Raw genomic sequence first — 115,343 nt, 5'->3', positions numbered from 1 at the left:
AAACCGATCAGCCTCTAAAACGTGCAATCATCGCTAATGGTGGTATTCGCATGGTGAAAAACTCGTGCGAAGTTTATGGTCGCGAATTGGATCCAGCAGTCGAAAAGATCTTCACTGAATACCGTAAAACTCACAACAAAGCGTGTTTCGACCTTTACACCAAAGAAATTCTGGCGTGTCGTAAATCAGGCATCATCACCGGTCTTCCTGATGCCTATGGCCGTGGTCGTATCATTGGTGACTACCGTCGTATCGCCCTTTACGGTATCGACTACTTAAAAGCGGACAAAAAAGAGCAATACAACTCGACACAAACTTTCCTAGAGCGCGGTGGCGATCTTGAGAAAACGCTTCGTCTACGTGAAGAAATTGCAGACCAAGTTCAAGCGCTTGAAGACATTCGTCAAATGGGTTTGAAATACGGTATTGATATGTCGCTACCTGCAAAAACAGCGCAAGAAGCGATTCAATTTACCTACTTTGGTTACTTGGCGGCAGTTAAATCACAAAATGGCGCAGCAATGTCATTAGGTCGTACATCGACTTTCCTAGACGTATACCTAGAACGTGATATCGCAAATGGCTTGATTGATGAATCACAAGCGCAAGAGATGATCGACCACTTTATCATGAAACTGCGCATGGTTCGCTTCCTTCGTACACCGGAATACGATTCATTGTTCTCTGGCGACCCAATCTGGGCAACAGAAGCGATGGCAGGTATGGGTGTTGATGGCCGTACGCTCGTATCTAAAACGACATTCCGATACTTACATACACTTCATACGATGGGCCCTGCTCCTGAACCAAACATGACGATTCTTTGGTCAGAGCAATTGCCAGAAGCGTTCAAGCAATACGCGGCAAAAGTGTCGATTGATACCTCTTCTGTTCAATACGAAAACGACGATCTCATGCGTCCTGATTTCGATAATGACGACTACGCAATTGCATGTTGTGTGAGCCCGCAGATTGTTGGTCAGCATATGCAGTTCTTTGGCGCACGTGCCAACCTTGCAAAAGCGCTGCTTTACACCATCAATGGTGGTATCGATGAAAAATCGAAAGCGCAAGTTGGTCCAGTCGTAGACAAAGTTCAAGATGAAATTCTCGACTTTGACGCTTTGATGCCACACTTCGACAACATGTTGGAATGGCTAGCAACGCAATATGTCACAGCGTTGAACATCATCCACTACTCACATGACCGTTACAGCTACGAAGCATCACTAATGGCATTGATGGATCGCGACGTGCACCGCACTATGGCGTGTGGTATTGCAGGTCTGTCTGTTGTCGCTGACTCTTTGGCGGCAATTAAATACGCGACCGTGAAGCCTGTTCGTGATGAAGATGGCATCGCCGTTGATTTTGAAATCGAAGGTGATTATCCAAAATTTGGTAACAACGATGCCCGTGTTGATGACATCGCTTGTGATCTGGTTGAGCGCTTCATGAAGAAAATTCAGAAGATGCACACCTACCGCGAAGCAGTGCCAACTCAATCGATCCTAACGATCACATCTAACGTGGTTTACGGCAAAAAAACGGGTAATACACCAGATGGCCGTCGCGCAGGTATGCCTTTTGGCCCGGGTGCAAACCCAATGCACGGTCGTGATGAAAAAGGGGCGGTTGCGTCTTTGGCATCGGTTTCTAAACTGCCGTTTGCTTACGCGAAAGATGGTATTTCTTACACCTTCTCAATTGTGCCTAACGCACTGGGTAAAGATGAATTAAGTCAGAAGAAAAACCTAGCCGCGCTAATGGATGGTTACTTCCATCACGAAGCGAGCAACGAGGGCATTGCGATTGAAGGTGGTCAACACCTTAACGTTAACGTTCTTAACCGAGAGATGTTATTGGATGCGGTTGAACATCCAGAGAAATACCCTCAGTTGACGATTCGAGTGTCTGGTTACGCGGTACGTTTTAACTCGCTAACTCGAGAGCAACAACAAGACGTGATCAGCCGAACTTTCACAGAAAAACTGTAATCGCGAGATTGTAAAATAATCAAAGCTCATGCCTCTAACTCATTAGGGGTATGAGCTTTTGTCGTTTCTGGCGAACCATACGAAGTGATACCAAAACCATCAACAACGCGTGCGTTAAATCAGTGGCGGTAATTGCGTTTTTCTTTGTTAACAACCATTCACCAAACTTTTCAATTTCTTATTAATTCATCCGCTCACATCACATACACGTATAATTTTCCATCGGGTGCATAAAACCACACCGTTCTCTGGTTGTTATTGGTGTCACAAAACACGATAATATTGGGATCGGATTTTAAGAACGTAATAACTATGACCGAATATATTTTGTTGTTGGTCGGCACTGTGCTGGTGAACAACTTTGTACTGGTGAAGTTTTTAGGCTTGTGTCCTTTTATGGGCGTGTCTAAAAAACTGGAAACAGCAATTGGCATGGGCTTAGCTACAACTTTTGTACTAACGCTCGCGTCTGTGTGTGCATACTTGGTGGAAAGCTATGTTTTGCGTCCACTGGGCATCGAATATCTACGAACCATGAGCTTTATTTTGGTGATCGCTGTTGTGGTACAGTTCACCGAAATGGTCGTGCACAAAACCAGCCCGACGCTGTATCGTCTGTTGGGTATCTTCCTACCTCTGATCACAACGAACTGTGCGGTTCTGGGTGTTGCTCTACTTAACATCAATGAGAACCACAACTTTATCGAATCGATCATTTACGGTTTTGGTGCAGCGGTTGGCTTCTCTTTGGTACTGATCCTATTTGCGTCAATGCGTGAACGTATTGCTGCAGCTGATGTACCTGTGCCATTTAAAGGCGCATCGATTGCGATGATCACCGCAGGCCTTATGTCTCTTGCCTTTATGGGCTTTACAGGTTTGGTGAAGTAAACGATGAGTACGATTTTAATTGCGATCATCGCTCTTGCTGCCCTCGCCGCTGTCTTCGGGGCAATACTCGGTTTTGCATCGATTCGCTTCAAAGTCGAAGCGGATCCAATTGTCGATCAAATCGACTCTATTCTCCCGCAAACTCAGTGTGGTCAGTGTGGCTACCCTGGTTGTCGTCCATACGCCGAAGCGATCGCTAACGGCGACAAAATCAATAAGTGTCCTCCGGGTGGCCAAGCGACGATCGAAAAGCTGGCAGATCTGATGGGCGTTGAAGCGGAAGAGTCGGCACACGATCTCGACAACAAAGTCAAAACCGTTGCTTTCATCCATGAAGACATGTGTATCGGTTGTACCAAGTGTATCCAAGCGTGTCCTGTGGATGCGATTGTTGGTGGTACTAAAGCCCTTCATACCGTGATCAAAGACGAATGTACGGGTTGTGACTTGTGCGTTGCGCCTTGTCCAACTGACTGTATTGAAATGATTCCTGTGGAAACCACCACAGAGAGCTGGAAATGGAAACTTAACGCCATTCCAGTGGTTAACATTACGGATGCTGCCAATGCAGCGAACGTGGCTGATTCAATTAAATAAGGTTTCGTATGTTGTCTTTGATTGAACAAATTCGTACTGGTTCGCTATGGGATTTCCCAGGCGGCGTGCATCCGGCAGAAAACAAAAAGCAATCCAACAAAACTGAATTGGTTCATGCAGCCATTCCGTCGGAAATCGTCCTACCTTTAAAACAACACATCGGTAAAGCAGGTAACCTATTGATTGCTGTTGGTGACAAAGTGTTGAAAGGTCAACAGCTAACGGCGTCAGACAGTGGTTTCACCGTTCCTGTTCATGCTCCAACTTCTGGGCAAGTAACAGCTATTGAGCCACGCACTGTTGCGCACCCATCGGGTTTAAGCGAACTGTGCGCAGTGATTACGCCAGATGGTAACGATACTTGGTGTGAGAAAACGCCAGTAGCCGATTACACCCAAGAATCTGCAGATGCGTTGATCGACGTGATTCGTCTTGCTGGTATCTCTGGCATGGGTGGCGCAGGCTTCCCAACAGCTAAGAAGATCCAATCGGGTATTGCACGTACCGAAATTCTTATCGTTAACGCGGCTGAATGTGAACCTTACATCACCGCCGATGACAAACTCATGCAGGAACATGCAGACGAACTGATCCAAGGTATCGAGATCGTCGAGCATATCCTTAAGCCAAAACTGACCATCATTGGTATTGAAGATAATAAGCCAGCAGCAATCAAAGCGCTGGAACAAGCGGCGATGAACAAAGACATCGTGATCCGCGTTATCCCAACCAAATACCCTTCTGGTGGTGAGAAGCAGCTCATCAAGATTTTGACCAACAAAGAAGTTCCTAGCGGCGCTATCCCTGCAGATATTGGTATCCTGGTTCAAAACGTTGGTTCTCTCTACTCAATTAAACGTGCAGTGATCGATGGCGAACCTGTAGTCAATCGCATCGTGACTCTGACGGGTAAGACCTTCAAGCAACCACGTAACGTTTGGACGCTACTTGGTACGCCAGTACAAGCACTTTTAGATGAGTTTGGCTACAAAGCAGATAAGAAACTGCAGCGCCTGATCATGGGTGGTCCAATGATGGGCTTTACCCTCCCCCACGCTCAGGTTCCTATCACTAAAACGGCAAACTGTATTCTGGCACCTAAGCGTCGAGAGATCGCTTCTGACCAATACGAAATGGAATGTATCCGTTGTAGCCAATGTGCGGAAGCGTGCCCTGCATCGCTATTGCCACAGCAGCTTCAGTGGTATGCAAAAAGCCAAGAATACGAAAAGCTGGAAGAACTGAACCTTAAAGATTGTATTGAATGTGGCGCGTGTGCATTTGTGTGCCCGAGTGAAATTCCGCTGGTTCAATACTATCGCCAAGCGAAAGCTGAAATCCGTACACGCGCTCAAGAAGCCGCAGCAGCTGAACGAGCTAAGCTGCGCTTTGAAGAGAAGAAAGCGCGTATGGAACGCGAAAAAGCAGAACGTGAAAATCGCTTTAAGAAAGCCGCGGATGATCGTCGTAAAGACATGAAAGCCTCTGGCGGTGACGATGCGATTGCTGCAGCCATCGCTCGCGTGAAAGCACAAAAAGAGAATACTGAAGCGAAAGCCGAGCCAGCAGTGAAACCTGCGGTTGCAGCCGCGATTGCCAAAGCAAAAGCGAAACAAGCTGCAGCGGCTCAATCTGGCGCAGCCGAGCCTGATAACTCAGAAATGGCGAAGCTACGCGAAGAACGCAAACGTCTTGCTCGCGAACGCAAAGCGCAAAAAGAACAAGGCGACGCAGCGACAGATAATGCTGACGACAAGAAGTCAGCGGTTGCAGCAGCCATTGCCCGTGCTAAGGCGAAGAAAGCTCAACAAGAAGACGCATCAACACCTGCTGAAGCCGGTGACAAGAAAGCAGCCGTCGCGGCAGCTATCGCCAGAGCTAAAGCGAAAAAAGCACAACAAGAAGATTCGACCGAATCTGTAGAAACGGAAGCACCTGTTAAGCAAGCTGAAGATCCGAAAAAAGCCGCTGTTGCCGCAGCCATTGCTCGTGCAAAAGCGCGCAAAGCTCAGCAAGAAGACTCTACGGAATCTGCAGAAGCGGAAACATCTGCAGAACAATCTGAAGATCCAAAGAAAGCCGCTGTTGCCGCTGCCATTGCTCGCGCTAAGGCACGCAAAGCTCAGCAAGAAGGTTCTACTGAATCTGTAGAAACGGAAGCGCCTGCAGAACAAGCTGAAGATCCGAAGAAAGCCGCTGTTGCCGCAGCCATTGCTCGTGCTAAAGCCCGTAAAGCTCAGCACGAAGGCTCGACTGAACCTGCAGAAACAGAAGCACCTGCTGAACAAGCTGAAGATCCAAAGAAAGCTGCTGTTGCCGCAGCTATTGCTCGTGCTAAAGCACGTAAAGCTCAGCAAGAAGGCTCGACTGAACCTGCAGAAACAGAAGCACCTGCTGAACAAGCTGAAGATCCAAAGAAAGCAGCGGTTGCCGCAGCCATTGCTCGCGCTAAGGCGCGCAAAGCTCAGCAAGAAGCACAAACGGAATCGGTTGAAGCGGAAGCGCCTTCTGAAGAACCAGAAGTGGATCCGAAGAAAGCCGCGGTTGCCGCTGCTATTGCTCGCGCCAAAGCACGTAAAGCGAAGCAGGAAGCACAAACAGAATCGGTTGAAGCGGAAGCTCCTTCTGAAGAACCAGAAGTGGATCCGAAGAAAGCTGCTGTTGCCGCCGCCATTGCTCGTGCCAAAGCACGTAAAGCACAGCAAGAAGCACAAACAGAATCTGTTGAAGAAACGCTTTCTGAAGAGCCGGAAGTGGATCCAAAGAAAGCAGCTGTTGCCGCAGCCATTGCGCGCGCTAAAGCACGCAAAGCTCAGCAAGAAGCGAATAAGAACAATACTGAGGAGAACGAGTAATGTCGTTTTTTATTGCCAGTTCACCACACGCTCACAGCCGTCGCAGCACGCCTGATTTAATGAAATGGGTAGCCCTGTGCGCTATTCCTGGCTTAGTGGCTCAAACCTACTTCTTTGGTTGGGGCACCATCATTCAACTCGTGTTCGCTATCGCGGTCGCAGTGTCACTTGAAGCATTAGTCATGCTTGTGCGTAAGCGTTCTCCAATGCGTGCGCTGCGTGATAACAGTGCCATTGTGACAGCATGGCTATTAGCCGTAGCAATCCCACCATGGTCTCCTTGGTGGATCATGGTTATCGGTTTAATTTTTGCAATCGTTATTGCGAAGCACTTATACGGTGGTATTGGCCAAAACCTATTTAACCCAGCGATGGTCGCTTACGTTGTATTGCTCATCTCCTTCCCTGTCCAAATGACAAGTTGGAGCGCGCCTGTTTCATTGATGTCTGAGCACGTGACTTTTGCAGATGCGTTGTCTCTGATCTTCACTGGCTATGACTTTGATGGTTTGTCGCTACAACAAGTTCGTGCCGGCGTGGATGGCGTGACAATGGCAACCCCATTAGATGCATTCAAAACTGGTATTCATACTGGTGCAACGCCAAGTGAGGTGCTATCACAGCCAATGTTTGGTGGACTTGCGGGTATCGGTTGGCAATGGGTAAACCTAGCTTACTTGGTTGGTGGTCTAGTGATGATCAAAAAGCGCATCATCCAATGGTACATTCCAGTTGGTTTCCTAGGCAGCTTGGCACTGTTTAGTACCGTGTTTAGCTTGATCATGCCGGGAGAAACCGCGTCACCAATCTTCCACCTACTTTCAGGTGCAACGATGTTAGGCGCATTCTTTATCGCAACCGATCCTGTTTCGGCATCAACGACCGTGAAAGGTCGCTTAATTTTCGGTGCTCTGATCGGCGCGTTGGTATTCATTATTCGTAGTTGGGGTGGCTTCCCAGATGGCGTTGCGTTCGCCGTTCTGCTTGCCAATATGTGTGTGCCGTTGATCGACTACTACACCAAACCAAGAACTTACGGTCACTGAGGTAAACATGTTAACCGCTATTAGAAAAAATGGTCTGACATTGGCGATCTTCGCCTGTGCAACAACCGGTCTTGTGGCACTGACTCAGTACCTAACAAAAGATCAAATTAAGCTTCAGGAACAAAAGCAATTGCTGTCGGTTCTTAACCAAGTGATTCCGGAAGAAATGCATGACAACAATCTTGTTGCGGCATGTACTATGGTCTCTGCGCCCGATCTAGGTACGGTTCGCTCGATGCCAACTTACATTGCTACCAAAGATGGTCAACCAACGGCAATGGCGATTGAGTCCATCGCACCAGATGGCTACAACGGTGAAATCAAAATCATCACCGGCATCGATAACCAAGGCAAAATCCTTGGTACTCGTATCCTAAGCCATCAAGAAACGCCGGGATTGGGTGATAAAATTGATTTACGCGTTACGGATTGGATCTTGAGCTTCACTGGTAAGCAAGTGACAGAAAGTAACTGGAATTCTTGGCGAGTTCGTAAAGATGGCGGCGATTTCGATCAGTTTACTGGCGCAACGATTACCCCTCGAGCGGTAGTGAAAGCGGTGAGAAACACAGTAAACTACGTAAATAAGTCTCGTGATGAGATTCTGAATCAGCCCCTAGACTGCGCAGGAGGCAACCATGAGTGAAAATAAACTGCTAATGAAAAACGGCATGTGGAGCAACAACCCTGCCCTAGTACAACTTCTGGGTTTGTGTCCTCTACTTGCGGTTTCTTCTACCATTACCAACGCCCTTGGTTTGGGTATTGCGACGTTGTTGGTGCTTGTCGGTTCTAACCTGACAGTTTCACTGATTCGTAACTACGTACCAAAGGAAATCCGTATTCCGGTTTTCGTTATGATCATCGCAGCCCTGGTAACTTGTGTTCAACTCTTGATGAACGCTTATGCCTACGGATTGTATCTATCTCTGGGTATCTTCATCCCATTGATCGTAACCAACTGTATTATCATCGGCCGTGCGGAAGCTTACGCCTCGAAGAATGATCCATTGCCAGCAGCATTGGATGGTTTCTGGATGGGGCTTGGTATGACAACAGTATTGGTTGTACTTGGCGCTATGCGTGAACTTATCGGTAACGGCACCTTGTTCGATGGTGCAGACCTATTATTGGGTGACTGGGCTGCGGCACTGCGTATTCAAGTTTTCCACTTCGATAGCAGCTTCTTACTAGCATTATTGCCGCCGGGTGCGTTTATCGGCGTAGGACTTTTGATTGCGTTGAAAAACGTTATCGACAGCTCAATTCAGGAACGTCAGCCGAAAGAAGAAAAACCAGCCATTGAGCGCGCCCGCGTAACTAACGCATAATACAAGAATTCTAAAATCAAGGCTCTACCACTCGTAGGGCCTTTTTCATAAACCGCAAAGACGGGTTTGGAAGTCAGCAATGAACAAAGTCAAAAGAATTGAAATTCTCGAGCGACTCCGAGAAAACAATCCCAACCCTCAGACGGAGCTCAATTGGAGCACACCGTTTGAGTTGCTTATCGCCGTACTGCTTTCTGCGCAGGCGACGGACGTAAGCGTAAACAAAGCAACAGACAAGCTCTACCCTGTTGCGAACACGCCACAAGGCATTCTTGATTTGGGTGTCGATGGTTTAAAGGAATACATCAAAACCATCGGACTGTTTAATTCAAAAGCCGAAAACACCATCAAGACTTGTAAGATCCTACTAGAGAAGCATAACGGCGAAGTACCAGAAGATCGTGCAGCGCTTGAAGCTTTGCCGGGTGTCGGTCGTAAAACCGCTAACGTAGTACTGAATACTGCATTCGGTTGGCCAACTATCGCCGTGGACACGCACATCTATCGTGTTTCTAACCGTACAAAGTTTGCGATGGGTAAAACCGTCGATGACGTAGAAGAAAAACTGCTTAAAGTGGTGCCAAAAGAGTTTAAGCTTGATGTACACCACTGGCTGATCCTTCATGGTCGCTATACCTGTGTGGCGAGAAAGCCTCGCTGTGGCAGTTGTATCATCGAAGATCTGTGTGAATTCAAAGAAAAAGTGTACCCAGACGAATAACCCCGTCTGAAACAATCGCTAGGAGCAAATAATGTCAAACGGTCGAATTCTTCACACCATGCTACGCGTGGGTGATCTAGACAAATCTATCAAGTTCTACACTGAAGTAATGGGCATGCAGCTACTTCGTACCAATGAAAACAAAGAGTACGAGTACACGCTGGCATTCCTAGGCTACGGTGATGAGTCTCAAGGTGCCGTCATTGAGCTGACTTACAACTGGGGTACAACCGAGTACGACTTAGGCTCTGCATTTGGCCATATCGCAATTGGCGTAGACGATATCTACTCAACTTGCGATGCAATCAAAGCAGCAGGTGGCAATGTCACTCGTGAAGCGGGCCCAGTAAAAGGCGGTACAACACACATCGCTTTCGTGAAAGACCCTGATGGCTACATGATTGAGTTGATTCAAAACAAACAAGCATCAGCAGGTCTAGAAGGCTAACAAGTTCTTTTATTGAAACTCGCTATATTGAAACACGCGATGTTTTTGCAGGCAGGTCTGAGACCTGCCTTTCTTTTATCAACAAATTACTTTACTTGATAATAATTATCGTTTAGATTTGTCGGCAACATCGATATGTGGGACACGATAATGATCAGTGAATGGGAAAAACACACACTTCTAGCCGATACTGCTCTTCAACTAGATGACCCTGTTCGCAGCATTCTTCATTACCAGCAAGCCCTTAGCCTGAGTGAAGATATTAGCGAATGCGTGGAAATAGAAGCCGACGAGAGATTATTGATTTCGGTGATTTCATGCCATAACCTCGCCCAATTCTGGCGTTGGGCTGGTGATACCGAATATGAGCTCAAATATCTTCAACTGGCTTCAGAAAAAGTACTCACTCTGATTCCTCAATGCCCAAACAAAGATTGTGCAAGCTTTATTGATTCCATTGGCTGTTGCACAAAAGCGTTGATTGATTTCATGAAGCGCCACCCCAACCCAGCAATCGCGAAACAAGTCGAGAAAATCGATACCGCGACCAATTGTGAAATCATTGCTAAGTTCCGCCTAAACTAAAACACATGACACAAAGCTAAGCGGCAACGAATAAAATAAACAACGTCAAACGGATACAAAAACGCCAGAGTCAAACTCTGGCGTTTTTATTGGTTAACTTCAATTAGACCTGAGTACGTCCCAGAGAAATTACTACACGACGGTTTTTATCTTTACCAATTGGTGAGCCATTGTCTGCAATTGGACGACGCTTGCCGTAACCTTGCACTTGAATGCGATCTCCAGATAGCCCTAGCGACTCAAAGTAAGTACGTAATGATTCAGCACGTCGCTCCGATAAGCTTTGACTTGCGCTCTTACCATCCGTTGAATCGGTGTAAGTCGCCACCAGCACCAAATCGATATCTTGATTATGACGAACATAATCAGCAATTTGCGACAAACGTTTCTTCGAGGCTTTAGTTAACTGGTCGCCTTGACGTTCATAGTGAAGAATCGTGAAGGCGATATCTTCGAAACTGTACTTCAACAAGTTAGCAATACAGTTACTAAAAGCGTTGTATTTGCTTTGGAACAATACCGAGGACAACGCGACTTCAATACGCTGATCACGGCTCTGCCAATCTTGGTAGCTAAACGTTGGGTAGCGCCCTTTTTCTAGCTCAGACAGAATGCCCCAAGCGGTTTGCCCGCCAACATAACCATCAAACTGCTTGAAGAACTTCAGGTTAGTAATACGATCGGCATTCTCACCCGGACGCCAAGGTGGTGGCATAGAAATCAAACTAACATTACGCGTTTCCCCCATAGGGCGACGCATCTTTAGCTCAAAATCTAAGTTAATCTTTTTACTCGCACGAGACGAAAATACCGCGTCACCAAATCCAGGGATAGGATGCACAAGTTGGCATTCCAATGGCGTGTTCATCACCATTTCCCATTGTGATTGCTGCGGTGTAGCAACATAACGCTTCCCCATCGACGCAAAACTGTTCGCGCTAAGCAAAGACATCACGATACCACTGGTTACTAGCCATTTATTCATCTAAGTACTTCTCTCAAACGGCAGTCTATTGCCGCTTACATGAATCAATTGAAAACATGCAGAACAATGCAAAAATCCCGCCAACATGGAATTTGCAAGGGGTTATAAGGAGTTAACCCCCACTTTGGCAAGTGCATAAAATGGTAAATAACATCGCGAGAATAACAGGTGACCGACTACCTTGTTTTTGGTTATAACCCTTACTGGTTAACGGAGGAATAGAATTCTACATTTCTCCGAAATTGCGGTTTTTCTCATCGGTAGAATCTGCAATAATGCAGCCTTCGTCACACAAATATAAGCCAACATGACAATAGAAAATGAAGCTCTGACCCTGAAAAAACGTTTTCGTGGTTATTTTCCAGTGGTAGTTGATGTTGAGACCGCAGGTTTCAATGCTCAAACTGATGCACTTTTAGAAATCTGCGCCGTTACCCTTAGCATGGATGAAAATGGCGATTTGCATCCTGCCTCGACCATTCATTTTCATATCGAACCTTTCGAAGGCGCGAACTTAGAAAAAGAAGCCCTTGAGTTCAATGGTATTCGTGACCCATTCAGCCCTTTACGTGGAGCAGTTTCAGAACAAGAAGCACTCAAAGAAATTTACAAGCTGATCCGTAAAGAGCAAAAAGCGGCCGATTGTTCACGCGCCATTATGGTGGCACACAACGCTGCTTTCGACTTAAGTTTTGTTAATGCAGCTAACGAGCGCTGCAAACTAAAAAGAGTCCCTTTCCATCCATTTGCCACTTTTGATACCGCAACATTAAGTGGGCTTGCTTATGGTCAAACTGTTCTCGCTAAAGCATGTAAAGCAGCAGGGATGGAATTCGACAATCGTGAGGCACATTCTGCCCTTTACGATACACAACAAACTGCAGAGTTATTCTGTGGCATCGTCAACAAATGGAAGGCCCTAGGCGGTTGGCCGCTTGTCGACGAAGAATAATAAGTAAACACAACATATTAGGAAAAGTATGAATCCTGTCGTTATATCTGTGTGCGTCATGCTCGTGTTAGCATTGATGCGAGTAAACGTGGTGGTTGCCCTCACGTTTAGTGCCATCGTTGGTGGCCTTGTTGCTGGCATGAGCCTTGGAGATACGGTTGCTGCATTTGAAAGCGGTCTAGGTGGCGGTGCGACTATCGCGCTGAGCTACGCAATGCTAGGTACTTTCGCTGTTGCGATTTCTCGTTCTGGCATCACTGACCTTCTGGCAAAAAGCGTTATCAAACGCCTAAATGGTAAAGAGAGCTCTGCGTCGACTACAGGTCTAAAATACGCAGTATTGGTTGCTCTTGTACTTGTTACCATGTCATCTCAAAACGTGATTCCGGTACATATCGCCTTCATTCCAATTTTGATTCCACCTCTTTTGGGCGTATTCGCTAAGCTAAAGCTGGACCGTCGTTTGGTTGCTTGTGTGCTTACCTTTGGTTTGATCACGCCATACATGGTTCTACCAATCGGTTTTGGTGGCATCTTCCTAAACAACATCCTATTGAAGAACTTGCATGACAATGGTCTTACAGACGTTGTGGCAAGCCAAGTACCGACAGCAATGCTGTTGCCGGGCGCAGGTATGTTGTTTGGTCTTCTAACTGCGATCTTCTTTAGCTACCGTAAACCTCGTGAATACAAAGAGACTGAGCTGACCGTTGTTCAAGAATCTGAAGAGAAGCTAAACAAAAAGCATATCGTGGTTGCAGGCTTAGGTATTCTTGCTGCGCTAAGCGTACAGCTATACACGGGCTCAATGATCATCGGTGCACTAGCAGGCTTCATGGTGTTCACTTTCGGTGGTGTTATCGCATGGAAAGAGACGCACGACGTGTTCACTAAAGGTGTACACATGATGGCAATGATTGGCTTCATTATGATTGCAGCGGCAGGTTTCGCTGCAGTAATGAAACAAACTGGCGGCGTTGAAACACTGGTACAATCGCTATCAACCAGCATCGGTGACAACAAGCCTCTTGCAGCACTACTTATGCTGATCGTTGGTCTGTTGGTAACAATGGGCATTGGTTCATCGTTCTCTACGATTCCAATCCTTGCAACTATCTATGTGCCGCTTTCGCTGGCATTTGGTTTCTCACCGATGGCGACAATCGCACTGGTAGGTACAGCAGCAGCTCTAGGTGACGCGGGTTCTCCTGCTTCTGACTCAACGTTAGGTCCAACATCGGGTCTAAACGCCGATGGTCAGCACGAGCACATTTGGGAAACTGTGGTTCCAACATTTATCCACTACAACATCCCTCTGATTATCTTCGGTTGGATTGCTGCAATGGTGCTGTAATCGCGTCATTGAATGGATACAATTCGTTACGAAAAGCCGCTCATTGAGCGGCTTTTTGTTGTTTGGGCTTTGAAAACCGGTTTCGTCTTATTGCGCTGGCATGTTGTCGATAATGCGCTCGCGAATCAGCTTCAACGTGTTTTCTGTAGACACATAATCCACTTCAATCGGGAAGTAAGCGTCGTTAATTTGTAGTACTAAACTCGGGTAAGAATTTACACCAAGGCTCTTGGCAAGGCTTAACTGGTCTTGGAAAACACCTTCCAGCAAAGTGCCGTCCATATCGTTCTTGAACTGCTGAACGTTTAAGCCAATCTCTCTTGCGAGTTGCAGGTGGGTTGCTTCTTCATGAGGCGGCATCGCGCGTAAGTAGTAAGCGTGTTGAATCGCTTCCAACATCTGCTCATAAGAGTCTTGGAAACCTGCAGCGATAACGGCACGGCAAGATTGGTAAGTGCTACGTACTGGTGTGCACAACGTCCAGAAATCGTAGTTAAACTTGGTACCAAGCTGACCTTCGATTTGCTTCCAAATTTGCTCAATTTTCTGCTGCATTTCCGGTGGCATAGGCAGATTAGTATCTGGCGCGAGCCCACCCACAACATACTCAAACTGAATCACACCCGGCAGTTGCTGCTTCAATTTTTCGATGGTTGGTTTGTAGCCCCAACACCAGCTGCACATTGGATCATGTACGTAGTAAAGCTTTATATTCACTTTAATTTTTAAACCCATAAAATCAATCAGTTAAATCAAAAAATTTAAATAGTGGCGATGAGGTGACTACATATTCTGCTTTGTTTTGTTTGCTTTGAATCTTCCTAAAGCTTAAGTGTTAACCAACAAAATATCAGGCCTTGGTATCTGCGTGTACTTTATCGTTGGCAACGGTCTTGTTATTTCTGCCTCGGCGAACATTTATTACATCATGTTTGCCGCGGCTATTTACTATTACCGACACGCCAAACATCTAGAACAGATGAACTCAACAAATTCCACTTGCACTTGTATATAGTCGTTAGTCTTAATTAGTCCAATCCGATCCCAAAAGTGCGGAATTTTAACCCTAATTTTCAAGTATTTGAATTCTTTCGCCCAGACTATACTGTCTAGAAAATAAAAAACTATATTATCTTAAAAAAGCTTTCAACCGATATCGCAATAGGCTTTTTCGCCTTGCTTTCTGATCTTCAATCTCAACAACATATCATTGCAGACTATCACAGAACCCATGTTCAAACTTGATTTTTCAATCACTTTAAAACTAAGAAAAGACCTTTTCAGATCGCGAGAACCTTAATTCTTTGAAATTTTTATAAACGCTCTGGAAGCGATTCTCATCAAAGAACTAGAATTGATAAATTGCACAGCGACTGTTCCAAGCGCAGTTGTTCATAAGGGTGTATTTTACGATACAGCCAGTTGTGGTACCTTTCACTGGATCGATGTAACCAAAATCAAAACAAAGTGTGATCGGTTGGTACCTAGAAGCAGCATAGTTACCCTTACAAAATGGATTTTGCTTTTTCTTCTCGTGTTGCGGGGGTTAGTTTTCTATGCTCCTCTAATGTCTCATAGCTAATAAAGATATTGCGTACTTTAAATCATATTCTGGCTTAACCCAGATAAGCAAATGCATATGTGAGTCTCGGCCACAGAAATGCCAAACTAACAGATTTCATCAAAATCTACGTTCGCGCAAATAAGGCGCCAAGCGTTATTAGGGTATGACCGCACCTCACGTGAGCTTGTGCCATTCCAGTAGTTAATGAATTCACATCTCTTGTATGAATTGTGATATTTCGAAAGCGCAGTCAGGTGCAGGAACAAACCTTGTAAAGCAAACTCGTTACCGATGTTCTTAAAACCAGGATATCGCCTCATCAACTCATGACGACGAATTACTAGCGTAGATGCGCTTTTCAGAAACCACTTCAACAAGTTCAGTCTCTTAGTCCGAGAATTCATACTGCTTGATGTATTCCCAGTTGACTTTACTACTCTTGGTTCCCCCAAACACAACTCCAAGACTCTGAAGCTAGTGCTTTCAAGAAACTTACCCCATTACAACTACTACTTCTCACTAATCATACGAGAGACCCCGAGCAAAGCAGACAACTCATTTGCTATTTGTGTTTACATGGCGACGTATAGCCGAAATGGGAAGTAAAAAAGCTATCCGATCGTGGTCCTCAGCAGCAGGACAGTAAGTATCGTGCTTTCTAGTTTAGCTTCAGTAAGGCTTGCCAAATTATCAGAGGTAGCTAGATTGATCATGCTCCTACTTCCACTTTTACTTCGAGTTCTTCACTTGCTTATATGATCAGTTCATTCAGTGACTCTCTATTCACAACAATTTGTGCTTAGCGCCATCTTTATACAAATATATAACGCAGCTCATCACTCAATAGCGGCGCCTTGATCTTAAGTAGATGTGAAAAGATAAACGTAAACTTCCAACAAATTCAAATGCTCAGAAAAATTAACCATAATGAGAATCAGATCTTTGTTCGCAATCACCAGGACATCAGAGGTATGAACGATGTCACAAACTTCACGCTGTTCGACTGCTTCAATACGCAACTTACGTTTTCAACAATTTGTTCTGGTGTATTTTGCAGGTGGTCATGGAAATTAGCATTAACTGTTACTATGTGCTCTGGAAAAAGCAACTTAGCAAATACACAAGGATACATTGGTTGCTAATCGTTAGATCGTGCATTCGGCGAGATTGGCCAAGTATTTAAACGGCTTCGCCATATTTTCTTAGGCTTATTCACGTTTTGAATTCACCTCCTACGCTAAGACGAAAAAACTGTTACAGAGCAAATGCAGTCTTGTGATCTAATGGGTACTAGTGAATTAATAATACTTGAGGCAATGAGTATCCCCCAGTCATTATTGATGCCGACAATCAAGTCTTTTAGATATTGCATTCCACTTCGAATCTTCTGTACATCTGAGTCGTTAAACGACTCAAAAGTGTGTTGGTGATCTTTCACATATAAAGCACCTACAATGAGCACTAGGTTAGAGGCTTTATCCAGTAGTTCGCCAAACACCTTTCTCAACATGAAGCGAATAGCCTAGAAAGCAGTAATGCTCTCAGCAGTACTTAGGGTCTTCAACTGCTGCTTTTGCTTAATAATTAACTGAGTCACATGGACTCTTTAGGTTAAATCTGGTTTGGATTCTCTTATGGATAAAAATCTGTGCCCATTTCCATGATAGGTTAAAAGCCTATAGCACGAGTTTCTAAACCAAAGAAGAACAAAACTAAACCACCGCTTGCACCTTGACGATAGTTTTGCATTTTTGACTGCAAAGTAAACGGTCCGCGTTGCATCGCTCGACAGCTTACCTGAAAAACCGTAAGCAGAGCGCACTCTATTAGGTTACAGTTCAACCTTCCTATAGCGCTCAGACTGAAGCCATACCGAGATCAGCAAATAATGTGTTCATAATGGTGTAACTTTCGGCCTCTTTAATCAATAACGCTCAAGCAATTGAGTCTGACTGATGAGACTGTTATGGGTTCAGTTTGTCGGAAGACATTCTTCCAGTCTCCCCAATACGTGTTGCGAATTTTTCCGTATTGCGAGCGAAGGTGAACTCTCTTCATTCAACATTGAAAAATCGCTGTTTACATCCGCTTAAGCCGTACATGGTGATTTGTTTGCTCATGCACCATACTTTTACTTCATAGTCAGAAAGACGCTCCAAGTGAGCGTATGTAACCACAACAAGCCGTATGATTTGGTTGGGATTAGGTAAAAAAGCGCACGTTCTAAGCCGTATTATTGATTCCTATGCTTGATTTTGGATCTAGATGTACAATCTCGGCACGAGCAGTAATGCCAGACCTTGCAACAATATAGTTTTACTCTTATCGCTAGGCTTATCTTTAGGTTTGATGATGACGTGACATTCAGTGATGTAATGATGAATGGTTCCAATCTGTAGACCTGTAGTGTGTTAGTATTTCTCCTAAGTTACGTAAGAGCTGATAGGTGGTATCTTGAAACTAAGCATGGTGATATAACTGTATTTTAAGCAGTTATCATAGGCTTCGCTCGGCATGGCTCCCGAAACACAAAGACACTTTTGATCCACCTTTGCGTTTGACAGACAAATCAAAAACTGACTAAATCCACAATAGCGTGGACGGACTATGAAACTGACCTAAGTATAAGGTGTAAAGCTTTTTGGCAATGTCCGAGTTGTTTGATGTTCCTAAGCAACATCTAGCACTTGGTAGTGCCTTATGAAAGGTTGAACAACGCTGCTCATCGAGAAAGCTCTATCAGCGATTCACTTCTAGCTATCTCGTCATACTTTGATAGAGAATAGAACAAAGTAACACCCTCAACATAAGGTTGTTATCGAAAAACTTTGCCGGACTAACGATCAAGAGCTTGAGACTAGAAAAACTCCATATCCGATTCGCCACATTAATAGATACAGCTTGAATTCTGACTCTCTCAAACAAGTTGAAACCAACGATGCTATTTATTTAGTTGATAAAAAATCTTTAAATACTGTCTTAGGTAGATATCTGATAGATATTGATGGTAACCTTTCTATAAACGGTTTCCAGCCCTTGCCGGGTAAAGCCCTAGCCATAGCTTTTGGTAACACCTCTCTGGTGGTTTCTGAATATGGCATTACTGCCATGGGTATAGTCGCAGTTACATCCAAAAAGATTAGATATTTAATATATGACACATAAAGTTGATTTTTTTCAAGAATTTAAAAGTACGCTCCACCCTAATTACTTAACTGATTTTAAAAACAATGATAGTAATGAGGTCGTCATAGTATTTTCACCAAATGCTAGGTTTGCTATGTTCAACATTCAGTTTCCTACTGATGTTTTGTTTATCGCTGATAAGAAGCTTCACTACTATATCTACAATCCTGGGCGTCAGGTATCCCTTATCCACAATTTTATCACTCAGTGCAAATACGAAAAAGTAACTTTAATAGGTAGTTCTAAGGGTGGAAGCGGAGCACTTTTGTGGTCATCATTGTTGTCTAAAAGTAGGGATAAACAATATTCTGTAAAATGCTTTAGTTTTAGCCCACAAGTATCCCTGTATCCTGAATCGAAGGTTATAGGTTACCCTTCCTATAAAAATATGCTGTTAACAGCACGCAATAATAATAACTTGAATAAATGTTTAGAAACTTATGGTGATATAAGTAGCCATGTTTCTAGCACATTAGCATCTACAATAGTGTTTTTCTCAGGAATGTATTCAATCGACCGTCATGAGGCACAACTTTTGCAGGATATGAATGTGACTCTGGTACAACTTCCTTTGACATTTCATGGTTCAATAACTCCATACCTAGTCGATAAAAATATTGAAAAGCACTTACAGTCAATTGTTGCTAAATTGTTTTCCAATGCTTCGAAAGACCCTGATTTAGCTTCGACATTACCCTCTAGCGAAAACGAATTGATAAAAACGTTATCTCAATTAGATGCACCTCATATAACAGAACTTTTAAAGATATTTTGAACCAATATCTGTTCATAGCCTTAAAGGCAGGGGGCACAAGCCCTGACAGTGCGAGTGCTACCCGCAAGATCAAAACTGTAAGCCCCCCTAACGCTTCGACACCAAAGGCAAAGCTAATGCCTTCAAACCCTACTCCATTAAGGAAGTGAACGATAAACCTTGGCTTGGGGCAAACCTGATCACCGTCCTCCTTCCTGACTTAGTTGAACTTTGGTTTGAGTTACATGACAAACAAAGCCCTGTTGGTGACGAGATAATCAAGGTTTACAAGATTTGCTTATCAACAAGGGCGCGAGTCAGGGAAGCGATTTTTCTAAAAGGCTCTAACTTAACGAAGTATCGTATCACGTTTGACAACACCAAAGGCAAACGCAACCGAACGATCCCCATTTCGGAAGACTTATATAACGAGATTTATAAACCAACCAATGACCGCCTTTTTACTTGCAGTTACAGAGTTGTGTATAAATGAATTAAGATAGCATTACCACACTTACCGGAAGGTCAAGCAACACACGTTCTGCGCCATACCTTCGCAAGTCACTTTATGATGAATCGCGGCAACATCCTTGTATTAAAGGGGATCCTCGGTCATAAGATGATTGATCACACTATGATTTACGCCCATTTCTCACCAAGTCATTTGAGCGATACGGTGCACCTCAACCCACTCGCAAAACTCAAGTCCTAGTCGCCACAAATGGCGACAGCCGCCATTAAATATCAGTATTTATCGGTAACCATTAGAACGGAATAATTTTCAAACACCTGAGACAGCAAGGGATTGCTAGGTTTTGGGAGAGTTGTAGAAAGAGTGGAACATAATAAAGCTTCAAGTTCATTCCACTAACCTAAAAAAGAAAAAGGAGCCAATGCGGCTCCTTTGTATTCTATCGCCAAATGTGAGTATTTACGAATTACTCAGCGTTACCTTCAACGCGTGCTGCCGCTTCTTTGATAAGAGGCTGAAGCTCACCTTTCTGGAACATTTCCAAAATGATGTCACAACCACCGATCAGTTCGCCTTCAACCCATAGTTGTGGGAATGTAGGCCATTGAGCGTATTTAGGTAGTTCAGCACGAATGTCTGGGTTTTGTAGAATGTCTACGTAAGCGAACTTCTCGCCACATGCCATTAGCGCTTGTGCTGCTTGAGAAGAGAAACCACAGCTAGGCAGTTTCGGTGATCCTTTCATGTACAGCAAGATTGTGTTTTCAGAGATCTGCTGTTTGATTTTATCGATAGTTTCCATCGCTTCCTCATTCATGGATGTGAACTTTAATTATTGCCACATTTTACTCAATAAACACAGAATAAAAACCATATAATTAGTAAGTCTTTATTGGTTTTATCTTAAAATATTTTCATATCGGGGTTTTAATAAAGTAAAAACTTGCTAAAATACTTTTCAAGTCAGTCGTAAAGACTACATATAAATAAAAACACTGGAAGCAATCGAAAGGTAACCCTTTCATATCTATGGAGAATTGAGCAATGGCATTTGAACTACCAGCTCTACCTTACGCGAAAGACGCACTAGAACCACACATCTCTGCAGAGACTCTAGATTTCCACCACGGTAAGCACCACAACACTTACGTTGTTAAGCTAAACGGTCTTATCCCTGGTACTGAGTTCGAAGGCAAAACACTAGAAGAGATCATCAAGACTTCAACTGGTGGCGTATTCAACAACGCAGCACAGATCTGGAACCACACGTTCTACTGGCACTGTCTAGCGCCAAACGCAGGCGGCGAACCAACAGGTGCAGTTGCTGACGCGATCAACGCAGCGTTCGGTTCTTTCGAAGAATTCAAAGCAAAATTCACTGATTCAGCAATCAACAACTTCGGTTCTTCATGGACTTGGCTAGTTAAGAAAGCTGACGGTTCTCTAGAGATCGTTAACACGTCTAACGCAGCGACTCCTCTAACAGAAGAAGGTACTACTCCACTTCTAACTGTTGACCTATGGGAACACGCTTACTACATCGATTACCGCAACGTACGTCCTGATTACATGAACGGCTTCTGGGCTCTTGTAAACTGGGACTTCGTAGCAGAGAACCTAGCGAAGTAATTTACTTCCCCCTAAGTTCAATTTAGTCATATTTAAAAGCTCGCATTATCGCGGGCTTTTTTATTGCTCCTAAAACCAGTTTATTCAATTAATCCCCTCTTTTTCCTAAAGTTCTTTCCGTTGTTGCCGTTAAAAGTGCATCAAGCGAGGAACATCATGCAAATCCATACTTTAGACAAAGCAGCAATCATCAACGAACTTCAGTTCGGGAATGGTATTAACCATGCCGTACACGAAGGTCGTCGCGCTGATTTCTCGCTGATTCTGTCTATGTTCTCGAATGATGTTCGCGATGTGGTTCCGGTTGAAGAAGTCCAAGAAGTACTCACGAGTGATGACATTCTTCGCCAACAGTTCGGTTTATCTCAACCTCAAGCACTTCGTTCTGATAGCAGCAGCTACGAACTTGCAGCTGAGCAAGCAAAACAGTTCCATGATGCAGGACTGCCCTCCGCAAAACTGAGCCACTACTTAAAACCAGATGCGCTGGCTTACCTTCCTGAAGATACTTTCAATCTACCAGAAGAGGTTTACCACAACCTATCTGGTCATGAACGCCGTAGCTTGGGCGAGCGCAACAAGCAATTGATTCCTGAAGCTGGGTTGTACAATCAACTCGTGACGGCTCAACGTCAGTACCAAATTCAAACGCAAGCTTAGAGATCAGCTTTTTCTCCAACGGCTTACATTCTCGACACGTCAGAAATGTGACGCCTTACAAATTCCAAAACAATTGTTGTTGCTCGAAAGCGTTAGTTTGAAGCTTTTCACACTGAGCTCAAATAAATTCGTCCATGCTATTAGCACAAACCACTGATGTATTCTTTAACACAAGAAATTACAGTGAAGGTGCTATGGATATCAAAGAATCAATCATTCTCGTCACGTCTGCAGGCTCCGTCTTAGGCAGAACTTGCTCTAACCACTTCGCCCATCTTGGTGCGACGTTGGTGCTCTGTGACCAGAACCCTAGTGCCTTAAAGGCAAGCTACGAACAAATCAGTGCCTTCTCCGACAAGGTCTATGCGATGAATGTGTGCAGTGACAACACCACATCCATTAATCTGTTGTTTGACCAAATCGAATCACAATTAGGGGCGACTCCAGACGTTATCGTAAATTGCTGGACGAGCTCACCAATGCCGAGCTTAATGGCACCAGAGCCAATGAGCACCTATATCGACCACCTTTCCTCGGCGGCACGATTCCTCTATACCTATGGCCAAGTAAGTGCAGAGCGCTTCCGCTCAAGAGAAAAGAAAGGCGTTATCGTCAACGTTATCTCACACGATAATCATGAAGATCTGACGGGCGTAGAAAGCATGGCGGCTTTGGTATCCGGTTTTACTCATAGTTGGGCAAAAGAACTGACACCATTCAATATTCGCGTTGGCGGTGTAATCCCTTCAGTTAATCACACCAGTGAAGATCTAGACGAAAGGCACTGGGCACAGATCCAAGATGAACTAGTTAGAAACACGGCCTACATTGTTGCTAATGAGTACTTCAGCGGCCGCGTCGTCACTACTGAAGTCTAATCCTCCCTCGACCTAAGACCACCTTTCGTCCATAAAGCGGACAAATTAAGAAAGAAAAAAAGCCCCAGTCTCTCGACTGGGGCCTTGCTTTTTCCCGATTGTAGGTTTCGTGCTAGCGAAAACCTATCTCATAACTAACGTGTTACTTATGCGTTAGTTTTTTCTTTCTTTGCTTTCGCTGCTGGCTTAGCTACTTGGTCTGCTTTCTTCTTGATTACAGTAGTACCTTCGAAAGTTTCACCTTCAACGAATGCTTTACCGTAGTAAGAAGCCATTAGCACTTCTTTCAGCTCAGTGATTAGAGGGTAACGTGGGTTAGCACCTGTACACTGGTCATCGAACGCTTCAACAGCTAGCTCGTCTAGTTTGGCTACGAAGTCAGCTTCAGAAACACCTGCAGCTTGGATAGACATTGGGATGTCTAGGTCGCCTTTCAGCTCGTCCAACCATGCTAGTAGACGTTCAATCTTCTGAGCAGTACGGTCACCTTCTTGGCTTAGGCCTAGGTGGTCAGCAACTTCAGCGTAACGACGACGTGCTTGTGGACGGTCGTATTGAGAGAACGCAGTTTGTTTAGTTGGGTTGTCGTTCGCGTTGTAACGTACAACGTTCGAGATTAGTAGTGCGTTCGCTAGACCGTGAGGTAGGTGGAACTCAGCACCAATCTTGTGCGCCATAGAGTGACAAACACCTAGGAATGCGTTCGCAAATGCGATACCAGCGATAGTTGCCGCGTTGTGTACTTTCTCACGAGCGATTGGGTCGTTTGCACCGTTCGCGTAGCTTGAAGGTAGGTACTCTTTAAGCATCTTAAGTGCTTGTAGAGCTTGACCGTCTGAGTACTCGTTCGCAAGAACAGATACGTAAGCTTCTAGAGCGTGAGTTACTGCATCGTAACCACCGAATGCTGTTAGAGACTTAGGCATGTTCATTACTAGGTTAGCATCGACGATAGCCATGTTTGGCGTGATTTCGTAGTCAGCTAGTGGGTACTTAGCACCAGTCTTGTCGTCTGTAACAACAGCGAATGGAGTAACTTCTGAACCAGTACCTGAAGTTGTAGTGATACATACAAGCTCAGCTTTCTTACCCATTTTAGGGAACTTGTAGATACGTTTACGGATGTCCATAAAGCGCATTGCTAGTTCCGCGAAGTGAGTTTCTGGGTGCTCGTACATTACCCACATAATCTTCGCAGCATCCATTGGTGAACCACCACCTAGAGCTAGGATTACGTCAGGTTGGAAGCTCTTCATTGCTTCTGCACCTTTCTCAACAACAGATAGTGTTGGATCCGCTTCTACGTCGAAGAATGTTTGAACTTCGATGCCTTGCTCTTTAAGCAGTTTAACTACTTCGTCAGCGTAACCGTTGTTGAATAGGAAACGGTCAGTTACTAGGAATGCGCGTTTCTTACCTTCTAGGTCGCTCATTGCGATTGGAAGGCTACCACGACGGAAGTAGATAGACTTAGGTAGTTTGTGCCACAACATGTTTTCAGCTCGCTTAGCTACAGTTTTCTTGTTGATAAGGTGCTTAGGACCTACGTTCTCAGAGATAGAGTTACCACCCCAAGAACCACAACCTAGAGTTAGAGAAGGTGCTACGTTGAAGTTGTAAAGGTCACCGATACCACCGTGAGTAGTCGGGATGTTTACAAGGATACGTGCAGTCTTCATCTTGTCACCGAAGTAACGGATGCGGTCTGCGTTAACGTCTTGGTTAGTGTAAAGACCAGATGTGTGACCGATACCACCGATTTCAACCATTGTTACCGCTTGAGCAACTGCGTCTTCGAAGTCGTCAGCACGGAATAGACCTAGAGTTGGAGATAGTTTCTCGTGAGCAAACTCATCATCGTAAGAAACTTTACCTAGACCTTCACCTACAAGTACTTTTGTATCAGCAGGAACTTTAACACCAGCCATTTCAGCGATTGCTGGAGCAGGTTGACCTACGATTTTCGCGTTTAGTGCGCCATCGATAAGAAGTACTTTACGTACTTTATCAGCGTCAGCTTTAGATAGAACGTGAGCTTTGTGAGAAGCGAAACGCTCTTTCACTTCGTCGTATACTTCACCAACTACGATTGCAGCTTGCTCAGAAGCACATACTACGCCGTTATCGAAAGTCTTAGACATAAGGATAGAAGCAACAGCACGTTTGATGTCAGCTGTTTCATCGATAACTACAGGAACGTTACCTGCACCTACACCGATTGCTGGCTTACCAGAAGAGTAAGCTGCTTTAACCATGCCTGGACCACCAGTTGCAAGGATAAGAGCGATGCCGTCGTGCTTCATAAGAGCGTTAGAAAGCTCTACAGATGGTTGGTCGATCCAACCGATGATGTCTTTTGGAGCACCCGCTGCTACTGCTGCGTCTAGAACTAGTTTAGCTGCATCGTTAGTAGAGTTCTTCGCACGTGGGTGTGGCGAGAAGATGATGCCGTTACGAGTTTTTAGAGAAATTAGAGATTTGAAGATTGCAGTAGAAGTTGGGTTAGTCGTTGGAACGATACCACAGATGATACCTACAGGCTCTGCGATAGTCATCGTGCCTAGGTTGTCATCTTCTTCCAAGATGCCACATGTTTTTTCGTCTTTGTATTTGTTGTAGATGAATTCTGAAGCGAAGTGGTTTTTGATTACCTTATCTTCAACAATACCCATTCCAGATTCAGCAACTGCTTGTTGTGCTAGTGGAATACGAGCATGGTTAGCTGCAAGAGAAGCTGCGCGGAAGATTGCATCTACTTTCTCTTGAGAAAATGTTGCGAACTCTTCTTGTGCTGCTTTAACGCGTGCTACTAGAGCATCTAGTTCAGCTAAGTTAGTTACAGGCATGGTGGATCTCCTAAAATAATAAATATTAAAAACTTTTTAGTAAGGCTATTGTCTTTCGTTTCTACTGTTTATCAGCGACTTAACTAACAACCATCTTAGTAAATTGCTTTCAGGGCTGAGTATAATATTTCAGAGTGTGAAAAAAATTGACTTGGATCAGTTCTCACAACTGAAATACCCCCAAAGTAGTGGTTTACCACAACAAAACGACTTAAACCATTGATAAACAAATAAATTAAACTTCATTTTTAATTGAGCAAAAAAGAAGCAAACGAACTGAAAACTAAAAGAAACAACAATAATCTGTAAAAAAGTTTCATTTTTAGCCAACAAAATTACATGTGGACCCTAATTTTTGTGCTACTGAGAGTATATCGAATGCGTCATATCTCTCTACAAACCACCTTTCTTTTTGTGAAAAATGTGCGAATGTTAACGTTTGTGTAAAACAGTTCAGGTTACCACCAATCTTCTACGTAACAATTCGTTTCCAGATTGCATACATTTTCTTCAATAATTAGTTTTTCTCACAAATACTAGGCCAAATACGTTAGTTTTTTTCATTTCTTCCGACCGCACTTTTGCCTTACATTACCGCCTAAAATCACCCCCTCTCTTTTTCACTATTGTGAACGTTTACGAGTAAGCAACATGCAGACTTTAGAGTTAGCTATTTTCCTACAGTTTTTCTTAGGTTTGGTCGCAGCAGTGAACCCTGTTGGTATCATGCCTGTGTTCGTATCACTGACCGGTCATATGACACCAGAAGAGAAAAGCAAAACCGCCACGACAGCCAATGTTGCGGTTGCGGTCATTTTGATCATTTCTCTTTTTGCTGGTCAGTTGTTGCTAGATATGTTCAGCATTTCTCTGGATTCTTTCCGTGTTGCTGGCGGCTTGCTACTTCTTAGTATCGCGTTCTCGATGATGAGCGGTAAGTTGGGTGAAGATAAGCAGAACAAGCAAGAGAAATCAGAATACGTTAGCCGTGAACAAATCGGCGTAGTACCACTGGCGATGCCATTAATGGCAGGCCCAGGTGCAATCAGTTCAACCATCGTTTATGGTGCACGCTACCCAAGCGCACTTGATACCGTTGGTATTAGTGTCACCATCATGCTGTTCTGTTTCTGCTCTTGGTTGCTATTCCGCTCTGCGCCTCTGATCGTACGCTTCCTTGGCCAGACAGGTATCAACGTGATCACGCGTATTATGGGCCTGATCCTTGGCGCATTAGGTATTGAGTTCATTGCTAACGGCCTGAGAAACCTATTCCCTGGTTTAGCCTAACTTTCCCAACTTCTGGTATGATGTTGTAATCCGTTTCATTTTAACGCTGACAGTGCAACATCATGCCTCGCAAGTCTCTTAAGCATCATTTATACGTCATCATCTTCGGCACGCACACTCGTGCTGGGCGCATTTTCGATATCGCGCTGATTATTGCGATCATCACTTCTCTTGTGGTTCTCATCTTAGAGTCCTTACCATCTGTGATGACGGAATGGTCACGAGAACTGCGTTATATTGAATACACTTTTACTGCCCTATTCACAGTTGAGTACTTATTAAGGCTTTACTGTTCTCCCAAGCCTAAGTCTTACGCCACCAGCTTTTATGGTGTGGTCGATTTGTTGGCTATTTTGCCAACGTATCTGGCTATCTTCTTCCCTGGCGCATCGTTTATGGGTGTCGTGCGATTGCTGCGTGTCATGCGCATCTTCCGAATCCTAAAACTTGTACGCTACCTCCAAGATTCCAACATCTTGTTGCGCTCTCTGCTAATGGCGAGGCGTAAGATTCTTATCTTCTTTAGTACTGTAGGTATTCTGGTCACCATTTTCGGTGCGCTGATCTTCGTTATTGAAGGCCCACATAATGGCTTTACGAGTATTCCGAAAAGCATCTACTGGGCGATTGTGACGATCACTACCGTAGGCTACGGTGACATGGTGCCGCAAACACATCTCGGGAAAGCCATCGCGTCATTAACCATGTTGCTTGGTTATTCGATACTGGCGGTTCCCACTGGCATTATTACCGCAGAATTGAGTAATGAGATGAATGCACATAAAGAACTGGTGAAATGCCCGAACTGTAACCGCTCCGGCCATGATTCTGATGCGATGCATTGTAAGCATTGTGGTAGTGAGTTAGCGGATCCTGATAATCGCGTCGTGAGTGCAGACGAAGAGGATTAAAATCGGGAATCGGGAATCGGGAATCGGGAATCGGGAATCGGGAATCGGGAATCGGCGATATTTTGTCTTTCTGGGGATAGATTCTGCAACGCGTTTTAGAATGTAGTTTCTTTCACTTGCCTTCCAACGTAGCGCTTCCGGGTTATTGGAGCGCTGCATTCTGAACGCCCTTGTATTCTAACTCCACGATCAAAAAAGCCGATGACTTCACATCGGCTTCTACATAACTTTTGGCTCTAAAGAAACAAACATTTCCTGTGGGTAAGGTCTATTCTCGACTTAACAACCGTCAGTGAACACTTCCACCTTGTATTCATCACCCGGCTCCATTGCCGCGGTGTACTTCACGTAGCATTGCGTATCTTCAATCGCTTTGTTGTACGCGCTTTCGTCATCAGGATCAGCGTCAATATATTCCGATCGAGTCACGATCCAAGTATCAGGATTACTTACTGATCCATGGTTATGCGCCCCCCATACCCACTCTTTTGTTAGATCGTGATATCCAGACTCGATATCTAGGAAGTTTTCCATCCCTCCTTTTTGAACAGCCGGATAACCATATTGGACGGAACCGTAACCTTCAACACTGTAAGACTCTTCATGTTCCATTCCTTCTACAGCGGTTTTGCCAAAAGCCATCTCTGCAGCATTATGAACGGAGCCACCTAGTCCCTTGATGACAGCTTCTCTAGCATCATGTTGAAGATTTAAAAACTTAGGTGCGGCAACAACGGCTAGAATGCCGAGAATTACGATGACAACCACTAACTCTATGAGAGTAAAACCTTTTGTATTCTGTTTCATTACCGCACTCCAATTGATTAAATTCGCGGCAACGTTATGCAACAAAAGTCAGCTTACTGTCATTGAAATATCAAAAAAGCGCCCAGTTGGGCGCTTTCAAAATAGACATCTCAGAGTTGAGACAAATTAAGCCTTCTCAGCAAGAATGATGCGTAGAGTACGACGTAGTGGCTCTGCAGCACCCCAAAGAAGCTGATCACCGACAGTGAAAGCGTTTAGGAAGTCATCGCCCATTGCCATCTTACGTAGACGGCCTACTGGAATAGAAAGCGTACCTGTTACTTTCGCTGGAGTGAGTTCTTGAGCCGTGATGTCACGATCGTTTGGAATCACTTTAACCCAATCGTTATGCGTTGCGATGATTTCTTCAATCTCATCCATTGGTACATTTTGCTTGAGCTTGATAGTCAATGCTTGAGAGTGACAACGCATCGCACCGATACGCACACATGTACCATCGATTGGCACTGGCGCATCTTGGAAACCAAGGATCTTGTTCGCTTCTACACCCGCTTTCCACTCTTCTTTACTCTGACCATTGTCGCGTTTAACGTCGATCCAAGGAATCAAAGAGCCAGCTAGCGGCACACCAAACTTATCCGTTGGGAATGAAGAGCTGCGCATTGTGTCGGCAACTTTCTTATCAATGTCTAGAATAGAGCTTGCCGGATTAGCCAATTCAGAGCTTACAGAATCATTGATCACACCCATCTGAGAAATCAGTTCACGCATGTTTTGTGCACCTGCGCCAGACGCCGCTTGATACGTCATTGCACTTGTCCACTCAACCAAACCTTTCTCGAACAGGCCACCAAGACCCATGAGCATCAAGCTAACGGTACAGTTACCACCAACAAAGGTGTTAGTGCCGCCGTGAATGCCTTGCTGAATTTGCGCTAGGTTCACAGGATCTAGAGTAATGATGGAGTCTTCTGCCATACGAAGTGTCGAAGCCGCATCGATCCAGTAACCTTTCCAACCAGCTTGACGAAGTGCTGGGTAAACTTTCTCTGTGTAACCGCCACCTTGACACGTAATCACTGCATCAAGTTGTTTTAAACTGTCAATATCGAACGCATCTTGAAGTAGACCAGCTTCTTTACCTAGGTTTGGAGCCGGGATACCTATTTGAGACGTGCTGTAGAAAACTGGCTCGATCAGATCGAAGTCTTTCTCTTCGACCATGCGCTGCATCAGAACTGAACCGACCATGCCGCGCCAACCAACTAAACCTACTCTCATCGCATTAACTCTCCATGTATATTTTTGAAACTTTCTCCATAGTTCAATTTTCGCCACAAAATCTCAAGCCCTAATTTGCAAATAAACACAACTTTTTTAACGTTTGCCGCGAATTTTTATAATCCCAGTTATTTTCTTCTCTTTTCTTATTGATTAACCATCTAATTCCGCCCAGAAAACTGTGAACGTCACGCGATAAGGTCTTACCACTCAGTAAGAAAACAACAATTGCAGCACATATTTTTTACATCACAAAACATTTCAAACTATTAAACTTAAAGTTTTTTAGTTATTAATTTCACAAGCAAACGTTTATGCGGACGAAAGTCAAGATAAAGCACCAAATGTTCGAAATATAATTTTTGTTAATGTATGTTAGGCGCGATTAAAACAGGGAGCGGCCTTCCTCTATTGCTCCATGAACGACAGAGGCACATATGAAGCAAGTTACAACACGTCTTCCTAGTCTGATACAGGTATTTATCTCACTAGGTTTGTTTCTTCTTTTGGCATTTTCATTTACTGCCAAACTAGACCTTCCAATTCAGCTCGCGCTGTACATTGGCTGGTTCATTATCATGCTATTGGGCTTAAGACTCGGCCATCAATACAAAGACCTAGAAAAAGCAGCACTAAACGGTATTTCTAATGGTTTGGGCGCAGTGCTTATTCTTCTTGCTGTAGGTGCCTTAGTAGGTACTTGGATCTCTGGTGGTATCGTACCAACCATCATCTACTACGGTCTGAAAGCCATTCACCCTTCTATCTTCTTACTGGCGACCATGATCATTTGTTCTCTGACTGCATTGGCAACAGGTACATCTTGGGGTGCGGCGGGTACAGCGGGTATTGCGATGATGGGTATCGGTCAAGGTCTTGGTGTTCCAGCACCAATCACGGCGGGTGCGGTTCTATCGGGTTGTTACTTTGGTGACAAGATGTCTCCACTTTCAGATTCAGTGATCCTTGCTTCTTCTATGTCGAATGTAGAAGTGGTTGAGCACATCAAAGGTATGCTGCCTATCGCACTGATCAGCTACATCATTACTGGTATCATGTTTACCGCATTTGGCTTCCATTTCGCAGGTAAAGTGGATATGAGCCAAGTGGATTCAGTTATTCAGGCAATGGAACAACAATTTTTCATCACGCCTTATTCCTTTGTCCCAGTGATCATCGTATTGGCTCTATTGGCGATGCGCATGCCTTCTTTCCCTGTGATCAGCTTCGGTTCACTACTTGGTATTATCTGGGCAGTGATGATTCAGGATGTAGACTTCCTAACGGCATTTAATACCGCTTGGGCACCATTTGCGATTTCTTCAGGCGTGGATTTCATTGACTCGATTCTAAACCGTGGCGGCATGTCTTCTATGCTGGGCTCTGTTGCGGTGATCGTGTTCGGCCTAGGTTTTGGCGGCCTACTAGATAAGGTTGGCGTACTAGAAACGATTGCAAAACTGTTCGAACGACGTGTTCAAAGCGCAGGTTCACTGGCAACCAGCACAATTGGTACGGCCTTCATGGGTAACGTATTCGGTTCTGCGATGTACGTATCACTGATTCTTACTCCTAAGATCTGTGCGAAGAACTACGACCGCCTTGGCTACAAACGCAAGAACCTATCTCGTAACGCAGAGTTTGGTGGCACGCTGACATCCGGTATGGTGCCGTGGAGCGATAATGGTATCTACATGGCAAGCATCTTGGGTGTGGCAACATTATCGTACGCACCGTTCATGTGGCTGAGCTTCGTGTGTATCATCGTGACCATCTTCACTTCTTACATGGGCTGGTTTGTTGATAAATGCGAGCCTACGGCTCCAGCAACAGAAGAACAAACAGAAGCTGAACTAAAGCAACAAACAGCTTAAGACTTCAGCTATAGATGGAAACCTTCCATGAATAAAAAAGGACCGATGATTCGGTCCTTTTTTGTGTCTGCTATTTCGTGTTGTGACTTCTAAATAATTACGCCGATTTAGTGCTGGCTCTTACCGCAGAGCGCTTACCCAAGGCATAACCAAGTACGAGAGGAGCAAAGAAGATCACTAGGATAAACAGAATAAAGTAGATGATGGTACTCTTCACAAGCTCAATCAATTTGTCCATCGCCAGATTCACCACCTCTTGTGATACGTGGTCTAGGTCCTGAGCAAACTTCTCGCGTTCGTTTGTGATGATTTGAGCAATCTCTTGGCGCTCTCTCGCCACCATCAATTCCAAAGCCTGACGCTCATCACTCAACTGAGACAAACGCTCTTCCGTTTTTTGGTCAATGTCTTCCACTAGAGGCTGTAATTGAACGGCCATCTGCTCTGCCAAGTTACGCATGTATTCAGGGTTGTTGTCGATAAAGTCCTTCAACGACTCAGAAGTCACCTTCAAGCTGTTTAGCGCTGCGTTGACTTGTTCAATACTTGCTGAGCTATTGAGTGCCAGCAACTGCGCTTTCCAAGTCATGATCTTAGGTGTTTGTTCTGAGACCAAACTTAAACGGTCGGATACATCACCGATTGCTTCAGGCATTGTACCAAGCGTGGTAACGGCTTCTTCCTCGCTGATTTGGTTTGCTTGCAACCATGCTCGGTAAGCCGGCGTTCTGATCATGCTTAAGTCAGCAAAAGGATACTTCTCGACAAAGTCTGCCACGAATACTTGGGTCTTTTCGTACACGTCTTTCTTCAATAGCGATTTCGCTAGTTTATCGACTTCTTTTGCCAAATGTTCAGACACTTTTTTTGCTTCGCCAGTCGCAAATAGGTCTTTGCCCGCACCTTCACTGTAGAACTGGTTCATCTGGTGAGTGAACACCCACGTATCAATCAGCGCAGCCATTGGTGAAACTTGGTAAGCGGCAGCTTGAAGCCCCTCTTCCGCATTGATTTTCCAGAGCAGAATATAGGATTGGTTTACCTTATCGCTCGGCTCATAGTTTTCTTGGAGCACATCGGCGGCTTGCTCGACTTGAGCAAAGAATTGCTGAGCATATTCACGCGTCATAATACGCATGTTCAGCTCTTGTTTGGTGAGCGGTACAGTTTGGCTGTCGATTTTCACCTCTAACAGAGAACACCCTGAAAGACTTAAAACCAAACAAGCCACCATCAATGAGGACAGTCGACGGATGGACATGAAATTACCTATGGTCAAAATGTGTAGAACAGGAACAGTGACGAACCAAGGCATCAGGTTCGCGAGCGTCCCTTAAATACCTTAATCTTTTCTATTTTAAGTCAGAGGAATATCAATCCGTTAGCACTTCTCGAATGTTTTCACTATTGAGAACTCTTTCAGCAAAAAGTGTCGTTTTCTGTAACGTCTCTTCTAACTGATCCAATTTATCGTCTGAGACTTGCTCACCTTGTTTGATTAAAGATTCGATATCCCCAGAGATATAGTGTAGAGGCATTGCACCTATACTGCCCGATACCCCTTTCAAACTGTGCGCAACACGTTGGGCGTGCTCCTTATCCTTCCCTTCAGCGATAAGACCTTTGAGCTTTTCGCTGTCTTCAGCGTGATCTTGGATGAACACTTCCAATAACATGCGCACTGACTCTTCATCACCAGACAGTGAGTCGAGCATTTTCTCTATATCAATATAAGGCTCTTTGATGTCTGAATCTTCGCTCTCGGTCGCCATGTTTTGATAAGGAGGCGTTGCATCACCATCCTCTTTAGGAAGAGGAGATTCTGTCTGAACCACAGATTCTGCTTTTTCAACCATCTCGTGTTTCGTTTCTGCCACATGCGCTTTTTCCAAAACAGGAGTAGATGGAAAGGCTGGCGTCTCTTCATTCTTATTTGGCGCTAACGACTCTTTCGTCACAAGTGCTGTTTTAGAGAATAGCGCCCAAGAGATTAGCGCAAGTAAGGAACCACTTACTAACGCAAGAAAAGTGATGTAAAACGTCAGTTTTTGCTCAAGGGTACTAATCACTGAAGCGAGTTGATTTGGGAACTCGGGGTTGAGCAGTTGATTAGAGAGGTGGCTACCCTGCGCATGCGCGGCTAATACGCTTGAAGTTTGAGCTAATCGACGCTGAAATGAGGCTTGTTCTTTGGATTCAAGGTATTGTGACTCAGTAAACAGAGAATCCAACTCTTGGTATGTGTCAGCACTTGTTGCTGCGTCGCTGAACATGGCTTCCAGCACCAAAGCGCCTAGACGGTAATACATGGTGCGAAGTTGCTCTGAATTGCTGGCAGACTCGCGACTGTTGTGTAACTGATCTGCGAGAGCAACTAGCTCACTGTCGCTCCCAATAAAGGTTCTAGCACCTTCAAGAAAACGGTCTGTGGAATAAAGCAGCTGAGTTAAATCCGGCGAACCCCATCCGGCAGAATGTTCACTTTCAAGTTGTAAGCGAACAGCGTAAACAAGTTGGAGCTTAAGAGAGACTTGATCAACGTGTTGTGCACGATAAGGCAATTCGAAGTGGAAGATATTACGCACCTCGTCCACTTTGCTGCTGAGTTCATCAATGGTCGAGATCGTGCGGATAGTTTGTTGCGCTTGCAGCCAAATACCTACGGCAAATGCACACCACACAGCAAACAAAAGCCAGACAGCTCTTCTAATTCCCTCTTTGAATTGCAGCAATGCTTTTCCCTCGACTATTTCTTATTAATAACAAGCATATACCATGAAACACGCGCTGACTGTGCGCACTTCACATAAAAAAAGAGAGCATAATGCTCTCTTATTATCAATTAGTTACGGCTTAACTGATCTTTTAGGTTTGGTGGCGTGCCTTTGATCGTTAGCGTGTCTGTCTCTGGATCGTAGAAAATACGCTCGCCAAGTAACAAGCTATCAAAGCTGATATTCAAACCGCCACCAGCGCCAACGTACTTAGTTAGCTTGCGTACGGTAGAACGGTCACCAGGGAAAGATTCTTCCAACTCGTAGCCTTGCTCTTTGGTAAAGTCCATAAAGCTTGTGCCATCTTGGCTTGGTGGCAACTCACCAGACAGTTCAGAAATTTGTACTTCGTCGCCTGATTTGATTTGCTCGTTACAGTAGTTGTAAACCTGCTTTTTGTACTCGTTCGCTTCTTGCTTCTCAAGCTTAGAATCCGCACAAAAGTCTTCTACCGCTTGCATTAGCACTTGGTTTTGCTGCTTAGTATCTAGACCAACATCCGCTTGTAGGAAATCGAGGAAAAAGTCTGCTACTTTGCGACCAACGCGACCTTTGATGTAAGAAAGGTAACGATTTGACTCACGGTCTGTGTCGTAACTTGAAAGATCAATGCGCGCAGCAATGTCCATCTTAGTGATGTCTAGGTAATCCGTCGCATCAATATCCAAGCCTTCAGTCACTTTTAGACTTTGGTTCATTGGCAAGATACCAATAAACAAATAGTCAGTTGCTAAGCTTTGGTACTCAGCAAAGACTAAGATACCCTCATCAGCAAATGGGTACTTAATCAGCTCTTCTTTCAAGCGATTTGCACTAATTTGTGAGAAATCATAGAAATCTCTCTCCCCTTTGCGCATTTCTTGAAGCCAAAATTGAAATTCGCTGTCTGATTGGAAAGAGCCGAAACCTTTGCCTGCTTTCGAGTGGAATACGCGATGCAGTTCCGCGACAAGGTTTTCAGTAGAGGTATCGTTTTCTAACGACGCCGGGCGAAGTTTAACAACCAGTTCGTCCTGATCGTTTTTGCACAATTGATGCAGAATAACGTTTGAAAGATGAAGGCTCATAGTGATTTTATCTTGCTACAAGGTTTAAGTTGTTGGGCATTGTAGGTTATCATAAGCCGCTTTTACTATCATTATTAGAGTCTTTATGCCGATTACATCTAAATATACTGACGAACAAGTAGAGAAAATTCTTGCTGAAGTGGGTGCTGTACTTGATAAACACGCTGCCTCTCCTGAGTTGACGCTAATGATTGCGGGAAATATCGCAACCAATGTCTTAAATCAACAAGTTGCTGCTTCACAACGCAAAGTTATTGCTGAAAAATTTGCTCAGGCACTGATGTCTTCTCTTGAAGCGCCAAAAACACATTAATAACGGATAATAGAACAAGTACATGGTAGACAGCGGAAACTCATACGGCGAACGCGTATCTCGACTAGTAGGTTGGGGTCACTGGTTTGCATTCTTCAACATCGTTGCATCGATGTTGATAGGTACACGCTATATCGTTCAATCGCCTTGGCCAGAAACCCTTATGGGGCAATTTTATCTGGCTGTATCTTGGGTTGGTCATTTTGGCTTCCTTGTTTTCGCCCTGTACTTATTAGTTCTATTCCCCCTGACGTTTGTCCTGCCATCAAGGAAACTTTTCCGCTTGGTGGCAGTGATATTCGCAACGGTTGGTCAAACCGTTTTATTGATTGATACTCAAGCGTATCAATCCATTAATTTGCACCTGAACCCTGTGGTTTGGGAGCTGTTGTTTAGCGAAGACAAAAGCGCGATCAGCTCTGATCTCCAACACCTTTTTGTGGTGATGCCGCTTATTTTCCTGGTGCAACTTGCTCTTTCTGAGTGGGTTTGGCGCAAACAACGCAAACTTTCCCATAAACACGTTGGCCGTCCTTTAGCTGCCGTGTTCTTCTTAAGCTTTATGACCAGCCATTTGGTTTACATTTGGGCTGATGCTTACTTCTATAATCCGATTACTAGCCAACGCTCTAACTTCCCATTGTCATACCCTATGACGGCGAAGAGCTTTATGGAAAAACATGGCCTTCTTGACCGTGAAGAGTACCTAAAACGCTTAGCAGAGAACCAAGGCAACATCGATTTAGTCAGCTACCCGCTAGAGAAGCTTGAATTCAATCGTCGTGGTAACAAGTTAAACGTGCTGATGATCAGCGTGAATAACCTTCGTGCGGACGCGCTTAACCAGAACGAAATGCCGAACTTGTACAAGTTTGCGCAAGACAATCAAAACTTTACTAACCATTACAGCTCAAGCAATGACACATACGGTGCATTTGGCTTGTTCTATGGCTTACCAAGTAGTTACGCGAGCAGCATCAAAGCGCAAGGCAGTGCGCCAGTATTACTAGACGTACTAAAAGATCAGGATTACAGCTTTGGTCTATTCAGCGGTAATGGTTTTGAAGATGACTTGTATTCAGAAGTTATCTTCCGTGGCTTGAATCTGGCTAATGAGCTAGATGGCACACAAGCCCATACCGACAAGCAGTCGATTGCAGCTTGGAATACATGGTTAACTGAACAAGCGAAAAAGCCTTGGTTTAGCTACATAGAAGTTACCACTGTCGACAACTTTGAATCTGAGCCGATGGCTGCTAACGAAGAGATCCCAGCCAGCGAACGATTTAAGAAAGCTTATGAGCAGTCAGTGAAATCCGCAGATAAAACCGTTGCGGAAATTATTGCTGATTTAGAAGCAAATGAGTTACTGGCGAACACTATCGTGGTTATTACCTCGAATCACGGCAGTGAGTTTAACGAAACCAATACCAACAGTTGGGGAGCAAACAGCAACTACAGCCGTTACCAACTCCAAGTACCTATGGTGATTCACTGGCCGGGCATGCTACCAGCCGAGTTTACGCACAGTACGAGCCACTTAGATTTGTCTGTAACACTTTTACAAGACATGTTGGGTGTATCTTCAAACCCTTACGATTACAGCAGTGGCCGAAACTTATTCGATGAGAGCCGTCGCCGCTGGATTCTAGCTGGTGACACGCGTGAAATCGCACTTATCACTAGCTCACAAACAACCGTTATAGACAAATTCGGTAACTATAAGCTCTATGACGACAATTATAAGCGTTTGAGAGAATCTACACCGAAGCTCCCAGTACTAATGCAAGGGCTGACAGAACTTCAGCGCTTCTATTCAAAAAGCAATTAATTGAACAAAAGCTCTCCACTCGGAGAGCTTTTTCGTTTCTTTTCTCCACAAACAACACAAAATCGTGCAGTAAACATCCAAACGGTTCATTTTGGGGTTTACAAGATTTTCAAAGCCTTATATTATGCGCGTCAACAACGGAGAGATGGCTGAGTGGTTGAAAGCACCGGTCTTGAAAACCGGCATACGTTAATAGCGTATCTAGGGTTCAAATCCCTATCTCTCCGCCACATTTAGAAAGCTCGTTGAGAAATCAACGGGCTTTCGTCGTTTTAGTGCTTGGGAAATTACGGGATTTGTAAATCCCTAGTTGAACGCAACCCCGGCTCTCAGCCAAGTTTAGACCAAGCGTCACCGCACTCAGCCACATCCAGAAAAAGCCTGTCTAATCCTCGAAGCACTTTTCAATACGCAAGAAAAAAGCCCACTAATATTTAGTGAGCTTTAATCGTTAGGTATTCGAATGGAAAGGTTAGTTTCCTTTTGCTGCTTTAATCCTTTTATCAAGGTCTGGGTGGGTACTCAACCATTCAGGCAACTCTTCATAACTTTGGTTACGGAACAGTTCAAACATCTCAGCCATCGGCTTTGTGTCGCCATAAATCTTGAGCATCGCCTCTCTTGCAAATGCATCGGCTTGTATTTCAGCTTCTCTGGAGTAACCACTGGACAACACAAACACACTTGCGCCGGCAAGATTGTCCACGATGCCAGAGCTTTCACCAGTTAAAAGAGCGACACCAACAGAAAGGACACTCGAATACACCAACCTCTTTAGCATGTGGCGATGATGAATATGACCAAGCTCGTGAAGAATAATACTGTCCAACTGTTGCTGATTTTTAGACAACGCAACTAATTCATCGAGCAGCACAATCTTTCCACCAGGTAAGGCTAACGCATTCGCTCCTAGCTCAGAAGATCGGAAAACAATCTCTACTTGGTAAGGCAACGCCTCTAACTGTGTTAAGTGCTGCTCTACCCTGCTTCGAATGGCTTCTTGTTCGGCTTTACTCAGCTCGCTCGGTTCCCAACGGGAATCCAAACTTTCGAGTACCTTTTCGCCAAGTACAACTGAGACACTGTCAGGAATCGCGTATGCGACTTTGTCGCTCACCCAAGGTAACGCGTAATAATATCCCCCGAGCACAACCGCAATACATGCCATCGCAGACACGACCCAAGCAAGCCAGTTCGATTCAATTTTATCAACAAAGCTCGACCTTTTATTTGCCTCCAACCACCGAGACACTTCTTCAGTACGCTCGGTAACGAAAACCCAACCATTGGGCAGCTTAAATCTGACGGGTAAATTGCCGACTGGAGCAGTAATGTCCGCATGTTGCTGATCACAGCTAAAAATATTGTCAGCAACAACCAAACTCAGCGAGTTAGCTTGAGCGACATCCAATCTGGCTTGATGTCGCTCTGAGCTTTTTGGTGGAAACGCGGCTCCTTCAAACTGCATTAACCGATTCCAACACCGAGATCGAAGGCTTGTGCAACTTCATCAGAAATCGCTGATTTCACTTTTGAATCTTGGTCTGCTGCTTTCAGTTGGCTCATGTCTCCAACGACGACCGTTTTATCAGCAACATAGCGAGAAGTACGAACCATTACCCATGGTCTCGCAATACTCAAGGTCACAACTTGTAATAGGAAGTTTGAGATAATCAGCCACATGTAGCCATCAACTGTATAGGTAGACTTAAACGTAAAGTTGTTTTCTTCTTGCCCTTCTTTTTCTAGCTTCATTTGGGAGAACAAGTAGTTACGAGTTCTTGTTGCTGTGTATGCCGTCAAGCCGATGGTTAAGCCAATCATACCAAGGTACATGACAACCATTGTAATGACAGGGCTAGATTCATTCAGTGAAGCCAAGTCGCCCGTTGCTGCTTCCATTAGCCCTGAGCTCCCAACCATCACAATGACCGCTACAATCGCAAGCGCGACAGCTGTGCTAAGACCGATTGCTACGGCTTTCAGGTAGGTTTTTACAAAGAAACTGGTTTCAAGTTCGCCACTAAACTGCCAGTCACCATAACGGTAGCCATTAACAAAGTAGCGTTGAACGCCAACCACAACCCAACCATAAAGTGCAGCCATAACGACGACTGAGCAAAGCCCTAAAATAACCGACGCAGCTTGTGAAACGCTTGCAACCGCCACACAGATACCAATGAAAACCATGACTGCCAGCGCAGCACCAAAGCCTCGGCCAAGTATGGTGATGTATGCATCTTTTAGTGACGAATTAAAAGAGAAGTGAACATTGCGGTAACTCGTCATTGCAGAATCAAATCGTGCGTTGCTCCATAACAACCATGGCAGGGCGACATAAAACAGAAGTAAGAGCACAAGCGCCAGTTGGGGAATGAATGAGTTTGCGATACCCCATACCAATACAATCGCCAGCGCGACTAAACGCCCCTTTAAGATTTGCATTGGCTCGGCATGATACTCAAAGTTATCACCGTCGATGTACGTGTTACCGTAGAAGTAGCGCTTTGTTCTTACTTTGGCCCAAGCAGAGTAAATTCCAAGCGTAACGATAGAAAGTAGAACATTGACAATCCAGATGCCAAAAAACTCTCCCCCTCGCCCTTTAAAAGAGATGGTATTGGAAATGCGTTGATGGTTCATATACAGTCCGAATAGTTTATTTAATTTTATGAATTTAAAGGCATTATCCTATCTCATTCATAAATTGATAAACTTGACTGCCATAAGCAAACTAAACATCAATTATTTATAAAATACATATTAATTATGAACTCAAATTCACCGAAAAAATAATTTAATGGTCATTTCCGCGCAAATGAAAGCATCTAAAGTGATAGAAACCACCCACTCAGTGAATTTAATCGACAATGGCTCATTATCACTAAAAAACTCAAAAACTTGAGACGTCACCTTACCAATCAAAAGGTTAGTTGCTGATTACATTTTTTATCAGGCGAATTGTAAGGTGTTTATAACTATCTAAATACCGCGAAGCCCCCTAATATTCGCCTCGGCATAAGGCAGGGGCATCGTCTTTCTGCATTAGCTAAATCCATCCATTTGTTGTTTTAGACAACGTCAAAGGCTAGGAAAATAAAATTGGGAAAGGATTCCCAGCCCTAAATGTTCATTCGAGAACTGAGTCCATTACCTCGATTTTCAACATTCTAGATTCAGTCTTTAAAAACGAATTCGGCAGCATTCAACAGCTGCATATGAATAGGCACCAAATCCGCGTGTTCACTTCGATAACCACCACCAACGACAGCCGCAACAGGAATACCTCTGTCTTTCATCAACTGCATTAAGAAACGGTCTCGCTCAAATATGCCCTCCGTCGACACGTTGAAGTAACCCAGTTCGTCGTCGACATGAATATCCACACCAGCGTCATATATCACCATGTCTGGACGATGCAAGTTAATCGCCATCTCGACGACCTCTTTAAACGTCATCAAATACGTTTCATCATTGGTATCACGACTCAAAGGGACGTCAAGATCAGAGTCTGGCTTTCTCGCCGGGAAGTTTTTATCGCAATGGAAAGACAAGGTGACAATGTCGGGTTCACTTTCACAAATCGTTGCCGTGCCATCGCCATGGTGGACATCACTATCGATGATCATCACTTTATCGACGTGTTCATGATCAAGCATGTGCTTAGCAGCAATCGCCAGATCGTTGAACAGACAAAAACCACTGCCAAAGTTTTTGTGCGCATGATGATAGCCACCGCTTAGGTGAATCGCGACACCATTCTCTAATGCCTTTTCTGCGGTCAGTACCGTTCCGGCGGTGGATGTCAGTGTCCGTGTTATCAACGCCTCACTCCAAGGAAACCCAATTCGACGCATTTTGGCCGCAGGCATAGCTCCCGTCACCAACAAGTCAACATACTCCCCATCATGCACGCGTTTAATATCATCCGTACTTAGAGGGCTTGGTTGGAAGAATTCAATTTGCCTTCCCCAATCTTCACTCGCGAGTTTCTCCATCACAGCTTGATAAAGATAGCGATATTTCATGATCGGATAACGGTGACCATTTGGTAGATCGAGTTGCGAGTAAATAGGGTGGTAAATCAGTGGCAGCATGAGACATTCTTTTCATAAAACGTTGTGAAATAGTACCAACTCCTTGAGTTGATTAAAAAGAAATTTAATTGATAATGATTTTCAATATCAATTAAATTTCTACCTGTTATGAATAAAACCTTATATACGATACTTGGCGCTTTCTTTGGTTCTTTCTGCGCGATATCTCTGTTCATGTCGATGATGTTAGGTGCATGGTGGTTAGTTGATTTTATCGCCCTTAACTAACACAATGGTTCTGTTTCCACTTAACCTCATTGAATCAGACAGATAGGTGTACTCATGAGTCAGACAGTCTTTATTACTGGTGCGAATCGCGGTATCGGCTTGAGTTTAACCGAGCTCTATTTGCAACAAGGCGCTCAAGTTCACGCGACAAGCCGTAACCTAGCAGACAGTAAAGAACTACACGCATTAGCATCGCGTTATAACACCTTGGTGCTACATGAATTAGACGTGACGGATTACCAAGGAGTCGCCCAACTCGCAAGCGAACTCCCAGCAATTGATCTGCTGATCAACAATGCCGGTTACTACGGGCCTAAAGGCTATGGTTTTGGTAACACCGATATCGAAGAGTGGCGACAAGTCTTCGAGATAAATACTATCGCTCCATTGAAGTTAGTAGAAAACTTTTATCCGCTGTTACAACAAGGCAAAGCGAAGAAAATTGCGTGTATATCCTCTAAAGTTGGCAGCATGACTGAAAACACCTCTGGTGGTGGTTACATCTATCGCTCTTCCAAAGCAGCGCTCAACTCTGTGGTTAAAAGTTTAAGTAACGACCTAACCGATGAGGGCTTCACAGTCTTGGCACTTCATCCGGGCTGGGTACGTACTGAAATGGGTGGGCCTAATGCCCTTATCGACACCCAAACGTCTGCTGATGGTTTAGCAAAAGTGATTGAGCAAAGCACGCAAGAAAATTCGGGGCAGTTTATTAACTATGATGGCACCGAACTTCCTTGGTAATAGTCAACTATCAATAAGTTAACGTAAGGCGACGAAAGGTTCTTATTTTCGTCGCCCATTCTCCACTTCTCCAATCTCAATACTTAACTTGAATTTCACCATTTCCTATCCAGACTTAGTGAGGTATTAACCCCGCTAAGGAGAGTAACCATGGCAGCAGATAAAGATCTGGTGAATTTCAGTGAAGATCATGAGCTCAATTACTGCTTAAGAAGTGCAGGTAAACGTCAAACTCAAGCGAATCGCGATACGCTGATCGACTTAGGACGACAAGTAAAACAGGATTTAGGTAAACGAGTGCTAACTCAAGATGACGTCAGAGGCGCAATCGACAAGAACGACAACTTGTTCGACTAGCCATGACCTTAATATGAGAAAGCGGCACTGGATGGTGCCGCTTGATTGTAAGTAAACATGAGTTATTTAGAGGATTTACGTTTGGTGGTCGTCGTTTTTGATGCACCAGATTTGTTGTAACTGCGCTTCTTACGCTTGAATGCTGGTCGCTCTACTTTAGGAAGATGACGCAGAGATTCCGGAATCGGACCTGATTTCACCTCGCCCATCAGCTCGTCTATGCGTTGTTCTAACGCTTGCATAAAAGGTTGATATGCTTGGTTTCTTTCTGCCATTCCTTGTAATTGGTGTTCCCAATGCGCAGTCATATCCGGGTACGTCGAGTCCATTGGCAAAGCGTGGATCAAGCCACGTCCTGCTGGTGAGCTCAAAATCGATTTCCCCTGACGAGTCAGCAATTGGCGTTTGAATAAAGTATCAAGAATGCCTGCCCTCGTCGCTTCAGTGCCCAGACCATCGGTTTCACGTAATATCTTCTTTAGTTCTTTATCTGCCACATAACGAGCGATACCCGTCATGGCTTGAAGCAATGTTGCCTCAGTAAAATGCTTCGGCGGCTCTGTTTTACGATCTTTGATTTCACCCTCACGGCAAGTCAGCACGGTGCCCTCTGCAAGTGGCGGCACAGCATCGATACCATCGTCTTCTTTGTCCGTTTTCCCCATCAACGCTTTCCAGCCCGGAGAAACAAGTTGGCGACCTTTAGCGATAAACGTACCACCAGCAATATCAAAGACGAGCTTCGCTTCCGCGTAAACTGCAGCTGGATAGAATTGCATTAAATATTGACGTGCAATGAGCTGATACACCTTCATCTCATTACCAGACAACGCATTCACATTCGCTTGTTTTGGTGTTGGAATGATTGCGTGGTGAGCATCGACTTTTTTGTCGTTCCACGCTTTAGACTTAATCGATAAGTCCGCACCTTGCACCGCGCTTTGTAGCTCTTTGGCATTGTTGGCAATAGCGGAAGTGACAGAACCCGCTTGTGAATAATGCTCCATCGGTAAGTAACGACAATCAGAACGTGGGTACGTGATCAGTTTGTGCTTCTCATACAACGCCTGACAAGTATCCAAAACCTGTTGGGCACTCATACCATAGCGTTTGGCAGCATCAATCTGCAAGGCTGATAATGAATAAGGAAGTGGTGCAGACTGCTTCGTTTGCTTTTGCTCGGATTCCGTAACTTTCGCAGGCTGGTTAGCAATGCGATTTGCTACGTTCTCGACGAGCTTTCGGTTAAGAACTCGACCTTCTTCATCTTGCCAAGGCTTACATGCCTCGCTTGGTTTCCAACGAGCGCGAATATCAAACGAACTATTTTGATCTTGATAAGGGATCAATGCATGCAGAGTGAAATAGTCTTTGGGTACAAAGTTTTCGATTTCTTCGTCGCGACGTACCACCAAACCAAGTACAGGGGTTTGAACTCGACCTACCGATAATACACCTTGGTAGCCTGCTTTTTGGCCCAGCAAAGTATAAGCGCGAGACATGTTCATTCCGTAAAGCCAATCAGCACGAGAACGTGCCAAAGCTGAAACAGAAAGAGGAATGAAATCACGATTGCTGCGCATAGAACTCAATGCACGCTTAACCGCGGGTAAGTTCAAGTCTGAAATGAGAAGTCGTTGCGTCGCTTCTTTCTTGGTTTTGGAGAGCTTACAGTAATCCAACACCTCATCCACCAACAATTGCCCCTCTCGATCCGGGTCGCCTGCATGGATAACTTCTGTCGCATCTTTAAGGAGTTTACGTATTACCGTGAGCTGTTTACTGGCACTTTTTCTCGGTCTTAACTGCCATTGTTGGGGAATAATCGGCAAGTCAGCTATATTCCATTTTTTATAGCGTTCATCGTAGGCATCGGGCTCAACTTGCTCTAACAAGTGACCAATACACCAAGTCACGACGTCACCATTACCACAACGGATAAAGCCTTGATCTTTCTTTTGAGGGTTTGGTAGTGCAGCCGCAATCGCGCGACCTAGACTTGGTTTTTCAGCAATAAACAGACGAGACATAAGGTTTTGGAAATCATAATAATTAGGGCCACATTATCTAATGTAGCCCTAACAAATCAAGAAAAACTGTACAGATGAACAGTTATAACGTCACTTTATAGCTTACTGAAACTCAACAAACTGAGACAGGTCACGCTCTGGCACTTTCATTGGGGTGCAGCCGGGTGTACCAAGATATAAGAATCCTACGATTTGATCTTCGCCTTCAAGGCCAAAAGCTTGATGCACTTCAGGATGGAACATCCACTTACCCGAGCGCCAGAAACCTTGGAAACCTTGTGCTACCGCTGCCATTTGCATCGCTTGTGCCGCGCAGCCTGCTGACAAATATTGCTCGAATGCAGGGACTTTCTCATGTTCTGTCACTTTCGCAATCACCGTGATGACCATTGGCGCACGAAACGGGGCGTTTTTTACTTTTTCAACGACCGCATCTTCACTGTTTTCTGCTTCAGCGGCTTTAACTAGAATGTCCGACAGTTTCTTTAAGCCATCGCCTTGAGCAATCACAAAGCGCCAAGGGGTTAAACCCGCATGATCAGGCGCACGCAGACCTGCACGAATAATATTCTCCAACGCTTTACCTTCTGGCGCAGGCTCAGACAACTTGGCAATAGAACGACGGTTGAGCAAAAGATCGAGAGCTTCCATGAGCAAGTCCTTATTTGATTGAATTATTATTTTTTACGCAGCTCACTTTAGCATAATCCAAACTTTCGAATAACAACCTGTTTTCTAGGGATTTAGAACAAAAAAAGCTGCGCACTTGGCGCAGCGATAAAAGGTTAAGAACGAATGAAAAAACTATTTTTGAGGTTACGTTTTAGAGTTTCACAGCAAGTTTGACGCCTTGGCGAATGGCACGAACCGCATCGAGCTCACCCGCATGATCTGCGCCACCAATAATGTGTAGCTTCTCGCCCAGCTCATGCCACTTGTCTTCAAACGGGCGAACCGATTCTTGCCCTGCACAAATCACCACTTTATCCGCTTCTAGCAGCTCTTCTTTGCCATTTACATGAATGTGTAAGCCAGCATCATCAATCTTGTCGTACGACACCCCACCGTAGAGGTGAACACCACGTTTCTCTAGCGTACGTTTATGAATCCAACCTGTGGTTTTGCCCGGCCCTTTACCAACACGCCCTTTACGACGTTGAAGCACCCATACTTCTTTATCGCTCACTGCGTCAGGATAAGGATACAGACCGCCCGGTTGAGACATCTCTTTATCAATGCCCCACTCATGCAGCCAATCATCTAATGTTTGACCCACCGGCTCGGTGATCATGGTCGCCACGTCAACACCAATACCACCAGCCCCAACAATCGCAACTTTCTCACCAACAGGCGTTTTATCTCGAATCAGTGTTTGGTAGTCGATCACTTTCTCTGGGTTATCGATACCATCAATTTTCACCTTGCGAGGTTCAACACCCGATGCCATGACGACTTCATCGTATTCGGTCAGCAAGTCGTAATTGGCTTCTGTCTCTAGGTGAAGATTCACTCCCGTCTCTTCAATGCGGTTCGCAAAATAACGAATGGTTTCACGGAACTCTTCTTTGCCCGGGATCTGCATCGCTAAACGGAACTGACCGCCAATGCGATCGTTCTTCTCAAAAAGATCCACTTTGTGCCCACGTTCTGCCAGCGTCGTCGCACAAGCCAAACCAGCAGGTCCGGCACCAACTACCGCAATGTTCTTCTTCTTGAATGCCTCTTCAACAACAATTTCCGTCTCGTAACACGCCAGCGGGTTAACTAGACAACTCGCTCTTTTACCTTTGAACACATTGTCCAAGCATGCTTGGTTACAGCCAATACAAGTGTTGATCAGTTGAGATTTCTCTTGCTCCGCTTTCGCAACAAAATAAGGGTCAGCTAGGAATGGACGCGCCATCGAAACCATATCGGCATGGCCAGAAGAAAGAATTCGCTCGGCTTCATCTGGGGTATTGATACGGTTACAAGTAATGATTGGCACTGAGACGTGAGGTTTAACTTTTTCTGTCACCCAAGTAAATGCGCCACGAGGAACCTGAGTTGCAATGGTCGGAATGCGCGCTTCGTGCCAGCCGATACCAGTGTTGATGATGGTGACACCGGACTCCTCTAGCGCTTTTGCCAGTTCAATCACATCTTCAAACGTACTGCCCTGCTCGACCAGATCGAGCATGGAAAGACGGAAGATAATAATGAATTTTTCACCGACCGCTTTACGCACAGCTTTAACGATTTCAACCGGGAAGCGCATGCGCTTTTTATAACTGCCACCCCAGTCGTCGTAACGCATGTTGGTGCGTTTACATAAGAATTGGTTAATCAAATAACCTTCAGAGCCCATCAGCTCGACACCATCATAGCCCGCTAGCTGAGCCAGCTCGGCACTATTAGCGAAAGCTTCGATGGTCTTTTTGATTTGGCGCTCGCTCATTTCGCTTGGTGCAAATTTGGCGATAGGCGCTTTCATTCCCGAAGCACTCTGCGCGAATGGGTGCATCGCGTAGCGTCCGGCATGGAGAATTTGTAGGGCTATTTTGCCGCCGTGTTTGTGCACCGCCTCAGTGACAATCTTATGTGCTTTGGCGTGTTTTGGCTTACTGAATTCTGCACTCAAAGGATGTAATCGGCCACGTAGGTTTGGTGAGAAACCGCCCGTCACGATTAGACCTACACCGCCTTTGGCACGTTCTTCATAAAACGCCGCAAGCTTTTGTAGTCCTTCTTTGTGCTCTTCTAGACCAGTGTGCATTGATCCCATCAGGACGCGGTTTCGTAGCTGTGTAAAACCTAAGTCCAATGGCTTTAACAAATTTGGGTACATGGCAGACATCACTAAACATCCATTTTTATTGTTGTGGTCTGACCACAGTACGCCGCAAAAACCAAAAAATCAAACAAGCGTTTACATTTTTGCAACACAAGTCAATCTCACGTTAAAGTATGCCAATTGTTGAATTGCCGTGATAAGCTAAAAAAATTGTTATCTTTTGAGATCTTAGAGATAAGAACCCATACTTTGTAAGATTAGGGAATGACTATCTCGTTATGGAGACAAGATGAAAAAACTCTTCAAATTTATTGGTCTGATATTCAAGGGGATATGGAAAGCCATCACCTTTGTCAGACTCGCGCTGATGAATCTGATCTTCTTAGTGATGATTGCCGTCTTCTACTTTGCCTTTACATACACTGGTGAAGGTCAGCCTACCGTCGATAAAGAATCGGCACTTGTAATGAACCTATCTGGCCCTATCGTAGAACAGCGACGTTATGTCAATCCTATGGATTCGGTAGCTGGCTCTATTCTGGGTAACGAAATCCCGAAAGAGAACGTGCTGTTCGACATCGTAGATACTATCCGTTACGCGAAAGATGACCCGAAAGTATCGGGGTTGGTTCTAGCGCTTCGCGATATGCCAGAAACTAACCTGACGAAACTTCGTTACATTGCAAAAGCACTGAATGAGTTCAAAACCTCAGGCAAGCCTGTGTACTCGGTCGGTGATTTCTACAACCAAAGTCAGTACTACCTTGCAAGCTATGCAGATAAAGTCTTCCTAGCACCAGACGGTGGCGTATTGATTAAGGGCTACAGCTCTTACTCTATGTACTACAAAACCTTGTTAGAGAAGTTAGACGTATCGACTCACGTATTCCGAGTAGGTACTTACAAGTCAGCAATTGAACCATTCATCCGCGACGACATGTCGGGTGCAGCAAAAGAGTCAGCAACGCGCTGGATCACTCAACTTTGGAGTGCGTTCGTTGATGACGTCGCAACCAACCGCAACATCGACGCCAAAGTACTCAATCCGACTATGGATGAATTGCTTGCAGAGATGAAATCGGTAGATGGTGACCTAGCACAACTGGCAGTAAAAATGGGCCTAGTCGACGAACTGGCTACTCGCCAAGACGTACGTAAGCTATTTGCCAAAGAGTTTGGTAGCGATGGTAAAGACAGCTACAACGCGATTGGTTACTACGACTACCTAGCGACCATGCGCCCTAATCTCACACCGTCAGAGAACGACATTGCAGTAGTCGTCGCAAGCGGCACAATCATGGATGGTCAACAACCACGCGGCACTGTGGGCGGCGACACGGTAGCAACCCTACTTCGTCAAGCGCGCAATGACGACAAAGTGAAAGCGGTTGTACTTCGTGTTGATAGCCCTGGTGGTAGCGCGTTTGCCTCTGAAGTCATTCGCAATGAAGTAGAAGCGCTGAAAGAAGCAGGTAAACCTGTCGTGGTTTCAATGTCGAGTCTTGCAGCGTCTGGTGGTTACTGGATCTCCATGAGTGCAGATAAGATCGTTGCTCAACCAACGACTCTGACAGGTTCGATTGGTATCTTCAGCGTTATCACAACGTTCGAGAAAGGTTTCAACAAACTTGGCATCAGCACTGACGGCGTTGGCACGTCTCCATTCTCTGGTGATGGCATCACGACAGGTCTTTCTACTGGCGCTTCTGAGGCGTTCCAGTTGGGTATTGAGCACGGCTACAAACGCTTTATTTCTCTGGTTGGTTCAAACCGAGATATGTCATTAGACGAAGTCGATAAAGTGGCACAAGGTCGCGTTTGGACAGGCCAAGATGCACTGTCTTTCGGTCTAGTAGACCAAATGGGTGACTTCGATGATGCTGTGAAACTGGCAGCGAAACTTGCTGAAGTTGAAAACTACGAAATCTACTGGGTTGAAGAGCCTCTTTCACCAACTGAGCAATTCATTCAAGAATTCATGAATCAGGTGAAAGTGTCTTTGAGCATCGATGCAACGAGCTTTCTTCCAAAGAGCCTTCAGCCAGTAGCGCAACAGTTTGAGCAAGACGCGAGCATGATGCAAAGCTTCAACGATCCAAAAGGTCAGTACGCCTTCTGTTTGAACTGCGAAGTGCAATAGCTTTCCTAGCTTAGCCAAAAAGGGGCATCTCTGTGCGAGATGCCCCTTTTTATTAGGTGTCATTTCGCTATAATCCCCGCCACTGTTCCCCCTACATGAAATAAAGTAGAACGATGACTAGAAAACACATCTACATCGCTTACACCGGTGGCACCATCGGTATGCAAAAATCGGATCACGGCTACGTGCCTGTGGCTGGCTTTATGGAAAAACAACTAGCCAGTATGCCCGAGTTCCACCGCCCAGAAATGCCGGAATACACCATTCATGAGTACGAGCCTCTGATCGACTCATCTGATATGACACCGGCAGACTGGCAGCAAATCGCAGACGACATCCGTGATAACTACGAGAAATACGATGGCTTTGTGATTCTGCATGGTACTGACACCATGGCATACACAGCTTCTGCTTTGTCTTTCATGTTGGAAAACCTAGGTAAGCCAGTAATCGTAACAGGCTCACAAATTCCTCTAGCAGAACTGCGCTCAGACGGCCAAGCAAACCTGCTGAATGCACTGCATATTGCGGCAAACTACCCTATCAACGAAGTGACGTTGTTCTTCAACAATCAGTTGATGCGCGGTAACCGCAGCACTAAGTCTCATGCAGATGGTTTTAATGCCTTTACTTCACCAAACCTTCCACCACTATTGGAAGCGGGTATCAACATCCAAATCAGCAACAACATTGCTGTCGGTGAGCAACCAGAAGGTGAGTTCAAAGTACATAACATCACACCTCAACCTATCGGTGTGATCACCATGTATCCGGGCATTTCACACGAAGTCATTCGCAATACACTTCGTCAGCCAGTTAACGCAATGATTCTGCTGACTTTTGGTGTGGGTAATGCCCCTCAAAATCCAGAGCTACTTGGTCACCTAAAAGAAGCTTCTGAACGTGGCGTTATTGTCGTGAACCTAACTCAGTGTTTGGCTGGTAAAGTTAACATGGGCGGTTACGCAACAGGCTGTGCTCTGGCTGATTCCGGCGTAATCAGCGGTTTTGATATGACACCAGAAGCGGCACTAGCAAAACTTCACTACCTTCTGAGCCAAGATTTGTCTTACGAAGAAATTAAGCAAAAGATGCAAGAAGTGTTGCGTGGCGAAATGAGCCTGTAAACGGTTCTCTTCAACATCCGAATACGAAAAAGCCCAATATACAAAATTGGGCTTTTTGCTTTGAAAGAGGTGTGCTGTTTAGTTCAAGTTCGGATTCACTCGAACGATGTCTTGCTCTTCTCCACTGAATTGTTTCTTCAATTCTTGCTTAGATTTAAAGCTGATTTCACCACCAGCGGCGACCGTCATGTGTTGCGCCTCGGTGTTATGTTTTGATTGATACAACATCACAGCTTGCATACATGAGTCTCGCTGCTCTTGGGAAAGTGGTGTACCCTCAGGCCATCTTCCTGTCTCTACTGCGTAAACCAATCGCTCATAGACTTCTGGAGTTATCGCATTTAATAATTGTTCTGCGTCCATAATGTACCTTCTTATTACATTCTATTTACAGAACATAACGGTATAGAAAGCAGAGTCAAGAGCTCGAAAATGAATTGGTGTAACGGATCACAAGCAAAACCATGAAACGAACATACTGGTTACTCGCAGGCCTTGCCAGCCTGACATTAACAGGTTGCTTCGAAGGCAACGTCACCACTGAAGAATTGTGCCAAAAGAATCCACAGCTTCGCTGTGAAAACTTAAATATGGACGATGGTCAATGTCGCATACCTCGTACCAATTTGGTTTGGCATCGCTTTGAGCTACTCAAAGATCCATCAGAAGCCAATCAAGTCATCGAATACGGGTTAGTTGCTGAGTATCGCAAATGTTTAGAACTCGCGTCACAGATCACTCCGATTGATCAAAGCGCGCTAAAACGTAAAAGATTTGATGCCTTGGTGCACAGCATTGATGAGCTGGATCGTATCGTCAATAACTTAAAAGGCTCTAACGACCCAGCAACACTTTACTTCTTGTGGTCTCAAACGGGTGACGACCAAGCACGTCGTCAGTTTTTACAAATGGAAGGCAAACCAGAGCTCAATACCGCAGAAATGCAGTACGCACTCGCCACCTTCTATACCAACCGCGATCCACAAAAGACATTAACATTACTTCATAATTCGCTATCGATGTCGAACGAAGACAACTTAAAACCAGAAATTTTGAAGTCATTGGCCAGCATTAACCAAGGTCTAGGTAATAAAGAGCAGGCTTACTTATGGGCCATGGTTGCAAAGCGCTACGATGTCCCACTTGCTGACGAGCAACAATTGCAGCGCATGTTTAACTTTGCCAACCCAGAGAAATATGAACAATTAGATGATTTGGCTAAATCTATATCTAAGGCAATAGATAAAGGGAATTATTCACCAAGGATGATCCCTAGCGATTTATAAAATAAAAAACTCCCGTTCATGTCGGGAGTTTTTTATTTCTACAGTAACGGTTCAGTATTTTATTAATTGAAAGGATGAAACATTCTTTCAACCAAAACTGGCGTTATTGATCGGATTTGTTGAAAATTAACGACACCGAGTTGACACAAAAACGCTCACCCGTTGTTTGCGGTCCATCTTCAAAAACGTGACCTAAATGGCTGTCACAAGTGGCACATCGAATCTCAGTTCGGACCATTCCGTGACTCAAATCCTTAAGATAACGCACCGCAGAGTCGTTAATCGGGGCATCGAAACTCGGCCAACCACAGCCAGAGTCATACTTGTTATCAGAGACAAATAGAGGGGTGTTGCAACAGGTACAGGCATACACACCTGTCTCTTTATTATGAAGCAGTTTACCGGAGAACGGAGGCTCTGTGCCTTGCTCGCGACAGACGCGAAACTCTTCCTCAGAGAGCTGCTCGCGCCACTGTTCATCGGACTTCGTTACTTTTCTTCCGCTTTGTTCTACCAATTTCTGTTCCTTATTTCTTATTTTTGGCAATGACTTTTTTAGCAAAAAACTTGCTTCTCGTAACAGTTGTAGCACATACTTTCTCACCAGGACACCATGTGTAATTAATTTGATACGAGTTCTTATCTCGAAAGTTATATTACGCCAACTGGAATGTAGAATAACCAGTTAAAAGTTTAAAAAACGAGCATTTGCGAAGAATTGTTAAAAAAAGCGTCGCTTTTTTTTGACTTTAAACAAGTTAAGTCCGATTATCTGTTGCAGATGTTTACTGGATTTTGTAATTTTACTACCAGTTATCTTTAATCAGAAATTAAGTTGTGGAGCAACTATAATGACTATCAAAGTAGGTATTAACGGTTTTGGCCGTATCGGTCGTTTCGTATTCCGTGCAGCGCAAGAGCGCAACGACATCGAAGTTGTAGGTATTAACGACCTTATCGACGTAGATTACATGGCATACATGCTTAAGTACGACTCAACTCACGGCCGTTTCAACGGTACTGTTGAAGTTGAAGGCGGTAACCTAATCGTTAACGGTAAAACTGTACGTGTAACTGCAGAGCGCAACCCAGAAGACCTAAAATGGGATGCTATCGACGTTGACGTAGTAGCTGAAGCAACTGGTCTTTTCCTAACTGACGAGACTGCACGTAAGCACATCACTGCTGGTGCGAAGAAAGTTGTTCTAACTGGTCCTTCAAAAGACGCTACTCCAATGTTCGTAATGGGCGTTAACCACGCTACTTACGCTGGTCAAGACATCGTTTCTAACGCTTCTTGTACTACTAACTGTCTAGCGCCTATCGCTAAAGTTCTTAACGACAAGTTCGGTATCGAATCTGGTCTTATGACTACAGTTCACGCTACTACAGCAACTCAAAAAACTGTAGACGGTCCTTCTGCTAAAGACTGGCGCGGTGGTCGTGGTGCTTCTCAAAACATCATCCCATCATCAACTGGTGCTGCTAAAGCTGTAGGCGTTGTTCTTCCTGAACTAAACGGCAAACTAACTGGTATGGCTTTCCGCGTACCAACAGCTAACGTTTCTGTAGTTGACCTAACAGTTAACCTAAAAGAAGGCGCATCTTACGAAGCTATCTGTGCAGCAATGAAAGAAGCTTCTGAAGGCGAACTAGCTGGCGTACTAGGCTACACTGAAGACCAAGTTGTTTCTCAAGACTTCATCGGTGAAGTTCAAACTTCAGTATTCGATGCTAAAGCTGGTATCGCTCTAACTGATAACTTCGTTAAAGTTGTATCTTGGTACGACAACGAAATCGGTTACTCAAACAAAGTTCTAGACCTAATCGCTCACATTTCTAAGTAATTAGACAGTTAGCAATTAGCGAATAACTTCGTTAAAGAAAAGGCGGCTCTAGAGTCGCCTTTTTTGTATCTGGAATTTGAGAGAATATAAAATCGATATAACATCTGTTCTGCAAGTATCGACAACGCTCTCCCCCAGCTATAGGAAATAACACATGGATTTAAAAACTCTCCCAGCACTCACTGTGTTATCTGACAATGTCACTATCGTTGAAGTTGATCAGGTTAAAGTCGTTCGCGTTATTCATGAGAAAGCAACGGCAGGTATCGCGCTACACGGTGGTCATGTCGTGTCGTTCACACCAGCAGGCCAAGAAGACCTAATCTGGATGAGCGAAAAAGCAATCTTTGATGGCAAAGCGGCACTTCGTGGTGGTATTCCTGTTTGTTGGCCTTGGTTTGGCCGCATTGCAGCGCCAGCTCATGGTTTTGCGCGCACAGCAGAATGGGAATTGGTTGAACACCGTGAGAACGACAATGGCGTGATCGTTGAACTTGCTCTCTTCCCAACCGAAGAAACTCACGACATCTGGCCACATATGTTTGATGCTCGTCTTGTTGTTGAAATCAGCGACGAGCTAAAGGTGACATTGAAAGTCACCAACATTGATGATGCAGAGTGGACATTCTCAGGTGCACTACACACATATCTAAACGTTGGTGATATCAAACAAGCACAAACGACGGGAATGGGCCCTGAATACATCGATAGCCTAAAAGAAGGTGAAATCTGCCAAGGTGGTGACGTCCTTCAACTAACTGATACTATCGACCGTGTTTACACTCAGCCAGAAGCGAAAATCTTGGTGAAAGACCCAGTGTTAGATCGCACGTTGAGCGTTGAAAACCAAGGCCATAACTCAGCAGTGTTGTGGAACCCTTGGGCACAAGGCGCACAAGGCATGGGGGACATGGCAGACAACGGCTACGAAACCATGATGTGTGTTGAGTCGACAGTGCATGCACCAAGTATTGAGCAAGGCAAGACGTTACAGCCAGGTGAGACACATGAACTTATCACTGTAATTTCAGCGCAGTAATCCAGTTTAAAGGCCGGTTCACCCGGCCTTTTTTACATTTCCAAAGCACAACACAAGAATCACTCATGCCATACTAAGGCCAACCACAACGAGTCGAGATAATGGTGTAACGATGAAATACCGCATTTATTCAATATCGCTTCTTACGAGCTTATTGTTTGGCTGTGCCAACACTGAGGTCTCGTTACAAACCGAAAAGAACGTCGCCGAATACAAGCAATTGTCTCCAACACGATATCAAGTCTATTGCCCCACCGGAATCTGCCGCTTCCAAGTTTCCGCGAACCAGAAAACGGCAATAAGCATTGAGATGTTCTATGCCGAAAATAAACCGTTCAAGAAGATTGAAGGGCTGACCTACGACAATCAAAATCAATATCCGACGTCGAATGTTTTTACTCTTCCCGTAAAATCACACAACGAGAGAATATCTGTGCAAGTCATCGACTATTACAGATAACCCCACTCCGTTATCGCTTTGAATAACGAATAATCGATTCTCGATACAGTGAAAGCAGTGTATCGCTTTTCACACCGACCCCAACGTTTTGCGCGGAGAAAGCACTCCACTCATCGTTCATGTATTTACGTTGATCCGTTTTCTGAATCGTCATCCCTTCGGCAGGCCCATCAGTCACCACTCGGACGGCACCACTGCGCAAAGTAAACAGCTCAGGATCAATGACATACGCAATCGCAGAAGGATCATGGACATGGCAACCATCCATTCCAACCTTCTCGGAGTAAAACTTCAAATAGTAGCGGCTCACATCCCAAATGAACTGCCCTACTTCTCCCGCATCCTCTCGCAGTTGGTCTAGGTATTGCCCCGTAAAGAAGCTCTCTTCCGTAACATCCAAACCGATGATGACGACTGGCCACGAAGCCGTGAATACCTTATCTGCGGCATGAGGGTCGTCATGAATGTTTGCTTCCGCAAATGGCGTAACATTGCCTCGATGATCGTTCTCACCAAAAGCGCCGCCCATTACAACCACTTCCTTAACCAAGTTAACGATTTCTGGGTCTGCTTCCAAAGCGAGCGCAAGGTTAGTTAAAGGGCCCACGGCCACCAAGGTGATTTCTCCCGGCTCTGCTCTAACGCTGTCGATGATGAACTGATAAGCAGGCGTATCAATGGCACTTACATCCAGTGCGCTCGGCGCTTTCACATCACCAAAGCCAGCTTCCCCGTGTACGACAACTGTTGCTCCAACCGGCGCTTTTACTAAAGGCTTATCCGCACCTTTCGCAACCAAAGCTTTCATACCAAACTTCTGTTTTAGGTAAAGGGCGTTTTGCGTCGCGTTGTCTATCGTTGCATTACCATAAACGGTTGTAATGGCCATAAGGTCGATATCAGGATGGGCTTCAGCAAAAAGAATGGCCATCGCATCATCGATGCCAGGATCTGTGTCTAGGATGATTTTCTTTGTCATAACAGCTTCTATTAAACGCTTGGAAAGCCCCAACAATACCTATAAAAAACAAGGATAAACGTGACCAAAGCCGAAGGTATGAGCTTTCTTTTAGTCGCTGCTCCTTACTATCGCTTCAACCAAACAAATGAAACTTTCACCCACTAGCATCCAATTCATTGGTAGCTCAACTTACTCAACCTTATTTGGTCATTTCATTTCTGCAATAAAATCACCCAGTCAGCGGTCATTTGTTATCTAAGCTATTGGTTGCTCTTATTTTTTGACAGTTAACTTAATAAATATCAAAAAAACTCGTCATATAAATCGCTAGCATGCCGATACAACATTTATAACATCCATCAATAATCAGGAAAGACACTACATGCTAGACAAATATCGGAATCAAAGTGTCGGTTTCCAGCTCAAACTGGTCATCACACTGTGTCTGCTTATTGCATTTTCAAGCATTGCTGCGCTTGTTTATCAAAACGCTTCAAACGTACTTTTAGAAAATACGCTGAAAGAACATCAATCTAAAGTGGAATCGATGGCAAAAACCATTGCAGGGCAGTTCAATGCTTATCTGCACACGGCAGAAGTTTTGGAATCCACCTTCCGTAATGGTTATTTGGCGGGCGTCTATGTCGAGAGTTACAACGTTGACTTTCAAGGTCACCAAGTACCAAACATCACCCAATACAGCGAAAGCTTGATTGGTGACACTAAGTTAGTTGATAGCTTTACTCGTGACACTGGCGCTGTTGCGACCCTGTTTGCTCCAATGGGCAACGACTTCATTCGCGTCGCTACTTCATTAAAAGATCCTCAAGGCAAAAGAGCACTTGGCACTACATTGGGGCTTAACCACCCGGGTTACCAAAAGCTTAAAAACGGCCAACCTTACTATGCGCAAATCAAACTTTATGGTGAGCGCTACATCACCTACTACGCACCTTTAAAAGACGCGAATGGTAAGGTCAACGGTATCTCATTCATTGGTTTACCTGTTGAGCGCGCGACCCAAGATCTATTCAGCTCGCTACAAAGCGTAAAATGGGGTGACACTGGTTACACCATCATTCTGGATAACGAAAAAGACAACCAAGGTCATTACCTTCTTCACCCAAAACACGAAGAGAGCGATCCACCGATTCAAGAAGTGTCTGACTACAACGGCAATAAACCTTTCTACCAACTTTTCGAACAAGAAAGTGGCTTAATTCGCTACCCATTTGAGTACCAAGGCACCGTGGGTGAAAAGTACCTAGTTTACACTCAAGTACCGGGTTGGAACTGGAAACTGTTAGGAGGCACTTTCATCAATGAAGTCACCAAAGGCAGCCAAGCTTTACTTCAACTGATTGCAATGATTTCTCTCATTGTGGCAGCGGCCACTTTTGTGGTGCTTACGCTTGTACTCAACCGAACACTAAATCCACTCACCATTTTGAATGGTTACATGAACCGTTTGGCAAAAGGTGAAGTGAGTATCGATATTCCTGCTTCAGGTAAAACATCGAAAAACGAAATCATTAACTTGAACAACGGCGTTGCCAATATGGCGGGACAACTGAACGAGTTGGTTGGTCAAATTCGCTCGACTAGCGACCAAGTTGAAAGTAACTCGACCAGCGTTGTGGATGATGCTAACCGCAACCTGATGCAATCGGATCTTCAGCAAGAGCAGGTAGAGCAAGTGGTAACTGCAATTGAAGAGATGGCTTCGTCTGCTCAATCTGTCGCTCAGCAAGTTGAACAAATTGCCGAAAATGTTCGCTCTGCAAACACTGACAGCCAATCTGGTCTAGAAGTCGTTGAAGGCGTTTGTATTGATGTTGCGCAGTTAAATGACCAACTAGACCAATCTGCGGCAGCTATCGAACAAGTGAATCGAGACAGCGAAAGCATTCAAACCGTGACGAAAATGATTGATGAGATCGCAGAGCAAACCAACCTACTTGCACTTAATGCGGCTATTGAGGCTGCACGTGCAGGTGAACAAGGCCGCGGCTTTGCTGTAGTGGCAGACGAAGTGCGAACCCTTGCTCATCGTACTCAGACCTCCGTGAAAGATGTCGTCGAGATCATCGAGAAACTTAAAGGCTCCACCAGCAATGCCGTAAGCATGATGACGGAAAGCCAGCAAAACGCGAATAAGGTATTGGATAAAGCACAAGAAGCAGGCACCGCGCTAGAAGCGATTGCAGGACAAGTTCAGTCTATTGCGTCTCAAGCCGATGCTATTGCTGCAACCTCAGAAGAACAAGCACAAGTTTCTCAAGAGATTGCCGCCAATGCTCATTCTATTAGCGAACTGAACCGCGAAAGCCGCGATACCAGCGCTAAAACATCGCAAAGCGCAACCGAGCTACAGCAGCAAGCGCAAAACTTGAAACAGCAAGTGGATTTCTTCCACTAACCCTCCAATAAAACCGATGAAAGAGCCGATAATTCGGCTCTTTTTTGTTTCGCTTGCAGCATCCCTTTTTGATAGAATTTGCCGCCCTACTTCCTGTCCAGAGATCGTCATGAACTATCAATGTCCTCTATGTCACCAACCTCTTGAGCTAACAGCAAAGACGTTTAAGTGTGAAAACAACCATCAATTTGATTTAGCAAAAGAAGGCTACGTCAACTTGATGCCAGCGCACCACAAACGCTCAAAAGATCCAGGTGATAACAAAGAGATGATGCAAGCACGTCGTCGCTTTTTAGAAGGCAATCATTACGATCCGATGCGCCAAGAAGTGGCAAGCCTATGTGCCAAATACACCGAAGGCACAAGCCATCAATTGTTGGATATTGGTTGCGGCGAAGGCTACTACACAGACCAAGTTCAGCAGTCTCTGCATTCACAAAATGAAGAAGCGACGGTTTATGGTCTAGATATTTCTAAAGTCGCCATTCGTTTCGCGTCTAAGCGCTACCCAAATTGCGATTTCAGCGTGGCATCAAGCCATCGCTTGCCATTTGCAGAACAATCTCTAGACGCGATTTTGCGTATCTACGCTCCGTGTAAAGCAGAAGAGCTACAACGTGTGATTAAAGACAACGGTGTTGTTATCACAGTCACGCCAGCAGGCCGTCACTTGTACCAGTTCCGTGAACGTATCTACCAAGAGATACGCTTACACAACGAAGAGCCAGAGAACATTGAAGGGTTCGAACTTGAGCATCAACAAAAGCTCAACTACACCATGGACTTAAAAGACGGCGTCGCATTCGACCTACTGCAAATGACACCATTCGCATGGAAAGCCAACGACGAGCTTCGCGAAGAGCTAAAGTCATCTACACTTTTCCAATGTGAGGCTGACTTTATGTTGCGCGTTTACCGTAAGAAATCGATTCAATCTGAAAATGAAGCATAAAATGTAACGCTAATTATTCTCATTACCATTGATTCATTTATCAGCCTCCATTAATATCATTCGGACATTTTTGGAGGCTTTTTAATGCGCTTTTCTACACTAAGTCTGATTTTTGCAGGCTTGCTTACTGGTTGTGCTTCAAATGCACCGACCGCTCCCAACGCAGCAACTGACGACGTAACCAGTTTCTACGACTACCAGCTTCATGCCCCTTCCGGTGAAGCCATCTCAGTCAACCAGCTAACCCCAGCCCTACAACAAGCCGACGTAATTTTGATTGGTGAATGGCACACACACGCTGGTATCCACCGCTTTCAAACCGACATGCTAAAGCAGTTGTCTTCTGCTAGTCGCCCTCTTGCGCTTTCAATGGAGCAGGTCACACGCGACAAGCAAGCAATCTTAGATTCATACCTAAACGGCGAAATTGGTGAGCAATACTTTATGAAGCAAAGTAATGCTTGGCCAAACTACGAAAGTGATTACCGCCCGCTGGTTGAGTTTGCCAAGCAAGCTGATATTCCAGTGATTGCCGCAAATGCGCCGAAAAATATTGTGCGTTGCATTGGCCGCCAAGGCATCGATTACTTAGATAAGCTCGACAGTGATGAGCGCAGTTTTGTCGCGGACGAAGTCAACACAGCAAACAGTCCATACAAAGAAAAGTTCATGGCATCCATGCACCACGGCAAGCCAGAGCAGACTGAAAAGCAATACGCAGCTCAGGTAACATGGGATGAGACCATGGCAGAATCCATCGTCAAATACCTAGAGAAACACCCAGGAACTCAAGTAGTTCACGTCGCGGGCAAATTCCATACTGAAGGCGGTTTAGGCACAGCGGCTTCTATCTTGAATCGCAACCCAGATTTAAACGTTGTCGTCATTACCCCTACTGCAGACATCACCTCAGACGGTTCGGATTACCAACTAGAAGTCCTTGCGCCACCGGTGCGTTACGTACAAGACGCAAACCGCATGGCGGCGTACAAGCACCTTGCTAAGCGTAATAGCGATCTTCAATGTAAGTAATCAGAAAAATCTGACTACGCCTTTAGATAAATAGGTCTGCTTTTTGCTTTAGTTTCCGAATAGTGACAGGAAGCGGCAAAAACAGACCTATTTTCGTTCTGATTGATTCAAGAAATAACGTTTGCCGTCGATATAGATATAACTGCTTTTTATACCCAAGTAACCTCGAGATGCTAGGTTCAGCGAGAATGACTTGGTTTGTAGACGCGGCAGCGATTTAAAGGTTTGGTGGGTCCAAATCAAGAATCGACAACAAAGTATACAAGCCAAGTCAACTCGCCCTTCGGGAGCGTGTCATTGACCCAATTTCTGCGTCAAACAACTTGGAAAGAGCCAGCTATTACGCTGCGTTGTTTTCCTTGACCTCGAATCAATGACAACGCTCTGAATCCTGCATCTTGAAGTCACTTGGGTATACCTGCACTCATGAAGGAGTGTCGTTGTTCGAAGGGGTAACAGATGAATCCAGTAGGAAGCAATTCAGTTAATACATACGCCGCTCAACAAAACAAAGTTGAGCAAGCAAAAAAGGCAGATCAAACTACCGACGCAGCGCCACTAAAGGTTGAGCAAAACAAAGTGACGCTTTCTTCTGAAGGAAAAGCGCTGCTTGCCGCTCTACAGCAAATCGACCATGAGAGTAAAAAGGTCGAAGCGGAAAACAAAACCGTTGGCGATAAGGTTGAATCTTTTGCACATGGCGCTCTCGGTATGGACCATCCAGATACTATCGAAGAAGAGGAAGACGGCTCATACTCGGCAGGCCAATATCTTTCAGCTGCACTGACCGTTGGTGGCATTATTCTGGCTCTTGTTTAACCTTACCCGCGTTAAGCAAGAGTTTCTTTCGTTACGATAACCATCCTCATTTGAACGCGTTTTTTGCTCCAGTCCATAATGGGCGACGATTCATTATTGGACGATGGACTATGAAAAAGGCTTTTCAATCTTGCCCTTCTTCAACTCAATTTCTCCATTTTCCTATTAAGTACGGCCGATAAGTTCTCGCCCGACGAATCCCAAATTTCACAGAATTATCTCGATTATGCTGCTGCGTAAGGCGAGTTCTGTTTGCTGTTCATCATTTGTCTTTAGAAGGGCAAGAGGAGTTGCCACTCTATTCAGACAACATGGTGAGAGCAAAACTGGCCAAACTTGGTTTTGAAAAGGCTTCCATGCCCTCTTCAATCGAGTTTGCTCATCGTGACCCAAAGCCCTGCTTACGCAGTGTAGCTTTAGCTCATGACTTTCGACTCCTAAACTTAACTCAAAGCCCACTTCTGTGGGCTTTTCTTATTTTAAAGTGTGTAAACCTTTAGAGCTGATTTTTGCAGCGGCTTGGAGGGCCGTTTATACAAGGCAGGCGTTAAGAATAACTGGACGTCCCATCCGAACAAAATTCAACCACGAAAGAGCAACAGCCCCTAGACTTAGTGAATAAAAGTGACTTCCACATGAACCTTTTATGACGGTAGTATTTCTGCAATAAATCCTTGTTTTAATTCGAGCGCTTTTATAAATAAGGAATATACAATGAAGCACTTAGTGACCCCAATCGTAACCGCAGTAGCGGCATCCACACTTTCTTTCAATGCGCTCTCTGCAGAAATCAAAAACGTCATCTTGATGATTGGCGATGGCATGGGCCCTCAACAAGTTGGCTTGTTAGAGACCTACGCCAATCATGCACCAAACTCTATCTACAAAGGCGAAACCACCGCACTATACAAACTGGCACAAGAAGGAGTAATTGGCTCCTCTTTGACAAACCCAGAAGACGCCATCGTTGTGGATTCTGCTTGTTCAGCAACCATGCTTGCGACCGGCATTCCGACCGCTTCTGAAGTGATTGGAATCGATAGCCAAGGCAACCACGTTGAAACGATTTTGGAGAAAGCGAAGGCTAAAGGTAAAGCAACTGGCTTGGTTTCAGATACCCGCATGACGCACGCGACACCTGCCGCTTTTGCCTCTCACCAACCTCACCGCTCGTTGGAAAACAGCATCGCTGTGGACATGCTAGAGACCGGCGTGGATGTGATGCTTTCTGGCGGCCTTCGTCATTGGATTCCTAAATCGACCAACGATAAAGGCGAAACTTACAAACAACTTGAGCAACTGACTCAAGGCGATGTCTACCTAAAATCAAAACGTAAAGATGAGCGAAACCTTCTGACGGAAGCGCAGCAGCAAGGTTACAGCCTAGCGTTTAACCGCAACATGCTTGAACAAGCAAAGGGTGAAAAAGTACTGGGGCTCTTCGCTTATTCCGGCATGAATGATGGTATCGCTTACAGCCACAGCAAAGACGATCCGAAACGTACCCAACCATCGTTAAAAGAAATGACAGAGAAAGCGCTCGATGTCCTTTCAAAGGATAAAGATGGTTTCTTCTTGATGGTGGAAGGCGGTCAAATTGACTGGGCAGGTCACAGTAACGACGCCGGCACCATGCTGCATGAATTGATCAAGTTTGATGAAGCGGTAAATACAGTTTATGAATGGGCAAAAGGTCGCGAAGACACTCTCGTTATCGTCACTGCCGATCATGAAACTGGCTCTTTTGGATTCAGTTACTCATCAGCAGATTTACCAAAACCAGAAAAGCGCAGTGGCGAAGCATTTGCGAACCGCGATTACGCACCTAACTTCAACTTTGGCCAGTTTAATATTCTCGACGGTCTCTACAATCAAAAGCAAAGCTACTACGGCATGATCAGTGAATTCCAGAAACTCGATGAAACTGCACAGACGCCAGAAAAGTTGGCTGAAATTGTCAACGCGAGCAGCGACTTCTCCATCACACCAGAGCAAGCTGCGCGCGTATTAGCAAGCAAGCCTAACCCTTACCGCCTCGCGAGCCACAAGTATTTGAGTGAAGAGAATGTCCCAGCGGTCAACGACTTTGACGCCTTCTTCCCATACAACGACCGTGGCAACTTATTAGCACGTGAGCAAGCGACCAAACAAAATACAGTCTGGGGAACAGGCACACACACGCATACTCCGGTAAACGTTTTTGCATGGGGGCCAGCGGGTACTATTCTTCCGGTTTCGAAAATCATGCATCACTCACAGCTGGGTGAATACCTGATTCAACAAATCAAATAATCCGTAATTTGCACTTACTTTCATCTTTTGGTGAAACCTTCACGCCCTCATTAGAGGGCGTTTTTTTACATAGAAACGGTTGACGCCCCGCACTCAACGTTCCAATATCTGCGGGTTATTTATAAATACGATCAATACCATGTGCGAAATATTTGCGAAGCAACCTCAGGAAAACTACCAATTTATCACCCGCTCTATCCGTATCGATGGCCATGCTACGAGCGTGAAACTAGAGTCCAGCTTTTGGCTGATCTTAGAAGAGATCGCTTCTGCACAAGAGATGACGGTGCCGAAGTTCATCAGTACGGTTTACCAAGAAGCGCTGGAGCACAATGGTGAAGTAAACAACTTTGCCTCCTTGTTGCGTTGCGCTTGTCTAACGTATGCACGCCAGCCGCAAGAGACCATGGCACAAGCGTTGAACGAACTGCATTAAACAAAACACCCACACCTCCCCCAACCTTCATTGTCGTACCTGAGTACTACCTATTGCGCGCGAAAACTGACTAGTCTAAGCGCACAATTAAGGAGTACTCATGACAAAAATGATTCATACCATGATCCGCGTAAGCGATCTGGAGCGTTCTCTAAAGTTTTATCACGACGCACTTGAGCTAGAAATCAAAGACCAATACGTATTCGACGGCTTTTCTCTTACCTACCTAGCGAACCCAGAAACAGGGTTTGAGCTGGAACTGACGCACAATCACGACCAAAGTGAACCTTACACACATGGCACAGGTTACGGCCACCTTGCTGTAAGTGTGGAGGATATTGCGGCGACACATCGACGCCTTAACTCATTGGATATTGAAACCAGTGACATCAAAGTCTTTGACCATCAGGAAAAGCACTTAGCAACCTTCTTCTTCATTACCGACCCAGACGGCTACAAAATTGAGTTCTTGCAGCGTCAAGGTCGCTATCTCTGATAGTAAGTTCTGTCCTAACAGGAACGGCCACTATCCCCTTTAATAACAACAAAGAAGCAAACACAACTATGATCCATTTAACTGCTGCATTTCACGCAAAACCTGACTGCGTATCTCAACTAAAACAAGCATTAGAAGCGATGCTGGAGCCGACTCGAAATGAGACTGGCTGCGTGCGTTATCACTTGTTCCAAGACAAAAATGACCCAAGCCAATTCTTATTCCAAGAGCAGTTTGCAGACCAAGCCGCGTTTGACGAACACTGCAAAACAACGCATTTCCAGACTCTGCTGAGTGAGATTGATGGTTTACTTGCTAGTGAGCCAAAAATCACGTTCTTAGATGAACTGTAATCTTTACTGCTAAACCGATAAAAAAGGCGCTCTAATTGAGCGCCTTTTTGTTGATTTTGGATTCAAGTAAAAGAAATTTATGCTTCTTTCTTTTCCACCATGTGCAAGTGCACATCTTGTTGTGGGAATGGAATCGAAATGCCTTCACGGTCGAAGCGCAGTTTCACTTCTCGGGTCACATCCCAGTAAACATCCCAGTAATCATCCGTTTTAACCCAAGGACGAACAATGAAGTCTACTGAAGAAGTGTTCAGCGTATGAAGCTTGATCATTGGCTCAGGAGAGCGAAGTACTGAAGGGTGAGACGTCACGATATCTGCCAATACTTCTTCTGCTTTTAGCACGTCATCTGAGTAACCAATACCAAAAACCATATCGACACGGCGAATGCGCTCATGTGTCACGTTCTTAATCACGTCACCCCAAATCTTGCTGTTTGGCACGATGATGATTTGGTTATCGAAAGTACGGATTGTGGTGTTTACCAAGCTCATGTGGCTTACCTTACCGTCTACACCACCAGCATAAACAAAGTCACCGACATCGAACGGACGGTAGATCAGTAGCATCATACCCGCAGCGAAGTTTGAGAGCGTATCTTGTAATGCGAAACCGATGATCACACCAGCAATACCGAAACCGGTCAGGATTGGAGCAAGGTTAAGGCCGATTTGAGATAGACCAACCATGATACCGATTATCCACACGGCTTTGCCTGACATCGAGATAAAGAAGTCTTGCATCAAGTGTGACAGCTTCAAGTTCTTCGATGCCACCGTCTTGCTAACCACTTTACGCGTTAGCTTCGCCAGTGCGCGGGCAATCAGCAGGATCAGAGCAAACACAAACAACTGGAAGATGTGCTGTGGTGCGTTTTCAGCAAACCAATCCACCATTGAGTTCGACCAATGGCTCAGGATAGACAGAATCACTTTGGTGTTCAGCAAATCATGCGTGATGCTACCTGTCACCTCAAAGATCTGACGCTTGTATTCAGATGTTTCTAGGCCAACTTTATCGCCAATGGTGATCAGGTTGCGTAGGCTCTCTGTCGCGATATTTAGTCGTTGCTTCAGAATCAGTTGGCTTAGCTGCAGAGACGCTTTTTCTGACTCTGGGCTAGAGGAAATTTGTGAGCCGATGATTTCGCTTTGCTGATTTAAGTACTCAATCGACGCAGACAGCAAGCGCATGCGCTTATCAACGTTGTCTTTGAATGCCGCTTCCGCATCTTCATCTTGCACATCCAGTGTTTTCAGCCAGTTAAGGTTCTGCCAGCTTGATTCGTAGCTTACGTCCAAGTACTGCTGCAATTCACGATAGCTGTTGACTAAAGACAGTTTGTCTTCGTCTTTTGCAGTATTGATTTCTTCATTAAGCGTTTTGACTTTGTCATCTAGGTAAACGACCGCGCCTTCAGAATACTTCTCTTGAGTTTGAACAAGCTCAATCAGCTTCTCATGAGGAATCGACTTGTTGCTGATTGCTGTCGCAAGGCGGCTGCGCAGCTCTTCATTTTTTTGGAACAGTTGCAGTTGCAAGGCATCACGCTCATCGCCACTGGCTTGTTTTAAGCTTTCAGACAAATCGATGATGTCTTGGTTGATGTTATCGATCGCTTTTTCAGCGGCAGAAACCTTTGGTACTTCTACGACCGTTTCTGTGCTTTCTGTTGCTCGAACCACAAAGGAACTCATGGTCAAAGCAAACGCCATAAATAACACCACAAATGGTGTAAAACGCACTTTTAGGGGGGATAGTAACGTCATTTTTACCTCGTAAGAGACAATCTTGATCGGGGTGACCAAGCGCCGGAATGTAAATCCTTGAAATTAGATGCTCTAAGTTTACAACACGAATCCGCAAACCGAGCAGCATTTAGTAAATTATGCGTCAAAGTTCCTACAGCGGATCCAAATTTTCTTAATCTAAATATGGAATAGTAGCTGCCACTTCTTCTGTATTCTTCGCTTAACTCAGAACAAAGTCTGTGCGACAGCCCAAACAACGAGTCACAAAACCAACGGCTGTAAAAATCTCTGCTACGTTTAATTGGCAGTCAAAACTGTCTTATGAACACCAATCACTACTGATAACAAGCGCAATTGTTTCAATAAGATAAGGGATTTCACATGCCTCTTCATAAAAAATCGACCGTCCGTGGCTCTATTCTCGATGATGTGTACTCATCGAAAGATCTTTCAGTTGTTATGCCCAAGTATCGTATTCCAGATGAAGAACACTCGCCGGAACATGCTTACCAAGTGGTGCACGATGAACTGATGCTCGACGGCAACTCTCGCCAGAACCTCGCCACATTTTGCCAAACTTGGCTAGAAGAAGAAGTACACAAGTTGATGGATGAATGCATCGACAAAAACATGATCGACAAAGATGAGTACCCCCAAACAGCTGAAATCGAGTCTCGTTGTGTTCACATGTTGGCTGACCTTTGGCATGCACCAGATGCGGAAAACCCGATGGGGTGTTCAACGACGGGTTCCAGTGAGGCTGCGATGCTCGGCGGTATGGCTCTGAAATGGGCATGGCGTGAAAAAATGAAGAAGCAAGGCAAGCCGACTGACCGCCCTAACCTGATTTGTGGCCCCGTTCAGGTGTGCTGGCACAAGTTCGCTCGTTACTGGGATATCGAACTGCGTGAAATTCCGATGCAAGGCGATCGCCTAATCATGACGCCAGAAGAAGTGATTAAACGCTGTGATGAAAACACCATTGGTGTCGTTCCAACTCTTGGGGTGACTTTTACATGTCAGTATGAACCTGTAAAAGCCGTGCATGAGGCTTTAGATCGACTCCAAGCGGAAACCGGGTTAGACATCCCAATCCATGTCGATGGCGCAAGTGGTGCGTTCCTCGCTCCTTTCTGCGACCCAGATTTAGAGTGGGATTTCCGTCTACCACGAGTGAAATCAATCAACGCTTCTGGGCATAAATTTGGTCTATCGCCACTAGGCGTTGGGTGGGTGGTATGGCGAGATGCGGATGCGTTGCATGAAGATCTGATCTTCAACGTTAACTATCTCGGCGGGAACATGCCAACTTTTGCCCTCAACTTCTCCCGCCCTGGTGGTCAAATCGTTGCTCAGTACTACAACTTCCTTCGCCTTGGGAAAGAGGGATATCGAAAGATCCACCAAGCCTGTTACGACACTGCTCGATACCTAGCAGAAGAGGTCGAGAAGATGGGCATGTTCAAGATTATCTACGATGGGCACGGCGGGATACCTGCACTGAGTTGGTCACTCAAAGAAGACGCGAATCCGGGCTTCAACCTCTATGATCTCTCAGATCGCATCCGATCAAGAGGTTGGCAGATCGCCGCTTACGCCATGCCAGCAGAACGCGAAGATCTGGTGATCATGCGCATTTTGGTTCGCCACGGATTTAGCCGCGACATGGCCGATCTTTTGATTGCCGATTTGCAACACTGCGTCGACTTCTTTGCCAAACATCCGATTGTTAACGGCAGTGATGCAGACGAATCGAGCAACTTCAATCACGGTTAACGCTCTCACCTTACACGCAAGAGCGAGGAATATGGGTTGTACCTCGCTCTGCCACTCACTAGGTAACAGGTGACACTATGTCTTTTCTCTTTAGTTACTTGTCAGAAAACCCATTCGTTTTTCTCTTTTTATCTCTCGCCATTGGTTATCCACTTGGCCGATTAACCTTTAAAGGCGTTAGCTTAGGTACAACCGCCGGAACCTTAGTCGTTGGTGTTGCTCTAGCGCTAACCTCCTTTTCTGTTTACGGGCTAAAAATTGAAGAACCGGGCTTGGTGTCAGACATCTTTTTGATGATGTTCATGTACGCCATCGGAATGAAAGTCGGACCGCAATTCTTCTCTGGGTTAGCACGGGGCGGCATCGACTTCGTGGTTATCGGGCTCATTGTGGTCTTTAGCAACTTCGCGATTGTGGTGATCGGCGCAAAATTAATGGGGCTAGAACCGGGCTATGCGGCTGGCATCATTTCCGGAAGCTATACTGTGACCGCCGTAATGGGCGTTGCACAATCTGCAATAAGCTCGGGAGCCTTTACTCCTCCTGAAGGCATGAGTATTGATCATGTCAGTGCCAACATCGCCGCCGGATACGCAATCAGTTATGTTCTCTCAACCGTCTTAATCATCCTATTTATTAAGTACCTTCCTTCCCTATTTGGTATCGACCCAGTTAAAGCGGGCAAAGACGCTGAAGCGGAATACTCCACTGGAGACGACAACGAAAAATTGCCAAGTACATTTGGCTTCTCTGACGTCGGCGTACTTCCGATTGATGTGAGAGCCTACAAAGTTTCGCATCAGGAACTTGTCGGACGTTCAGTTCAAGAGTTGTATCAGAAGTTCCCTGATGCTGCGGTACTGAAAGTGGTTCGAGGAGACCAAGTCATTGATGCTTCTGACAATCCAACACTTGAGTTAAATGATGTGATTGGTATTCGAGGGGAATATCACGTGTTGATTGCCGAAGGCGAAGCAGACATCGGTAACGAAGTCGATGAACCAAGAGCAAGAAACGTCGATATCGAAGTGGCTGATATCCACGTAGGCAAATCCGAACACGCAGGGAAAACGGTCGCACAATTGCATGCTGAAGTGGGTTTTGGCGTTTATTTCAAAGCGATATTTCGACAAGGCCACCAGCAGCCTTTATTGCCGCAAACTAAGGTCGAAGTGGGCGATGTTGTCCGCATTGCTGGATCCCAATGGTGTGTCGAGCAAACCGCGTCCAAACTCAATAGCGTTCCGATTGTAGAGAACACGGTCACTGAAACCTTCTACCTTGCCCTCTCCCTTCTTATTGGCTATGTCTTTGGTCATTTGAGTGTCACCGTTGCTGGCATTCCATTTGCGTTAGGGACATCAGCCGGCTGCATGCTAACGGGAATCGTCTTTTCTTTTTTGCGAACCCGTAACCCAAGCTTTGGCGGCCCGATGAGCGAAGGCGCGAGAAGCTTTTTACAAGACATAGGTCTAAACCTATTTGTCGCGGTATTGGCGGCAACCGTTGGGCCGAAAATCTTAGCGTCATTCCAAGGCATCATCGTGATTAAGATTGCACTCTTGGGTGTGACCGCAGCACTCGTACCACCCCTGTTAGCTTGGTTATACGGCTTGTATTTCCGCAAGATGAATCCTGCGATTTTAGCCGGAGCCTGCGCTGGCGGACGCAATAGCACGCCAGCAATGAAAGGGGCTCAAGATGCCAGCCACAGTGACATGCCTGCAATTGGCTACCCTGTACCTTATGCGCTGACCTCTGTATTAGTGTTGATATTAGGTTACATCGCTATGGTCATCAGCTAACCCATCATGCGTTAACCCGTGACAAGTTAACAAAAGAGCAGTTTTAGCGGGATGAACTATGATTGAATCATAACAGTTGCAAACGGATAGCAGATAGCTAACACAATAATGAGTAAGGAGAAATTATGGGCTTTCTATCTTGGATTATTCTAGGTTTGATTGCAGGAGCACTGGCTAAGTGGTTGATGCCTGGCAACGACGGAGGCGGCTGGATTGCCACTATGGTGCTCGGTATTGTAGGCGCTTTCGTTGGTGGTTTCTTAGGAAGCTTTGTGGGCCTTGGCGGTGCAGACGGCGTAAACATCGGCAGTATCGTCACTGCAACTTTAGGTGCTTTCGTTATATTGTTTGTCTATAACCGTTTCTTAAAAGGTTGAGCACTTTTTACTTCATCCAATAACAAACAAGCCTTTCATAATGAAAGGCTTGTTTACGTTCGGCTATGGGCGATTTGGGTGATTCAAAATGTGGTCTTCCCAGTCCACCACATCGATTTCATACACCACTTTGTTTCGTACACTTTCCCCTGCTGCGTGCATGGCAGACTTAGAGCCAGTGATTAATGGGTGCCACTCTGGCAGTGGTTGGTTTTCTGCCAACAAGCGGTATGCACAAGTGTGTGGCAGCCACGTAAAATCATCAATATCTTCACGCGTTAGCTTGGTGCACTCTTCGCCTGAAGTGAAACGGTTCGGGTAGTCTTTGCACGAACATGTTTTGCTGTTCAGCCAACTACACGCCACGTTGGTGTAGTAGATTTCGTCCGTATCTTCATCCATTAGCTTGTGCAGACAACATTTGCCACACCCATCACAGAGAGATTCCCATTCTTCTTCTGTCATGTTCTCTAACGATTTACTTTGCCAAAATGGAGTGCTCATACGCTTACTACTTATTTCTCGAATGGGAATGAATTGGGTGCGTTTTATACCCCTCTGACAACAAAAGTTCAAGTTTTGCCGAATTCCGCCCCGTAATAAGAACTATTATCAACGTTTGTCCTGTTTCATCAACAAGGTCGCTCAACATTGATATTTTTACTAATAGTGATTCCTATCCTATGGTTTTAGCTCATAGTGTGAATAAAGGAATCAATATTATGAAACTCGCAATGATCACCATTATCTCTCTTGTTTCGTTCGGAGCTGCAGCGAGTACCGATGCAGAACTTTGTCAGCAATACGGCAAGGATATCGCCTCTAATGTTCAAGAAGGTCAAGCAACGTTTCTAACGGAAATGACCGCTCGTACCGAGGCTGGAACGTGGGGTTTAAGCATGCAAGAGTGCAACCGTTATATCCAACAAGCTAAACGCGATCAGAATTTTGAAGTCGCCGATTTACTTAATGATGAATAAAAAGGGTTAAGTTTGTTGGTGTGAATTCACGCACGCCTCTTCCAATCTGGCGAGAAATGTCCATAATGCCCCCTTCATTTTTACGAGGGCTTTTAGATGGATTGTCGATTAGGTTGTGGGGCGTGCTGTATTGCACCGAGTATCTCTTCCCCTATTCCGGGCATGCCAAACGGCAAACCAGCAGGTGAACGTTGCATTCAACTGAATGACGATAACCTGTGCAAACTGTTCGGAAAACCAGAACGGCCAAAAGTTTGCCACGATTTCAAACCGTGTCCGATCGTATGTGGCAAAACGAATCAGGAAGCTTTGAGCAACATTACCGAGCTAGAACAGCTCACTTAATCGTTACCCAATTCCCTTAGGTAAAGGTAAATCGTATCGCGCGAGATACCTAGGTGGTTTGCCACCATCAATACCGCATCCTTGTATTTAAAAATCCCCAAACCTTGTAAGCGTGTTACCAACTCTCGGTTGCGTTTGGAAGGTGTGATTGCCTCATTCGTCCATACTTCTGACTGAACGGTTTCGATCGTACTAATGATGGTTTCGTCGATGTTGCGTGCAAACGTTTCTGGCGAGCTCGCTCCCGTGCAACAAGGGTTCTGCTGCTGCGGTAAGATTGAACGCAAGAAGTCCTGCATCGGCACATCCATATCCACGTTAATACAAAGTAGACCGATAGGCTTATTTTTTGGGTTACGAACGATGGTGGTAATCGAGTGCAAGGTCTTTCCGCTCGCGGTTTTAGTCAGATACGAGTCTGACACGTCCTTGCCCTCAAGTAGCTTCATTCTTGCTAAGTTGGTAATTGGAGCGCCTTCTCCACGTTCAGTAACATGGCCATTGGCAATTTTGATGATTTCTGGTGCTTCTGCATCAAGACTGTGAAGAACGACTTCAGTATGTTCACCGTACATACGAGCAATGCCATCGACGACGTTCTTCATCGAATTCAAAATATCTAAATCACTTTTGGTGAGTTTCTTAAGCTGCAATTTACTTCCCTTAGCAAAAACTTTGAGGCTAGGCCGACATGATATCGATAATAGATTTGTCAGTATACGGCATACCAAGTCTAACCATAGAGCCTACGTTTCTTATAGTTTGTTCGACTTCATCGCCTACTATACCTTGATTCTTCACACTGTGGTTACCCATCGCCATCAAATATGAGCGCACCGCCGTAGTTGAAGAAGTGCAGACTTTCATCGCACATGAGGATTTTGCCCCATCGCACACCATGCCCGAACTATCACTGATAACGTTTTGAATCGCATAACATGATTGCTCAAATGTGCCACCCGCTAGGTACACCAACGCCATGGATGCAGCCGCACTGGTTACCGTGTTACCACAGAAAGCGGACAGAGGTGGGTAGTAAGACTTGATGTATATCGCGCCTAGGTGACTCATGATCAGAGCTCGTGCTAAGTGCTCTTCATCACTTTGGAAAGCTTCCGCTGCGATAACCACAGGCACGGTAGCCGCAATGCCTTGGTTACCACTGCCAAAGTTACTCATAGCAGGCAGGGTCGCACCACCCATTCGAGCGTCGGATGCAGCAGAGGTCATCATTTGGATTCTGCTCATCAGATCATTGCCAAGTAACCCCTGTTCGATATTGCCTTTTAATGTGCGGCCGATTTCTAAGCCGTAACCTCGGTCGATACCCTCTTGCGCTAAGGAAGAGTTGAGTTCCGCCGCTTGCAGAATGAATTTGATGTCATCAAATGGCGCTTGAAGGGCAAAGTCGTAAATCTGCTTAATAGAGATATCAACCCCTTCACATACTGATCCTGTCGCGACTCGCTGCTGCAAAGGGGCATCGAACGTCACAGCTCCATTGCGAGTGATCTGAATAATATTAGTGTGCCCACCGCTGATGGTCACCGAGACGGTGTCTTCTCCAGCGCTCATGGTGACACTGCAAAAGATAAATTCTTGTGTATCAATGCGAGCAACACTGACTCGCTCTTCATCAATAAGTTGCTGGGCAGCAGTCACATCGTCTTGATTAATTTTAGCGAGTACTTCCAGTTCTGCGTTTGGGTCTCCCGCTAATGCGCCAACTGACGCCGCGATCTTAAGGCCAATTTTCCCAGTGCCGGGAACGTAAACCCCCATTGAGTTTTTAAATAAGTTATCTGAGACACGTACTTCAATCATGTCCGGGGTTTGGCATCCAAGCTCACGCTTTGCAACTGCTGCCGCATATGCAGCAGCAATGGGTTCTGTACATCCGAGGGCAGGTTTTACAACTTGCTTAATGATTTGGATATATTGGTTCCATTGCTGATTCATGCTTCTTCTCCGTATTACTTTTTACTAGCAATCGCTTCAACTTCAATCAAAACACCTAGCGGAAGATCTTTCACCGCAAAGCAGCTTCGTGCTGGGCAATCTTTTTGGAAAAACTCTGCATACACTTTGTTGAATTCCGCAAAGTCGCTGATGTTTGCCAAGTAACACGTCGTTTTTAGAACCGTATCTAAACTGCCGTTACCAGCTTCAAGCACATGTTTTAAGTTCGTTAGAGATTGATGACTTTGAGCAGTAATTCCTCCCTCTACTACTTTACCTGTCGCGCTATCAACTGGGAGCTGGCCAGAAGTAAAAATCAAATCCCCGTAAGTGGTACCGTGTGAATACGGGCCAATTGCAGCAGGAGCGTGCTCTGAAGCGATCAATTCTTTCATGTTAATCCTCACATAGTTTTTAGTTTTAGTCGTAAAACTCAGCTTTCGCTTTCGTTTCAAAGCTATTCTTTCAACTATATGTGAGCAAAACAACCACTACAGATCACACAAATCGATCTGAATTCAGATTTTATTGAGTAATTTTGCCGAGATCTCAAATTTATCTGAATTTTCCACAAAAAAATTGTTGTTAATCTTTTTCTCAAATAGATTTGAGAAAAATTCATACTAACAAAGAGAAAACGACAATGAGCGTTACTGTACCGACACAAACTCTTCCAATAACTAAAGAACCACCTCACGTTAAAGCCGGAATGACAGCCACAGAATGGAAAGCGGCGACTAAGTTTGATAGCACTGACTGGGGCTGGGTTATCATGAGTATCGGCATGGCAATCGGTGCTGGTATTGTTTTTCTTCCAGTAAAAGTGGGCGTACTTGGTATATGGGTATTTCTTGCCTCCGCGGTGATTGGCTACCCAGCGATGTACTTGTTCCAACGCCTATTTATTAACACGCTTTCCACTTCTCCGAAGTGTCAAGACTATGCGGGGGTTATCTCTGGCTACCTTGGCAATAAATGGGGCGCATTGTTAGGAGTGCTCTACTTCATCATGTTGGTGATTTGGGTATTCGTATACTCGACAGCAATCAATAATGACTCAGCCTCTTTCCTACACAGCTTTGGTATCACTGAGGGGCTGTTGTCGGAAAACCCGTTGTATGGTCTAGCATTGGTTTGCGCTTTGGTGGCGATCGCATCTCGTGGGGAAAAGATCTTATTTAAAGTCAGTACGGGCTTAGTGCTAATTAAGCTCTGTACCGTTGCCCTGTTGGGTTTCATGATGGTAGAAAAATGGGATTTAGCTAATGTCGGTACGGTACCAACGGCTGGTGCTGGCCTAAAAGATGCGATTGAACTGCTGCCATTCACCCTTACCTCTATCTTGTTTATTCAAAGCTTGAGTCCGATGGTGATCTCTTACCGTTCGAAAGAGAAGTCTATTGAAGTTGCCCGTTTTAAAGCGATGCGCGCCATGAATATCGCTTTTGGCATTTTGTTTGTGACCGTGTTTTTCTACGCGATTTCTTTCACGTTGGCGATGTCTCATGAACAAGCAGTCCGTGCAGCAAACGAGAACATCTCTGCGCTAGCGATGGTAGCACAAGGCATGGACGGCACGACGCTTAAACTGCTTAGCCTGATGTTGAACATCTTTTCTGTAATGACAGCCTTCTTTGGTGTTTACCTTGGCTTCCGTGATTCTTGCCAAGGTCTTGCGATGTTGGCATTGAAAAAAGTGATGCCTGAAGAGCAAATCAACAAAGATCTCGTGACGAAAGGCATCATTCTATTCGCGATTTTGATGGCGTGGGGCGCTATCGTACTCAACCTACCGGTTCTGAGCTTCACTTCGGTTTGTAGCCCTATCTTTGGTTTGATTGGCTGTTTGATTCCTGCTTACTTGGTGTATCAAGTGCCTTCTCTACATAAATACAAAGGTGCTTCACTATACCTAATCATCGCGACCGGCATCTTGTTGTGTATCTCACCATTTATTGCTTTTAGCTAACGCTTCCTCTCGCCTCGGTTATCAAACTCTATAACGATAGCCGAGGTTTTCCTTTCAACTCATCCACCTACCCTCTCCTTACTCATTTCGTTTCATGTATGAGACAGAAACGCTCATATCTGGCATTTTGGTTAATTTCCGTGCTTCAACTCACACTTTTCTGACAATTCTCTACTATGTTCAGCGGGTAATCTAAATCCGCAATAGGAAACAATATGAATAAATACATGGCAGAGGTTTTTGGTACTTTTTGGTTAGTGCTTGGTGGTTGTGGTAGTGCAGTGTTAGCGGCTGGCTTCCCTGATGTCGGCATTGGCCTGTTGGGCGTTTCTTTGGCGTTCGGTCTTACCGTACTTACAATGGCATTTGCTATTGGCCATATCTCAGGTTGTCACCTAAACCCAGCAGTAACTATCGGTCTATGGGCTGGTGGTCGTTTCGAGACTAAAGACGTAGTGCCTTACATCATCGCTCAAGTGATTGGTGGTGTTATTGCGGGTGGCGTACTTTACGTAATCGCAACCGGTCAAGCAGGTTTTGACGTGGTTGGTTCTGGCTTTGCCGCGAACGGTTACGGCGCGCATTCTCCTGGCCAATATTCAATGGTTGCAGCTTTAGTGACTGAAGTTGTCATGACGATGATGTTCCTAATCGTGATCATGGGTGCAACAGACAAACGTGCACCGCAAGGCTTTGCGCCTATTGCTATCGGTCTATGTTTGACATTGATTCACCTAATCAGCATTCCTGTGACAAACACATCGGTTAACCCAGCGCGTAGTACTGGTGTTGCGGTATTTGTTGGCGACTGGGCGGTTTCTCAGCTTTGGCTATTCTGGGTAGCACCAATCGTTGGTGGTATTCTAGGTGCACTTATCTACAAGAACCTTCTAGGTACAGAATCAAACGATTAATCGATTCTCGAACCTCAAGATCAAAAAAGCCGCTGAATTCAGCGGCTTTTTTATTAAATCTTGTGTCGACCCAGAAGGGAGTGTGACAAGGTAGTCCCGTCCACGAGCTCAAGCTCGCCACCGACTGGTACACCGTGTGCAATGCGGCTTGCTTCCACTTGGTGTTCTTTACAAAGTTCTGCGATGTAATGAGCCGTCGCTTCCCCTTCTACCGTTGGGTTGGTAGCAAGAATCACCTCAGAGATATCTCCGCGGCGCAGACGGTAATCCAATACATCTAGACCAATATCACTTGGACCAATTCCGTCCAGCGGTGATAAATGTCCCATCAGTACAAAGTATCGACCCGAGTATTGACCCGTTGCTTCTACTGCTGCGATGTCTGCCGGACTTTCTACCACACAAATCTGACCATTTTCTTGGCGTTTTGGGTTAGTACAAATATGACAAACTTCTTCTTCAGTGAAAGTACGACACTCGGTGCAATGGCCAATTTCTGTCATTGCTTGGCTAAGCGCGTCTGCTAGTTGCAGACCGCCTTTTCTATCACGCTGTAACAAATGAAAGGCCATACGCTGCGCCGACTTGGGGCCAACCCCAGGTAGACAACGTAAGGCCTCCATCAATTGTTCCAGCATATGACTGGTACGCATTGAAAATCCGCTTAGTTAGAATTCAGCAGATTAGAATGGCATTTTCATGCCTGGTGGTAGTTGCATACCGCCAGTTACTGAAGCCATTTTCTCTTTTTGAGTTTCTTCAACGCGACGTGCTGCATCGTTGAATGCTGCAGCGATAAGATCTTCTAGCATTTCTTTGTCGTCTTCCATCAGACTTTCATCGATTTCTACACGACGCACACTGTGACTACCAGTGATTGTAACTTTAACTAGACCAGCACCAGACTCGCCAGTTACTTCCATATTCGCGATTTCTTCTTGAAGCTTTTGCATGCGATCTTGCATTTGCTGGGCTTGCTTCATTAGGTTGCCCATACCGCCTTTACCAAACATGTTTATCTCTCTGGTTTAATTAGGTGTTGCATCTGTTAATGGGGCTGCCACTTTGTGTTTTCAACCCCATTCCGTTCATTTTTTAGATAGGACGTACACTATCTTTGTCAAGCTCTGCTGAGAAACGGCGCTCGATGAATTGTACGTGCGGATCGTTTTCTAAACTGTTCAGCGCTTGCTGTAATTTCTCTTGGTAGAGTCTATCTCTCAACTCTAGTGGCGTCTCACCACTTTCGCTAACATCAATACTCAAATGACACTCTTCACCCAACACATGGTTCAGTGCACTGTGCAGCTCACTTTGCGCTCTGTCGGTGTTCAAGTGTGCCTGGCTGCCTCTTAATTGTAGCGAAACTGTCGAGCCTTCTTTGTTGAAATGCGAGTTTAATGCAAGTTGTTCAACCAACTTAGGCGTATCCATCTTGCTAATCAGATTCGCCCACTCGCTTTTATCTAGAGATTCATCAACCAATTTTTGCGCCATTTCTGGCGTCTTTTCGTGCTCTAGCGCTTGCTTGAGCTGCGTAGGTGTCAGCTGCGTATTGGCTTTCTTTTCAACCGGTTTGGTTGGTCGCCAACGGTACGCTTCATCCTCTGGAGCTTGCTTTTCAGCTTGAGGAGCAGACTTAGGCGACACCTGCGCGGAATTGCCATGCAATTGCGCTAGACGGTCAATAACCGATTCTTTCTGTGCAGATGTCGCGTTAGACTTTTTTGGGCCACCACTTTGCGTTGGTGCTTGTTGCTGTCCCTGACGCTGTGAACGTAATTGGTGACGTAGGCCGCTCAAATTACCACGAGCAGGTGCCGGAGCACTTTCTTGTGGCTGAGCTTGTTGAGGAGCTTGCTGCGCTGGCGCAGGGTTCTCACTCATCGGCGGAGCCATATCGTATTGTGGTGCCATATCGTAGCCACCCTGATACTCAGGTTGGTACTGCGGCGCTTCATTCATCGAAGCCGGAGACTGTGTCGTCGGCTGACTCATCGACTGAGCTGGCACTTGATGTTGCGCTGACGGCGTAGGTCGGTTCTGCATGTGCTGTGCAGGCGCCTGAGCCACAGGAGCTTGTTGCTGCGATGGTCGTTGTGGCGATGACTGCGGAGCTGCTTGCGATGATGGGCTCACGCTTGATGTCGGCGCGACTTGAGGCTGTGATGAAGTAGAAATCACGTTCGCGCTATTATTTGCTGACGGACGGAATGCCATCATGCGCAATACGATCATTTCCATGCCGACGCGACCATTTGGTGACAACGTCAGATCTTCACGGCCTTTTAAAGCAATTTGGTAGTAAAGCTGAACATCTTGTGGTGTGAGAGCTTTACTCAATAATTCGATTTTTTCGGCATCAGGTTGCGCCTGATCCAAGGTCGATGGCAAAGCTTGGTACATCGCGACACGGTGAAGCTGCGACGCCAATTGTTGTAGCAATCCATCCCACTCGACACCGTTTGATGCAAGTTGCTGGATTTTGTCCATCGCCTGTTGCGGCTGCTTACTGCTGATCGATTCCAGCAGGTGAATCGCTTGGTCTGTATCAATCGTTCCAAGCATGTGGCTCACGATATCGGTTTGAATCGTACCGTTGCCTAGGGCGATAGCTTGGTCAGTTAAGCTCAGTGCATCACGCATACTGCCATCTGCAGCGTGCGAGATCATGCCAAGTGCTCTTGCTTCTGCAGAGACTTGTTCTTTTTCCAGAATATGGTCAAGTTGCTGATGAATATCATCAACACTGATTGGCTTAAGATGGAACTGCAAACAGCGTGACAGAATCGTCACCGGCAGTTTTTGCGGATCTGTCGTAGCCAACAAGAACTTCACATACTCAGGCGGCTCTTCCAGCGTTTTTAACAGCGCATTGAAAGAGTGACGCGAAAGCATGTGTACCTCATCGATGAGGTACACTTTAAAACGTCCGCGAGCGGGTTTGTATTGAACGTTGTCTAACAGTTCACGAGTGTCTTCAACTTTAGTACGAGAAGCTGCGTCGATCTCCAGTAGGTCAACAAAGCGACCTTCATCAATCTCACGACAAGTATCACACTCACCACAAGGGTTAGCAGTAATACCTGTTTCACAGTTCAGGCCCTTAGCAAACAGTCGGCCAATCGACGTTTTACCAACGCCTCGCGTGCCGCTAAATAGGTACGCATGGTGTAAGCGATTTTGCGCTAACGCGTTCTCCAAAGCAGTTAAGACATGGCTCTGCCCGACTACTTGATCAAACTTATTAGGACGCCATTTTCGCGCTAAAGCTAAATAACTCATTGAATGTATTAGTGTCCTTCAAACTCGCAAATGCTGTATACGTTCAGACCTAGACCTTCTAGGCGCTTATCACCACCGATTTCTGGTAGGTTGATAACGAATGCAGCGTGCTCTAATTCACCACCTAGTTGGCGGATCAGTTTTGTTGTTGCTTCAATTGTGCCGCCAGTTGCTAGCAGATCATCAACAACCAATACTTTATCGCCTTCTACGATTGCATCAGTATGAATTTCTAGCGTATCAACGCCGTACTCAAGCTCGTAAGATTGAGCAACTGTTGGACGAGGAAGTTTGCCTGGCTTACGCACAGGAACAAAACCTACACCCAGCTCTAACGCTAGAGGTGCGCCAAAAAGGAAACCACGCGCTTCTGTACCGACAACTTTCGTGAAGCCCATGTCTTTGTAACGCTCAACCAAAAGGTTAATCGTTGCTTGGTACGCTTTTGCGTCTTCAAGAAGGCTAGTCACGTCGCGGAAAAGAATGCCTGGCTTTGGGTAGTCTTGGATGCTTTTGATGCTAGATTTGATCAGTGAAATTGTTTCTGTAGTCATAATACCGATTTACTTAGATTGGCTCATCGCCCTCTGTTCTTATCGCAGTATATATGAGGGCAACAAACAATAGGTTTTCATCCCTATGAGCTCATTTTCTTAAAAAGTCACAGGCGCTGAAAATACAAACGCCCACTCGAAGAGCGGGCACACTATTCTCTACAATCTTAGTGATTTTCTTCTCGGTCAGCAACCAACTCAGTCACAGGTAGACGCATAAACCAACTCAGTAAAACGATTAGCATCACTAAAAGCGCAATTTTTACCCAAATGATAGGGGCGACGAGAATGGATACGGTAAAGCTCAGCACAATAAATACCGCACCACGTTGTTTTACTTTACGGGTAACGGCTCTGTGCTTATGCCAATTATCGAGCATTGGACCAAACGTTTTGTGTTCGTGCAACCAACGATGAAACGCAGGGCTTCCACGCATAAAACACGCGCTTGCCAATAGGATAAAGGGAGTGGTGGGTAATAAAGGAAGAACGATACCGGCGATGCCAAGTATCATGCAGAGTCCACCAGCAATATTGAAAAAGTAACGCTTAATACGAATGGTGGACTCCAGTAAACAATCGCTCGATTAAAAACCTGCGTAACCGTTCATTACGCGAAGCCAGGTTAGCGTTGCAGGTAGAGTTGGGATCAAAAGGACTGCAATGAAACCTAGAAAGTAAAAAATATTATAAGGCTCTTTAAAATCTTTGTCTGCCATGATGCTTCTTCTCACTTGTTGACTTTGCTTCTCCCAACCATGCATCGTTAAAATATCGTTGCACAAATGGGTCATTATTGTTTTAAGCGCTGACTATACCTTAAACATCAAACGCTAAACACCAACAAAAAGTAAGGTTATAAAGGGCAGCAACGAGGGAGATACGAAAAGAAAAAACAAAAAAAGCAGCATCGATATGCTGCTTTCATTTAGATGATTTATGTTTACATCAAGCGGTTCAAACGAACGATGTTTAAGCTAAAGCTTGATGTTCCTAGACAGCCAATAGACAGTTGACCACTCGTCGTAATCGGGAGCTCACGAGTGATGAAGTTCTTCATACTGCCATCACCAAGACGGTTCCCCGCCGCTATATGTTGAATCGTATGACCATCAGACCATTGGCTATCAAGACCCGCTGGTAAAATTGAAACCGTCGATGACGCTAAATCCGCAACACCAAACACGGCATTTACTGCTCCAGCGCAATCCGAGCATTGAATGCCCTTCTCAATAATCTCGACCATGTCTTTCAAGTCGGCACTAAAGCTTTTCAGGTTGCGTAAGTAGTCATCAAACAGAGCGCGCACAAGTAATGTCGTCGCTACCCCATCCTCTTCCAGTGATGCTGAATCGACGAGGTAAAACGCAAACTGACCGTTCATCAACCACCGATAATCAAACACCAACGGCATAACATCGGTAGACTGCAATAATCGGTAAGAACACTTCCAGTCGCCTTGCGACGCATCTTTCTCCGGGAGCAATGCATGAAGCAAATCACGTGCAGCATTCGGGTTTTGCTGTAAATACTCTAAATGCCAATGGAGCTCTTGCTCATCAGGCATTTCTCCACCGTCATCAACTCTAAACCACTGGCTGGAGAAATCCCTATGGTCAGAATAATGGCAGTCGGCTTCCTCAAGCGTGTTATCGATCGCTTGAGACAAATGTTTATAGTTTCCAATTGGTTTTGGTAAGAAGTCTTTAATGCCAAAACGCAGCGCTTTCGCTACATCAGACATTTCGTCGGTGCCCGATACCACGATCAGTGGCATAGATGGATACTCTAGGCTTACCTCTTCTACAAATTCGATTCCGTCTAGGACGGGCATTGATAAGTCACATAAGACAAGATCAGGCTGGCACTCCCTCAGCTGTTGAAGCGCCTCTAGGCCATTTTCAGCTTCTACTACCTTGAAACCCTGACTTTCCAAATAGGCACTAGTTACTCTACGAAATATAGGGTCATCGTCCACCAACATGATGAGCTTGTGATTGACCACTTCCTGCGCCGAGACCATTGCCGTTTGACTGTGAGTCTTAAACATACCTTTACACCTCACAAAGCTCAGTCAAAAAACAAATTCTAAGTTATTATTGTTGTTGTATTCACATCTTACGAAACGTTGTGCAGCAAGACGTCAGGCCCTTTCACCTTGTTATAAACCGTAGCCTGAAATTGACGTTTATACAAATATTCCATTGTTTATCAGTATTTACTAAGAGCCTCCTGCTGTGTTCAAATGACGCAACATGTTGACTTAAAGCAAACTTTGATCACAAAGTTAATTATAAATTAGCCATAAACGGTAGTTTAATGTGTCTGGAAATATGAAATTAGATGATCTAAACCTATTTCGATTGGTTGTCGAAAATGGGAGCTATACCGCAACTTCGCGAAAAACCATGATTCCGGTGGCAACCATCACCCGACGCATTCAAGCGCTTGAAGACTCTGTCAATCTTCGATTGCTGAACCGTCATGCGCGTAAGCTTTCTCTGACTGAAGCCGGGGAACGTTTTTACCATGAATGCTCACCTTTGCTGCAACGCCTAACCTCGACAGCAGAGGAAATTACGGATGATTGCCGTGGTGCATCGGGCAAGATCAAGATCTCTGCGCCGTACAACTTGACGAAGCGCATGATGATGCCGATGTTCAATTCGTTCATGAAACAGTACCCAGATATCAACATCGAACTGACAACGGAAAGCAACGCCGATCAACTTGATCCTACAGAGTGGGACGTGATCTTCCGTGTTGGCCCGCAACGTGACTCCAGTCTGATTGCTCGTAAAATCGGTGAAGTGAAAGACATTCTGGTCGCGAGTCCTGATTACTTGAGCGCAAACCCTGCTCCAAATCACGCTGAAGAGCTTTCTAACCACTCTTTGCTAAAAGGTTCACCACTTATCAAGTGGACGCTGATTAACAGCAAGGGCGAGTCTGTGGTGAACGTAGAGCGTGGTCGTTTTCAAGCAAACGCACTGAACGTGGTTCGTAGCTCTTGTTCGGAAGGTCTTGGCATTACGTTGATGCCTGATGTGATGATCAAAGAGTACATCGAAAGTGGCGATCTCGTGCGCATATTGCCAGATTGGAGCGCAAACCCGCGTGACATCTACATGCTTTACAACCACAAAGATCACCTACCAGAGAAAGTTCGACTATTCATCGACTTCGTGATCGCCTACAACATTCATTAATGTTGAGCACAGATACAAAAAACCAGAGCCGAAGCTCTGGTTTTTTTATGTCTTTAGCAGCGCGATTTAAGCACCTTCGTTGTGCAGTTCTAGGTTTGCTAAATCTTGCTGAATCTCGCGTTGCGTTTTCGCATCGTCGTTGCGCAAGCCATCAAGGAAATCTAGATATTGCTGATCGATATCACCTGTCACGTATTCACCGTTAAATACAGAGGTATCGAATTGCGTGATGTCTTGATTGCCAAGACCAACCGCTTCAACCAAGTCATCCAAACGCTGATAAATCAGTGCATCTGCGCCGATTTGCTTACAGATAGTTTCGTTATCACGGCCATGTGCAATCAGCTCTGTTGCGCTTGGCATATCGATACCGTAAACGTTCGGGAAGCGCACTTCAGGAGCCGCTGAAACCATAAACACTTTGTTCGCACCGGAATCACGAGCCATCTCAATGATCTGCTCTGAAGTTGTGCCACGAACAATAGAATCATCGACAAGCAGTACATTCTTATCTTTGAACTCAGAACGAATAGCATTTAGCTTACGACGAACAGATTTCTTACGTTGCTGTTGACCCGGCATGATGAACGTACGGCCGACGTAACGGTTTTTCACGAAACCTTGGCGGTATGGTTTATCAATGGCTTGTGCAATTTGCAGCGCAATATCACACGATGTTTCAGGAATTGGGATAACCACGTCGATATCAAGATCTGCGTAATCTTCACGGATACGGTCACCCAGCTTTTTACCCATTTCAACACGAGCGCTGTAAACCGAGATCTTATCAATGAATGAGTCTGGACGAGCGAAGTAAACGAATTCAAAGATACATGGGTTCAGTTTTGGATTGTCGCCACATTGCTTGGTAAACAACTCGCCTTCAAACGTTGCGTAAATCGCTTCACCTGGTGCGACATCACGAACAAAGTCAAAACCAACCGCATCAAGTGCTACAGATTCTGAAGCCACCATATACTCTGTTCTGCCTTCGACTTCACGCTTACCTAAACATAAAGGGCGAATACCATGTGGGTCACGGAAAGCAATCATGCCATGACCGATGATCATCGCTGCGACAGCATAAGCGCCACGGATTGTGCGGTGTACATTCGTTACAGCGCGGAAAACGTCATCCGCAGTTACGTTACCTTTTACCGTATCGATCTCATGAGCAAGTACGTTTAGAAGTACTTCTGAGTCTGAAGTGGTGTTGATATGGCGGCGGTCTTTTTCAAACAGCTTCTGACGAACTTCATGAGCGTTAGTCAGGTTACCATTGTGGGCAAGTGTAATACCGAAAGGAGAGTTTACGTAGAAAGGTTGAGCTTCAGAGGCACTTGAACTGCCAGCGGTTGGGTAACGAACGTGACCGATACCAACCTCACCTTGTAAGCGTTGCATGTGTCTTGCTTCGAACACATCCTTCACTAAACCGTTCGCCTTACGCAGACGAAAACGATTGCTTTCTATGGTACAAATACCAGCGGCATCTTGGCCACGATGCTGTAACACCGTTAACGCGTCATAAATAGACTGGTTTACAGGCGTTGTGCCCACGATTCCAACAATACCACACATGTCCTAATCCTCGATTTGCGACAGTAGCTGGCACTACTAGATAGTGCCAGACAGAAAACTTGATGTTGCTTTTAAATGCTCGAAGAATGGGGCGATGATACGGCTGAACTCAGGGACCAACTGTGACTCTTTCCACCAATCCGAGCTTGGGAATGCAGTAAACGCATCCATAAAAAACAGCACCGCAGAAACAATCAGTACTCCGCGTAAACCACCAAACACCACACCGAGAATTCGATCGGTACCTGATAGCCCTGTTTTTTGTACCAGTTGACCAATGACGTAATTCACCACTGCACCAACCACTAAGGTTGCGACGAATAACGCCGCAATTGCGGCTCCGTTTCGAAACATTTCATCTTCGATGTTGGTGAAGTACACCGCCAATTTGGCGTAGTAGTTGCTGGAGATAAAAAATGCTCCAAACCAAATCACCAAAGACAAAGCTTCTTTAGCAAAACCGCGAACTAAACTGATCAGAGCTGAAAATCCGATCACACCTAAAATGACAAAATCTAACCAATTCATGTTTTCTTCATCTTAAGTTGGCGCGCATTTTAACAGAAAAAATGCTGACGCAAACGTTTTCTTATGGATTTAATGGCTTAAATTTAAGCAATTGACCTTTTGAGCCTGTAATTTTTTGTAATTCCTTGACCTGTCGTTCAAGTTTACTTTTTGATACATCAGGACCAACAATCACTCGAGTAAAAGCTGTCTCTTTTTTTACATGAGCTTGGTAACCACGCTTCTGTAAATCCTCTACTAACGCAACAGCATTCTCATGATTTTTCAGTGCCATCAACTGAATGATCCAAGCAGAATCTTCATATTGATTTTTTTCTTCAACTGGACGAACCGCAACTTCCACCTGTTCAGGTTGTTTTGTTTCTTCTGGTTGGGTAACTGGCTCTGGTTCTGGCTCCGAAACGGCAACTTGAGGCTCTTCGGATTCATCTACCGTTGCCGTAACCGGAGATTCAGGCAAAGAGACATCATCTTCTACAGGCTCTAGTATTTCGAAGTTCTCCACATCGCTATCAAGTTCAGGTTTGATAGGAATACTGGCAAACTCTTCTTTGTAGTGCAGTTTCTTACCATCTAGCACGTCTGGAAGTACGATGACCCCCACCGCCACTAGAATGATGGTGCCGACTAAACGACTTTGGAATTTACTTGCCATCAAATTACCTTTGATTACTCATTATTTGATTGCCAATGCTCCAACACTTCGCCCACTGTATGGAAGGAACCAACCACCAAAATAACATCGGCTTGAGCGGCGTGTTTCTGCGCGCTCTCAAACGCTTCGACTGGGGTTTGGAACTGAACTTGACCTTGAGGTAAGTATTGGCACAGTTCATCTGCTGTCGCCGCGCGTGGGCCAGTTAGCGATGCTGGGTACCATTGTGTTGCAATTGGAGTTAATGCTTCGATTGTTGCCTTGATGTCTTTATCGTGCAGCATCGCGACCACAACGTGGATATTCTTATCCGCGTATTGGCGTTTCACCTTCTCAACTAAATATTCAGCAGAGTGAGGGTTGTGCGCGACATCAAGAACGATTTCTGGGCCCGTTTGCAGAACCTGCATTCGGCCAGCTAGACGAGCATTATTCAAGCCATTAACGATATTAATGTCAGTGATTTGCAATTCTGAAGCGCCAAGTGCCATTAAAGCTGTTGCCGCATTAGGTAGCGGTAGCGATGGAACTGGTAGGTCTTCTAATGCAAATGCGCCACTGGTCCACTTCCAGCCTTTCTCAGTCAATTGGTAATCGAACTGGATACCAACTTGGAAGAACTCAGCTTGAATGTCATCAGCGTGAGCAGCAACGGTTGCTGGCGGCGTCGGTTGGCCACAAATCGCAGGTTTACCAGCACGGTAGATGCCCGCTTTCTCAAAGCCAATCACATTGATGTCATCACCAAGCCAATCAACATGGTCGATAGCCAAGCTAGTAATCACTGATACATCATGATCCACAACGTTTGTTGCATCTAAACGCCCACCGAGGCCAACTTCTAGCAGAACTACGTCGACTTTCTCAACTTGGAAAATACGAAGTGCGGCTAACGTACCGAATTCAAACAAGCTTAGACTAATATCGCCGCGTTGCTGCTCAACGTAATCAAACGCCTCACAGTGTTTGCTGTCCTCTGCATCCACGCCATTGATGCGCACACGTTCGTTGTAACGAATTAGGTGTGGAGAGCTGTATACACCCACTGAGTAGCCTGCATCTAACAGGATGGCTTCCATCAATGCACACGTCGATCCCTTGCCATTGGTGCCGGCAACAGTAATCACAGTAGGAGCAGGTTTGGTGAGGTTGGCTTTTTGCGCTACCGCTTGAACACGGTCTAAGCCAAGGTCGATAGCTGAAGTGTGGAGATTTGTTAAATAATCAAGCCACATCGTTAGAGAGGATGTGGCTTGAGGAATAGAGTTTTGGGTCATCTAACTTTAACCATTAATTTCTTTGGTTTTTATGTTAGCTGATACTTTACCCTTTTTCGTCCGCTTCTGGTACAGAATATGGTTCTTCATTTGGAGATTCGTTAACCGAAACCACCATAGGAGACTTGTGGTTAGTTAGCTTAGCCACTAGACCACCCACACGCTGACGCATTTCACGACGGTCAACGATCATGTCAATCGCACCGTGCTCAAGAAGGAACTCACTACGTTGGAAGCCTTCAGGAAGGTCTTCACGTACTGTCTGTTCGATTACACGACGACCTGCAAAGCCGATAAGTGCTTTAGGTTCACCAATGTTGATGTCACCTAGCATTGCCAAACTCGCTGATACACCACCCATTGTTGGGTCAGTCAGTACAGAGATGAATGGTAGGCCTTTGTCAGAAAGACGCTCAAGTGCTGCACTGGTTTTCGCCATTTGCATTAGAGACATCAGTGCCTCTTGCATGCGCGCACCGCCACTTGCTGAGAAACAAACAAGCGCACAGTTGTTTTCAATTGCTGCTTCTACCGCTTTAACAAAGCGTGCACCAACAACAGAACCCATTGAACCGCCCATGAAAGAGAATTCAAACGCACACGCCACTAGTGGCATGCCCAGCAATTCACCTTGCATTACGATCAGTGCATCTTTCTCGCCGCTGCTCTTTTGCGCTGCAGAGATACGCTCTTTGTAGCGTTTAGAATCTTTAAACTTCAGTTTATCTTGTGGCTCAAGTTCAGTGCCAAGCTCTACGCGTTCACCTTCATCTAAGAATGTTTCTAGACGACGACGCGCTTTCATGCGCATGTGGTGATTACACTTAGGACAAACTTCTAGGTTGCGCTCAAGCTCAGCATGGTACAGAACCTGCTCACAAGAAGTACATTTGGTCCACACGCCTTCAGGAATAGAGGCTTTACGTGAACTTACTAGGTTGCTTTTCTCTAAAATCTTTTCAAGCCAACTCATGGAAGACCTTTTCTCTCAACTCTTCCGCTTCATTGCGAAAGATATAAATTCGGGAATATTGCGGATGGATTAAAACATATCTTGCCGCGACTGTAGATAAAAAACTGGTTGTACCTATTTTTGATATCATTAATAACGCACAGTTTCTGCACGTATCCAGTCTAAAATACCGATATTTTGAAACAAAATCGCAAATTTAGTTCAAATTATCTGGCAAAAACAGCGGACCGATCGGAACTTGTGGCAATCCAAACTCTTCTGGGTAGTCCACATCCACTAAATACAGACCTTCAGCTTTCGCCGTTGCACCTGCTAATTTGCGGTCTTTTGCTTCAAGTAGCCACTTGATCCATTCTGGTTTTTCTTCGCCACGACCTACCTTGATCAGACTGCCAGTAATGTTACGCACCATATGGTGGACAAAAGCATTCGCTTTAATGTCAATCACGATGTAATCACCATGACGAGTCACATTAAGGTGCATCAAATTACGGAATGGGCTCAACGACTGGCAATGCGCAGCGCGGAATGAACTAAAGTCGTTCTCACCTAACAGGTACTGACCTGCTTCATGCATTTTCTTCTCGTCTAGCTCACCGTGATAGTGGCTAACGCCAGAATTTAAAATACCAGGACGCAACGCGTGGTTGAAGATGATGTAGCGGTAACGACGTGCGGTTGCTGAGAATCGAGCATGGAAATCATCGTTCACTTCCACAGCCCAGCGGACAGCGATATCACTTGGCATGTTCGCGTTTGCGCCCATGGTCCAAGCCACCATTTTACGACTCACGTTGGTGTCAAAGTGAACGACCTGACCAGTGCCATGTACGCCAGCATCGGTACGACCTGCACACTGTACTTCGACAGGGTGGTTCGCGACCACAGATAATGCTTTCTCTAGCTCTTCTTGGACACTTTTCACGTCTCTTTGGCGTTGCCAACCAAAGTAGTTTGTACCGTTGTATTCGATACCTAATGCGATTCTCATTTTAACCTTCGAACTCTAAAATGGGGCGGGAAGTATATACGTAAGTCCTTCCAGATACAAAAAAGGGCAGCGTTTGCTACCCCTTTTTACTTATCGACCGTTAATCGTGTCGATGAGAGTTTTAGCCTCTCGGCGAATATCGTCCTCACCGTAGACGATCGCTTCCTCTAACAGTTTAATCGCGCCTTGAGGGTCGTTCATTTCAAGGTAGATCTTTGCTAGGTCTAGCTTGCCAGCTGCTTCAGCATTGGTATCTACGTCAACATCACCAATATCGCCAATCACATCCGGAAACTCATTCAAACCCACATCGAGTTTGAGCTCTTGCTCTTCAAACTCACCACCGTCTTTGTCTACCTGAGCCATCAATTCATCAATGGTCATGAATTGATTTTTCTTCGGATCAAAATCGGTTAGGTCGTCTTGCTCACCCCAGTTTTCTTGCGCGATCTCAGGCTGTGCAAGTGCTTCTGATGAACTCCACACTTCACGCTGGTCTTCTGGAACCTCTGCCGTTGATGAGGTGTTTTCTGGCGACAGCTTAAAGCCATCCCAATCGTCACCAACATCCAGCATGGTTTCAAAGTCCATACCTGCACTTGCAATAGTGTCGCTGTCTAACTTGCCATCAAACACTTCAGATTCAGCATTTTCAGACAACAAGTTCGCCATCGCAGACTCTTCAAAGTCATTTAATTCCGACTCTAGGTCATTGCTCGGCTCAGGCTCTAAATCGGCACTGAAAGCGTCTGGTTGCGCGAAGACTTCAAACAGAGCGTCATGGTCATTCTCTGCTTGTTGTACAGCTTGAGAGACTTCTGAGTGCTCTTTAACAACCTCAGGTTCAACAGTGTCAGAGTCAGAACTTGCTACCTCTTCTGTCACTGATGCCAAAGCATCTTCTTCATTGAACTCTGGTAGTTCAAAGTCATCGAAGTTGAACTCGTCTTCTGCTTCAGCAATCGGCGCTTGAGGCTCAGCGATTTCAGATTCCGCTAGCGCTGGCTCTTCAGCCATCGAAGCTAATGCGTCTTCTTCGTTGAACTCTGGAAGCTCGAACTCGTCGAAGTTGAACTCTTCTTCTACTTCCGCGACTGGCGCTTCAGGCTCAGCGATTTCAGATTCCGCAAGCGCAGGCTCTTCGGCCATCGAAGCTAATGCGTCTTCTTCATTGAACTCTGGAAGCTCTAACTCATCGAAGTTGAACTCTTCTTCTGCTTCCGCAACTGGCGCTGCAGGCTCAGCGATTTCAGATTCCGCTAGCGCTGGCTCTTCAGCCATCGAAGCCAATGCATCTTCTTCGTTGAACTCTGGAAGCTCTAACTCATCGAAGTTGAACTCTTCTTTTGTTTCCGCAACTGGCGCTTGAGGCTCCGCGACTTCAGATTCCGCTAGCGCTGGCTCTTCAGCCATTGAAGCTAATGCGTCTTCTTCGTTGAACTCCGGAAGCTCTAACTCGTCGAAGTTGAACTCTTCTTCTGCTTCCGCGACTGGCGCTTGAGGCTCCGCGATTTCAGATTCCGTTAGCGCTGGATCTTCGGCCATCGAAGCTAATGCGTCTTCTTCGTTGAACTCTGGAAGCTCTAACTCATCGAAATTGAACTCTTCTTCTGCTTCCGCAACTGGCGCTTGAGGCTCAGCGATTTCAGATTCTGCTTGCGCAGGCTCTTCAGCCATCGAAGCCAATGCGTCTTCTTCGTTGAACTCTGGAAGCTCTAACTCATCGAAGTTGAACTCTTCTTCATCAATAGCCGATTCAGTCGAGCTTGCCGCGACGGGTTCTTGTTCAATTTTGTTTTCGGGTTCGATCTCATCAACCAGCCAATCTTCCTCTTGAGGAATTCCAAATTCGTTTTCAACCGTATTTGGTGTTGGCGTGAACGTTGGAGCCGGTTCAGTTTCCGGTTCTACCATCGTTTCTTCTTGTGGCTGAGACGCTTCCGTTAGGCTTTCTGCTTGAGGATCTAACGCTTCAGAAACTTCAGCTGAATGCTCTTCAACTGTCTTTTCTGCTAGTTCGTTACCTTCAACCAAAGGTTCAGCCGGAGCTTCAGGTTGCTGATCCGCATTCTCACTTGCTGCTGGCTCTTCACCGATTAAAGCGTCAAGTTCTGCTGCAAAGTCTGAACGCTCTTGTTCATTTGGTAATAGCGCTTCGTTGTTACTTTCGAATAGCTCATCAAGCTCCGTCATTAACGGATCATGTTCTGGGGAAACGTCCTCAAGGTCACCTAAGAAATCATGGCTATCAAAATCATCAATCGATTCTGGTTGCTCTTGTTCTATCGGCTCACTTGGAAGCTCTACCGGGGTTTGGCTATCAACTTCAGGTTGGTTCTCACTCAGCAGAGCATCAATATCCAAACCAGAATCGAGACCAAGCGCTGCTTTTTCCTCTTCCAGACCGGCAGCAGGCTCAACATCTGTCATTAGCTGAGGTTGTTGAACACTCTCTTCAGCTTCTGGCTCTAGATCATCAAAGCCTAGCGAAGCAAGAAGATCGTCGTCACTCAGCTTGTTTTCTGCTTGTTCTAACTCGTCATCTTCACGAATCAGTTCATCAAATGGATCGATTTCACTGCTTGTTTCGTCCTGCTCTTCTACGCTCTCGTCGCTAAGCAGTTCGTCCAGCAGATCAACACTGTTTTCATCAATGTCTTCAAGAGAATCGTCACCATCGAACCCCGACAGCTTTTCTAGCTCATCCAGCGGGTCAAAGTCATCATCGGAGGCGTCTTCATCATCGAAGCCAATGAGCTCATCAAGTAAATCTGTACTGTCTTCATCGATGGTAGGCTCTTCGCTTAAACCTGCGATGTCTTCCAACTCTTCAAGTGGATCAAGTTCGTTAAGCGGTTCGCCATCGTCTTCACCGATCAACTCATCAAGTAACGCAGATGCTTCTTCTTCACTTGAATCGCTATCAGATAAACCAGATAACGTTTCTAGCTCATCAAACAAATCATCATCAGTGTCTTTTGGCGTTGGCTGTTCATACTGTGCAAGCAACTTGTCGATGTCGTCATCTGTCGCTTCACCCGCAGAGAATGCGGTTTCTGATACCGTTGGCTTATCATCTTCTACGTCTAAGTTGAGATCGTCACCATCAAGGTCAGCAAACAGATCATCGAGCATTGCTTGATCAAGCGCATTACTTTGTAACTCTTCCGCAGGATCATCTGCAGCGAGTAATTCAGCAAAGGCGTCGTCAGACATCGCGTCAGAGCCGTCTTCGTCAGAAAGATCGAAGCCTGCATCATCATCGTCATCGAGCACTTCAAGCTCTGGCGTCACCTCATCGAGTGCGCGCTCCATCTCTTCAAGGCCAAGGGCTTTTTCTTCGCCATTGACCTTGATGCCGTTGCTTGAAGAATCAAACTCATCGAAGCCGACATCCAACTCGCCATCGTCGCCAATGCCAGCGAATGGGTCTTCGCCGTCGTCGCCTTCTAGATTGAAGTCGAGGTCATCGTCATCGAGGTTACCGAAAACATCCTCTTCTTCAGGCTGTTGTTCTTCTTGTTCGAATAGGTTTTCTGTTTCGTCGTCATCGCCGAACAGGTCATCATCTAGGCTTAGCTCTTCATCTAATTCATCAGCAGCCGCTAAACCGATTGGCGCCGCAAGAGGATCAACGTTTTGCTGTTCTTGTGCAGCAGCTTCTTCCTCTTTCGCTTTAGAGCGTCGACCAAGTAGCATAACGACTAGCAACGCAATCAAAGCACCCGGAATTAATGCCGCAAGACCGACAAGCCAACCATTCGTCAAAATTTTGTCCATGGTGCTCGGTTGCATGCGTTGTTGTTCAGCGACACGTTGGCGCTCTTCTGCCAGCAGTTTTTCTACTTCTGAGCGAATGCGTTCTTCATCGTTGAGCGAGGTTTTTAGCGTTTCGACTTCACTCTGTACTTCAGAAAGCATTAAACGCAGGCGATGGTTCTTCTCTTCTAAAGATTCCAACTCACTTTGCGAACCTTGCAGCTTGTCTTTTAGCGCACTGACTTGCTTTTCACCCTCAGGTGATGTGCTCACTGCAGGCACTGGAGTGGTTGGTTCTACTGCTTTAATTGGCTCTGGTTTCGGCGTTTCTGGCTTAACTGACTCAGGTTTAGGCTCTGGCTTTGGCGCTTCAACCACAGGCTTCGGCGGCTCAACTTTCGGTTTTACCGGCTGAGCAGGCGTTGGTTTAGGCTGAGTAAGGCGAGCTTCATGCGCTTTCATGATCGCAATCGCTTGTGCGGTTGTCGCACTTTGCACTTGCTCTAGAGAAGGCACACGCAGACGACTTCCTGGAATAAGCTCGTGGATATTTTGCTTATCAAACGCTTGAGGGTTTATGCGATAAATGGCGAGTAGCGTTTGTTGTACGGAAACATTTCGAGAAGGTCGTAATTCAGAAGCGATCGACCAGAGAGTCTCGTTTTGACCAGTCGGACCGAAGAAACGCGACGGTTGGTCATTTTCAGGTGGAGCGGGTAATGCTCGTTCAATCTCCTCAGCGTAGCTCGGAGATGCTTGCACTTCACCAGAGGGTCCTACAAGACGAATACCTTCGGCTTGAACCACTGACGATGTCTGAGTCGCGCTCATCAGCACAAGGGCTGCTAACAAACGCTTATAATTTTGACGCATAGAAGGCTCAGTTAGGTGCTAGTAACAATTTGAAATGGTGATCGGTTAAATATATCGGATAAAGCACGCAAAACTATAGCGTTGAGGGTAAAAAATGTGTGGCTCTCACCATATTCGTACTAATCTCACACAATTTTACGCCGTTCGAACAAAAAAGCCTCGCATAGTGCGAGGCTTAAAGGTTCTTAGCGAGGTCGACTTAGTAGTAGTCGCGGATCAGAACTTCTGCGATTTGAACCGCGTTAGTTGCTGCGCCTTTACGAACGTTATCTGCAACAACCCATAGGTTTACGCCGCTGTGATGGCTGATATCGTTACGGATACGACCTACCATTACGTGGTCTTTACCGCCCGCATCGCGAACTTGTGTTGGGAAGTCTTCACCGTGGAATACTTCGATACCGTCAGTTTGCTCAAGCAAGTTAACGACTTCTTGTGCATCGATTGGTGAACGCGTTTCAACGTGAAGTGCTTCTGCGTGGCCGTAGAATACTGGCACGCGCACACAAGTTGGGTTTACGGTGATTGATGGGTCGTTAAAGATCTTTTGCGTTTCCCACACCATTTTCATTTCTTCTTTGGTGTAGCCGTTTTCCATCATCTGGTCGATTTGTGGAATACAGTTAAATGCGATCTGTTGAGAGAATTGCTTCTTGTCTGCCGGCAGACCGTTTAGCAACTTCGCTGTTTGACCTGCTAGCTCATCAATACCCGCCTTACCCGCACCAGAAACCGATTGGTACGTTGATACGTTAATGCGCTCAATACCCACTGCATCGTGAATAGGCTTTAGTGCCACCAGCATTTGAATGGTTGAACAGTTCGGGTTCGCAATGATGTTACGGTTACGAAACTCTGCAATCGCTTCTGGGTTTACTTCAGGCACAACTAGAGGAATATCGTACTCGTAACGGAAGTGTGATGTATTGTCGATAACAATCACGCCTTCGTCTGCTGCGATTGGAGCCCATTTTGCTGACAGTTCACCACCAGCAGAGAACAGAGCGATGTGCGCTTGTGACCAATCAAACTCTTCCACGTTTTGTACGCGAATTGTTTTACCATTGAAACGGTAAGTCTTGCCTTCACTGCGTTCACTTGCCAACAGGAAGATTTCGCCTACTGGGAATTTGCGCTCTTGAAGCACTTCCAAAATTGTTTCACCGACCGCACCGGTCGCACCTAATACGGCAACATTGTATTGCTGGCTCATTGACTTACCTCAACCTGAAAACCTAGTTCTGCTAATGGTGCAAGATTGCATGTTTCGTTACCCACTAGCGTGACAGCGCTGTACTCGCGGCGATCCCAGTAGTTTTTACGCATCAGGTCAAAAGAGCCTGGCTTACTGATTTCGCGGCGGAAAAGAGCGTCATCTTTACGCACATCATAGATTAACTGCGTGATGTTGTGCAGCGTTGCTTCATCCCATGCTCTGTCCAATACCATAGTCGGGACAGGCGCGGTCGGCAGTAAATCGCTGGCATGCGCACGTAATTCGTTATTTAAGAACTCACAGTAGCTGTTGAAAATCATCGTCGTACCGCGAGCTTTCCCTTCCAGACCATAGCCTGCAACGTGAGGGGTTGCGAATGCTAGCAGAGGCAGAAGCTCCATATCAACCTCTGGTTCAAATTCAAATACGTCGAGTGCCGCTGTAAAGCCGTCGTTTTTCAGTAAACGTTGCTTCAGCGCTTGGTTGTCCACAACTGGACCGCGTGCCGCATTGATAAGAATTTGATCGCTACGAAGACCATTTAACACCTTCTCATCAATCAAATGATGGGTTGGGTGTGGGCCATCTTTAGTGATAGGTGTGTGCAGCGTGATGATGTCAGAACGTTCGATAAGCTCTGCTAACGGAGTGAAACTGCGAGAATCACCCTCTTCTTGCTTGAATGGGTCGTTGATGAGCACGTTGATGCCCATGCCTTTCAAACATTTCTCAAGGTAACTGCCGACTTGACCCGCACCGATGATACCAACGGTTTTATCGAAAACAGAGAAACCTTGCTGTTGTGCTAGCACCATCATGACGCTGAACGCATACTCGGCAACGCCAACTTTGTTACATCCTGGTGCTGCGGTGAAGAAAATGCCCTTCTCTTTTAAAAGCGCTTGATCAACATGATCCATGCCCGCCGTCGCCGTACCAACGAACTTCAGCTTGTTTGCTTTGCTGATCAGTTCTGAGTTTACTTTGGTAACTGAGCGAATCATTAGCGCATCTACATCCACTAAATCATCGGCTGTCAGTGTACGACCAGGTTTTAAAATCACTTCACCGAGTTGGCTGAATAGCTCTTCAGCGTACGGCATATTTTCATCAACAATAATTTTCATAGCGCCAGCGTTTAACATCCATTTGTATGAGTTCGTTTATTCGCAAGATGCGAAGCTAAAGCGATTGTGCCCTTTTCTTGAAAAATCTCAACAACTATACCCAAGTGACTTTCAAAAGCAGGTTTCAGAAAAGAAAAAGCCCGGCTAAATTAGCCGGGCAAAGTTCCAGAACAAAAGGATCCTATCCCGCTCTCCTTGGGATAGAGTCTGCGTCTGTTCGATCAGTTTGACTGATCAAGCTCTGGAAACTGGTTTGTTGGTCCGTTTACGCCGTATGGGAAATCACAGTGATATTCCGACCAACAAATTCAGTTAGCTTTGGGTCGCTTACGCTTGGTACTTTTTGATTACCAATGTTGCGTTTGTACCACCAAAACCAAAGCTGTTTGACATAACAGTCGTTAGCTCTGCGTCGCGAGCTTCCGTTACGATGTCTAGACCTTGTGCTGCTTCATCCAAGTTAGAAATGTTCACACTTGGCGCAATGAAGTTGTTGTCTAGCATTAGCGTTGAGTAAATCGCTTCGTGAACGCCAGCTGCACCTAGTGCGTGACCTGTCATTGCTTTTGTTGCAGAAATCGCAGGGCTGTTGTCGCCGAATAGCTCTTGGATAGCGCCTAGCTCTTTCACGTCACCTACAGGAGTAGAAGTACCGTGTGTGTTGATGTAGTCGATAGCATCAACATCTTGCATTGCCATCTTCATACAACGAACTGCGCCTTCACCTGATGGTGCTACCATGTCGTAGCCATCAGAAGTCGCGCCGTAACCTACGATTTCGCCGTAGATTTTCGCGCCACGTGCTAGTGCGTGCTCTAGTTCTTCGATAACTAGCATGCCGCCACCACCAGAGATAACGAAACCGTCACGATCTGCATCGTAAGTACGAGATGCTTTTTCTGGCGTTTCGTTGTACTTAGTAGATAGTGCGCCCATTGCATCAAACATCATAGTTTGAGACCAATCTAGCTCTTCACCACCACCTGCAAAAACGATGTCTTGTTTACCAAGTTGGATAAGCTCCATCGCGTGACCGATACAGTGTGCAGACGTTGCACAAGCTGAGCTCATTGAGTAGTTCACACCACGAATCTTAAATGGTGTTGCAAGACACGCAGATACTGTTGAAGACATAGTACGTGGCACCATGTAAGGACCTACGCGTTTTACGCCTTTCGCACGCATCGTGTCAGTTGCTACTGTTTGGTTTAATGCAGAAGCACCACCAGAACCAGCAACGATACCTGTACGATCGTTTGAAACTTGTTCTTCAGATAGACCAGCGTCTTCAATTGCCTGCTGCATTGATAGGTATGCATAAGCAGCCGCATCACCCATAAAGCGCATCTGCTTACGGTCAATAAACTCTGCAGGGTTGATTTTCAGATCACCCCACACCTGCGAACGCAGACCGTTTTCTTTAAACTGCTCAGACGCAGTGATGCCAGATTTGCCCGCTTTAAGAGACGCTAGAACTTCTTCGACGTTGTTACCGATACTTGAAACAATACCCATACCGGTGATTACGACTCGTTTCATTATGACATTCCTATAATTCAAAAATCCGCTAGATAATAACTAAGATAGTCAACAAAAGTGGTCAGCTTTCCCAGAAATTCGTACAATCGCCGAATTCTAACCGCGCCAAATCACATATTTGCACCATTATGACTTCGATTAAAAACGCAGAACTTGGTTGGAACGAAGCTGGTACACCGGTTTCTGACCAATTTGATGATGTTTATTTCTCCAACGTAAACGGTCTCGAAGAGACGCGTTACGTGTTCCTCAAACAAAATCATCTACCAGAAAGATGGCAGGAATTTGACCAAAGACGTTTTGTTATTGGTGAAACCGGATTTGGCACAGGGTTGAACTTCTTAGCCGTGTGGCAATGGTTTACCGAATTTCGTCGCGAATATCCAGAGGCAACGCTAAAAGAATTGCATTTCGTTAGCTTTGAGAAGTACCCACTGAGCAAAGCTGATCTAGAAAAAGCGCATCAATCATGGCCAGAGTTGGCAGAGTTTGCTGAAAAGCTGCAACAACATTACCCAGCTGCAGTGCCTGAGTGTCATCGCATTGTTTTAGAAGACGGCGCTATCACGCTCGACCTATGGTTTGGTGATATCAAAGACTGCATGCCGCTTGTTCCTTATGCAGAGCAAGGCTTGATTGATGCTTGGTTCTTAGATGGGTTTGCTCCAAGCAAAAACCCAGAGATGTGGAACCAAAACCTGTTTAATGGCATGGCAAAATTGGCGAAACAGGATTGTACGGTCGCAACCTTCACGGCAGCGGGCTTTGTACGCCGCGGCCTAAACGAAGCGGGCTTTGCAATGAAAAAAGTCAAAGGCTTCGGCACCAAGCGTGAAATGATCGCAGGTTCAATGGAACAACGTGAAGCGCATTCAAACCACCTACCTTGGTTCAACCGCACTGCATCGACTAATCATGATTCCATTGCGATTATTGGTGGCGGTATTGCCAGTGCAGCTCTGGCTAAAACGCTGGTTCGCCGCGGTCAAAATGTCACGCTTTACTGCAAAGACGCTCAACCTGCAGAAGGCGCATCAGGCAACCGCCAAGGTGCTGTGTACCCATTACTAAATGGTCCACACAAAGGCGTTTCACGCGTGTTCGCTCCGGGCTTTTTGTTTGCCCGTCAGTTTGTTGACCAAGCAGCGCAAGATATCCAATTTAATCACGATTGGTGTGGCATTACTCAGCTGATGTGGGATGACAAATCCGCAGACAAGTTAGAGAAGATGCTCGCTGGCAATTTCACGCCAGAGTTGATTCACAAGCTATCTGCTGAAGAGACGGCGGAAAAAATAGGCTTGCCGATTGATATGGCATCAGTTCATTACCCTCTTGGCGGTTGGTTATGCCCTGCTGAACTGACTCGTGGTTTGATTGCTCAACTTGAAAACACCGAGCTTTTTGAAGCGAAGTTCGAGCATCAAGTCGAGTCACTAGATTGGGATGAAGCGCGCAAGGGTTGGGTATTGAAAGCGAACGATCAAAGCTTTGAACATTCAACTGTAGTGGTTGCTAATGGCAGCGAGTTCCAAACACTAAGCCAAACTGCTGATCTACCAATGGGTCAGGTAAAAGGCCAAGTTAGCCACGCACCTGCAACTGAAACGCTGTCTAAGCTGAAAACGGTACTGTGTTACGACGGTTACATGACACCTGTTAACCCGAATAATCAGCACCTATGTATCGGTGCAAGCTACGACCGCAGCCACCTAGATTACGAGTTTGACGAAGAAGCACAAAAAGACAACGCCGACAAATTGGTGAAGTGTTTGCCAAACCAAACTTGGACAAAAGAAGTGGATACCTCTGGTAACTTATCACGCCAAGGTATTCGTTGTGTTAGCCGTGACCACCTGCCATTTGTCGGTAACGTAGGCGACTTTGAAACCATCAAGACGCAATATGCGGATCTGCAAAATCAACAAGAACAAGACGTTGAAGCGATTCACCAGTTCCCTAACCTATTCTGTTTCCTTGGTTTAGGTTCTCGTGGTTTGAGCTCTGCGCCACTAATGGCAGAAGTGTTGGCATCACAAATCTGTGGCGACCCGTTACCACTGCCTGTTGATGTGCTGACTGAGCTGCACCCAAGCCGTATGTGGGTAAGAAAGCTACGTAAAGGTAAGGCGATTACTGAGTTGTAACGCGTTTCGAGTGCGCAAAGAACCCCTCCTAGCCTCCCCTTAAAAAGGGGAGGAACAAGTGCTTAGCCCCGCATTAGTCCTCCCCCTTTCCAAGGGGGAGTTAGAGGGGGTAGCTCTGAGAACAAACAACCACCCCTCGCCTCGTCTTAAAAAGTGAGGAACCAGTTCTTAGATCCACATTAATTCTCCCCCTTTCTAAGGGGAATTAGAGTGAGTTACAAGTGTTTAGTTCAACGCCGCCACGGCCGCTTTCACCTGCTCTGCAATTTCCGCATTACGGAACTCACCCGCTTCCAAATCAAAGTTATCGTAGAAGCTTGGAATAGATTGCGATGCTTTCACTTCAGCACCAAAGTAAGGTGCAGAGCCTGTCGCCGCAGCGAGTACCGTTTGTGCACCACCAGGGCCAGGTGAAGTCGCTAAGTAAACCGCGGGGTTGTTTTGGAATACGTTGCGATCGATGCGTGTCGCCCAATCGAATAGATTCTTATACGCCGCTGGGTAAGAGCCGTTATGCTCGGCAAAAGAAATCACCAAAGCGTCCGCGGTTGCGATGTCAGCAAGAAACGCTTTTGCGCCTTCCGCCTGACCGATTTCTTTCTCTTTGTCTTCACTGAACAAAGGAACATCGTAACTATTGAGGTCTAACACTTGAACTTCTGCCCCTTCGACAAGGTTAGCAGCGTAAGTTGCAAGGGTTTTATTGATAGAGGTAGAGCTACTAGAAGCGCCGAATGCGATAATTTTCATGGTTGTAGTCCTTTGTTCACGTTTTGTACTAACAAGAGTAAGAGGTGAACGAGTGTGCTACAACCACAAAAATTTTAAGGAGAGATTCGAAAATTTCGAAGGAGTTTAATTCAACTCTTTTTGCTTCAACCAGAGGTTTAGCGCAACCTGTCGAAGCTTATAAAAACTGATGGTGGCTTAAGCTTGTGCTTGAAGCTCTTGCCAAAGGTCGTTAACAATCACGCGGTCTGCTGGTGTTAATTCTGAACGCGCTTCCTCAAGACTGTTTTCGATGCGAGATTTAAGCTCAGCCACATCGTTAATGCCTTCTTCTTCACACGCCGCCGCAGACAGAGAAATGTGACCACGTAAATAACCACCAGCAAACAATTCATCATCCGATGCGGTTTCAATGCGTGCATCAATCAGTTCTAGTAGTTTTTCTTCAAATTCAATAATCATGGAGCTTCTCTGAGGTTATTTAACGATAAAGTCAGACGTTTCCAGCGGCTTGGTTTGGTAAAAGGCACGCAAGGCATCCGATAGCATTTGTACGCGCGGCGGAAGACCGTTTTCTAAAATACCCATTACTTCATTGTGCACTTTGTGCATAAAACCAAGACGATCTGGTTCAAAATCGCCGTGTAGATTGTCACAACTAACGTTAAAAGGGAAGTCAGCACTTTTCGCGAGAATCCACTCATAAGCTTGGGGGCGAACTTCAACTTTTTCGAACTCAGCTTGAACTTCTGCTGTACGACCATCTGGCTCGTACCAGTAACCAAAATCTTCTAGCAAACGGCGCTCTGGTCCTGCTACACACCAATGGGCAATCTCGTGTAGTGCTGACGCGTAAAAGCCACGAGCAAAAATAATCCGATGATGTGGGTGCGCTTCGTCAGCTGGTAAGTAGATAGGCTCATCACCACCAAGTTCTAATTTGGTATTAAAAGACTCAAGAAACGTGTCGTTGAAGATGGTGATAAGGTCTTGATATTCGTGATTCATCATCGATTCTGTACTTCAAATTGGTATGCGGTGCGCATTGTCGCTGTTTTTCTTACACAGGTAAAGCCACACAACATGTTTGGTTATTAGCTGAGTTAATCTGAAAGTCAATTTCTCCATACTATTTCTCATTCGTCACAGATCACATTTCCCACTACACTCACGCCTTATTTTTACGCTTAATGATGGCGACTTCAACGCTACTTAAAGCGAGATTCTTTTTGGATTTAAGCCTATCCCCAAGGCTTAGATCTTGTTGGTAAGTTTTGCTGCTGTTTTCCTTAATCTCAAGGACATAACAGAGCCCTTTTATTTGAGTGTCCCCTTATGCTGCTAAGTGTGTTGTATATCATTGGTATCACGGCTGAAGCCATGACTGGCGCATTGAGTGCTGGTCGAAGAAAAATGGATTGGTTTGGTGTTATGTTGGTAGCCAGTGCAACGGCAATCGGCGGCGGTACAGTACGCGACATTTTGCTAGGTCACTACCCATTAGGTTGGGTAAAGAATCCTGAATTCTTAGCAATTACATGCGTTGCGGGTGTACTGACAACTGGCTTGGCGAAGTGGGTAATCAAGCTGAAAGGTCTGTTCATTCGTTTGGATGCGCTAGGCTTGATCGTATTTAGCATCATCGGCACCAAGGTAGCGATTGGCATGGGCTTACACCCTGGCATTTGTATGGTGTCTGCACTTGTAACTGGCGTATTTGGTGGTCTGCTACGTGATTTGATTTGTCGTCAAACGCCGCTTGTGCTTCATGAAGAGCTTTACGCCTCTGTAGCACTTATCGCATCAGGTTTGTACCTAGCGTTACTTGAGTTCAACGTACCGGACGTAACCGCGACGATTGTGACTCTGATTACTGGTTACATGTTGCGTATGGCGGCAGTACGCTTTAAATGGCGCTTGCCTTCATTCCACTTGGAAACCGAAGGGTCGATTCACTGATTCAAATAGAAACCTATTGAAAGACATGAAAAAGGCTGCTCATTGAGCAGCCTTTTGTGTTTCTATCGAGTTAAGCTTCAAACTTAAATCTTTGGAGTCTCGGTTTGTACGCCATGGTTTTGACCACGGTGGCGTAGCAAATGGTCCATAACGACAATAGCCAGCATCGCTTCTGCGATAGGCACAGCGCGGATCCCCACACAAGGGTCATGACGACCTTTAGTGATCAGCTGAGTTGGTTCACCTTCTTTAGTGATAGTCTCACCTGGCACCGTAATGCTTGAGGTTGGCTTAAGCGCGATGTTTGCAACAATCTCTTGACCAGTAGAGATACCGCCAAGAATGCCGCCCGCGTGGTTACTACCAAAGCCTTCTGGTGAAAGCGTATCACGGTGCTCGCTGCCTTTTTGGTTTACCACATCAAAACCGTCACCGATTTCCACGCCTTTCACCGCATTGATGCTCATTAACGCATGGGCGATGTCTGCATCCAAACGATCAAATACAGGCTCACCAAGACCAACAGGCACGTTGGTTGCCACGACCTGAATTTTAGCGCCGATAGAGTCGCCTTCTTTTTTCAGATCACGGATAAGTTGATCAAACGCTTCCACTTTGTCTGCATCTGGGCAGAAGAACGCGTTGTTTTCGATTTCATTCCAATCCACTTTATCGATTGAAACGTCACCCATTTGCGACAAGTAAGCGCGGATTTCTACACCGAACTCGTCTTTTAGGTATTTCTTAGCGATTGCACCAGCCGCCACACGCATTGCCGTTTCACGAGCAGACGAACGGCCGCCACCTCGATAGTCGCGCACACCGTATTTTTGGTGGTAAGTGTAATCAGCGTGTCCTGGACGGAACTTGTCTTTGATGTCTGAGTAGTCTTTAGAACGTTGGTCTGTGTTCTCGATCATCAGACCAATTGAAGTACCTGTGGTTTTACCTTCAAAAACGCCAGAAAGAATTTTTACTTCGTCCGGTTCACGACGTTGGGTAGTGTAACGTGATGTGCCAGGACGGCGACGGTCGAGATCCGTTTGCAGATCTGCCTCAGTGATTTCCAAACCTGGAGGGCATCCGTCTACGATACATCCTAGTGCGATACCGTGACTTTCTCCGAATGTCGTTACTCGGAAATGTTGTCCGATACTGTTTCCTGCCATTACTTCCTCAAGTTCTTGTCGCCACGCTCTCCATGAGCGCAACTGCTTTTCAATTCTTCGTGGAATCATAGTGGCGGTATTACGTTTTGATGTAAAGCCCGATTTGGCGGAAAAAACAAAACAGCCGAAATTTTCCAAGCTCAGTGCGAAGCGGATAAAAAAACACCGAGCACTGGGCTCGGTGTTTTCATTGTTTATTCGAATGGTTTATTTCGACAGACTTAGTCTTTGTACAGTTTGAACTCTTCTGCACACTCAACCAATTGGTCACGCGTTAGCATGAATACGCCGTGACCGCCGTTCTCGAACTCAATCCAAGTGAATGGAATTTGTGGGTACTGTTCCATCATGTGGACCATCGAGTTACCGACTTCACACACAAGAATACCGTCGTCTGTTAGGTAGTCTGGCGCATTAGCAAGGATACGACGAACCAGTTTTAGACCGTCAGTACCAGCAGCTAGACCTAGTTCAGGCTCGTGCGTGAACTCGTCTGGCAGGCTGTTCATGTCTTCTTCGTCCACGTAAGGTGGGTTAGACACGATCAGGTTGTATTTCTCTTTTGGAAGATCGCGGAACAAGTCTGAGCGGATTGGGAACACTTGTTGCTCCATGCCGTGATCTTGTACGTTTTGCTCAGCCACTTGTAGAGCGTCTGTAGAGATGTCGATCGCGTCAACTTCTGCTTCAGGGAAAGCGTGCGCACAAGCAATAGCGATACAACCAGAACCCGTACATAGGTCCATGATGCGCGTAGGCTCTTCCACCAACCAAGGTTGGAATTCCGCTTGAATCAATTCGCCGATTGGAGAACGTGGCACAAGAACACGCTCATCAACGAAGAACTCAAGACCGCAGAACCATGCTTTGTTCGTTAGGTATGCAGTTGGTGTACGCTCGTTGATGCGTTTTACTACGCGCTCAACGATACGCAGACGCTCGCTTGTCGTAAGGCGAGAGTTCAATACGTGCGGAGGCACATCAATCGGCAAGTATAATGTTGGCAGGATAAGCTGAACCGCTTCATCCCACGCATTATCAGTGCCATGACCGTAAAACAGGTTAGCTGCGTTAAAGCGGCTTACCGTCCAACGAATCATATCTTGAAGGGTATGGAGCTCCGATACCGCCTCTTCTACAAAAATCTTATCCAAAATTGCCTCCGAAAAGCGCTACAATACTGCCATAAATTGTAAAAATGAAATTGTTTACCTAATGAGCAAAAAAGACACCGAACACGATGACGATTTCGCCTTGTTTAAGGATGCAGTACAGGGCGTAAAAAAGTTGCGACAGGATACCATAATCCAGCAACCAAAAAAAAATACTAAGCAAAAAGAAATCACACGCTCAAACCGTGAAGCGAGTGATTCTGAGTTTTACTTTTCTGATGAGTTTGTTCCGCTTCTTAATGAAGAGGGACCAACTCGTTATGCCCGTGACGATGTGTCCACTTATGAAGTGAAACGTCTTCGTCGTGGCGTGTACGTGCCTGACGTTTTCCTAGACATGCACGGCATGACACAGCAAGAAGCCAAGCGAGAACTCGGTGCGATGATCGCGTACTGCGTGAAAAACGAAATCCACTGTGCGTGTGTACAACACGGCATCGGTAAGCACATTCTGAAGCAGAAAGCGCCGCTTTGGTTAGCTCAACACCCAGACGTAATGGCATTCCACCAAGCGCCTCTAGAGTTTGGCGGCGATGGTGCCCTACTGGTGCTGCTGTCCATTCCAGAAAAATAACTCACCGACTTCGAGAAGTACTTCTCGGACGAGCAAGAACGACAAAGGCAGGTTAAACCTGCCTTTTTGTTTTTCTCGAGCCATTGTCTCGAGAGCTAGTGTTCTATGGCGTGATATGCCAAAGCACTTCACCGCGTTGTGTTTGCGGATCAAATTCAATGCACACCAAGCCAGATGTTGGAAACATTGGTGGCGTCATGTCTTTCACAAATTCCGAGGTAAGGTAGCCCACCAGCGGCAAGTGCGACACAAACAAAAGAGATTCAAGCTTCTCAACTTCAATCAACGCATTAGCGAAATCAAACACTTGGTCGGATTGACCGTAAGGCGTGATATCTTCACACGTTTCGATGCTCTTAGCCGAAAAGTGTGCGCTGATTTCTTGCCAAGTTTGCTGCGCTCGAATGTACGGGCTCACCAGTACTTTGTCGAATTGAGCAAAACCTTGCTCTTTACATGCTCGGGCAACTGCTTCCGATTCAGTTCTGCCTCTTGGAGTCAGTTGTCTTTCTGCGTCGGTGTTCGCAAAATGCTCTGCTTCACCGTGACGCAAGATAAATATTTTCATGTTATTTCCTAGGGATAGCTAACGCTACCAAAAGGTTGACTGCTATCTTTATACGGATAGCGGGCTAACTTTAATAATGTCGAAACAAAAATACTGATATAATTATCGGTTCATTATACCAATTCGCTTGCTAAAGATAGCGACTTTCTTAACAATCTATTAAAAAGAATATACTCAGTTCATCACATTCTACGATGAAGTTATGAACTCAGTGCATTCCTTCAAATAGCTCGAACCCCATAGCAATTTGCTGATGGGCTTATGCAGTACTCTTACGAATAACAAAAATGCGGCAAGCAGTATTTGTCGAAGCGCAAACTTTGCGCCTCCCCGCTCGGGGATCATAATTACTGTAATGCGAAATCTGGAGACGCATCGTGCACCTAAGTCCAAACGATTCAAATCAATACCGCTACATTACATTGAGTAATGCTCTGCGCGTGTTGCTGATTCATTCCGACACAGCTCAACAGTCGGCAGCAGCCCTAGCAGTAAACGTTGGACACTTCGATGATCCGATGGATCGCCAAGGTCTGGCACACTATCTAGAACACATGCTTTTTTTGGGTACGGAAAAATACCCTAAAGTGGGCGAGTTTCAAAGTTATATTAGTCAACATGGTGGCACCAACAACGCTTGGACGGGCACCGAGCACACCTGTTTCTTCTTCGATGTCACACCAACTGCTTTTGAAACCGCGCTTGATCGCTTCAGCCAATTCTTTACTGCACCACTGTTTAACGAAGAAGCGTTAGACAAAGAGCGCCAAGCGGTCGACTCCGAATACAAGCTCAAACTGAACGATGATTCTCGCCGTCTGTATCAAGTCAACAAAGAAGTCATCAACCCAGAGCACCCGTTTTCAAAATTTTCTGTCGGTAACTTAGATACACTTGGCGATCGCGATGGCAAATCCATCCGCGACGAGATAGTTGAATTTCACCACTCACAGTATTCCGCTGATTTGATGACGCTGACTTTGTTTGGTCCGCAATCTCTTGATGAGCAGCAAGCATGGGTAGAAACCATGTTTGCCGACATTCCAAATCACCAACTACGCGGCAAGTCGATCGATGAGCCTATTGGTACTGAAGAAAGCACGGGCATCTTGGTTCAAGTCGAGCCAATCAAAGAGTTCCGTAAACTGATTCTCACGTTCCCAATGCCGGGAATGGATGCGCACTATAGCGTGAAGCCTCTCTCCTACTTTGCTCACCTGTTGGGTTACGAAGGCGAAGGCAGTCTGATGCTTCAACTCAAAGAGAAAGGCTGGATTACCTCCCTCTCAGCAGGTGGTGGTGCGAGCGGTAGTAACTACCGCGATTTCACCGTAAGTTGCACCCTTACGCCAAACGGCTTGGACCATATCGATGACATCGTTCAAGCGGTATTCCAATACCTCTCCATGATCAAACAAGGTGGTATGGATGAGTGGCGCTACTTGGAAAAACAAGCGGTGTTGGAATCTGCTTTTCGCTTCCAAGAGCCATCACGTCCAATGGATTTGGTCAGCCATCTAGTGATCAATATGCAGCACTATCAACCTGAAGACACGGTTTATGGTGACTACAAAATGGCAGGCTATGATGAAGCGCTTCAACGCTCATTACTCCAATATCTTTCGGTTGAAAATGTTCGCGTCACCTTGATAGCGAAAGGCTTGGAATACAACCAAACCGCAGAGTGGTACTTCACGCCTTACTCGGTAACGCCGTTTAGCGAAGAGCAGCGCCGTTTCTATCAACAAATCGACCCAAGTTGGCAATTCGTTCTCCCAGAAAAGAACCCATACATTTGCTACGAACTCGATCCAAAACCGTTTGAAAACGGTGGCTCATTGCCGGAGTTGGTGGAGGATGTAGAAGGCTTCCGTTTATGGCATTTGCAAGACGATGAATTCCGAGTACCAAAAGGTGTCGTTTACGTCGCCATCGACAGTTCACACGCGGTAGCATCACCGAAAAACATCGTGAAAACACGACTATGTGTTGAGATGTTCCTCGATTCTCTAGCCAAAGAGACGTATCAAGCTGAAATCGCAGGCATGGGTTACAACATGTATGCTCACCAAGGCGGCGTCACGCTGACATTATCGGGTTTTAGCCAAAAGCTACCTCAACTGCTAGAAATGATTCTGCATCGCTTTGCTGCACGTGAGTTCAGCCCTGCTCGCTTTGAGACCATTAAGCAGCAACTGTTACGCAATTGGCGAAATTCATCGCAAGATCGTCCTATTTCACAGCTTTTTAATGCATTAACAGGCTTACTCCAACCGAACAATCCGCCATTCGCAACATTGGTTGAAGCATTGGAAGAGATTGAAGTGGATGAGCTGTCAGTGTTCGTTGAATCGATTCTGGCTGAGCTACACGTTGAGATGTTCGTTTATGGCGATTGGCAGCGTCAGCAAGCTCATGACATGGCAAACACATTGAAAGACGCACTTCGCGTAAAAGAACAACGTTACGAAGAAGCGCTTCGCCCACTCGTCATGCTGGGTGAAAACGGCAGTTTCCAACGCGAAGTAAACTGTAACCAGCAAGACTCAGCTGTAGTGATTTATCACCAATGCGAAGACATCTCGCCTCGTAACATTGCACTTTATTCCTTGGCGAACCACCTAATGTCGGCAACCTTCTTCCATGAAATCCGAACCAAACAACAGCTAGGCTACATGGTTGGCACGGGGAACATGCCGCTTAACCGCCACCCGGGGATTGTGCTTTATGTGCAGTCACCGAATGCTGCACCAGCCGAACTGGTTACCTCAATCGATGAGTTTTTAAATGCGTTCTACATGGTGCTGTTAGAGCTCAATGAATACCAGTGGCACAGCAGTAAACGCGGATTGTGGAACCAAATTGCAACGCCTGACACCACATTACGCGGGCGAGCGCAGCGCCTATGGGTAGCAATTGGAAACAAAGACACCGACTTTAATCAGCGCGAAAAAGTGTTGGAAGAGCTTAAAGAGTTAACTCGCACTGACATGATTCGCTTTGTGGTCAATGAGCTTAAACCTCGTACTGCTAATCGTTTAGTGATGCACTCACAAGGCATCGCTCACGCGGACGAACCCCGTATCAATCTCGGTTTAGAAGTGGGCTCGATCGAAGAGTTTCAACTGCGTCCAAAAGACTTCGGTCTCGGGTAAGAGACTTAAGTATGGAAATGGCATGAAATGGTAAAAGTAGTCATTTCGTTTATGCTGTAATTACCTTGTTCAATAATTACGCAAACACGAGGACTAAATGAAAAAGCTACTTTTACTTGCTGCTGTACTTATGCCACTCGCACCTGTTGCCCATGCAGACATCACAATTAAGGGTGACGATTTCGAACTGAGTGAAGACTGTTTGCGCCTTGATGGTGATAACGTATCAATAAAGTCCGACGATTGCTCCTCAGGGAAGCATGACAAAGACCACAAAGGTAATTCTAGTGTCCACGGTGATAACAACCCAGGCAAAGGTCACGACAAGGACAAAAAAGACAAGAAGAAATAACGTCTCATAATCTCAAACACAAAAAAGGCTTGCATCACGCAAGCCTTTCTATTTTTAGCGAAAGCCATTAATCGTAGAAGTTACGACCTTCACCCGCGCGAGTGAGTAAGCCATCACATGGCGCGTACCGATCGCCGTATTTCGATGCAAACTCGTTCATTTTCTCAACCAGTTCTTTCAAACCGAATTGGTCCATGTAACGGAACGGACCACCTAGGAATGGTGGGAAACCAATACCAAAGATCGCACCGATATCACCATCGCGTGGAGAGCGGATAATACCGTCGTCCAAACAGCGAACCGCTTCGTTGAGCATCGGCAGTACACAACGCAATGCAATGTCGTTGTCGCTCAGCTTAGACTCTGGCGTCAGGTTCAATAGCTTGTACACGGACTTATCAACTTCTTTCTTCTTACCTTTGTAGGTGTAGAAGCCTTTACCACTCTTACGACCTTTTCTACCGTCATTCAGTAGTGTGTCGAATACGTCTGGACCTTTAAATCGTTCGCCCAATTCGTTAACCAAGATCGGCATGATCTTAGCACCGATATCCACACCGACTTCGTCCAACAAGGTGATAGGACCTACTGGGAAACCGAAGTCGAGCAGTGCTCCATCAAGTTGTTCGATCGGCTCATTTGCCAGCAAGATGTGTGCAGCTTCGTTCATGTAAGGCGCAAGAATGCGGTTTACATAGAAGCCTGCTTTATCTTTCACGACGATTGGTGTCTTGCCCTGTTTCTTAGCAAGGGCAACAACGGTAGAAATGGTCTCTTCTGACGTGGTTTCGTGAGGAATCACTTCCACCAATGGCATTTTCTCCACTGGGCTGAAGTAATGCAGACCGACGATGTTTTCTGGACGCTCTGCTTTTTCTGCAATTTTGTGAATTGGCAGCGAAGACGTGTTGGTCGCAAAGATGGTCTCTGGTTTTGCGTTCGCTTCAATATCTGCAACCATCGTCTGTTTCAGGTCAAGATCTTCAAACACGGCTTCAATTACTACATCAATATGGTTGAAGCTTGTGAAGTCAATGCCACCAGACAGTTGCAGCATTTTAGATTGCAGACCCGCTTTCGAGATAATGCGGCGCTTACGCTGCTTTTCGAACAACTTGTAGTTGTAGTTCAACGCGTTAAGCACGCCATCATTGCTGACATCTTTAATACGTACTGGCACTTTCGCTTTCGCAACAGAAACATGGCTAATGCCAGCCCCCATTAGACCACCACCCAACACGCCAACTCGGTTGACTGCAGCTGGCTCAGCTTCTGCGCCGTTTTCTTTCTTCATTTCTGTAGTAGCAAAGAAAATAGAACGCAGTGCTTTAGATTCTGAACTCATCACCAATTCGCCAAAGCGCTTCGCTTCAAGCTCTTGACCTTGAACAAAGCCTTTTTCAAGACCGTGCTGAATGACTTCGAGAATCGCAACCGTTGCTGGGTAGTTACCGCGGGTCTTCTCATTGGTTTTCTTCGCGGCTTGCTCAAACACAAACTTACGACCTAAACCGCTGCCCGACATCAACTTCTCTTTTGTCGATTGCTTCTTGTTACCTTTGTTCTTCCCTTTTTCGATAAGCTGCTCAGCTACATCAAGAAGAATCGTCTCCGGTACACACGCATCAACAACGCCAAGTTTTTTCGCTTTCTTGGCACGCAGTTGTTTACCTGTAAGGATAAGGTCTAACGAAGGCAATAGACCAATCAGACGAGGAAGGCGCTGAGTGCCACCAGAACCAGGCAACAAACCAAGTTGCACTTCTGGCAAACCAAGACGCGTTTTATCAGAATCGGTACACACGCGGTAATCACACGCTAGCGCAAGCTCTAAACCGCCACCTAGACATGGGCCGTGAATCGCAGCAACAACCGGATAAGGCAGATCAGACAACTGCTGGAATAACTCTTGACCTTGCTTAGCCAATGCTTCCGCTTCACTCGCTGTTGTGCACGCTTCAAGCATACGAACGTCAGCACCAGCAACAAAGTTATCTGGTTTTAGGGAATGAATGATCATCCCTTTCACGCCGCTGGTGTCTTTTAGTTGAGCAAAGATCTCTTTCATCTCATCTGCAAACGCCGCTTGCAACGTGTTCATTTTCTCGTTTGGCACATCGATGGCTAGCCAAGCAATGTTCTGCTCATCAATCTTTAGACTAAATGCTTTTTGCTCGCTCATTACTCAACCTCCAAAATCATTGCTGCACCAAGACCACCTGCGGCACATGCGGTATTCAACGCAAGACCACCGCCACGACGTTTAAGCTCACGCAGCGTTTGCGTCATCATACGTGCGCCAGTTGCGGCAAATGGGTGACCGTAGGCAATGGAACCGCCAAGGACGTTGAACTTATCCATATCGATTTCACCTATCGCTTTCGAACGACCTAGGTTTTCTTGGGCAAATTTATCAGAAGCAAACATCTTCACGTTCGCCAATGCTTGAGCAGCAAAAGCTTCGTGCATATCGATAAGCGTCAGATCTGAAAGCTCTAGACCGGTGTTCTCCAACACTTTTGCTGTCGCGTATGTTGGTCCCATTAGCATGTCCATTTCTACGCCAATGGCAGAAAATGCATAACCGCGGATGTAGCCAAGTATTTCCATACCTAGCTCTTTCGCTTTGCCTTCGCGCATTAGCATCACAGCTGCACCACCATCGGTTAATGGCGTACTGTTCGCGGCTGTTACGCTGCCATATTGACGGTCGAAAGCTGGACGCAGTTTCGCGTAGCCTTCTAATGTCGAGTCATGACGAATGTTGTTATCTTCAGAGATCCACTTTTTGTAAGGTTCTGGGAAAGCTGTCATCACTTCGTCTTGGATCTTGCCGTCTTTCCAAGCTTGCGAAGCTAGAGAGTGAGAACGGTGCGCCAAAGCATCTTGCTCTGCACGAGTAATGCCGTGTGACTTCGCCATTTGCTCGGCAGTTTGTCCCATTGAAAGACCCGTCGAGTACTCAGCTACCGCTGGCGGTACTGGCATTAAATCTTTAAAGCTGAGTTTTTTGAGAACGTTGAGCTTTTGACCCAGCGTTTTGGTTTTGCTTAGCGCAAGCAAGTTCGCGGCAAGTTTCTTAGAAACACCAATAGGTAGAACAGATGAAGAGTCCGCACCACCCGCGATACCAACATCAATGCTGCCCGCCATAATGCTCTCAGCAACGTTGACTGCAGCTTGGAAGCTGGTCGCACACGCGCGAGTAACACTGTAAGCGTCAGTGTGGATGTGCATTCCTGTACCAAGCACAATTTCACGTGCAATGTTTGGCGCTTCTGGCATTTGAACTACTTGTCCAAATACCACTTGTTCGATGAGTTTCGGATCGATGTCTGTGCGAGCAAGCATTTCGCTCACTACCATTTTGCCTAAATCGACCGCTGGCACCTGGCTGAACTCAGTGCTTTGACGAGCAAAGGGGGTTCGTAGCCCTGCGACAATAGCAACACGTTCACCGTGGCGTGTTTTCACTTCCTGCTTGCCCATTGTTTCTCCTTAAATACAAGAGGTCTGACCTGATGCATTGTAATCAGTTTGTTAAATTTATCAAACATGCGTTTAAATAAACGTGAAGCGAGTAGATCTATTGCTCTAGTTCATTGATTCTTAGGCGATTAAGAATGATTAACTATAGTGAGTAAAACAGAGGAGAAGTGTGCGGAAGGTAAAATTGAAGCAAAAAAAAACCACACAAAACTGTGTGGTCGGAATATCTATAAAACAATTAACATACGCCAATTGTAAAATTAATCAGTTTCCTGATTAGGAGAAAGTAAAGTCAGCCTTCAAAAGGAAGTGTCATCTTGCTCAACATGTTAGTCGTCAATGACTAACTAGATGACAAGATGTACTATAGCCCCTTCACTGCGCGAGATTTTGAAATAGATCAATTTTATGGCGATTTTACGGGTTCCCACCGTATCAAAGTTCGAATAACTTCAAATCGCCCCAAAAAAGGTGTAGGAAAGTACCCCATTAAAACGATATAGAATAAATTATCATCACTTCAAATAAGTGCTTGATCGTAGAAGAAGTATATTGTGCTGCTGCTAAACTACATACAGATGTAGTCAAATCGAACTATGACCTCACAGAGCAAGACGGAGGCTCCTGTGGCAATATTTAAAATGTTTGGAAAGAAAAATTCCAACAGTCCGGTCAACTCTGATATGGACAGACAAAGAAAATACGAAGCTCTTGTTCGGGGCTATCACAGAGACTTGTATCGCTACGCTTACTGGTTGTGCAAGGATAAGGCGGTTGCAGAAGATTTGGTTCAAGAGACCTGTCTGCGTGCATGGAAGTCGCTGGATAGTCTTCAAGA

101 protein-coding genes, 1 tRNA gene and 1 pseudogene (2 of these 103 cut by a window edge) are annotated in these 115,343 nt (G+C 45.5%); 54 read left to right on the top strand and 49 right to left on the bottom strand.

What is annotated here, in order from left to right; genetic code table 11:
* From pflB to A9237_RS13515, 10 genes are all read left to right on the top strand, one after another.
* On the top strand, positions 1-1,997 hold the 3' portion of the coding sequence (gene pflB, locus A9237_RS13560; RefSeq protein WP_078608364.1) for a formate C-acetyltransferase. 301 nt of this gene lie to the left of the window's left edge; the window shows 1,997 of its 2,298 coding nt (coding positions 302-2,298); its start codon lies off the left edge, out of view; the stop codon is at positions 1,995-1,997.
* A gap of 312 nt (positions 1,998-2,309) precedes the next feature.
* Positions 2,310-2,888: an electron transport complex subunit RsxA gene (gene rsxA / locus A9237_RS13555; RefSeq protein ID WP_005425202.1), complete on the top strand. Its 579-nt coding sequence runs from the start codon at positions 2,310-2,312 to the stop codon at positions 2,886-2,888.
* Positions 2,889-2,891: 3 nt separating this feature from the next.
* Entirely contained in the window at positions 2,892-3,485 is a 594-nt protein-coding gene (gene rsxB, locus A9237_RS13550; protein WP_078608363.1) for an electron transport complex subunit RsxB, read from the top strand.
* Positions 3,486-3,493: 8 nt separating this feature from the next.
* Positions 3,494-6,340 carry an electron transport complex subunit RsxC gene (gene rsxC / locus A9237_RS13545; protein WP_078608362.1) on the top strand — a complete coding sequence of 949 codons (2,847 nt, stop codon included), beginning with the start codon at positions 3,494-3,496 and terminating at the stop codon, positions 6,338-6,340.
* Entirely contained in the window at positions 6,340-7,386 is a 1,047-nt protein-coding gene (rsxD, locus tag A9237_RS13540) for an electron transport complex subunit RsxD (protein WP_009707287.1), read from the top strand. Before rsxC ends, rsxD begins: the two co-directional genes overlap by 1 nt.
* Before the next feature lie 7 nt (positions 7,387-7,393).
* Positions 7,394-8,032 (top strand): electron transport complex subunit RsxG, encoded by a 639-nt coding sequence (gene rsxG, locus A9237_RS13535; RefSeq protein WP_005536427.1) that lies wholly within the window; start codon positions 7,394-7,396, stop codon positions 8,030-8,032.
* Positions 8,025-8,717 (top strand): electron transport complex subunit E, encoded by a 693-nt coding sequence (locus tag A9237_RS13530; RefSeq protein WP_005439683.1) that lies wholly within the window; start codon positions 8,025-8,027, stop codon positions 8,715-8,717. Before rsxG ends, A9237_RS13530 begins: the two co-directional genes overlap by 8 nt.
* Positions 8,718-8,796: 79 nt before the next feature.
* Entirely contained in the window at positions 8,797-9,438 is a 642-nt protein-coding gene (gene nth, locus A9237_RS13525) for an endonuclease III (protein ID WP_005536424.1), read from the top strand.
* A gap of 31 nt (positions 9,439-9,469) precedes the next feature.
* Positions 9,470-9,886, top strand: coding sequence for a lactoylglutathione lyase (gloA, locus tag A9237_RS13520; RefSeq protein WP_020196364.1), 417 nt, complete (start codon positions 9,470-9,472; stop codon positions 9,884-9,886).
* A 150-nt stretch (positions 9,887-10,036) separates the two neighbouring features.
* Complete coding sequence (locus A9237_RS13515; RefSeq protein WP_005439686.1) at positions 10,037-10,471, top strand: DUF2753 domain-containing protein; 435 nt, start codon at positions 10,037-10,039, stop codon at positions 10,469-10,471.
* Positions 10,472-10,574: 103 nt separating this feature from the next.
* Here the strand turns inward: A9237_RS13515 and motY are convergent, their stop codons facing one another.
* Positions 10,575-11,456, bottom strand: coding sequence for a flagellar protein MotY (motY, locus tag A9237_RS13510; protein WP_009707290.1), 882 nt, complete (start codon positions 11,454-11,456; stop codon positions 10,575-10,577).
* A 307-nt stretch (positions 11,457-11,763) separates the two neighbouring features.
* On the opposite strand from motY, the gene rnt reads away from it, so the two are divergent.
* Both rnt and A9237_RS13500 read left to right on the top strand, forming a co-directional pair.
* Positions 11,764-12,408 (top strand): ribonuclease T, encoded by a 645-nt coding sequence (rnt, locus tag A9237_RS13505; RefSeq protein ID WP_005439693.1) that lies wholly within the window; start codon positions 11,764-11,766, stop codon positions 12,406-12,408.
* 28 nt (positions 12,409-12,436) lie between these two features.
* A complete protein-coding gene (locus A9237_RS13500; RefSeq protein WP_005444668.1) occupies positions 12,437-13,762 on the top strand; it encodes a Na+/H+ antiporter family protein in 1,326 nt (441 codons plus the stop codon).
* An 87-nt stretch (positions 13,763-13,849) separates the two neighbouring features.
* Here A9237_RS13500 and A9237_RS13495 read toward each other — a convergent pair whose 3' ends face one another.
* A complete protein-coding gene (locus tag A9237_RS13495; RefSeq protein WP_078608724.1) occupies positions 13,850-14,479 on the bottom strand; it encodes a DsbA family protein in 630 nt (209 codons plus the stop codon).
* A gap of 951 nt (positions 14,480-15,430) precedes the next feature.
* Positions 15,431-15,730, bottom strand: a complete 300-nt coding sequence (locus tag A9237_RS27660; protein WP_078608361.1) for a replication endonuclease — start codon at positions 15,728-15,730, stop codon at positions 15,431-15,433.
* 2,497 nt (positions 15,731-18,227) lie between these two features.
* On the opposite strand from A9237_RS27660, the gene A9237_RS13480 reads away from it, so the two are divergent.
* From A9237_RS13480 to A9237_RS13470, 3 genes and pseudogenes are all read left to right on the top strand, one after another.
* Positions 18,228-18,491 carry a S24/S26 family peptidase gene (locus A9237_RS13480; RefSeq protein WP_237358392.1) on the top strand — a complete coding sequence of 88 codons (264 nt, stop codon included), beginning with the start codon at positions 18,228-18,230 and terminating at the stop codon, positions 18,489-18,491.
* Entirely contained in the window at positions 18,481-19,287 is an 807-nt protein-coding gene (locus A9237_RS13475) for a hypothetical protein (protein WP_078608359.1), read from the top strand. Before A9237_RS13480 ends, A9237_RS13475 begins: the two co-directional genes overlap by 11 nt.
* 4 nt (positions 19,288-19,291) lie before the next feature.
* Positions 19,292-19,978, top strand: a pseudogene (locus A9237_RS13470) (tyrosine-type recombinase/integrase).
* A 226-nt stretch (positions 19,979-20,204) separates the two neighbouring features.
* Here the strand turns inward: A9237_RS13470 and A9237_RS13465 are convergent.
* Positions 20,205-20,540, bottom strand: a complete 336-nt coding sequence (locus A9237_RS13465) for a Grx4 family monothiol glutaredoxin (protein WP_078608358.1) — start codon at positions 20,538-20,540, stop codon at positions 20,205-20,207.
* 242 nt (positions 20,541-20,782) lie between these two features.
* Here A9237_RS13465 and sodB point away from each other — a divergent pair, with 242 nt between their 5' ends.
* The 3 genes from sodB (at position 20,783) to A9237_RS13450 (ending at position 22,905) form a co-directional block, all read left to right on the top strand.
* Positions 20,783-21,367, top strand: a complete 585-nt coding sequence (sodB, locus tag A9237_RS13460; protein ID WP_005439697.1) for a superoxide dismutase [Fe] — start codon at positions 20,783-20,785, stop codon at positions 21,365-21,367.
* A 156-nt stretch (positions 21,368-21,523) separates the two neighbouring features.
* The gene (locus tag A9237_RS13455) at positions 21,524-22,027 is read left to right on the top strand and encodes a VC2046/SO_2500 family protein (protein ID WP_078608357.1); all 504 of its coding nucleotides are present in this window, start codon (positions 21,524-21,526) and stop codon (positions 22,025-22,027) included.
* Positions 22,028-22,161: 134 nt separating this feature from the next.
* On the top strand, positions 22,162-22,905 hold the full coding sequence (locus A9237_RS13450; RefSeq protein ID WP_020196362.1) for an SDR family oxidoreductase: 744 nt from the start codon (positions 22,162-22,164) through the stop codon (positions 22,903-22,905).
* 146 nt (positions 22,906-23,051) lie between these two features.
* Here the strand turns inward: A9237_RS13450 and adhE are convergent, their stop codons facing one another.
* Entirely contained in the window at positions 23,052-25,751 is a 2,700-nt protein-coding gene (gene adhE / locus A9237_RS13445; protein ID WP_005439701.1) for a bifunctional acetaldehyde-CoA/alcohol dehydrogenase, read from the bottom strand.
* A gap of 651 nt (positions 25,752-26,402) precedes the next feature.
* Here adhE and A9237_RS13440 point away from each other — a divergent pair.
* Together A9237_RS13440 and A9237_RS13435 are read left to right on the top strand one after the other, a co-directional pair.
* Complete coding sequence (locus A9237_RS13440; protein ID WP_005439704.1) at positions 26,403-27,041, top strand: YchE family NAAT transporter; 639 nt, start codon at positions 26,403-26,405, stop codon at positions 27,039-27,041.
* Between the two features lie 62 nt (positions 27,042-27,103).
* The gene (locus A9237_RS13435) at positions 27,104-27,952 is read left to right on the top strand and encodes an ion transporter (protein ID WP_005439706.1); all 849 of its coding nucleotides are present in this window, start codon (positions 27,104-27,106) and stop codon (positions 27,950-27,952) included.
* A gap of 279 nt (positions 27,953-28,231) precedes the next feature.
* Here the strand turns inward: A9237_RS13435 and A9237_RS13430 are convergent, their stop codons facing one another.
* Together A9237_RS13430 and asd are read right to left on the bottom strand one after the other, a co-directional pair.
* Positions 28,232-28,759, bottom strand: a complete 528-nt coding sequence (locus tag A9237_RS13430; RefSeq protein ID WP_045453606.1) for a type II secretion system protein — start codon at positions 28,757-28,759, stop codon at positions 28,232-28,234.
* Between the two features lie 126 nt (positions 28,760-28,885).
* Complete coding sequence (asd, locus tag A9237_RS13425; protein WP_009707295.1) at positions 28,886-30,001, bottom strand: aspartate-semialdehyde dehydrogenase; 1,116 nt, start codon at positions 29,999-30,001, stop codon at positions 28,886-28,888.
* A gap of 437 nt (positions 30,002-30,438) precedes the next feature.
* Here asd and nhaC point away from each other — a divergent pair, with 437 nt between their 5' ends.
* The gene (nhaC, locus tag A9237_RS13420) at positions 30,439-31,875 is read left to right on the top strand and encodes a Na+/H+ antiporter NhaC (RefSeq protein ID WP_005439709.1); all 1,437 of its coding nucleotides are present in this window, start codon (positions 30,439-30,441) and stop codon (positions 31,873-31,875) included.
* Between the two features lie 97 nt (positions 31,876-31,972).
* Here the strand turns inward: nhaC and A9237_RS13415 are convergent, their stop codons facing one another.
* The 3 genes from A9237_RS13415 to yejK all read right to left on the bottom strand — a co-directional run bounded on the left by A9237_RS13415 (position 31,973) and on the right by yejK (position 35,716).
* On the bottom strand, positions 31,973-33,136 hold the full coding sequence (locus A9237_RS13415) for a hypothetical protein (protein WP_009707297.1): 1,164 nt from the start codon (positions 33,134-33,136) through the stop codon (positions 31,973-31,975).
* 112 nt (positions 33,137-33,248) lie between these two features.
* Positions 33,249-34,607, bottom strand: a complete 1,359-nt coding sequence (locus tag A9237_RS13410; RefSeq protein WP_078608356.1) for an Hpt domain-containing protein — start codon at positions 34,605-34,607, stop codon at positions 33,249-33,251.
* 110 nt (positions 34,608-34,717) lie between these two features.
* Positions 34,718-35,716, bottom strand: coding sequence for a nucleoid-associated protein YejK (gene yejK, locus A9237_RS13405; RefSeq protein ID WP_005432897.1), 999 nt, complete (start codon positions 35,714-35,716; stop codon positions 34,718-34,720).
* A gap of 85 nt (positions 35,717-35,801) precedes the next feature.
* On the opposite strand from yejK, the gene A9237_RS13400 reads away from it, so the two are divergent.
* From A9237_RS13400 to A9237_RS13390, 3 genes are all read left to right on the top strand, one after another.
* On the top strand, positions 35,802-36,029 hold the full coding sequence (locus tag A9237_RS13400; protein ID WP_009707299.1) for a YejL family protein: 228 nt from the start codon (positions 35,802-35,804) through the stop codon (positions 36,027-36,029).
* Between the two features lie 22 nt (positions 36,030-36,051).
* Positions 36,052-37,860 carry a DUF3413 domain-containing protein gene (locus A9237_RS13395; protein WP_078608355.1) on the top strand — a complete coding sequence of 603 codons (1,809 nt, stop codon included), beginning with the start codon at positions 36,052-36,054 and terminating at the stop codon, positions 37,858-37,860.
* Between the two features lie 139 nt (positions 37,861-37,999).
* Positions 38,000-38,090: transfer RNA gene (locus A9237_RS13390), tRNA-Ser, on the top strand.
* Positions 38,091-38,332: 242 nt separating this feature from the next.
* On the opposite strand, the gene A9237_RS13385 is transcribed toward A9237_RS13390, so the two are convergent.
* The 3 genes from A9237_RS13385 to A9237_RS13375 all read right to left on the bottom strand — a co-directional run bounded on the left by A9237_RS13385 (position 38,333) and on the right by A9237_RS13375 (position 41,957).
* Positions 38,333-39,328, bottom strand: coding sequence for a M48 family metallopeptidase (locus tag A9237_RS13385; RefSeq protein ID WP_078608354.1), 996 nt, complete (start codon positions 39,326-39,328; stop codon positions 38,333-38,335).
* Positions 39,328-40,503: a YjgN family protein gene (locus A9237_RS13380; RefSeq protein WP_078608353.1), complete on the bottom strand. Its 1,176-nt coding sequence runs from the start codon at positions 40,501-40,503 to the stop codon at positions 39,328-39,330. Before A9237_RS13380 ends, A9237_RS13385 begins: the two co-directional genes overlap by 1 nt.
* A gap of 533 nt (positions 40,504-41,036) precedes the next feature.
* Positions 41,037-41,957, bottom strand: coding sequence for a histone deacetylase family protein (locus tag A9237_RS13375; RefSeq protein WP_078608352.1), 921 nt, complete (start codon positions 41,955-41,957; stop codon positions 41,037-41,039).
* 282 nt (positions 41,958-42,239) lie between these two features.
* Here A9237_RS13375 and A9237_RS13370 point away from each other — a divergent pair, with 282 nt between their 5' ends.
* Together A9237_RS13370 and A9237_RS13365 are read left to right on the top strand one after the other, a co-directional pair.
* Positions 42,240-42,929: an SDR family oxidoreductase gene (locus tag A9237_RS13370; protein ID WP_078608351.1), complete on the top strand. Its 690-nt coding sequence runs from the start codon at positions 42,240-42,242 to the stop codon at positions 42,927-42,929.
* A 150-nt stretch (positions 42,930-43,079) separates the two neighbouring features.
* Positions 43,080-43,286, top strand: coding sequence for a hypothetical protein (locus tag A9237_RS13365; protein WP_009707305.1), 207 nt, complete (start codon positions 43,080-43,082; stop codon positions 43,284-43,286).
* Between the two features lie 62 nt (positions 43,287-43,348).
* On the opposite strand, the gene A9237_RS13360 is transcribed toward A9237_RS13365, so the two are convergent.
* The 3 genes from A9237_RS13360 to A9237_RS13350 all read right to left on the bottom strand — a co-directional run bounded on the left by A9237_RS13360 (position 43,349) and on the right by A9237_RS13350 (position 48,152).
* Entirely contained in the window at positions 43,349-45,316 is a 1,968-nt protein-coding gene (locus A9237_RS13360) for a DNA topoisomerase III (RefSeq protein WP_078608350.1), read from the bottom strand.
* A gap of 102 nt (positions 45,317-45,418) precedes the next feature.
* Positions 45,419-45,967 (bottom strand): NAD(P)H nitroreductase, encoded by a 549-nt coding sequence (locus A9237_RS13355; RefSeq protein ID WP_041057986.1) that lies wholly within the window; start codon positions 45,965-45,967, stop codon positions 45,419-45,421.
* 172 nt (positions 45,968-46,139) lie between these two features.
* The gene (locus A9237_RS13350) at positions 46,140-48,152 is read right to left on the bottom strand and encodes an NADPH-dependent 2,4-dienoyl-CoA reductase (RefSeq protein WP_167371682.1); all 2,013 of its coding nucleotides are present in this window, start codon (positions 48,150-48,152) and stop codon (positions 46,140-46,142) included.
* Positions 48,153-48,378: 226 nt separating this feature from the next.
* Here A9237_RS13350 and sppA point away from each other — a divergent pair, with 226 nt between their 5' ends.
* Together sppA and ansA are read left to right on the top strand one after the other, a co-directional pair.
* Complete coding sequence (sppA, locus tag A9237_RS13345) at positions 48,379-50,229, top strand: signal peptide peptidase SppA (protein WP_078608349.1); 1,851 nt, start codon at positions 48,379-48,381, stop codon at positions 50,227-50,229.
* 113 nt (positions 50,230-50,342) lie between these two features.
* Positions 50,343-51,356, top strand: a complete 1,014-nt coding sequence (ansA, locus tag A9237_RS13340; RefSeq protein WP_005439732.1) for an asparaginase — start codon at positions 50,343-50,345, stop codon at positions 51,354-51,356.
* Between the two features lie 78 nt (positions 51,357-51,434).
* Here the strand turns inward: ansA and A9237_RS13335 are convergent, their stop codons facing one another.
* The gene (locus tag A9237_RS13335) at positions 51,435-51,719 is read right to left on the bottom strand and encodes a YeaC family protein (RefSeq protein WP_009707311.1); all 285 of its coding nucleotides are present in this window, start codon (positions 51,717-51,719) and stop codon (positions 51,435-51,437) included.
* Positions 51,720-51,820: 101 nt separating this feature from the next.
* Between A9237_RS13335 and A9237_RS13330 the strand changes: the two genes are divergently transcribed.
* Positions 51,821-52,642, top strand: coding sequence for a DUF2989 domain-containing protein (locus A9237_RS13330; RefSeq protein ID WP_078608348.1), 822 nt, complete (start codon positions 51,821-51,823; stop codon positions 52,640-52,642).
* Between the two features lie 103 nt (positions 52,643-52,745).
* Here A9237_RS13330 and msrB read toward each other — a convergent pair whose 3' ends face one another.
* Positions 52,746-53,159, bottom strand: coding sequence for a peptide-methionine (R)-S-oxide reductase MsrB (msrB, locus tag A9237_RS13325; protein WP_020195692.1), 414 nt, complete (start codon positions 53,157-53,159; stop codon positions 52,746-52,748).
* Positions 53,160-53,493: 334 nt separating this feature from the next.
* Between msrB and gap the strand changes: the two genes are divergently transcribed.
* The 3 genes from gap (at position 53,494) to A9237_RS13310 (ending at position 55,988) form a co-directional block, all read left to right on the top strand.
* A complete protein-coding gene (gene gap / locus A9237_RS13320; RefSeq protein ID WP_005432905.1) occupies positions 53,494-54,489 on the top strand; it encodes a type I glyceraldehyde-3-phosphate dehydrogenase in 996 nt (331 codons plus the stop codon).
* A 154-nt stretch (positions 54,490-54,643) separates the two neighbouring features.
* Positions 54,644-55,528 carry a D-hexose-6-phosphate mutarotase gene (locus A9237_RS13315; RefSeq protein WP_078608347.1) on the top strand — a complete coding sequence of 295 codons (885 nt, stop codon included), beginning with the start codon at positions 54,644-54,646 and terminating at the stop codon, positions 55,526-55,528.
* A gap of 112 nt (positions 55,529-55,640) precedes the next feature.
* On the top strand, positions 55,641-55,988 hold the full coding sequence (locus A9237_RS13310) for a spore gernimation protein (protein WP_078608346.1): 348 nt from the start codon (positions 55,641-55,643) through the stop codon (positions 55,986-55,988).
* Positions 55,989-55,998: 10 nt separating this feature from the next.
* Here the strand turns inward: A9237_RS13310 and A9237_RS13305 are convergent, their stop codons facing one another.
* Positions 55,999-56,967 carry a nucleoside hydrolase gene (locus tag A9237_RS13305; protein WP_078608345.1) on the bottom strand — a complete coding sequence of 323 codons (969 nt, stop codon included), beginning with the start codon at positions 56,965-56,967 and terminating at the stop codon, positions 55,999-56,001.
* A gap of 364 nt (positions 56,968-57,331) precedes the next feature.
* On the opposite strand from A9237_RS13305, the gene A9237_RS13300 reads away from it, so the two are divergent.
* From A9237_RS13300 to A9237_RS13260, 8 genes are all read left to right on the top strand, one after another.
* Positions 57,332-59,368: a methyl-accepting chemotaxis protein gene (locus A9237_RS13300; protein ID WP_078608344.1), complete on the top strand. Its 2,037-nt coding sequence runs from the start codon at positions 57,332-57,334 to the stop codon at positions 59,366-59,368.
* Between the two features lie 109 nt (positions 59,369-59,477).
* Positions 59,478-60,320, top strand: a complete 843-nt coding sequence (gene rlmA / locus A9237_RS13295) for a 23S rRNA (guanine(745)-N(1))-methyltransferase (RefSeq protein ID WP_078608343.1) — start codon at positions 59,478-59,480, stop codon at positions 60,318-60,320.
* An 84-nt stretch (positions 60,321-60,404) separates the two neighbouring features.
* A complete protein-coding gene (locus A9237_RS13290; RefSeq protein ID WP_078608342.1) occupies positions 60,405-61,352 on the top strand; it encodes a ChaN family lipoprotein in 948 nt (315 codons plus the stop codon).
* Between the two features lie 459 nt (positions 61,353-61,811).
* Positions 61,812-62,171 (top strand): hypothetical protein, encoded by a 360-nt coding sequence (locus tag A9237_RS13280; protein WP_005439760.1) that lies wholly within the window; start codon positions 61,812-61,814, stop codon positions 62,169-62,171.
* Between the two features lie 714 nt (positions 62,172-62,885).
* Entirely contained in the window at positions 62,886-64,463 is a 1,578-nt protein-coding gene (locus A9237_RS13275; RefSeq protein ID WP_078608340.1) for an alkaline phosphatase, read from the top strand.
* A gap of 139 nt (positions 64,464-64,602) precedes the next feature.
* Positions 64,603-64,899 (top strand): ribbon-helix-helix domain-containing protein, encoded by a 297-nt coding sequence (locus tag A9237_RS13270; protein ID WP_005439764.1) that lies wholly within the window; start codon positions 64,603-64,605, stop codon positions 64,897-64,899.
* A 100-nt stretch (positions 64,900-64,999) separates the two neighbouring features.
* Complete coding sequence (locus A9237_RS13265) at positions 65,000-65,395, top strand: VOC family protein (RefSeq protein WP_009707321.1); 396 nt, start codon at positions 65,000-65,002, stop codon at positions 65,393-65,395.
* Positions 65,396-65,463: 68 nt separating this feature from the next.
* Positions 65,464-65,748 carry a putative quinol monooxygenase gene (locus A9237_RS13260; protein WP_020195700.1) on the top strand — a complete coding sequence of 95 codons (285 nt, stop codon included), beginning with the start codon at positions 65,464-65,466 and terminating at the stop codon, positions 65,746-65,748.
* A gap of 77 nt (positions 65,749-65,825) precedes the next feature.
* On the opposite strand, the gene A9237_RS13255 is transcribed toward A9237_RS13260, so the two are convergent.
* Entirely contained in the window at positions 65,826-67,517 is a 1,692-nt protein-coding gene (locus tag A9237_RS13255) for a mechanosensitive ion channel domain-containing protein (protein WP_078608339.1), read from the bottom strand.
* A 363-nt stretch (positions 67,518-67,880) separates the two neighbouring features.
* Here A9237_RS13255 and A9237_RS13250 point away from each other — a divergent pair, with 363 nt between their 5' ends.
* From A9237_RS13250 to A9237_RS13240, 3 genes are all read left to right on the top strand, one after another.
* Positions 67,881-69,275, top strand: coding sequence for a glutamate decarboxylase (locus A9237_RS13250; protein WP_078608338.1), 1,395 nt, complete (start codon positions 67,881-67,883; stop codon positions 69,273-69,275).
* A 77-nt stretch (positions 69,276-69,352) separates the two neighbouring features.
* Positions 69,353-71,080, top strand: a complete 1,728-nt coding sequence (locus tag A9237_RS13245; protein ID WP_078608337.1) for an aspartate:alanine exchanger family transporter — start codon at positions 69,353-69,355, stop codon at positions 71,078-71,080.
* A gap of 125 nt (positions 71,081-71,205) precedes the next feature.
* On the top strand, positions 71,206-71,457 hold the full coding sequence (locus tag A9237_RS13240) for a GlsB/YeaQ/YmgE family stress response membrane protein (protein ID WP_005439775.1): 252 nt from the start codon (positions 71,206-71,208) through the stop codon (positions 71,455-71,457).
* A gap of 63 nt (positions 71,458-71,520) precedes the next feature.
* Here A9237_RS13240 and A9237_RS13235 read toward each other — a convergent pair whose 3' ends face one another.
* Positions 71,521-71,961 (bottom strand): YcgN family cysteine cluster protein, encoded by a 441-nt coding sequence (locus A9237_RS13235; protein WP_009707325.1) that lies wholly within the window; start codon positions 71,959-71,961, stop codon positions 71,521-71,523.
* 218 nt (positions 71,962-72,179) lie between these two features.
* Here A9237_RS13235 and A9237_RS13230 point away from each other — a divergent pair, with 218 nt between their 5' ends.
* Both A9237_RS13230 and A9237_RS13225 read left to right on the top strand, forming a co-directional pair.
* Complete coding sequence (locus A9237_RS13230; RefSeq protein ID WP_009707326.1) at positions 72,180-72,437, top strand: hypothetical protein; 258 nt, start codon at positions 72,180-72,182, stop codon at positions 72,435-72,437.
* 96 nt (positions 72,438-72,533) lie between these two features.
* A complete protein-coding gene (locus A9237_RS13225) occupies positions 72,534-72,782 on the top strand; it encodes a YkgJ family cysteine cluster protein (RefSeq protein WP_009707328.1) in 249 nt (82 codons plus the stop codon).
* Here A9237_RS13225 and A9237_RS13220 read toward each other — a convergent pair.
* Genes A9237_RS13220 through A9237_RS13210 form a run of 3 tightly spaced genes read right to left on the bottom strand, consistent with a single transcriptional unit; the run spans position 72,779 to position 75,136 of the window.
* Entirely contained in the window at positions 72,779-73,435 is a 657-nt protein-coding gene (locus A9237_RS13220) for a helix-turn-helix transcriptional regulator (protein WP_009707329.1), read from the bottom strand. The two genes, A9237_RS13225 and A9237_RS13220, sit on opposite strands and share 4 nt — an antisense overlap.
* Positions 73,436-73,463: 28 nt before the next feature.
* Positions 73,464-74,741, bottom strand: a complete 1,278-nt coding sequence (locus A9237_RS13215; RefSeq protein ID WP_005439783.1) for an L-cysteine desulfidase family protein — start codon at positions 74,739-74,741, stop codon at positions 73,464-73,466.
* 14 nt (positions 74,742-74,755) lie between these two features.
* Positions 74,756-75,136: a RidA family protein gene (locus A9237_RS13210; protein WP_005432926.1), complete on the bottom strand. Its 381-nt coding sequence runs from the start codon at positions 75,134-75,136 to the stop codon at positions 74,756-74,758.
* A gap of 314 nt (positions 75,137-75,450) precedes the next feature.
* Here A9237_RS13210 and A9237_RS13205 point away from each other — a divergent pair, with 314 nt between their 5' ends.
* Together A9237_RS13205 and aqpZ are read left to right on the top strand one after the other, a co-directional pair.
* Positions 75,451-76,710 carry an amino acid permease gene (locus A9237_RS13205; RefSeq protein WP_033006068.1) on the top strand — a complete coding sequence of 420 codons (1,260 nt, stop codon included), beginning with the start codon at positions 75,451-75,453 and terminating at the stop codon, positions 76,708-76,710.
* A gap of 215 nt (positions 76,711-76,925) precedes the next feature.
* Positions 76,926-77,624 (top strand): aquaporin Z, encoded by a 699-nt coding sequence (gene aqpZ / locus A9237_RS13200; RefSeq protein ID WP_009707332.1) that lies wholly within the window; start codon positions 76,926-76,928, stop codon positions 77,622-77,624.
* A 53-nt stretch (positions 77,625-77,677) separates the two neighbouring features.
* Here aqpZ and recR read toward each other — a convergent pair whose 3' ends face one another.
* The 7 genes from recR to A9237_RS13170 all read right to left on the bottom strand — a co-directional run bounded on the left by recR (position 77,678) and on the right by A9237_RS13170 (position 83,513).
* Positions 77,678-78,277, bottom strand: coding sequence for a recombination mediator RecR (gene recR / locus A9237_RS13195; RefSeq protein WP_005432989.1), 600 nt, complete (start codon positions 78,275-78,277; stop codon positions 77,678-77,680).
* A 30-nt stretch (positions 78,278-78,307) separates the two neighbouring features.
* On the bottom strand, positions 78,308-78,637 hold the full coding sequence (locus tag A9237_RS13190) for a YbaB/EbfC family nucleoid-associated protein (RefSeq protein ID WP_005432961.1): 330 nt from the start codon (positions 78,635-78,637) through the stop codon (positions 78,308-78,310).
* 82 nt (positions 78,638-78,719) lie between these two features.
* Positions 78,720-80,909, bottom strand: a complete 2,190-nt coding sequence (dnaX, locus tag A9237_RS13185; protein WP_078608336.1) for a DNA polymerase III subunit gamma/tau — start codon at positions 80,907-80,909, stop codon at positions 78,720-78,722.
* Between the two features lie 8 nt (positions 80,910-80,917).
* Entirely contained in the window at positions 80,918-81,463 is a 546-nt protein-coding gene (gene apt, locus A9237_RS13180) for an adenine phosphoribosyltransferase (protein ID WP_005452085.1), read from the bottom strand.
* Positions 81,464-81,630: 167 nt separating this feature from the next.
* Complete coding sequence (locus A9237_RS13175; RefSeq protein ID WP_045413578.1) at positions 81,631-81,978, bottom strand: YbaN family protein; 348 nt, start codon at positions 81,976-81,978, stop codon at positions 81,631-81,633.
* A gap of 72 nt (positions 81,979-82,050) precedes the next feature.
* The gene (locus A9237_RS27585; RefSeq protein WP_005380608.1) at positions 82,051-82,182 is read right to left on the bottom strand and encodes a hypothetical protein; all 132 of its coding nucleotides are present in this window, start codon (positions 82,180-82,182) and stop codon (positions 82,051-82,053) included.
* A gap of 224 nt (positions 82,183-82,406) precedes the next feature.
* Positions 82,407-83,513, bottom strand: a complete 1,107-nt coding sequence (locus A9237_RS13170) for a response regulator (protein ID WP_078608334.1) — start codon at positions 83,511-83,513, stop codon at positions 82,407-82,409.
* Positions 83,514-83,796: 283 nt separating this feature from the next.
* Here A9237_RS13170 and A9237_RS13165 point away from each other — a divergent pair, with 283 nt between their 5' ends.
* Entirely contained in the window at positions 83,797-84,672 is an 876-nt protein-coding gene (locus A9237_RS13165; protein WP_005439791.1) for a LysR family transcriptional regulator, read from the top strand.
* Positions 84,673-84,738: 66 nt separating this feature from the next.
* On the opposite strand, the gene purF is transcribed toward A9237_RS13165, so the two are convergent.
* From purF to fabB, 10 genes are all read right to left on the bottom strand, one after another.
* Positions 84,739-86,253 (bottom strand): amidophosphoribosyltransferase, encoded by a 1,515-nt coding sequence (purF, locus tag A9237_RS13160; RefSeq protein WP_009707338.1) that lies wholly within the window; start codon positions 86,251-86,253, stop codon positions 84,739-84,741.
* A 36-nt stretch (positions 86,254-86,289) separates the two neighbouring features.
* Positions 86,290-86,781 carry a CvpA family protein gene (locus A9237_RS13155; protein ID WP_005432921.1) on the bottom strand — a complete coding sequence of 164 codons (492 nt, stop codon included), beginning with the start codon at positions 86,779-86,781 and terminating at the stop codon, positions 86,290-86,292.
* 61 nt (positions 86,782-86,842) lie between these two features.
* Entirely contained in the window at positions 86,843-87,436 is a 594-nt protein-coding gene (locus A9237_RS13150) for an SPOR domain-containing protein (protein ID WP_009707340.1), read from the bottom strand.
* 14 nt (positions 87,437-87,450) lie between these two features.
* On the bottom strand, positions 87,451-88,713 hold the full coding sequence (gene folC / locus A9237_RS13145; protein ID WP_039842456.1) for a bifunctional tetrahydrofolate synthase/dihydrofolate synthase: 1,263 nt from the start codon (positions 88,711-88,713) through the stop codon (positions 87,451-87,453).
* Positions 88,714-88,759: 46 nt separating this feature from the next.
* Positions 88,760-89,686, bottom strand: a complete 927-nt coding sequence (gene accD, locus A9237_RS13140; protein ID WP_005439795.1) for an acetyl-CoA carboxylase, carboxyltransferase subunit beta — start codon at positions 89,684-89,686, stop codon at positions 88,760-88,762.
* Between the two features lie 196 nt (positions 89,687-89,882).
* Positions 89,883-90,677 (bottom strand): tRNA pseudouridine(38-40) synthase TruA, encoded by a 795-nt coding sequence (truA, locus tag A9237_RS13130; RefSeq protein ID WP_005439796.1) that lies wholly within the window; start codon positions 90,675-90,677, stop codon positions 89,883-89,885.
* Positions 90,678-90,767: 90 nt separating this feature from the next.
* Entirely contained in the window at positions 90,768-95,309 is a 4,542-nt protein-coding gene (locus A9237_RS13125; RefSeq protein WP_078608333.1) for a FimV/HubP family polar landmark protein, read from the bottom strand.
* Between the two features lie 199 nt (positions 95,310-95,508).
* On the bottom strand, positions 95,509-96,522 hold the full coding sequence (locus A9237_RS13120) for an aspartate-semialdehyde dehydrogenase (RefSeq protein WP_005433088.1): 1,014 nt from the start codon (positions 96,520-96,522) through the stop codon (positions 95,509-95,511).
* Positions 96,519-97,652: a 4-phosphoerythronate dehydrogenase gene (locus A9237_RS13115; protein WP_041058411.1), complete on the bottom strand. Its 1,134-nt coding sequence runs from the start codon at positions 97,650-97,652 to the stop codon at positions 96,519-96,521. Before A9237_RS13115 ends, A9237_RS13120 begins: the two co-directional genes overlap by 4 nt.
* 327 nt (positions 97,653-97,979) lie before the next feature.
* Positions 97,980-99,191 carry a beta-ketoacyl-ACP synthase I gene (fabB, locus tag A9237_RS13105; protein ID WP_005433116.1) on the bottom strand — a complete coding sequence of 404 codons (1,212 nt, stop codon included), beginning with the start codon at positions 99,189-99,191 and terminating at the stop codon, positions 97,980-97,982.
* Positions 99,192-99,319: 128 nt separating this feature from the next.
* On the opposite strand from fabB, the gene mnmC reads away from it, so the two are divergent.
* Positions 99,320-101,338 carry a bifunctional tRNA (5-methylaminomethyl-2-thiouridine)(34)-methyltransferase MnmC2/FAD-dependent 5-carboxymethylaminomethyl-2-thiouridine(34) oxidoreductase MnmC1 gene (gene mnmC, locus A9237_RS13100; protein ID WP_078608332.1) on the top strand — a complete coding sequence of 673 codons (2,019 nt, stop codon included), beginning with the start codon at positions 99,320-99,322 and terminating at the stop codon, positions 101,336-101,338.
* A gap of 225 nt (positions 101,339-101,563) precedes the next feature.
* On the opposite strand, the gene A9237_RS13095 is transcribed toward mnmC, so the two are convergent.
* The 3 genes from A9237_RS13095 to A9237_RS13085 form a co-directional block, all read right to left on the bottom strand.
* Positions 101,564-102,088 (bottom strand): NADPH-dependent FMN reductase, encoded by a 525-nt coding sequence (locus A9237_RS13095; RefSeq protein ID WP_078608331.1) that lies wholly within the window; start codon positions 102,086-102,088, stop codon positions 101,564-101,566.
* A 177-nt stretch (positions 102,089-102,265) separates the two neighbouring features.
* Positions 102,266-102,529 (bottom strand): YfcL family protein, encoded by a 264-nt coding sequence (locus tag A9237_RS13090; protein WP_005448019.1) that lies wholly within the window; start codon positions 102,527-102,529, stop codon positions 102,266-102,268.
* Positions 102,530-102,544: 15 nt separating this feature from the next.
* Positions 102,545-103,075, bottom strand: coding sequence for an elongation factor P hydroxylase (locus A9237_RS13085; protein WP_005448017.1), 531 nt, complete (start codon positions 103,073-103,075; stop codon positions 102,545-102,547).
* A gap of 327 nt (positions 103,076-103,402) precedes the next feature.
* Between A9237_RS13085 and A9237_RS13080 the strand changes: the two genes are divergently transcribed.
* Positions 103,403-104,026, top strand: coding sequence for a trimeric intracellular cation channel family protein (locus tag A9237_RS13080; RefSeq protein WP_005433103.1), 624 nt, complete (start codon positions 103,403-103,405; stop codon positions 104,024-104,026).
* 83 nt (positions 104,027-104,109) lie between these two features.
* Here A9237_RS13080 and aroC read toward each other — a convergent pair whose 3' ends face one another.
* Both aroC and prmB read right to left on the bottom strand, forming a co-directional pair.
* Positions 104,110-105,195, bottom strand: a complete 1,086-nt coding sequence (gene aroC, locus A9237_RS13075) for a chorismate synthase (protein WP_005448015.1) — start codon at positions 105,193-105,195, stop codon at positions 104,110-104,112.
* Positions 105,196-105,416: 221 nt separating this feature from the next.
* On the bottom strand, positions 105,417-106,349 hold the full coding sequence (prmB, locus tag A9237_RS13070; RefSeq protein ID WP_005433096.1) for a 50S ribosomal protein L3 N(5)-glutamine methyltransferase: 933 nt from the start codon (positions 106,347-106,349) through the stop codon (positions 105,417-105,419).
* A gap of 61 nt (positions 106,350-106,410) precedes the next feature.
* On the opposite strand from prmB, the gene smrB reads away from it, so the two are divergent.
* Entirely contained in the window at positions 106,411-106,941 is a 531-nt protein-coding gene (gene smrB, locus A9237_RS13065) for an endonuclease SmrB (protein ID WP_009698558.1), read from the top strand.
* 103 nt (positions 106,942-107,044) lie between these two features.
* Here the strand turns inward: smrB and sixA are convergent, their stop codons facing one another.
* On the bottom strand, positions 107,045-107,509 hold the full coding sequence (gene sixA, locus A9237_RS13060; protein WP_005438776.1) for a phosphohistidine phosphatase SixA: 465 nt from the start codon (positions 107,507-107,509) through the stop codon (positions 107,045-107,047).
* 377 nt (positions 107,510-107,886) lie between these two features.
* Here sixA and A9237_RS13055 point away from each other — a divergent pair, with 377 nt between their 5' ends.
* Both A9237_RS13055 and A9237_RS13050 read left to right on the top strand, forming a co-directional pair.
* A complete protein-coding gene (locus tag A9237_RS13055; RefSeq protein ID WP_078608330.1) occupies positions 107,887-110,664 on the top strand; it encodes an insulinase family protein in 2,778 nt (925 codons plus the stop codon).
* A gap of 97 nt (positions 110,665-110,761) precedes the next feature.
* Positions 110,762-111,016: a hypothetical protein gene (locus tag A9237_RS13050; protein WP_041057922.1), complete on the top strand. Its 255-nt coding sequence runs from the start codon at positions 110,762-110,764 to the stop codon at positions 111,014-111,016.
* Positions 111,017-111,083: 67 nt separating this feature from the next.
* Here A9237_RS13050 and fadJ read toward each other — a convergent pair whose 3' ends face one another.
* Both fadJ and fadI read right to left on the bottom strand, forming a co-directional pair.
* Complete coding sequence (gene fadJ / locus A9237_RS13045; protein WP_078608329.1) at positions 111,084-113,198, bottom strand: fatty acid oxidation complex subunit alpha FadJ; 2,115 nt, start codon at positions 113,196-113,198, stop codon at positions 111,084-111,086.
* Positions 113,198-114,505 (bottom strand): acetyl-CoA C-acyltransferase FadI, encoded by a 1,308-nt coding sequence (gene fadI / locus A9237_RS13040; protein ID WP_078608328.1) that lies wholly within the window; start codon positions 114,503-114,505, stop codon positions 113,198-113,200. The genes fadJ and fadI overlap by 1 nt, the downstream gene beginning before the upstream one ends.
* 641 nt (positions 114,506-115,146) lie before the next feature.
* On the opposite strand from fadI, the gene A9237_RS13030 reads away from it, so the two are divergent.
* Positions 115,147-115,343, top strand: the beginning of a protein-coding gene (locus tag A9237_RS13030; protein WP_020197092.1) for a sigma-70 family RNA polymerase sigma factor. It continues 352 nt past the right edge of the window; the window shows 197 of its 549 coding nt (coding positions 1-197); its start codon is at positions 115,147-115,149; the stop codon falls past the right edge of the window.

The organism is Vibrio owensii (genome assembly GCF_002021755.1).
Taxonomy (GTDB): domain Bacteria; phylum Pseudomonadota; class Gammaproteobacteria; order Enterobacterales; family Vibrionaceae; genus Vibrio; species Vibrio owensii.
The sequence above is the reverse complement of the archived record's forward strand: the minus strand, read 5'-3'. Positions and strand labels throughout refer to the sequence as shown.

Excerpts from the sequence above, each read along its gene's own strand:
- rsxA (WP_005425202.1), top strand. The coding sequence starts at position 2,310 with ATGACCGAATATATTTTGTTGTTGGTCGGCACTGTGCTGGTGAACAAC.
- rsxB (WP_078608363.1), top strand. The coding sequence starts at position 2,892 with ATGAGTACGATTTTAATTGCGATCATCGCTCTTGCTGCCCTCGCCGCT.
- rsxC (WP_078608362.1), top strand. The coding sequence starts at position 3,494 with ATGTTGTCTTTGATTGAACAAATTCGTACTGGTTCGCTATGGGATTTC.
- rsxD (WP_009707287.1), top strand. The coding sequence starts at position 6,340 with ATGTCGTTTTTTATTGCCAGTTCACCACACGCTCACAGCCGTCGCAGC.
- rsxG (WP_005536427.1), top strand. The coding sequence starts at position 7,394 with ATGTTAACCGCTATTAGAAAAAATGGTCTGACATTGGCGATCTTCGCC.
- A9237_RS13530 (WP_005439683.1), top strand. The coding sequence starts at position 8,025 with ATGAGTGAAAATAAACTGCTAATGAAAAACGGCATGTGGAGCAACAAC.
- nth (WP_005536424.1), top strand. The coding sequence starts at position 8,797 with ATGAACAAAGTCAAAAGAATTGAAATTCTCGAGCGACTCCGAGAAAAC.
- gloA (WP_020196364.1), top strand. The coding sequence starts at position 9,470 with ATGTCAAACGGTCGAATTCTTCACACCATGCTACGCGTGGGTGATCTA.
- A9237_RS13515 (WP_005439686.1), top strand. The coding sequence starts at position 10,037 with ATGATCAGTGAATGGGAAAAACACACACTTCTAGCCGATACTGCTCTT.
- motY (WP_009707290.1), bottom strand. The coding sequence starts at position 11,456 with ATGAATAAATGGCTAGTAACCAGTGGTATCGTGATGTCTTTGCTTAGC.
- rnt (WP_005439693.1), top strand. The coding sequence starts at position 11,764 with ATGACAATAGAAAATGAAGCTCTGACCCTGAAAAAACGTTTTCGTGGT.
- A9237_RS13500 (WP_005444668.1), top strand. The coding sequence starts at position 12,437 with ATGAATCCTGTCGTTATATCTGTGTGCGTCATGCTCGTGTTAGCATTG.
- A9237_RS27660 (WP_078608361.1), bottom strand. The coding sequence starts at position 15,730 with ATGAATTCTCGGACTAAGAGACTGAACTTGTTGAAGTGGTTTCTGAAA.
- A9237_RS13475 (WP_078608359.1), top strand. The coding sequence starts at position 18,481 with ATGACACATAAAGTTGATTTTTTTCAAGAATTTAAAAGTACGCTCCAC.
- A9237_RS13465 (WP_078608358.1), bottom strand. The coding sequence starts at position 20,540 with ATGGAAACTATCGATAAAATCAAACAGCAGATCTCTGAAAACACAATC.
- sodB (WP_005439697.1), top strand. The coding sequence starts at position 20,783 with ATGGCATTTGAACTACCAGCTCTACCTTACGCGAAAGACGCACTAGAA.
- A9237_RS13455 (WP_078608357.1), top strand. The coding sequence starts at position 21,524 with ATGCAAATCCATACTTTAGACAAAGCAGCAATCATCAACGAACTTCAG.
- A9237_RS13450 (WP_020196362.1), top strand. The coding sequence starts at position 22,162 with ATGCTATTAGCACAAACCACTGATGTATTCTTTAACACAAGAAATTAC.
- adhE (WP_005439701.1), bottom strand. The coding sequence starts at position 25,751 with ATGCCTGTAACTAACTTAGCTGAACTAGATGCTCTAGTAGCACGCGTT.
- A9237_RS13440 (WP_005439704.1), top strand. The coding sequence starts at position 26,403 with ATGCAGACTTTAGAGTTAGCTATTTTCCTACAGTTTTTCTTAGGTTTG.
- A9237_RS13435 (WP_005439706.1), top strand. The coding sequence starts at position 27,104 with ATGCCTCGCAAGTCTCTTAAGCATCATTTATACGTCATCATCTTCGGC.
- A9237_RS13430 (WP_045453606.1), bottom strand. The coding sequence starts at position 28,759 with ATGAAACAGAATACAAAAGGTTTTACTCTCATAGAGTTAGTGGTTGTC.
- asd (WP_009707295.1), bottom strand. The coding sequence starts at position 30,001 with ATGAGAGTAGGTTTAGTTGGTTGGCGCGGCATGGTCGGTTCAGTTCTG.
- nhaC (WP_005439709.1), top strand. The coding sequence starts at position 30,439 with ATGAAGCAAGTTACAACACGTCTTCCTAGTCTGATACAGGTATTTATC.
- A9237_RS13415 (WP_009707297.1), bottom strand. The coding sequence starts at position 33,136 with ATGTCCATCCGTCGACTGTCCTCATTGATGGTGGCTTGTTTGGTTTTA.
- yejK (WP_005432897.1), bottom strand. The coding sequence starts at position 35,716 with ATGAGCCTTCATCTTTCAAACGTTATTCTGCATCAATTGTGCAAAAAC.
- A9237_RS13400 (WP_009707299.1), top strand. The coding sequence starts at position 35,802 with ATGCCGATTACATCTAAATATACTGACGAACAAGTAGAGAAAATTCTT.
- A9237_RS13395 (WP_078608355.1), top strand. The coding sequence starts at position 36,052 with ATGGTAGACAGCGGAAACTCATACGGCGAACGCGTATCTCGACTAGTA.
- A9237_RS13385 (WP_078608354.1), bottom strand. The coding sequence starts at position 39,328 with ATGCAGTTTGAAGGAGCCGCGTTTCCACCAAAAAGCTCAGAGCGACAT.
- A9237_RS13380 (WP_078608353.1), bottom strand. The coding sequence starts at position 40,503 with ATGAACCATCAACGCATTTCCAATACCATCTCTTTTAAAGGGCGAGGG.
- A9237_RS13375 (WP_078608352.1), bottom strand. The coding sequence starts at position 41,957 with ATGCTGCCACTGATTTACCACCCTATTTACTCGCAACTCGATCTACCA.
- A9237_RS13370 (WP_078608351.1), top strand. The coding sequence starts at position 42,240 with ATGAGTCAGACAGTCTTTATTACTGGTGCGAATCGCGGTATCGGCTTG.
- A9237_RS13365 (WP_009707305.1), top strand. The coding sequence starts at position 43,080 with ATGGCAGCAGATAAAGATCTGGTGAATTTCAGTGAAGATCATGAGCTC.
- A9237_RS13360 (WP_078608350.1), bottom strand. The coding sequence starts at position 45,316 with ATGTCTCGTCTGTTTATTGCTGAAAAACCAAGTCTAGGTCGCGCGATT.
- A9237_RS13355 (WP_041057986.1), bottom strand. The coding sequence starts at position 45,967 with ATGGAAGCTCTCGATCTTTTGCTCAACCGTCGTTCTATTGCCAAGTTG.
- A9237_RS13350 (WP_167371682.1), bottom strand. The coding sequence starts at position 48,152 with ATGTCTGCCATGTACCCAAATTTGTTAAAGCCATTGGACTTAGGTTTT.
- sppA (WP_078608349.1), top strand. The coding sequence starts at position 48,379 with ATGAAAAAACTCTTCAAATTTATTGGTCTGATATTCAAGGGGATATGG.
- ansA (WP_005439732.1), top strand. The coding sequence starts at position 50,343 with ATGACTAGAAAACACATCTACATCGCTTACACCGGTGGCACCATCGGT.
- A9237_RS13335 (WP_009707311.1), bottom strand. The coding sequence starts at position 51,719 with ATGGACGCAGAACAATTATTAAATGCGATAACTCCAGAAGTCTATGAG.
- A9237_RS13330 (WP_078608348.1), top strand. The coding sequence starts at position 51,821 with ATGAAACGAACATACTGGTTACTCGCAGGCCTTGCCAGCCTGACATTA.
- gap (WP_005432905.1), top strand. The coding sequence starts at position 53,494 with ATGACTATCAAAGTAGGTATTAACGGTTTTGGCCGTATCGGTCGTTTC.
- A9237_RS13315 (WP_078608347.1), top strand. The coding sequence starts at position 54,644 with ATGGATTTAAAAACTCTCCCAGCACTCACTGTGTTATCTGACAATGTC.
- A9237_RS13310 (WP_078608346.1), top strand. The coding sequence starts at position 55,641 with ATGAAATACCGCATTTATTCAATATCGCTTCTTACGAGCTTATTGTTT.
- A9237_RS13305 (WP_078608345.1), bottom strand. The coding sequence starts at position 56,967 with ATGACAAAGAAAATCATCCTAGACACAGATCCTGGCATCGATGATGCG.
- A9237_RS13300 (WP_078608344.1), top strand. The coding sequence starts at position 57,332 with ATGCTAGACAAATATCGGAATCAAAGTGTCGGTTTCCAGCTCAAACTG.
- rlmA (WP_078608343.1), top strand. The coding sequence starts at position 59,478 with ATGAACTATCAATGTCCTCTATGTCACCAACCTCTTGAGCTAACAGCA.
- A9237_RS13290 (WP_078608342.1), top strand. The coding sequence starts at position 60,405 with ATGCGCTTTTCTACACTAAGTCTGATTTTTGCAGGCTTGCTTACTGGT.
- A9237_RS13280 (WP_005439760.1), top strand. The coding sequence starts at position 61,812 with ATGAATCCAGTAGGAAGCAATTCAGTTAATACATACGCCGCTCAACAA.
- A9237_RS13275 (WP_078608340.1), top strand. The coding sequence starts at position 62,886 with ATGAAGCACTTAGTGACCCCAATCGTAACCGCAGTAGCGGCATCCACA.
- A9237_RS13270 (WP_005439764.1), top strand. The coding sequence starts at position 64,603 with ATGTGCGAAATATTTGCGAAGCAACCTCAGGAAAACTACCAATTTATC.
- A9237_RS13265 (WP_009707321.1), top strand. The coding sequence starts at position 65,000 with ATGACAAAAATGATTCATACCATGATCCGCGTAAGCGATCTGGAGCGT.
- A9237_RS13260 (WP_020195700.1), top strand. The coding sequence starts at position 65,464 with ATGATCCATTTAACTGCTGCATTTCACGCAAAACCTGACTGCGTATCT.
- A9237_RS13255 (WP_078608339.1), bottom strand. The coding sequence starts at position 67,517 with ATGACGTTACTATCCCCCCTAAAAGTGCGTTTTACACCATTTGTGGTG.
- A9237_RS13250 (WP_078608338.1), top strand. The coding sequence starts at position 67,881 with ATGCCTCTTCATAAAAAATCGACCGTCCGTGGCTCTATTCTCGATGAT.
- A9237_RS13245 (WP_078608337.1), top strand. The coding sequence starts at position 69,353 with ATGTCTTTTCTCTTTAGTTACTTGTCAGAAAACCCATTCGTTTTTCTC.
- A9237_RS13240 (WP_005439775.1), top strand. The coding sequence starts at position 71,206 with ATGGGCTTTCTATCTTGGATTATTCTAGGTTTGATTGCAGGAGCACTG.
- A9237_RS13235 (WP_009707325.1), bottom strand. The coding sequence starts at position 71,961 with ATGAGCACTCCATTTTGGCAAAGTAAATCGTTAGAGAACATGACAGAA.
- A9237_RS13230 (WP_009707326.1), top strand. The coding sequence starts at position 72,180 with ATGAAACTCGCAATGATCACCATTATCTCTCTTGTTTCGTTCGGAGCT.
- A9237_RS13225 (WP_009707328.1), top strand. The coding sequence starts at position 72,534 with ATGGATTGTCGATTAGGTTGTGGGGCGTGCTGTATTGCACCGAGTATC.
- A9237_RS13215 (WP_005439783.1), bottom strand. The coding sequence starts at position 74,741 with ATGAATCAGCAATGGAACCAATATATCCAAATCATTAAGCAAGTTGTA.
- A9237_RS13210 (WP_005432926.1), bottom strand. The coding sequence starts at position 75,136 with ATGAAAGAATTGATCGCTTCAGAGCACGCTCCTGCTGCAATTGGCCCG.
- A9237_RS13205 (WP_033006068.1), top strand. The coding sequence starts at position 75,451 with ATGACAGCCACAGAATGGAAAGCGGCGACTAAGTTTGATAGCACTGAC.
- aqpZ (WP_009707332.1), top strand. The coding sequence starts at position 76,926 with ATGAATAAATACATGGCAGAGGTTTTTGGTACTTTTTGGTTAGTGCTT.
- recR (WP_005432989.1), bottom strand. The coding sequence starts at position 78,277 with ATGCGTACCAGTCATATGCTGGAACAATTGATGGAGGCCTTACGTTGT.
- A9237_RS13190 (WP_005432961.1), bottom strand. The coding sequence starts at position 78,637 with ATGTTTGGTAAAGGCGGTATGGGCAACCTAATGAAGCAAGCCCAGCAA.
- dnaX (WP_078608336.1), bottom strand. The coding sequence starts at position 80,909 with ATGAGTTATTTAGCTTTAGCGCGAAAATGGCGTCCTAATAAGTTTGAT.
- apt (WP_005452085.1), bottom strand. The coding sequence starts at position 81,463 with ATGACTACAGAAACAATTTCACTGATCAAATCTAGCATCAAAAGCATC.
- A9237_RS13175 (WP_045413578.1), bottom strand. The coding sequence starts at position 81,978 with ATGATACTTGGCATCGCCGGTATCGTTCTTCCTTTATTACCCACCACT.
- A9237_RS27585 (WP_005380608.1), bottom strand. The coding sequence starts at position 82,182 with ATGGCAGACAAAGATTTTAAAGAGCCTTATAATATTTTTTACTTTCTA.
- A9237_RS13170 (WP_078608334.1), bottom strand. The coding sequence starts at position 83,513 with ATGTTTAAGACTCACAGTCAAACGGCAATGGTCTCGGCGCAGGAAGTG.
- A9237_RS13165 (WP_005439791.1), top strand. The coding sequence starts at position 83,797 with ATGAAATTAGATGATCTAAACCTATTTCGATTGGTTGTCGAAAATGGG.
- purF (WP_009707338.1), bottom strand. The coding sequence starts at position 86,253 with ATGTGTGGTATTGTTGGAATCGTGGGCACAACGCCTGTAAACCAGTCT.
- A9237_RS13155 (WP_005432921.1), bottom strand. The coding sequence starts at position 86,781 with ATGAATTGGTTAGATTTTGTCATTTTAGGTGTGATCGGATTTTCAGCT.
- A9237_RS13150 (WP_009707340.1), bottom strand. The coding sequence starts at position 87,436 with ATGGCAAGTAAATTCCAAAGTCGTTTAGTCGGCACCATCATTCTAGTG.
- folC (WP_039842456.1), bottom strand. The coding sequence starts at position 88,713 with ATGACCCAAAACTCTATTCCTCAAGCCACATCCTCTCTAACGATGTGG.
- accD (WP_005439795.1), bottom strand. The coding sequence starts at position 89,686 with ATGAGTTGGCTTGAAAAGATTTTAGAGAAAAGCAACCTAGTAAGTTCA.
- truA (WP_005439796.1), bottom strand. The coding sequence starts at position 90,677 with ATGAGAATCGCATTAGGTATCGAATACAACGGTACAAACTACTTTGGT.
- A9237_RS13125 (WP_078608333.1), bottom strand. The coding sequence starts at position 95,309 with ATGCGTCAAAATTATAAGCGTTTGTTAGCAGCCCTTGTGCTGATGAGC.
- A9237_RS13120 (WP_005433088.1), bottom strand. The coding sequence starts at position 96,522 with ATGAGCCAGCAATACAATGTTGCCGTATTAGGTGCGACCGGTGCGGTC.
- A9237_RS13115 (WP_041058411.1), bottom strand. The coding sequence starts at position 97,652 with ATGAAAATTATTGTTGATGAAAATATGCCGTACGCTGAAGAGCTATTC.
- fabB (WP_005433116.1), bottom strand. The coding sequence starts at position 99,191 with ATGAAACGAGTCGTAATCACCGGTATGGGTATTGTTTCAAGTATCGGT.
- mnmC (WP_078608332.1), top strand. The coding sequence starts at position 99,320 with ATGACTTCGATTAAAAACGCAGAACTTGGTTGGAACGAAGCTGGTACA.
- A9237_RS13095 (WP_078608331.1), bottom strand. The coding sequence starts at position 102,088 with ATGAAAATTATCGCATTCGGCGCTTCTAGTAGCTCTACCTCTATCAAT.
- A9237_RS13090 (WP_005448019.1), bottom strand. The coding sequence starts at position 102,529 with ATGATTATTGAATTTGAAGAAAAACTACTAGAACTGATTGATGCACGC.
- A9237_RS13085 (WP_005448017.1), bottom strand. The coding sequence starts at position 103,075 with ATGAATCACGAATATCAAGACCTTATCACCATCTTCAACGACACGTTT.
- A9237_RS13080 (WP_005433103.1), top strand. The coding sequence starts at position 103,403 with ATGCTGCTAAGTGTGTTGTATATCATTGGTATCACGGCTGAAGCCATG.
- aroC (WP_005448015.1), bottom strand. The coding sequence starts at position 105,195 with ATGGCAGGAAACAGTATCGGACAACATTTCCGAGTAACGACATTCGGA.
- smrB (WP_009698558.1), top strand. The coding sequence starts at position 106,411 with ATGAGCAAAAAAGACACCGAACACGATGACGATTTCGCCTTGTTTAAG.
- sixA (WP_005438776.1), bottom strand. The coding sequence starts at position 107,509 with ATGAAAATATTTATCTTGCGTCACGGTGAAGCAGAGCATTTTGCGAAC.
- A9237_RS13050 (WP_041057922.1), top strand. The coding sequence starts at position 110,762 with ATGAAAAAGCTACTTTTACTTGCTGCTGTACTTATGCCACTCGCACCT.
- fadJ (WP_078608329.1), bottom strand. The coding sequence starts at position 113,198 with ATGAGCGAGCAAAAAGCATTTAGTCTAAAGATTGATGAGCAGAACATT.
- fadI (WP_078608328.1), bottom strand. The coding sequence starts at position 114,505 with ATGGGCAAGCAGGAAGTGAAAACACGCCACGGTGAACGTGTTGCTATT.